Origin of the sequence: Rufibacter ruber (assembly GCF_014138425.1) — a bacterium.
GTDB classification, from domain to species: domain Bacteria; phylum Bacteroidota; class Bacteroidia; order Cytophagales; family Hymenobacteraceae; genus Nibribacter; species Nibribacter ruber_C.
Genome location: NZ_JACJIQ010000001.1, coordinates 230,417 through 345,759, shown reverse-complemented (window position 1 = coordinate 345,759; position 115,343 = coordinate 230,417). Strand labels below are relative to the sequence as shown.

The window sequence follows — 115,343 nt, the reverse complement described above, 5'->3', positions numbered from 1 at the left end:
TCAAGAACTTTGAAGACAGCAACTGGCTGGTGTGCGGCTATGAAGACAACGAAGTGGTACAGAAAGTAGTGCCGCAGGTGTTGTTTGGGGCACTTCCGGCCAACGGACGTTTACCCGTCACGGCTTCGCCGAAGTTTAAGGCCGGAGTTGGAGTACCGACGCCTTCGCTAAGCCGCCTGAAATACTCGATACCAGAAAGTGTGGGTATGAACTCCGCTACGCTTAAGCAGATTGACAACATTGCCTTGGAAGCCATTGCCTACGCGGCCACGCCGGGCTGCCAGGTGCTGGTGGTGAAAGACGGGACGGTGGTTCTGGACAAAGCTTACGGTTACTACACCTATGACCGCACGCAGCCCGTCACCGAGAAAACCATCTATGATTTGGCCTCTATCACCAAAGTGGCCGCCACGCTGCAGGCCGTCATGTTCCTGAATGACCAGGGTCGCCTGAACTTAGATGCCAAACTGGTCACCTATCTGCCCGAACTGAAAGGCACGAACAAAGCCAACCTGTTGGTACGGGACGTGCTCTTGCACCAGGCCGGTCTGAGCGCCAACCTCCCGTTCTGGCAGAGAACCTTGTTAGACGGCAAGCCGAACCCTATTTACTATGACACCCTGCGGTCAGAGGCATATCCGTTGGAAGTAACGCCTAATTTGTTCGCCAGCCGCCGGGTGGAGGATTCTGTCTGGACCTGGATTGTGAAATCTAACCTGGTGGGTAAGCGCTTAAACTCAGGAAAGTTTGAGTACCGCTATTCAGACATAGGCATGCACCTGATGAAGCGCGTGGCCGAGCGGCTCCTGAACCAATCCCTCCCCGACTTCCTGGAGCAGAATTTCTATTCGCCGCTGGGTGCCAGCAGCTTGACGTACAACCCGCTGAACAAATTTCTGAAAGAGCAGATCGCGCCCACGGCGAAGGATACCGTGTTTCGGAAAACGCAATTGCAGGGAACGGTGCATGATGAAAACGCCGCCATGCTGGGCGGGAAAGCCGGGCATGCGGGCTTGTTCTCCAACGCCAATGACCTTGCCATTCTCCTGCAGATGGATTTGCAGAATGGCAACTACGGCGGTCAGCAGTATTTCAGAACTCCTGTAGTCACCAACTTCGCGCAGAGCACCAGCCTGGACAACCGCCGCGGCTTGGGCTGGGACAAACCTGAACCCGAAGGAGACGGTCCCACCTCTGAACTGGCCCCGTTGAGTGCGTACGGGCACACCGGCTTTACCGGCACCGGTGCCTGGATTGACCCGGACAACAACCTCATCTATATTTTCCTGTCTAACCGCGTGCACCCGGAGTCAGAGAACAACAAGTTGCTCCAATACAATATCCGCACGCGTATTCATGACGTGGTGTATCAGTCGTTAGAGCAGAGCCAGTAGTTACAAAAAAGCGAAGCAATAGCAATAAGAAGAGGGAAGGTTAGAAACGGTCTAATTCTCCCTCTTTCTTATTAAGTAGTAGTCCCAAACTTTCCGCTTTGCGGTAAAGATGTTTTTACGTTTTGGAGCTAGTTCTTGGAAAACAGCCCGAAAACAGAATTCTGAAAGTCAAATCAAACACTTGCGATTGACACATAAAGGAAACCCATATACTGGCTTCTTGTCTTAAAGTGAACGTGGTGATTCTCTGTGTGCGCGCTATTAGCATCTTCCGAGCCATAGTGGGGGACGCCATGACCGGCAGGTGTACTCCCCTTCCCATGGCGCAAGCGTCCGCTTGTGCCGCTGTTTTGGGGCTACTTTTCGAAAAACAGCACCAAAACAGGAAATTCCTAATCTTATAAGGCATAGCACCGAATTTATTTTCAAGTGGCGGGTTGGTTCATCCAAAGAAATATTTACAGTTTATTTTAAACTTAATTCAGGCTTCTGCATTAGTATATAGGTATAAAGACAATTTGCATCTTCCACTTTGTCATTCTGAAAGAATCTAGGCAGCGAACTAGATAAGCATTTGCCTACCGCTACTGCCGTTCGTCACCGAGATTCTTACAGAATGACAGAAAGGGAAATGTGTAAGATTAATGGCACCCAGAACTTAGTATACCCGAGCATACCGTTCAGCCCCCTGTTTCTCATAACGTTTCTTACCTTTACAACCCGTTTGAATTGCTATTGAACAGGCCGGTTTTGCTTGATTGTTTATTGATTTTGATATACTGAAAGTATCATGAAGATAGGAATTGTGTGCTACCCCACCTTTGGGGGAAGCGGAGTTGTGGCCACCGAACTGGGGAAAGCCTTGGCCGAGAAAGGACACAAAGTGCATTTCATCACCTATAGCCAACCTGCCCGGCTGGACTATTTCAACGAGAACCTGTTTTACCACGAGGTCAACATCCCCAATTACCCGCTGTTTCAGTACGCACCGTATGAGTTGGCGCTGGCCAGCAAGATGGTAGACATTGTGCAGTTTGAGAAGCTGGACGTGCTGCACGTGCACTACGCCATTCCGCATGCCTCGGCGGCGTTTATGGCCAAGCAGATTCTCTTGACCAAGGGCATTCAGATTCCGGTGATTACCACGTTGCACGGCACCGATATTACGCTGGTGGGCAAAGATGCGTCGTATGAGCCGGTAGTCACGTTCAGCATCAACCAGTCAGACGCGGTTACCTCGGTGTCTGAGGACCTGCGCAAGGAGACGTATGAGCATTTCCAGATTGAGAAAGACATTGTGGTGATTCCCAACTTCATCAACCTGGAGCGGTTCCAGAAGCAGCGCAAAGACCATTTCAAGGCCGCCATCGCGCCGTTCGGTGAGAAGTTATTGGTGCATACTTCCAACTTCAGGGGCGTCAAACGCATTGGCGACGTGATTAAGATTTTCTACAAAGTGCGCGAGCAAGTGCCTTCAAAATTATTATTAGTAGGCGATGGCCCCGAACGCCCCAAAATGGAAAACCTCTGCCGCAAGCTCAATATCTGCCAGGACGTGCGCTTCCTGGGCAAGCTGGAAGCGGTAGAAGAACTCCTCTCCGTAGCCGATGTCTTTTTGATGCCCTCTGAAAAAGAAAGCTTCGGGTTGGCGGCGCTGGAGGCAATGGCCTGCGAGGTGCCCGTGATTTCGTCTAACGCCGGAGGTCTGCCCGAGCTCAACATTCACGGCGTGACCGGCTTCGTGAGCAACGTGGGCGATGTGAAAGACATGGTCAAAAACACGCTCTTCCTCCTGCAAGACGACCAACTGCCAAAATTCAAAGCCGCCGCACTGGCCCGCGCCAAGGAGTTTGAGATAAACAACATTGTGCCTATGTATGAGGCGGTGTACCAGCAAGCCATTGATGCGGTAAAAGCGGCGGTGTAGTTTTTCTGTTTCTGGCTTGTTTTGGCCAAAACAGGCCAGAAACGGAAGAAATTCGTATCTTTAGTTAGAATTTTTGCAATGGGAGTTATGAATATACAGACATTGAAGTACGAACTCATAGAATGGGTCACTAAAACCAATGATAGCGCCCTTCTACAAATCCTCAAGTCTATTAAAGACTCTAATATTGCCTCCAGCGATTGGCTAGAAAAATTAACGCCTGCCGAGCAGGAATCTTTAAACCGCGGTATAAATGACCAGGCACAAGGAAAAGTGTTAACAAGCAGAGAGTTTTGGGCGGATTATGAAGACAACGTTTGACATTCGCTGGTCACAAGAGTCGAAAGCGAAGTTTCAAAAGATTATCGCCTATCTGCGCGCGGAGTGGACAGAAAAAGAAGTCAAAAAATTTGTAAAACGGTTAAAGGAATTTGAGCAAATAGTGGTGCTTTTCCCAGAACTCTATGCCCCCACTAGGGGCGGACTTCGGCGCGCAGTTTTAGGCAAACATCATTCAGTTATTTATAGGATAGATTTTCAACATCGGCTTATCAGAGTCTACACTATCTTTGACAACCGGCAGAATCCGGCCTCTTTGAAAGGGTAATCAAAATATTTCCGTTTTTAGCCTGTTGTGGCGAAAATAGGCCAAAAACGCAAATTCCACTTCTCCCATCTGTCCTCCTGAAAGGAACTTAGGGAACAGTGGGCGAACTAGAAAAGCACTTCTCCCCCGCCACTGCCGTTTGCCACCTGTTCCCTAAGATTCTTCCAGAATGACAAAGAGTGGAGGAGGTAGAAGAACTTGAGAGCAAAGAGCCGGTCAAGGAAGAATAGTAATGAATGGTAGAGAGTTAATGAATTAGAAAACCCGCTCTCTACCCAATCCTCTCCTTCTTCGTACCAAATCACTAAAAACAACGCCCACTTTACTTCTTCCTATGCGCAACTTCAAAATCAGCACGTTTGTGGGCCTTATCTGCGTGGTACAGCTATTGGTAGTGCTGGGCTTCGGGTGGTACAAGGAAAGTGGGGACCTGAAAACGGCGGCCATGTACCTGGTGGTGTTTTACCTGACGGCGGTGCTCATCAACTTCGTGTTTGGGTTCTTCCTCATTCTCATCAACCTCAAAAACCGGCTGGACCGGCTCACCTTTCTGCTGCTGTTCCTGCTGGCGGCCTTTCTGGTGGGAAATGAGTTTCTCCAACCCAATGGCTACGTGCTGTACCGGTTTGTAATCATGGCTTCCTTCTTTATGTGTGCCTTCTACTTCTACCGCGTGCTGAAAAAGAACCAGGCAACTGTCGCGTGATTACGGCACTTGAACCTTCCGTTTTCGGGCTGTTTTCAGAAAAACAGCCCGAAAACGGAATTCTCCTTTTAAATTAGCACATCAGCACCTTCAAAAATTAGCATAGTAACCTCGTGAAACCAGAACATTCTCTAGATAACCCGTGGACTACCCTTGAGTCAAAACCCGTGTACAGCAACCCCTGGATTAGCGTGCGCGAAGACCAGGTCATTAACCCCGGCGGTGGCAACGGCATTTACGGCGTGGTGTCGATGAAAAACAAGGCTATTGGCATCATTCCCATTGACGAGGAGGGCAATACGTGGTTGGTGGGCCAGTACCGTTATCCGTTGAATGAATACTCGTGGGAGATTCCCATGGGCGGCGGTCCGGTGGAGCTGGACGTGCTGGAATCCGCGAAGCGGGAACTGAAGGAGGAAACCGGCCTCACCGCCGCCGAGTGGACGAAAATTGCCAGAATCCACACGTCCAATTCCGTCACAGACGAAGAAGGATTTATCTTTCTGGCCGAGGAACTGACCCACGGCGAGACTGAGATGGAGGAAACCGAAGACATCAAAATCTGGAAACTCCCGTTCCCCGAAGCCGTGAAAATGGCCATGAACGACGAGATTACCGATGCCATCAGTGTAGCCGGTCTCTTGAAGGCCGAAAAGATTTTATTGACCCGCCGCCCAAAATAAGCGCTTATTATTGCACTAACTTTTGGTAGCTGGCGTTGCCGTTTTGAGCCTGTTTTTCTGAAAACAGGCCAAAAACAGGTGGCACCGGCCAGAAACGTGGTGCATTTCCTTTTAATTCGTAATTTTGGAAAGATGAAAGCGCTCAAGGCCATCGGTAGAAAGGTGTATTCAGTGTGGTGTACCACCTGGTTTGTACTTCCGTTCATTGTGACGTACCCGCTGTTCAGGCTGTTTATTGCCAAACCCAGCCGTCTCAAGCACGCGCACACCATTAACCGCATCTGGTCTAAGCTGCAGCTGCGCATGTACCTCATGCCCATCACCATACGCGGCCGCGAGCACATTGACCCCAAGCAGCTGTACGTGTTCGCGCCTAACCACAGCTCGTACATTGACATTCCGTTGATCATTGCGGTCATGCCCGGTTTCCTGAATTTTGTGGGGAAAAAGTCTTTGACCAAGGTGCCGCTGTGGGGCAAGATTTACCAGGCGCTCTACATTGCCGTTGACCGGGACAGCCCCGTGAGCCGCGCCAAAGCCTACGTTTCCAGCAAGCAGAGCATTGAGGCGGGGCGCAGCGTGGTGATTTTCCCCGAGGGCAAGATTTCGCCGGAGGCGGGCCGTACCATGCTGCCGTTCAAAGACGGTCCGTTCAAGCTGGCCATTGAGAAGCAGGTGCCGCTGGTGCCCATCACCATGCCCTACAACCACCTGTTCTTGCCCGACGTGAAAGGCAAACTGGTCATTAGGTACCACCCGCTGGAAATGACCATTCACCCGCCAATTTCTACCCAAGGCATGACGTTAGAGGATTTAGAAGCCCTCAAACAGAAGACCTTTGACATTATACAAGCTGAATTAGACGCCCACCATACCCATGAGTACCAACATAGAAACCCTGCGCCAGTTAGCGCACTTAGCCCGGCTAGAGTTTGACCAGACCAAGGAACAGGAAATGCTTCAGGACCTGAACAACATCTTGAACTGGGTAGACAAGCTGCGCGAACTGGACACCCAGCACGTGGCTCCGCTCATTCATATTTCAGAAGAACTGAATGTGATGCGCGAAGACGTGGCCCAGAACACCGTGAAGCACGAAGATGCCCTGCGCCTGGCGCCGCGCAAAGATTCAGATTATTTCAGGGTTCCTAAGGTTCTGGAGTAGCCTTGATGAAGCCTTTCCCATATTGGCAGGCCCTGGAGCCAAGCCGGCGTTTTCTCTACCTTTTCCTCACGGCCCTTGTAGTGGCCGTGATTGGTTTAGGGGTGTACGGTTATTTCAAAGGCGAAAAACTTGTTTATCCGTTAGAAAAGGAAACGGAGCTGTTCCCGGCTGAGGCGCACCTTTTTCCGTCGGCTCCATTGCTCACTCCCATGCGGGTAGAGGTCAATGCCTATCTGGTCTCGGAACAATATGCTATTGGCCCCATGCATCTCCCCCAGTGGGCGGTTTGGGTGCATTTGGCGGGTCTGGCGGTAGCACTGGTCTTCTTCTGGACAGTGGCCAGCACCTTAACCCGTATGGCATATTACGTGGCGGCTACGCTGGGCATGCTCTGGCTCTCCACGTTCAACCTGGACCTGTTGGGGATTTTCCCGGGCACCAGCCGAACGCTTTTACTTATTGGGTTAGGCCTGTTTGGGGTGACCAGCTATCTTTTTCATGCTTTCTGGCGCTCAGGCTCTTTTCTGTTGCGTTTTGTGGTGTTCACAGCGCTTACCCTCCTCTTCGGCGGAGCCGTTTTCTTTGCCTCCCCCCTTTCTGGTGCCCTGACAGCCCTGCATATTGTCAATTACAGCACGTTAGGCAGTTTTGTGGCCGCGGTGCTGCTGATGCTGTTAGTGGCGTATGAAAACCTGCACGGCCTTCTCTGGTTCAATACCCATGCCCAACAGCCGCAAAGGCGCTTCGGGCTCCCACAGTTTCTCCTGATCAGTGTACTTTACCTGGGCAACCTGCTCCTGTTGTACCTCCGGCAGGCCGGAATCCTGGAGATAGATTACTTGGGGTTTGATGCCTTGCTGCTCTTCCTTTTTTCTACTGCAGTAGGGTTCTGGGGCCTGCGACAACGGGAGGTGCAATATGCCCGTTTTCTCCAGTTTAAAACCGAGGCAGCGCCTCTGTACCTGGTATTAGCCCTGCTGTCTTTCCTGAACCTGGGGTACGCTTGCTTAATGGCCAATGATACCATGGTACAAGCCTACCGCGGTGCTATCATTCTTACACACTTGGCTTTTGGTATTTCATTTTTGCTGTACGTTCTGGCTAATTTCTGGCCGCTGCTAAAAGAAAAGCTGCGGGTGTACCGGGTGGTGTATGACCCAAAGCGGTTGTCCTTCTTTGTAGTCTACCTCATGGGGGCGGTGTTGCTGGTGATCATGGTCATCAGAAACAACTATGCTGTTTTTTACCAGACCCAGTCAGCGTACTACACCTATCTGGGGGATCTGTATCAGCAGACAGAAGAAAGTCCGCTGCTGGCAGAGCAGTTTTACAGCGAGGCCAGTCACCGCTCCAGGAGCAATACCAGAGCTCTTGCGTCTCTGGCAGACATTTACCACGCGGCGGGCATGCGCACCTTAGAGATGAACCGCCTACAGGACCTTCTCTCCAGAAAACCCTCTCCGCAGGGATTCTTACAATTAGCCAATCTCTATACAGACCCGTCAGATTTGTTTGACCATCTCAAGATCCTCCAGACGGGTGTACGCCAGTTTCCTGAATACGCGCCGCTTCTGAACAACCTGGGCTTGCTGTATGGCACCACTACCTTCACAGACTCTGCGGCTTTTTATTTAGACAAGGCGCTGGCTCACAGCCATGAGCCGGAAGTGGTACAGGCAAATCAGCTGGCATTTCTCTTCAAACATGGCTTTAAGCAGCAGGCGGTAGAATTCTCCCAGACGTATGACCATGACCGCCACCTGCCCCTACTGACAAACAAATTAGCCATAGGTTTTCTTATTGGTGGAAAAACACCTGTACAGACAACGGCTCCATTACAGGACAGCATCCTGTCTTCCGCATCTTTTGCGTATTTCTACCTCCAACACCTGCTTCCTACATCTAAAGGCGAGCCCAAGGCGGGCATTGCACAAGTAGACCGGCTCCTGAGACAAGAGGCAAACCTTGGGTTTACTGATGACCTTACCCTCCTGAAGGCTGTTCTACAGCAACGGGCCGGTTACCCCGCTCAGGCAAAAGCGACCCTGGAGCAATTGGCCGCTAACAATACAGCAACGGCTGGCCACTACAATGACATTTTGGGGCAATGGATGCTGCAGGTACAGCTGTATCCTTCTGCTGCTGCCTATTTTGGGAAGGCCCGGCAGGCTGGGTACCGTGATGCGCAGCTACATGAAGCGGTGGCCTTGGCCTTGGCTGGGCAAGAAAGTGAGGCCGCTCAACTGGCGCTGCAAACCACTACCCTGCCGGAGGCGTGGCAACAGCGCGCCGCCACCCAACTGGCCATTGCCACGCAGTTGACGCCTAGCCAGGCAGCCACAGCCCCAGATTCCCTGAAAGTCCAGTTTCTGCAGCTTAAAGCCCAGAAGTTGCCCCTGGACCAGGTGGAGCAGGTGGCCACTACCATTACCACTCCAGCGCTGGCCCCGGCAGCTGCCTTGCCCTTAATTGAAAGGTATCTGCAGGAAAAAAACCTCACCACTGCCCAAAACCTGTTACAGGCCCATTTTCCGACTTCTTTTCCCAAAAATTATCTAAAGTCAAAAGCCAACGCCTTGCAGGCGGCACTATGGTGGCAGGCAGAGCAGTGGCAGGAGCTGAAAACCCAGCTGCCTTCCCTTTATTTTACCCCCCAAGACATAGGTGTCAAGCTTTATTATCAGGCAAAGCTGGCTCAGCGTAATAAACAGACCAAAGAAGCGACTAATCTCTTTGAACAGCTGGTACGGCAGGCACCGTGGTATGAAGCAGGTTATTTGGCTGCCGCCGATATCCTGGTCCGCCAAAAGCAGCCTCTGAAAGCCTATGACTTACTGCTGGAAGGTATTACCTTTAACCCGTCCTCCATCGCTTTGAGAAAAGCCTATGTGCGGTTGGCATTAGACCAGGGGTTACGGGAGTATGGCCTGCAGGGACTCGAGCAACTGGAGCCTTTGTTACTGCCCGCTGATTACCTTCGCTTTAGAAAAGAAATAGATGCCAAACTGCAGGCCAGTGATTCACTGCAGCAGGAATGGCAATAAACAACGGCCTTATGAGCACCATCATTAAAACCGAGGAAATCTCTAAGATGTACCAGATGGGAACAGAACAGATCCACGCGCTCCGTTCTATTTCCATTGAAATTAAAAAAGGGGAATACGTGGCCTTCATGGGCCCGTCCGGTTCTGGAAAGTCTACGCTCATGAATATTGTAGGCTGCCTGGACACGCCCACCTCCGGCCGGTATATCCTGAACGGGAATGATGTCAGCAATATGGTAGACAACGAGCTGGCCACCGTGCGCAACAAAGAGATTGGGTTTGTGTTTCAGACGTTCAACCTGCTTCCCCGCTCCTCTTCCCTAGACAATGTGGCGCTGCCCCTGATCTATGCCGGTTACGGCAAAGCCGAAAGGGAAGAACGCGCCATGGCTGCGCTGACCAGCGTTGGCCTTGGCAGCAGAGCCCATCATAAACCCAATGAGTTGTCTGGTGGTCAGCGCCAACGGGTAGCCATTGCCCGCGCCCTTGTCAATGATCCCAGCATTATTCTGGCAGATGAGCCTACCGGGAACCTGGACACCAAGACTTCTTATGAAATCATGGAGCTGTTTGAGAACCTGCACGCCAAAGGCAATACCATTATCATGGTTACGCACGAAGACGACATTGCCCATTACGCCCACCGTATTGTGCGCCTGCGGGACGGGCTGGTAGAAACCGATGAAATGAACCAGAACGTGACGGTTCCTGCCCAGCAGGCGGCCGCCCATACTTCCCCCTCATGAAGATTTATACCAAGACCGGAGACAAAGGAGAAACATCGCTCATTGGCGGTACCCGCGTAAAGAAATCGCACCTGCGCATTGAGGCCTACGGTACTGTAGATGAGCTCAACTCTTTTATTGGCGTGGTGCGCGACCAGGAGGTAAACCAGAAACGGCAGGAGCTGTTTTCAGAGATTCAAGACAGGCTCTTTACTATTGGCGCTACCTTGGCCACAGATCCTGTTAAAAACGTGAAGATGCAGACCCCAGACCTCCATGAAACGGATATACAGCTACTGGAAGAGCAAATGGATCTGCTGGACCAGCACCTTCCGGCATTACGCAACTTCATCTTACCGGGTGGTCACCAGGCTGTCTCTTTCTGTCACGTGGCCCGCAGCGTCTGCCGCCGGGCAGAGCGCCTGGCTATTGCCCTTCAGGAGGAATCTCATGTAGATGACCTGGTAGTGAAGTACTTAAACCGTCTTTCAGATTTCTTATTTGTCTTAAGTAGGGCAATAAGTTTTGAATTAGGAGTAAAAGAAATAACTTGGAAGCCTCGTATGTGAGGCTTTTTTTATTCTTTCCAGCCATATTTTACGTACACTATTACCATTTACACCATACCTATGCAAACAGAAGCGATGCCAATTCATACTACTGTTACCACCGCCAGCCAACTGGCTAACCTAGATTTAGAGAACCTCCAGTTCGGAAAAGTTTTTGCAGACCACATGCTGGTCATTGATTATAAAAACGGTGCCTGGCAAGAGCCTCACATCTTGCCTTATGGCCCTATTGAAGTAAGTCCGGCCATGGCGGCCATTCACTACGGCCAAGCGCTTTTTGAAGGCATGAAAGCCTATAAAACCAAAGAAGGTGAAGTCGTGCTTTTCCGCCCGCAAGCTAACTGGGCCCGGTTGAATGAATCGGCCAAACGCCTGTGCATGCCTGAGATCCCAGAAGACCTTTTCATGGAGGGTTTAAAGCAGTTGGTTGCTTTAGATGCGGACTGGGTTCCCCAGCGCCCGGGTTACTCTCTGTACATCCGGCCAGTGATGTTCGGGTCAGAGGGATTGTTGGGCGTTCGTCCTGCTGAGGAATACAAATTCATCATTTTCTGCAGCCCCGCCAGCAGTTATTATGCAGAGCCGGTACGGGTTAAAATTGAGGAACATTACACCAGAGCCGTTGAAGGCGGATTTGGTTTTGCCAAAGCAGCCGGGAACTACGGCGGCTCTCTGCTCCCGGCAAAGCTGGCCCACCAGGAAGGGTACCATCAAATCATCTGGACAGATGGCCGCGAACACAATTTCATTGAGGAGTCAGGCACCATGAACGTTATGTTTGTGATAGATGGCACCTTGGTTACCCCCGCCTTGAGTACTTCTATTCTGGCAGGGGTAACCCGTGATAGCGTACTACAGTTGGCCCGCGACTGGGGCATGAAGGTAGAGGAGCGCAGAATTCCAATTCAGGAAATTGTAGATGCCTACGCCGCCGGCAAACTGGAAGATGCGTTTGGTACCGGTACTGCCGCCACCATTGCGCATATCAAGTCTATCACCTACCAAGACCAGGAAATGATGTTGCCACCGGTAGCAGATAGAAAATTTTCCAACCGTGTTGCCCAAGAGCTGGATGCCATTAGGTATGGAATGGCCCCAGACCCTCATGGCTGGGTAGTTCCCGTTCAATAAGTATTCTTTCACTATATCCTTAGGAAGTAGCGGGCTGATCTGGCTCCTACTTCCTATTTTTGTTTCAGGGGAGACATCATAAAAAAGCGTAGCCAGGTGATTTCTGTTTTTGGCCTGTTTTTCAAAAAACAGGCCAAAAACAGAAACCCGGTTCATGAACTGAACGGTTACTTTTTTGTGCTCCTGTACATACTTGCACCCAGTTAAAAATTACTAGATTATAAACCATGACTCAAGAACAGATTAAAGAGTTGAAAGGCCGCGTTGAGGCTTTGAGGAGGTATCTTTGACTATGATGCCAAGAAAGAACAGGTAACCGCGTTAGAAGAAAAATCTCTTGCCCCTGATTTTTGGGATGATCCTAAAAAAGCAGAGTCACTCCTGAAGGAAACAAAAAGCCTGAAAACCTGGACAGATGATTTTGAAGCTACGGCCAAAGCCGTAGAAGACCTGGAGGTGTTGTTTGATTTCTACAAAGAGGGTGACGTGTCTGAAGAAGACATGAATTCTGAATTCAAACAAACCGAGAAGGTAGTGGAAGGGCTTGAGTTCAAACGGATGCTCAGCAATGAGGAAGACCAGTTAGGCGCCATGTTGGAAGTAAACTCCGGAGCCGGCGGTACTGAGAGCCAGGATTGGGCAGAAATGCTCTACCGCATGTACCTCATGTGGGGAGAACGCAAAGGCTACACGGTTAAACAGGTAGATTTTCAGCCCGGTGATGGTGCTGGAATCAAGTCTGCCACGCTCCAGTTTGAAGGGGACTTTGCCTACGGCTACTTAAAAGCAGAGATTGGGGTTCACCGCCTGGTACGTATTTCCCCGTTTGATTCCGGCGGCCGCCGCCACACTTCTTTTGCCTCTGTCTTCGCCTACCCTATTGTAGATGATACCATTGATATTCAGGTAAACCCGGCAGATATTGAATGGGACACGTTCCGGTCAGGAGGTGCCGGTGGGCAGAATGTGAACAAGGTGGAAACAGCGGTACGCCTGAAACATAAGCCCTCTGGCATTGTCATTGCCTGCCAGATTGAACGCTCTCAGCTCATGAACAAAGAGCACGCCATCAGAATGCTGAAATCCCAACTCTACCAGATTGAAATCAACAAGCGGAATGAGGAACGGGATAAGCTGGAAAGCACCAAAAAACGTATCGACTTTGGTTCCCAGATCAGGAACTACGTACTGCACCCGTACAAACTGGTGAAAGATATTAGAACCGGGGTGGAGCGAAGTGATGTGCAGAATGTGTTAGATGGGGATTTGGATGAGTATATTAAGGCGTATTTGATGCAGAGTTAATTGTATTGGTGAGGGTAAAACAGTGGAGGCATTCTCTGTTTTAGCCAAGCTTTGGGAAATAAAGGTTAGAAATCTATCCAATATTAGCTACCATACTGCTCCAGTATAGATTAATTTTTTGAATACACGCACCCTACAGCCTTTTTAACTTAAAAATCAACGTATTAATATAAACATTTTTATCGTTCAAAAATAAAAATGTTTATCTATATATAATCCTTGATTTTAAGTCTTTTATTTTTACATTTAGAAGGCTACTCATTAGTAAAATCAAAGGATTTATTTTGAGAAAATTCTGCTTTACAAAAAACAAAGGGGCTGCATTTGCAGCCCCTTTGTTTTTTGTAAAGCAGTCAGATTATGATGCACCTAAACTACTAAAGATTACAATCTTAATAAAAGGCGCGGCCACATATATTACTATAAGTGGCCGCTTTTTTAATTTAAGCTAAAAGAGTTGATTATCTGGATCTTTTATACGTTAAAACTAATCCGGTAATTTCCCGCTTGTTAGAAGTTGGGTTCCATTCAAAGTTTAAAGTAAAAGTCTTAGTAGCAGGGTCATATTTATTAACGGCAGAAGCTATATTCCTAAGTGATGCATTACCTAAAGCTGTCATAGTAACCTCATTCGTTGCTGGGTTTATAGTAGCACGTAAGTTATCAATACCTGCAATATTTGAAGTATTTCCATACCATTTCAGTCCTGTAATTTCTACTGTATTAGCATCAATGGTGGTTAAGGTAACGTCTGAATTTCCGGCCATACTCCCATTCAAAGCATCGCCAACTGTAGGAACTCCAGGAGCTGAATAACGCTGAACGTAACCGGCAACACTAGAATAAACCCCATCCCATTGGTTTTTTACTCCAACTTTAGCAAGAATCTGGCCATAATTACCGCTAACTATATAACCAGATTTATCAATATTACCAATTGTATAAGCTAATGCATATGTTTTAGCTGGATCCAAATTTTTGGCATTTACTACTATCGGTAAATAACCATCCCTGCTACCCTTTGGAATTGTTACAACATTACCCTGTGGTAATGTGTACAAATTACTGGGAAATAAAGTTAAAGGAGCAGTAGTGGTAGATGCCGCGGTAACTTTTTCAGGAGCAGGAACTAGCGTAACCTGAATATCCTCCTGAGCAGTTTGATTTGCCGCCAGGTGAACATGAACCAGATTAATTGTTACATTCTTATCTTCAAGAGGTAAGGCGGTTGTAGCAGTTGCTGAAGGTATTTCAATAATTCTATTTGCCTCCAGATTAATCATTCCGTATTCCTGATCTTCAATATTCTCGTCAGAAAGACAAGAACTGAACCCAACAGCCAATAAGGCAAGGGTATAAAATTTAAGAAATCTTTTCATATCCGTTTTTAAAATTATTTATCCCAGAAGACTTTTGATGTCTGCGAATTGATGGAACCCTGTGATGCCACGTTAGCTGAATTGTAATTATATTCAGACTGTGGATACAACAACCGAGTTGGGATGCCATTAGTACCTCTACCAGGAGCAAGGGAAAGAGGAAGGTCAGTAGGTACTCCCACTCTTCTATAGTCTACCCAAGCTTCAAAGTTGTTAATACCTACCAATGCTAGATACTTCTGCATAACTATCAGGTTAATTTTGTTCGCATTTATAGGAGCATCCCAGTTAGCTATATTTTCACCTAAGTAAGTATTAGCAGTTGCAGTAGCATTACTTACGCCAAGCCAGGTGAAGGATTCACGCACTGCGTTTTCATACGCAGCTTTGGCATCACCAGGTAACCATCCTCTCTGAATAGCTTCTGCTTGTAAGAACATACTTTCAACTGAGGTAAATATCCATTGTGGTTGAGTAGCAGATTTTGCCAAACCTGGACCGGATACATCAGAGGAGTTAGCTGCATTAGGAGCATTGTTTGGTATTATTTCACCAAAGTTGTACCCATAATAATCATTGGGTTGTGCAGTTGTTTTGGTCTGTACTTTGCTAAAATAATATTGGTAACGGATGTCATTGTTATTCATCAGTTTATCCAAAACATAATTATTAGCACGGTTGTAATCATCTCTAGCACCCAAAGCGGTCACTTCATAAGCATTCCAAAAAGGATTCTGCTGACCATCAACCACTGCGTAACCTGGTTGAACATCTGCAGTTTGACCAGCACCTAAGAAACCACTACCGTCTGCTGTTATTTTAGCAATTTCTGCAGCTGGCGCTGTACCTCCAAATACTTCTGACTGACGGATCAATAGTTTTAAACGCTGAGAGTTAATAAGCTTACGCCACATTAACTTCTGATTATCAACACTATACCCTCTGGTAGAGCCAAACATGATATCTACATTTCTCATATCTGTTGTAATGGCAGCACCAGCCATTAATCTGGCTGCTTCATCTAATTGCAACAAAAGATCCTTGTAAATATCTTCCCCTTTATCATAAGCTGGGAGTATGTTACCCGTTACATCAAAGGCTTTAGTATAAGGAGCGTTCCCATATTGATCCACTATATACATAAAACCAATTGACTTTAGAGTTTTAGCAATTGCCACGTAAAAATTTTGTTCTTCGGCAACAGCTTTCTTCTCCATGATATCCACATCAGTTAAGATGTCATACCAGGTATTCCACTCATCCTGCTCAAATGTGTTGGTAATGTTGTAAGACTCTCTCTCTTGACTAGGTCCATATGTACCTGACCGAGCCCAGTAACCCATCCAATGGGCCGCAAAATCATAAGAAACAGCCATTCTAGCTCCAACTGCATGTTGTACTCTTGGCAAAATCAATTGCGGAGAAACAGATTCAGTTGTAGGCGAGTTGGGGTTTTTATTAATATCAAAGAAATCATCACTACACCCAGCTGCACTAAGCACTAGGAGCGTGAAAACGCTATATATTACTTTTTTCATTTGAATCAAGTTAAATTTATTACTCCTTAAAAAGTTAGAGTGATTGTTCCACCAAAGTTGCGAACTGGAGGATTAATGCTAGAGTTAGTGATACCCGCTGTATTACCAGAGGTCACACCAGTAGTACCGCTGTTTGAAAAACCATTATTACCACCTGCAGTGTAAACAAAGTCAGGGTCAGTATAAACGTTAGACTCCGGTAACCATAAGTACAGGTTTCTACCAACTACTGCTACTGTTGCACTTTTGATTATTTTTTGTCTACCAAGCAATCCAGCAGGTAAATCATAACTTAAGGACAATTCACGGAATCTCCATGAAGCTGCACTTGTGATGAAGTTAGAGGCAACCGTTCTATATACCCCAACATAGAAGTTTTCTACATTGTTAATAGTAACATTTGTGTTAGGAGTATAAGTTCCATCAGCACCCATGATAACAGAATTAGGGAATACAAATCTCTCACGGTTATTGGCAGCAGTAGCTTCAGAAACGCCAGTCCATGCCATAGCCTGCCCAATATCATTATATGTATAATGGCCGGTTTTATATTCAAATAAAGCAGAAAGATTCAAGCCTTTCCAGCTAGCGGATGGGTTCAATCCTACAATCCATTTTGGGGCAGTACGGCCAAAGTTTTGGATAGTAGTGTTTTGTGTAGGTAGACCTGTTACGGCATCAACAATTACTCTACCTTGAGGATCTCTATTGTAGTCAGAAGCTTTGATGATAAAGGCAGGATACCCTTTCACAGCATAATTTGAAGCGTTAGTATATCCACCAATTGCAATCTCATCAAGGCCTTCAAACACTTTAGTGATCTCAGTATCATTGTAAGTAGCATTTGCTCTAAATTCAATATCAACACCACCTACATTTACTAAAGGTGTTAAGCGCAGATCTAGTTCTACCCCTTTATTAATAAAGGAAGCAGCATTCACATATGCAGAAGTATATCCAGTAGCACCAGAAACCTGTACAGGAATGATTTGGTCTTCCATTTTCTGGTTGTAATAGGTAGCTTCTAAGTTAATTCTTCCTCTTAAAAAACCAGTTTCAACCCCAACCTCGCGGCTTTCAATTGATTCTGGTTTCAAATTTGGATCATATGTCGTATTATTAGCTGTAAACCCTGGCAAAGTACCATAAGGGAATCCACTTGACTGAGAGAAGGTAGCAGCTAACTGATAAGGAGCAATATCTGCATTAGCTGTTTTATTCCAACCTGCTCTCAATTTTAAGTATGAGAGCAGATTATTGTTTTGCAGTACGCTGATGGCATCAGTTAAAACTAATGAACCACTCACACCTGGGTAGAAGTATGAGTTATTTCCAATAGCAAGCGTTGAGATCTCATCATTACGGCCAGTTACCTCTACATTTGCCCAGCCCTTATAACTCAAGCTTGCACTTCCATAATAAGAGAACAATCTGGTTCTCCGCATTGGGGACCCCCCAGTCAACTGTCCTACTCGGTTATCAAGGTTGAAAAGTTCTGGAACTACCAAGCTAGTAGCTCCTACTCTGGTATCACGAGCATCGTCTTGACGCACATAAGTACCTACAATTACATTTAGCCTGAAATCTTCAGCAAATGTTCTATTAAAGTTGGCAAAAGCTTCTGATGATAGACGGGTATTCCGGAAATTTCTTTCTTCAACAGTGCCTGGGATTGGCTTAACACCTCTAGGAATGCCAAATGCATTTGGAGTTTCTCCTTTAGAAGTTCTTCTCTCAGTTGTATTCTGTGAAGTAATTGCAGCTCTATAATTTAAAGACAACCACTCAGTCACTTTCAAATTTAAATCTAGGTTAGAGATGAAGTCTTCTCTTCTACCATCTCTTCTCCAGTTATCAAGTGCAAAATAAGGATTCAAACCGTAGTGGTTGAAGTAATTGTTATAAGTTGAGAACTCATCTGTCTCAAAATTCTTATAATTCAATAACGGCACATGCGCTGGAGTATTGAAGATAAGGTTCATCAAACCTTGATTCAAACCAACGTTGTTTGATGTATTCCAATCAGACATTTGAGCATCATCAAACACATTATAATTTTGTTGAATATAGTTAGTATTTAACCCAACTTTGATTCTACCATATTCCTTGGCAGTGTTTAATCTCAAACTAGTTCTACGATTTTTGTCATCAGGCACAATACCTTTAACTGAAGCATCTTGCAAGCTGATATAAAAGTCTTTAAGTGCTAAAGAAACGTTATTCTGCAAAGTAACGCCAGTATCAAAAAACTCTTTCCTATCATTTCTGGCACTATACGTGACACGTTGCTCATTGCCATTTTCAAGTGGATCACCTAAAAGTACCTCTGAACCGTCAAAGGCCGGTCCCCAAGACCAGTTCTCATAGGGAATATATTGGCCACTTCCCCCACTACCAAATTTTTCCTGAAACTTAGGAAAAAAAGATATTTGCTGAAATTGAGTTGAATGACTTACTGTTACTACTGGTTTTTCATCTAATGACCCTTTCTTTGTAGTGACAACAATAACACCATTTCTTGCATCTGGACCATAAAGTGCTGCACCTGCAGAACCTTTCAATACTGTTACATTGTCAATGTCATTTGGGTTGATAGAAGATAAGTAGTTGATATCAGATGGAACACCGTCCAATAACAATAGCGGATTGTTGTTACCAGTCAAAGAACGGATACCGCGAAGGTTGATTCTCACGTTTTCAAAAACACCACTGTTAGTAGTAGTAATGTTCAAACCTGAAACCTTACCTTGTAGTCCATTTGCAATGTTCACTGGTGCAGCTCTAGTAACTACCTTGTCAGTCACAGTAGTGGCAGCATACCCTACTTCCTTTTTCTGTCTCTCAATACCCAAGGCAGTAACAACCACCTCATTTAATTGACGGGCATCTACAGCCAGACGAACATTGACAGTAGTTTGGTTGCCAATGGCAATCTCTTGAGTGTTATACCCAATAAAGGAAAACACCAAAGTACCGCCAGCAGAAGGAACAGTGATGGAATACCCTCCGTTCACATCTGTAGGAGACGCTGTACTAGTTCCTTTTAATTGTACTGTCACGCCAGGCATTCCTTCGCCGGTAGACGCATCAGTCACTCGCCCCGTGATCGTCTTGCCTTGTGCCATGGCTTCATTCAGAAGCACAGACAACAAGAAAAGACTTAAGAGTAAGATTTTCTTCATGTTGATTTTGTTTAATGGTTTGTTTGGATGAAAATGATTCCAATGATAGGGAACTTTAACAAGAAATAAAAATAAAACATCATACAATATAATTCAAGCACGCCTATAGCCTCGTTTTGGCAATTATTTGAATATACCACCATATTCAAATTCTGAAAAGGTTTTAAAGATTACCTCTACCTGTCTATGATAAAAACATATAAAAAACTGTATATTTAAAATAGCACCCTAGTTAACAGGTAGCTTTCAAAGAGACGGATCATGTTTTAAGAATTACTTTCTTTATGGTACTGGGTAGGATTATTCAACAATTGTGACGGTTACAATTGCTCAAATAGTTGACTTGAGAGTCTAAGGAGGAGCCTGTGCGGCCACCCAGGCAATTGTTTTGCAAATCAAATTCATGAAAGCATACATTCTTTATGCTCTATCTTCTACTTAAAAAACCTCACATCTAATAACGGAGACGCTTATTTTCCACCTCTAGGCATACAAGCTTTACTAAAATAAAAACACTTTCATATCACCAGTATTCAATGCATTTAGGGGATGAAAATTCTTGCTAAAGAATTATACCTTAATATAACCTTATCCTACTTTACAGAATTAGTAGTTTACATAATATCATACACTTAATTGATATAGAATTAATTTACTCATTTAATTAATAATTACGCAAGGGTATATTTTATTATAATTCACTATTTATCTTTCAATTAATTCCAAACACAAGAACCAAATTATCAAACACTTACAAGGATCAATAAAGTACTCCATGATTCTATTAAATAAATTTCTCAGTTCTATTTTCCAATAATCTTGCCCCAGATTTAAATATTGGAACAAGCTGCAGGCAAATAGTGTTAATGTCACCAGGAAGGAAGCTATTCTCCCCAGACTCCAGACATCAAGTTCAGTACCACAATGCCCCCATACGTACAACGGCAGAACACACTTGCCTTCAACAAGAAGACGAAGCGGAAGAAAGCTACTTCTCTTCTTCAGCATGTTTTGTTGGCAGCTGTCCTGCCCTTTCTCTTCTTGCTGACAACAGGGTTCCAACCAGTCAGTCCTATTGACCCCATCCAGTTAAAAGCAGAGCCCTTGCCTTTCACGCCTAAAGAATTTTACCTGGCAGAAGTGCTGGACGAACGATCAACAACAAAAGCGGTGGCATTATTGATTACAGGAAACACTAAGTCAACTACGCCCCAGGGGATAGACCTGCAGGGAGGGGGCCTGGCGGCGGTGAAAGCGTATATAGCAGAAAGTTTGCCCCGCAACCCCAGTCTGCGCCCAATCCAGATGCGGCTGAAAGAGTACCAGGTAACAGAAACACCAGGCGCAAACGGGAAAATTGACGGTAGGGTGAGTATTTCCGCATCATTTGAGGTACAGCGCGAGGGGCAGATGCTCCACCTGTTTGAGTATAAAAGCGGCGCCCGCTACAGCAGACCCGCAGCTCAGCTGGGGGTAGTGGAGCCCACCCTCCGGAAAGTTCTATCAGAATCTCTGCGGTATCTGGATTTGTGGGTCAACCAGGAGGCGCCGCACAACGAGAAGTTAGCCAGAAATTTAAAAGTCACTTTTTCAGACTATACCCGCAACACAGAAGAAGACACTCTCTTTTATGATGTGAACCGCCCGTTGCAGTGGAGCGACTTCAAGGGCGGGTCGCCAAGGGGAGGTTTTGCCGCTTCCATTTTCCCCTTCATTTCTAATGATATCCACGCAGTGGTCAAGAATGGCACCATATACGTAGACATCCAGATCAAGACGTATATGGTCAGAAGCCTGTCCCGGTCAAGGGCAGACGCCAGAAACGCCTATGGCCTGAACCACGAGCAGCGGCATTTTGATCTGGTAAAACTGGTGACAGAGCATTACAAGCAGCGCATCAGAAAAGCCAAGCTGACCCTGGCCGACTATGACAGCATGATCAAATACCAATACCTGGAGGAACTCTGGGAATTAGACGCCTTGCAAAAAAAATACGACACAGAAACCAACCATGGCCTCAACGCAACGGCTCAAACCAGATGGAACCAGAAAATTGAGGAGGAACTTGCAAGTTTAGGACTCAGGAAACCTTCCCTTTAAAAACACCAACAGGGCACTCCTATATTATATAGGAGTGCCCCGCTGGTTTATGCCTGTTTTACAAAAAGTAGCTTAAAAACAGGAAGAGTTTTAGATTGTTAGCTACCAAATATTTCTTCCAGCACCCCCGCCAGCCGCACCCCGCCTTTCAGCAGTTGCGCATTCAGGGTGGCTATGTAATGAAAGTTGTACGTATAGCTGAGCTTTTCCTGCGGCTTCACGCCTTTGTAGAGCTGGTCAGCAATCTGGTAAGACTCAAAGAACCACTGGGTCATGGGCTGGTTCTTCCAGATCTTGCTCTGTTCTTTAGAGACACAGTTGAGCGCGGTGGCGTATTCTGTATAGCTCAGCTGCTGGTATTCTATCAATTGGCTGTCCCAGAGACGGTGCAGGTTGGTGGGTTGGTTGAACCACTCCACCCTAATACGGTTTCCGCCCAGGTCTTCTGGCCGGCCCACGTGCATGGGTTGGTGCACATCCCCCACCAAGTGGATCAATATCTTGAGGTATTGCGCTTTCTTAACCGGCTCCAGCTCCTTCTTCTTCAGTTCAGCTATCAGGAAATTGATTCTGGTGTAGGCATCAACGGCGGTGTCCTGCTTTAAAATTGTCTCCACCTCGGCCTGGGTGAGGCCTTCCTTCAGGTTGATGTAATGCCACGTGTCCAGGTAGTCAAAGGCGGGGTCAGACTTCACAAAATCAGGCCAGTTGCTGACCATGGCCACAGATTCAGGGCCTAAGACCTTGCGTATGTTCTTCTTCGCCCTGTTAGACAGGTGCCTCTCAGCTATTTCGCCCACAATACGGTGGCCCAGCATTCCCCACGCCATAGACTGCAGCGGGAGGTAGACAAACAAACAAAGCAGGAGAACTCGCTGAAGAACTTTCATGAATGCGTTGGTAGAAGTATTTCGGCGGCCGCCGATGCACAAAAGTAGCAAAACCCCTAAACTTTACACGCCGAATTCTGTTTTCGGCCTGTTTTTAGGAAAACAGGCCAAAACAGAATTAGAAATCCCGAACCGAACAGACCACCCCCTTCGCCAACGCCGGGTTCTCCATTAACTGCACCAGCTTGGCCGCCGCCGCCTCTGGAGAGGCCAGCTGCCCGTTTGCCTTCAGGTCTTTAAAGTACTGCAGGCTGCTGAACTGGCCTGGGTGCGCCCCTCTGATCTGCTCCTGCATGTCTGTGTCTATTACGCCCGGGGCCACCGAGTAAATGCGTACGCCGGTGCCTAGCTTCTCCTGCTCTACCTGCGCGGTTTGGGAGAGCATGTCCAGCGCGGCCTTTGAGGCGCAGTAGGCCGCCCAACCGTCTTTGGGGCTTTTACCGGCTCCGGAGCTGATGTTCAGGATCATCTTTTCGCAGTTGGTCTTGTGTTGGTAACTCTGCAGGAACAGGTTCATGAACATGGCCGGTACAATCACGTTCACGTCAAAGACGAATTCAAAGTGCTCGTTCTGGCTTTGCCCCATGTACCCAATCTCCCCTACCACCCCGGCGTTGTTCACCAGCACCAGCCGCTGGGCGTCTTCAAACGGAAGAAACACCTTGTGCAGATTATGCTCCACCCCGGCAATGTCTGAAAAATCAAGGGGCTGGTGCCGGTAACGCGGGTGCGTGAGGGTGCAGTTGCGTGAAACCCCTATCACAAAGTTGGTCTCCTGCTCCAGCAGAGACTCTGCCAGGGCTTTACCCACGCCCCGGCTGGTACCGGTAATAATGTAGTAGTTCATTTCAATCTATTAGGAATTAGGAATTAAGAATTTACCTCAGCCCGGTGGTTCTTATGACCTTTCTTGAAAACTTCCTGTCAAATACACTGTTTCTGTTTTCAGGCTGTTTTGGCCAAAATAGGCCGGAAACGCAAATTTCACCTCACGTAGGCAGCAGTATCACGGTCTGCTGACCAATAACTTCTACGGAAAAATATCTCTATGGCTTCACGCCCTTAGCCTTGCCCCTCTCCTTTCCAATCTTCCTTCGGCCGCCAGGCCGGGTCAAACGCTTTGGCCTGCGGGCCTAAATTCCCCAAGTCAAGGGTGATGCCGCTGTCTCCTTTCCGGTTGCTGGTGTGGTGGTCCAGAATGAGACAGAACGCCAGGAGCAACTCATGGTCTGCGCGGTCATCTGCCAGCAGATGGTAATTGTCACCGTTGAACCAGGAAACCGCCGCCTTGTCCCACCACGCTAGCTGCCGCCCGTCTTTGTACACCGAATATTTGCGGCCACGGTGCCCGAAAACCTCATACCGGCTGCCCCCCACGTAGCACTGGTAATGGTTCTTCCAGAACGAGACGGTGGTAAATGCGGCCTCGGTGCCGCCCTCAAATTTAAGGCCGTAGCTGGCCTTGCCCCACGCCCACTGCTGCCGTATGGTCACCGCCGGAAAATCACACCCACCTTGAACACCTGCAGCTCGGCCATCCACTTAAACAGGCTGCTGGTGGCGTAGTACGCTTCCTGCCCGTTCAGGTAGATCCTGTACTTGTCCCGTACCGACAGTTTTTGCTGGTTGATGTCTATGACCATGGAGGCGGCTTATTGGCTGTTTCTACGCTAATTTCCTGAAAACAGCCCGAAAACAGAAAAGCTTCTTCGCCTGCGGCGGAAATATCTTCCACCCCAACTTCTCTCAAGCCGGCTCTTCCAGATTTGCAATCCGGAAGCAAGTACTCCGGGGATTTGCAATCCCCGACCCAAATTATTTGACTTCCACGCGCCGCGGATTGCAAATCCGCAGTTACCAAAATTCGGGATTACAAATCCCGAATAGTTAAAATTTTGAACAGCAAAGCTGAAAGATACACATAAAGGTGTTCCCCTCCTTGGAGGGGCAGGGGTGGGTTACTGGTACCTATGAGATGCGCAGCATCTGTGATATGGAACTTGCTTCGCATTCAGTTTCAATCCTCTTCACCAAGACCGTTTCTGACCTGTTTTCACAAAAACAGGCCCAAAACGGAAGAAGCCGCTCCCTAAAAGTAAAGGAAACGGCTTCTCTTCTATCTCTTTTATAGAAAAAGAAGTTAGACCAAAGGGTCATTGCACTCGCTTGTCTAGTTTGCCCACAGGTTCCTTTCAGGATGACAGAAAGGAAGAGGTTGGCCCACAAGATTCTTCCAGAATGACAATTGGGAATTGAGAATCAGGAATTCATAATGTCTAATTCTTGATTCCTGATTCTCAATTCCCAATTAAAGAATGTATTGGCTCAGGTCACGGTTCTTCACCATGTCTCTAAGACGTTCTTCTACCATTTCTGGGGTAATCATGAGCTTGGCGTTTACCGGAATGGTGTCTGGCACCTCAAACAGAATATCATTGAGCAGGCGGCTCATGACGGTGTGCAGGCGGCGGGCCCCAATGTTCTCCACTTCGGCGTTCACCTCAAACGAAATCTCGGCCAGCTTGTGCAGGGCTTCGTCTGAAAAACTCAGCTCCACGTCCTCGGCGCGAAGCAACTCTTCATACTGCTTGGTGAGCGCGTTTTTGGGGTACTTGAGAATCTGGTAGAAATCGTCTTTGCTCAGGCTCTGCAATTCCACCCTGATGGGGAAACGCCCCTGCAACTCCGGAATCAGATCAGACGGCTTGGCCACGTGAAACGCGCCGGCGGCGATGAACAGGATATGGTCAGTCTTGATGACGCCGTACTTGGTGTTCACGGTGCTGCCTTCCACAATGGGGAGCAGGTCGCGCTGCACGCCCTCGCGGCTCACGTCTGGGCCGCCGCTGCCTTTGCCGCTGGCGCTGGCCACTTTGTCAATCTCGTCAATGAAGATGACCCCGGCGTTTTCGGCTTTGGCAATGGCTTCGTCTTTCACTTCGTCCATGTCAATGAGCTTGGCGGCTTCCTCTTCCAACAGGATTTTACGCGCCTCGGCAATGGTCACTTTGCGCTTCTTGGTCTTCTTGGGCAGCATGTTGCCAATCATCTCCTGAATGTTCATCATAGACATCTCATCCATGCCCGGGCCCACCACGCCCACGCCCGAAGAAGGGCTTTGGGACACCTTGATGTCTATCTTGCGGTCTTCCAGCTCCCCGTTTCTGATCTTCTCCCGGAACCGCTCGCGCGTGCGCTCGTTCAGCTCCAGATCACTCTCTGGCATCTCAGAGGAAGACGAAAGCCCAAAACTGTCGCCTGAGCGGTTGCCGGGCTGGTTAATGGGCGGAATGAGGGCATCCAGGATCACTTCTTCCACCAGTAGGGCGGCCTGCTGCTTTACCTCCTCCTTTTTCCTGGTCTTGACCATGTTCACGGCCTGCTCCACCAGGTCCCGCACCATGCTCTCCACATCCCGGCCCACGTAGCCCACTTCGGTAAACTTGGAGGCTTCCACTTTGGTGAAGGGTGCATCAGCAATGCTGGCCAGACGGCGGGCAATCTCAGTTTTTCCCACGCCGGTGGCCCCAATCATTAAAATATTGTTGGGTACAATTTCTTTCTGCATCTCAGGGGCGGCGTGCATGCGGCGCCAGCGGTTACGCAAGGCAATGGCCACGTTGCGTTTGGCATCATGCTGGCCAATAATGTATTTGTCAAGTTCGGCTACAATCTGAGCGGGGGTTAAATACTTGCTTGAATCTAACATGCGGTTTACTATGTGTGGTGTCATGACGGTGCAAATGAGTGAGTACATCTCCCACTGCCCGTTTACGTGAAACTGTCTATTCTCTTTTCTTTTACAGTACAGGTACAGCCGGTTAGGCTATAAAACAACCCTTGTTAGGGGTAAATACCAACAACGGCTAACGCTATTTATGGCTTTCGCGTTTTTGGCCTATTTTTCAGAAAACAGGCCAAAAACAGGAATAGGAGGGTATCTACCCCACAACGTTCTCACCCCCAGCTTTATAGATCCTGCAACGTGGCCTTCTTGAGAAAGCGGTTGAGGTCTGTGGTGAGGGTAAGGTAATTGGCCGCACCGGCTACATGCATCTTGGCATACGTGTAATCAAACCGGAAGGCGTAAATTTTAATGGAGGCCCCAAAGGAAAACCCGGCCATGCCGCCCACGTTCTCTACCACCAGCTCCTGCCGCCGCAGATGGTTGTAGCCCGCCCGCAGCTGAAAGCCCGGCCCCAGGATAAACTCGGCCCCGGTCACAAAATGCCGCGCCAGCTGGTCTCCAAAAGACTTCTCCTCTTTCACTTCCTCTCCGTTCTCGTTGATGGTGCCTTTCTTGTTGGGGTCCAGGTACACCACGTCCCAGCGGTTCAGCTGGTGGGCCGTCACAGAAAGCCGGAAGGGGGCGTGCTCTGGCTTGTAGCTGGCACCCAGTTGTATGTCTAGGGGCATGGCGTCGCGCTCACCGGTGCCATAGGTGTTTAGCATGAGGCCCAGGTTCTTTACGGCCAGCCCCACCACAAAGTCCTGCTCCGGGTGGTTGAAGGTACCGCCAATGTCTACCAGTGTGGCCACCGCCTGGTCTCCAGCTATGCTGGAAACCGCTACTTTGGCCGTGGCGCCCAAGGTAAAATGCTCAATGGTAGCCGCGTGGGAAAAAGACACCGCGTAATCACGTACGGTAAAGCTTCCTTCCTCCTGCCCGGCGGCGTCACGCTGCACAAAGTCACCGTAGTCCAGGTACTGCACGCCAATGGCGTTTCTCCCCCACCGCTTGCTCTCAAAGGCATACTGGAGGTTGTTCTGGCTTATATCTGAGAGGTAATTGAGGTAGGAGAAGCCCAGCTGGTGGTTAGTCTTTCCTTGCAGCAAGGCCGGGTTGGCCGTTACAGCGTTCACCTCTTCCAGACCAGATGAGACATTCACGCCGCCCAACGCTGCCACCCGCGCATGGGTGGGCACCTCCAGAAACCGGAACGCAAAACGCCCTCCCATCTGGGCAGTAGCCACCTGGGCGGCAACCAGTACTAAGACTCCCAGCAGGAAAAGGCGTTTTTGCATTGTTTTTCTAAAAGTAGCCCGGAAACAGAAACTTAAGAGGCATCGGCCTGGGCCGAAGTATTCTCTTCGCGCACCCGCAGGTCCAGGGGCCGGGCCACTTTCTCTGGCAGCAGCGCAAAGTCCAGCACTTCATCCACGCGGTCTACGTAATGGATGTTCAGCCCCTCAATATAGTGCGCTGAGATTTCATTGACGTCTTTCCGGTTCTTCTGGCACAGGATCACGTCTTTGATGCCCGCCCGCTTGGCCGCCAGAATCTTCTCCTTGATGCCACCCACCGGCAGTACTTTTCCGCGCAGCGTAATCTCACCGGTCATGGCCAGATGGGACCGCACCTTGCGCTGGGTGAACACTGAGGCAATGGAGGTGAAGATGGCAATACCGGCACTAGGCCCGTCTTTGGGCACCGCCCCCTCAGGGAAGTGGATGTGCAGGTCATACTGATCAAACAGGCGGTAGTCAATACCCAGGTCCTCTGCGTGGGCGCGCAGGTAAGATACGGCCGTAATGGCAGACTCTTTCATCACATCACCCAGCTGACCAGACAGGGTCAGCTTGCCTTTGCCGCGGCTCAGCAGAGATTCTATGAACAGGATGTCGCCGCCCACGCTGGTCCAGGCCAGGCCGGTCACTACGCCTGCGGTTTCATTGTCCTGGTAAAGTTCTTTGTCAAAGATCTCAGGCCCCAGAATACGCACCACGTCTTTGGGTTCCAGCTTGGCCGGCCACTCCTCTTCCATGGCCTTTGATTTGGCAATGTTCCGGATGACCGCCCCCAGCTTGCGCTCCAGATTTCTAACGCCAGATTCGCGGGTATAGTCTTCAATTACTTTCTGAATGGCCGCACCAGACAGCGTCACGTCTTTGGCTTCCAGGCCGTGGTCTGTCTTTAGCTTAGGGATCAGGTGGCGCTTGGCTATCTCCACCTTTTCCTCAATGGTATAACCGGTCACTTCAATGATCTCCATGCGGTCCCGCAGGGCCGGGTGAATGGTGTCTAAAGAGTTGGCCGTGGCAATGAACAACACTTTTGACAGGTCATACTCCACCTCCAGGTAGTTGTCTACAAAGGTGTGGTTCTGCTCAGGGTCCAGCACCTCCAGCAGCGCAGAAGACGGGTCGCCACGGAAATCAGAGTTCAGCTTGTCTACCTCGTCCAGAATCATAACGGGGTTAGAAGACTCTACTTTCTTGATCTGGCTGATGATGCGGCCCGGCATGGCGCCCACGTAGGTTTTCCTATGCCCTCTGATCTCGGCCTCATCCCGCACGCCGCCCAGAGCTATGCGCACATATTTTCTACCCAGAGACTTCGCCACAGACCGGCCCAGTGAGGTTTTACCCACCCCCGGAGGCCCATAGAGGCAAAGGATAGGCGCTTTCATGTCATTCTTCAGCTTGAGCACGGCCAGGTACTCCAGAATGCGCTCCTTCACCTTCTCCAGGCCGTAATGGTCTGTGTCCAGTACTTTCTTGGTGCGCTTCAGGTTGAAGTTGTCTTTGGTATGCTCGCTCCACGGCAGGTCCAGCAGGAACTCGCAGTAGTTCAGGGAAATAGGATACTCTGCCGCCTGCGGATTTAAGCGGCTCAGCTTGTCCAGTTCTTTGTTGAAATGCTTGGCCACAGCCTCAGGCCATTTTTTCTTGGCGGCTTTTGCGCGCATGCGCTCCACCTCCTGCTCAGGCCCGTCCATGCCCAGCTCGTCTTGCAAGACCTTGATCTGCTGGCGCAGGAAATAATCCCGCTGCTGCTCGTCAATATCTAAATGCACCTTGCTGTGAATCTCCTGCTTGATCTCCAGCATCTGGATCTCCCGCATCATGAGCTGCAACAGCGTGGTTCCCCGCTCCACCCCGTCATTGATCTCCAGCAGTTTCTGCTTCTGCGGCACTTCTACGTTGATGTTACTGGACAAGAAGTGGGTCAAAAAGCTGGGGCTGTCAATATTGTCCAGCGCCACCTGCGCCTCCTGGGGTATCTCCGGGTTCAGCTTCAGGATCTTGGCCGCCGCCTCTTGCAGCGACTGCACCAGCGCCTTCACCTCCTTGCTGTTCTTCTTAGGGAACGTTTCTGGCTGGTGTGACACCCTGGCTACCATGTACGGCTCCTCCTGGGTCACCTCCTCTATCTTAAAGCGGCTCTGCCCCTGAATGATGATGGTGGTATTGCCGTCTGGCAGCACCAGCATTTTCAGGATTTTGGCCATGGTGCCCACCTCAAACAGGTCCTCAGAGGTAGGTTCTTCTGCGTTCATGTTCTTCTGGGCCACCACCCCCACGGTTTTGTCGCCGCGGTACGCTTTGCGCACCAGCCGCACAGATTTTTTCCGGCTCACGGTTATGGGCAGCACCACCCCGGGGAACAGAACGGTGTTCCTGATGGGCAGAAGCGGCAATGTGTCTGGGATATTTTTTTCAGCGCCTTCGTCATTGTCTAAATCTGAGGCAATGATGGTGATGAGTTCGCCATTATTATCGTCAGACAAATCAGACAGCATGAGTTGGTGCAGTAGGTTCTCTCGGGTATAATTCATAAAACAGGCCTCTGGGAGTGCCATAATGGCAGTATTCCTCCCCTCCGTACAGTAGATTTCCTTTAATGTATATATTTTACAAGAGCTATGCCAATGTTTGCGTGCAAAACTTGGCCGTTTCGTTTATATTTCAGGGGAGAAAGGAGTACATTTGACTCCCCTTTCTGGGTATTGCCTGCTCGTGCTGCTTTGTTATGATGCCTACTCGTTCCATACTCCCCCTTCTGCTGCTGCTGGCCCTCGCTTGCTCTGTTCACGGGCAAACCAAGAACCCGCTGCGCCTCAAGCAAAGGCCTGTCACAGACTCCCTGCGCAAAAAGTTGCCAGACGCTGAGCTGGTTCTGGAGTTTAAGCACATCAACGAGTTGCCGTACTACTACCACAAGTCCAAGTTAGCCCAAATACAGAAACTGGAAAAGAAACAGCAGTGGAACAAAGTGCTTCCGCTGTTGCAGGAGTACGTGGGCAATTTCGGGATTGAGAATTTCTACAAAGATACAAAACTCTTGTGGCGTTTGGGCCAGCTTTATGAAAGGACGGGGCAGCGCGAGCGGGCCATTGCCTATTACCGGCTGGTGCTTAAACACCACCGCACAGACATCAAGCAGGTGCAGCTGTATTATGACTCGCTGGAGCAGAAGAAAAAAGACTTCTATGTTCCCCTCAACTACTATTATGAGCTGGTGGAGTACCGCAAGTCAGTGGCTACCTTTAAACCGCCGCGCGGGGTGTACACCAACATGGGTGATGCCATCAACTGCAAAGTAGAGGACTATGGCCCCGCCGTGCATTCAGATGATGATATTTTTATCTTCACCTCGCGCCGCAAAGGGGTAAAAGCCACTGGTACAGATGAGGACATCTACTTCTCTAAGAATGAAAACGGCTTTTGGCACGAGGCCCAGTCTTTTGGAAAGCCCATCAACAGCATTTACAACGAAGGCTCTGCCTGCCTGAGCCGCGACGGGAAAACCATTTTCTTCGCCCGCTGTGACAGCCCAGACGGCTTTGGCAACTGTGACCTCTATACCGCCTCCAAGCTCTCTGACGGCAGCTGGGGCCAGATCAAGAACCTGGGCCCCACGGTGAACACCAAAGCCTGGGATTCCCAGCCCACCCTTTCGCCCGGAGAGGACACGCTTTATTTCGCCTCTGACCGGCTGGGCGGCTTTGGCATGTCTGACATCTACTACACCGTGAAACTGAAGAACGGGCAGTGGTCAAACGCCCAGAACCTAGGCCCGGTGGTGAATACCCGGGAAAGCGAGGTGAGCCCTTACTTCCACCCGCTGTACCAGGTGCTGTACTTCAGCTCACGGGGCCAACTGCTCAACTTTGGGGACTTTGACATCTACAAGACCTACCGCGTGAAGGGCAATTGGCAGGAACCGCGCAACGTGGGCCCGCTGGTGAACGGCAAAGGCAGTGAGTACTACTTCACCATCAACGCCGCCTCTACCAACCTGTATTACGCCCGCTCTGAGCCCACAGACCCTAAGAACCTGGACCTGTACTCGTTCCCGCTGCCCATGGAGGCGCACCCGCTGGCCGTGACCAAACTGTCTGGGGTGCTTACAGATTCAGTGACCAACCAGCCCCTGAAGGGCATCATCTCCATCATTGACCTGGATAACGGCATTGAGGTGGCGTCAAAATATGTGCGGGAAGACGGGTCTTTTGACTTTGACCTCATAGACAACAGCCGCTACATGATGCTGATCCAGAGCCCCGACTTTTTCTCCATTGAAAAAGAAATTGACCTGAAAAATGACACGGTATTGAAAATCATGAGCACACTCATTGACTACAGTATTCCGTTGATCTTTAAAAACCTGGAGTTTGATGAGGGCAAAGCCGATATCAAAGATGCCATGCAGGCCACGCTTGACCGCATTGTGCTGTTCATGGTAGACCACCCGCAGGTGAAACTCAGCATAGAAGGCCACACAGACAGCAGCGGCGACCCTGTTGCCAACCAGGAGCTAAGCCAGTGGCGGGCCATTGCCATCAAGAAGTACATTGAAGAAAAAGGGAAACTGGACATAGGCCGAATCCATGCCGTAGGCAAGGGAAGTACAGAACCCATTAAAGAGGAGCGCACCCTTGAAGACCGGGCCGTGAACCGGCGGGTAGAGTTCAAGCTCATCAAACCCAGCACCGCCCCGGGCTCTGAAAACGGCACCGGCAACTGGTAAAGACTTGCACAACGTAAATCCCGTTTTCGGCCTGTTTTCCGGAAAACAGGCCGAAAACGGGTTTCACCTTTGACGGAACTTCTAAACTTTGATGACGCATTCCGTCCCTCATTGAAGGGGTAGGGGGATGATTACTTGTGCTGATCTACTCGTGCAGAGTTTCGCGTTCCCGAGAATCACTTTTCATTTCATTTGGCTAGAACAGACGGTTTTTCAAAGGCCTTCGTCATCCCCTACCCCCTTCAAAGGGGGACGGAATGCGTGCCTCAATTTGACCTAAAGCCTAAAAACCACAGCCAGATTTCCACTCCGTTTACTTCCGCAAATTCAGGCCGCCCACATTGATCACCACGCCAACGCTCAACACAGAGTTGCCGGCCGTCATAAAGTCCCGGTTCTTTAGCCCGAAGTTGCTGCCGCTGGTGTACTGCAGCTGCACGTGGGGGCTCAATACCATGCGGGTAAAGAAGATGGGCTCCAGAAAAATATTGTCTTCGGCCGGCTGGCTCACATTGTCCCGCACAAACCCCAGCATGTTCACATGGCTAACCCGCAGGGCGGTGCCGTAATTTAACGGGTACTTCTCACCAAAGAGCCGCAAATACCGTTTTTTCTTAGAGGAGTAATTGACCTGCAGAAAGAGCTTTTTAAAATTGGTCTCCTGCCGGTCATAGCTCACCACGCCCTCTGGGGATTCTTTCTTGTGGGTGCGGTCACTGCTGCCGTAGCCCAGGCCGGCATAAATTTCCAGCACGCGGTTGTTCTCAGGCCCAAAGGTGGTAAAATACCCGCCGCCGCCCTCCAGCAGCATGTGCCTGAAGTCTTCCTTTTTGCGGCTGTTGTTCATCATGGAACCGTTCAGCAGCACCCCAATGTGGTCAGAAACGGCGTACGCCGAATTAAAATTGGCATTGCCCCTGAAAGTGATGTGCGCCCCAGTGCTCAGCTCACCTTTGGCCGTGAGCATGGGCGTGTTGGGCACGTTGGGCATGTACAGGGAAGAGCAGCCGCTGGCAAAAAAAACCAGGGCCAGAGAACTCAGGAGGGAAAAGCGTTTCAACATGGGGGAATTGGTTTGTACTACAACAGTGGTCCTGCGGTTACCCAAAGTGCCAGGTGAGCCGGAGGCAATTCTGTTTTCGGGCTGTTTTCTGAAAAACAGGTCAAAAACGGCTGGGACGGGAAAAAGTTGGGTTGGGTTTAGAAAGTGATGTTCTGCTGGGTATCACCTGTCTTGAGCAGGGCAGAGCGTTTCTTGCCCGCCACTTCTACGTTCACAATGTTGGTCTGGTCAGTAAACAGCTCGGTTAGCAGCGCGTTCTGCACCCAGACCTGCCCCCCCGGGGCCTTGCCCACCGGAATCTCCACATACAGCCACACCGCGTCTGCCTCTTCCTGCAGGCCTAAGAAACGGAGTGCGGGCCGCGCCCCCTTGGCATGGGCCATAGCCAGGTGTGCCTGCAGGTACTCAGCAATGAGTTTGTTCACCCGCTCAGATTTGTCTAACCGGACGGGGGTTTTCTGCCTTCTGGTCAGGGCCTCTTCCAGGTCATCTGCAAACACCCGCACTGACAGCTCAAAGGTGGCGTTTTTAGCGTTATAGCGGGCATCTGTGATGCTGGTGTGAAACTCATGCGCCCATGCCGGCCCCGTCAGAAAGAAAGCCACCAGCAGCGCCAAAATCGGCCGGAGGCCACGTCTCTTTTTTTTCATCGTTCTCTCCTTCTCCCCTATAAACAGCTAGAGACGCTTGGTTAGTGCGTCTCCAGGTGGTAAAATAAAAATCTTGAACAGGCACTACCGGCCCGGCTAGTTGAACAGCAGCTTGAAGAAGTCATTGAAAATGGCAAAGCCCATCAGGCCCAGCAGCAGCACCATGCCCACTTTCTGGGCGTTTTCCAGAAACTTGTCTGACGGTTTCCGGCCCGAGATCATCTCATAGGTCAGGAACATCACGTGCCCGCCGTCCAGGGCCGGAATGGGCAGAAAGTTCATGAAAGCCAGTACCATGGAAAGCATGGCCGTGATGGCCCAGAAATTAACCCAGGAGAAGTTGCCGCCAAAGATCTGCGCAATACCAATAGGCCCGCTCAACGCTTTAGAGGCAGACACCTCCCGTCTGAAAATCTTGGCAAACCCCTTGATGTTGGTGGTGATCACGCCAAATGCCTTCTCAGCGCCCACCGGTATAGATTGCAGCAACCCGTACTCCCGCGTAGCCCGCGGTAAAAGCAGCTCCGGCTGAAACCCAATCACCCCATCTTCATCAATGGTGGTGTTAAGGGTAAGCTGCTGCCCGTTGCGCTCAACCTGCATGGGAACCGTCTTGCCTTTCAGGTTCTGAAGCGCCAGCTGGAACTCATGGAAAAACTGCACCGGCTGTCCGTTCACCTTCACAATTCGGTCTCCGGCTTGCAGGCCGGCTTTGGCCGCGTTACTTTTGGCTTTCACCGCCTCAACGGCAAACGGCTCCCTTGGCAGAATAAAACCTACCCTGTCGCCGTCGGCCAGTTTGTCCATCAGGTCTACCGGTACTTTAATTTGAACTTGCTGGCCGTTGCGCTCAACCGTGTAAGAGGCGTTCTGCCCCAGCAGCACGTCTGGGCTGTACACGTCATTGAACTCCACCAGCGGGTTGCCGTTAATGGCCACAATCTTGTCACCGTCCCGGAGGCCCATCTTTTGGCCAATCTCATTGGTCACTATGCCGTACTGCACGTCTTTGGCCAGCAGGTAGCTCTCACCGTACACGTAGGTTAAGGCGGCAAAAATAAGGATACCCGTAATCACGTTGAAGATGATGCCGCCCATCATGACAATGAGGCGCTGCCAGGCCGGCTTGGCCCTGAACTCCCACGGCTGCGGCTCCTGTGAGAGCATGGCGGTGTCCAGTGACTCGTCTACCATGCCTGAGATTTTCACAAATCCGCCCAGCGGAATCATGCCAATCATGTACTCGGTCTCCCCTACCTGTTTGCTCACCAGCTTGGGCGGAAACCCGATGGCGTATTTCTCAACGCGCATGCCAAACCATTTGGCGGTGAGCATGTGCCCTAACTCATGTATTCCAACTAAGATGGTCAGCCCCAGAATTAACTGGCCGGCCATTACTAATGCATCCATTTACTACGGTTATAAGGTAGAAACCAAACACCCGGGGGTTTGTTTGGCTTTGCTGTCAATTTACTTGTAAGTCGTTGGCAGCGGCAGAAACTTACGCCTGCAAGTGCTCTAACGCCAAACGACGGGCTTCTTTGTCTGACTCCACGTAGTCATCTAACGAAGGGCTGGCAATATACGCAACTTTAGCGAGACAGTCAGAAATGAGGTCGCTCATCTCCAGAAAGCCCACCTCGTCGCGCAGGAACGCCGCCACGGCCACCTCATTGGCGGCATTGAGCACGCACGGCGCGTTGCCGCCTTTCTCCATGGCCGCAAACGCCAGCCCCAGATTCCGGAACGTCTCCAGGTCTGGCTGCTCAAACGTGAGCTGCGGGTAGTTCAGGAAGTTGAACCGGGGGAAATCTGCTTTCAGGCGGTTGGGGTAGTTGAGCGCATACTGAATGGGCAGCTTCATGTCAGGCAGGCCCATCTGCGCCTTTAAAGAACCGTCTTCAAACTGAACGAGCGAATGCACAATAGATTGCGGGTGCACCACCACTTCTATCTGGTCATTGCGCAGCCCAAACAGCCACTTGGCCTCTATCACCTCCAGCCCCTTGTTCATGAGGCTGGCCGAATCTATGGTAATCTTGGCCCCCATTTCCCAATTGGGGTGCTTGAGCGCCTGCGCCTTGGTCACCGTCTGCAGAAACGCCCGGTCTCTGCCCCTGAACGGCCCGCCCGAGGCGGTCAAAATGATTTTCTCAATAGGATTATGGAACTCGCCCGCCAGACACTGGAAAATAGCGCTGTGTTCAGAATCAACCGGGTAGATGTTGACCGCTTTTTCCCGCGCCAGCTCAGTGATCAGTTGGCCCGCCACCACCAGCGTCTCCTTGTTTGCCAGGGCAATGGGTTTGCCTGCCTCAATGGCCTTGATGGTGGGTTGCAGCCCGGCGTAGCCCACCATGGCGGTGAGCACAATGTCTACGGTGTCCATCTGCACCACGCTGTTCACGGCGCTCATGCCCGCGTAAACTTTGATGGGGTGCGCCGCCAGTGCATCGCGCACCTGGTCATACAGCTCCTCTTTGGTGATCACCACCACGTTGGGCTGAAAGGCAATGGCCTGGGCAATGAGCAAATCTGCGTTGCTGTGGGCGGTGAGCACCTCTACCTCAAATGCCTGCGGCTGCGCCTGAATCACCTCCAGCGCCTGGGTGCCAATAGAGCCCGTGGAGCCAAGAACGGCTACTCGTTTCTTCATGTACTCTCATTAAAGCCGTTTCTGGCCTGTTTTTGCGAAATTAGGGGAAAAACGGGAGTTTCTTTCTATTTTCTGATTTGCCCCGGCGGGTCTGGTAGTGGCTTCATGACCTGCCACCAACACACTTTTCTATCTTCTAATTTTGTCATTCTGGAAGAATCTCGGTGGCAAACGGTAATAGCATTGTAGTAAGCGGTACTACTGTTCGCCCACAAGTTCCTTTCAGGATGACAAAATACGTAAGGGTGAAGCGTCCGATTATGCCTACGTTTCCAGCCTAGTTTCCTGAAAACAGGCCGAAAACGGAAAAGCTATTTCACCGGAATTTCCTTCAACAGCACTTTGTCAATCTTGCTGCCGTCCAGGTCTACAATCTCCAGCTCATAGCCGTTGTAGGTGAATTTCTCGCCGGTGGCCGGAATGCGGTTGAGGTAATAGATGATGAAGCCGGCCAGGGTCTCAAACTCAGTGGGGTTTTTCTTGATGAGCTCCCGCTTGAGCTGTCTGTTCAGCTCTTTCACTTCCAGGCCGCCGCTCACCAGGAAAGAGCCGTCTTCACGTTTCACCAGCAGCGTTTCCTCCAGCTCATCAATGTCTGGGATGTTGCCCACAATGGCCTCCAGAATGTCATGCAGCGTGATAATGCCCTCTACCGCGCCAAACTCGTCTACCACAATGCCCAGGTACTGCTTTTTCTCCTTGAACAGCGTGAGCACCGCGCTGGCGTACATGGTTTCAGGCACGTAAATAGGCTCTTTCACAATGGCCGCCACGGGCAGGCGCTGGGTGAGCAGGTTCTCGTAAAAGTCTTTGGCGGTGAGAATGCCCATGATTTTGTCCTGCTGGCCGTCATATACCGGAAACTTGGAATGCGCGCTCGCCTTGATTTTGCGATGGATTTCCTCCACGGGTTCCTGCAGGTTCACCCATTCCACCTCGCGGCGGTGGGTTCTCAGGTTACGCGCCCGCTGCCCCGAATACTGGAAAATGTTCTGGTGCAAATCGGTTTCGTCTTTGGCCAATACGCCCTGTTTGCCCGCCGTCTTAATAATCTGCCGAAGTTCCTCCTCTGACATTTTCTCCTCTTCGGCCTCTTTCACACGCAAGATTTTCATGACCACGTTGGTAGACATAGACAGCAGCTTGACCAGCGGCAACGTGCCCTTGGTAAACGCTTTAATGATGGGGGCCACCAGCAAGGCAATGCGCTCGCTGCTGCCCATGGCCAAGGTTTTGGGGATCAACTCCCCAATCACAATGGAGAAATAGGTAATCAGGCCCACCACAATGATAATGGAGAGCGTATCTGCGTACGGGGCCAGAAACTCCACCTGCACCAGCACGCCCCGCATGTCATCAGAGAGGGCCGCGCCCCCGTACGCCCCCAGCACCACGCCAATCAAGGTAATGCCCACCTGCACCGCCGACAGGAAATCTTCGGGTTCGGCCAGCAGGTCCAGCACGGTCTGGGCGCTTTTGCTGCCTTCCTGCGCCTTCCGCTTCATGCGGTCTTTCCGCACAGAAATGATGGAGATTTCTGACAGCGCGAAGAAGCCGTTTAACAAGGTGAGGACAACGAGAATGAGAATTTCCATGGGGAAGTAAGAGAACGCGAATCAGGTAAACGAAAATCTTGGATTACTTTGGGCATAACGAGCAATTGGCGTTTTCAGCATGTTTTCAGAAAAACAGGCCAGAAACGGCCTACTACCGCGCCACCTCCAGCAGCCCCTCCGCCAGATGACGGTCATTGCTCAGCCGGGGTACCTTGTTTTGCCCGCCCAGCTTGCCCTGGCCCTTCATGTACCGCTGAAAAGCGTCTGGCGGCAGCGGCGTGATCTTCAGATTGGCCAGAATGTTGCCGGCAATGAGGTCGTCATAATAGCTGTTGCGGCGGCGCAGGTGCCAGTTGAGGGCTTTGGCAAAGCGATCCGGGTCATGCGGCGGGGTATCAAAGGCAATAAGCCACTCATGGTAAGACGCACCGGCATTCTGGCTCACGTAGGGCGCCACGGTGAACTCGGTCACGGCCACTTCCCTGAACTCGGCCATGGCGTCTTGCAGGGCGCCCTCCACCTCCTCGGCAATCACGTGTTCGCCAAAGGCGGAAATGAAATGCTTGAGGCGGCCGCTCACCACCAGCTTGTGCGGAAACAAAGACGTGAACTTGACCGTGTCGCCAATGGAGTAGCCCCAGAGACCGGCGTTGCTGTTGATGATGAGCGCATAGTTTACGCCGGTTTTCACCTCGGCCAGCGTGAGGCGGCGCGGGTTGGGCTGGTGGTATTCCTCGGCGGGAATGAATTCGTAGAAGATGCCGCTGTCGGCCATGAGGAGCAAACCAGGGTCTTCTTGCTGGTTCTGGTAGGCGAAAAAGCCTTCTGAGGCCGGAAATGTCTCAATAGAATCAATTTTCCGCCCAATGCTCTCCAGCAGCTTCGCCCGGTAGGGCGCAAAGTTCACGCCGCCGTACACAAACAGGTTGAAGTCTGGGAACACGTCTTTGATGTGCTGCCCGGTACGGGCCATGATTTTGTCAAAGTACATCTGCACCCACGGCGGTATGCCTGAGATCAAGGTCATCTGCTGGCCCAGCGTCTCGTCAATAATCGCGTCTAGTTTGGTTTCCCAGTCTTCCAGGCAGTTGGTCTGGTAGCTGGGCAGCTGGTTGGTGCGCAGGTACCCCGGCACGTGGTGGTTCACAATGCCCGACAGCCGGCCGGTATTAATGCCCGCCACCTGTTCCAGCACCGGGCTTCCGCTCAGGAAAATGAGTTTGCCGTCCAGAAACTGCGCCTTGCCCGTCTCGTGAATGTAGTTCAGGAGCGCGTTGCGGGCGCTGTTGATGTGGTTGGGGATAGAGTCTTTGGTGATGGGAATGTATTTGGTGCCCGAGGTGGTGCCTGACGTTTTGGCGAAATACAGCGGAAGCCCCGGCCACAGCACGTCTTTCTCGCCCTTTTTCAGGCGGTCAAAATACGGCCGCAGCCCTTCATAGTCCCGCACCGGCACCGCCTGCACAAAATCCTTATGGCTCTGAATGTCTTTGAAGTAATGGTCTTTGCCAAAGGCCGTGTTGGCCGCCTTCTTCATGATCTGGTGAAAAATCTGTTGCTGAGCCTGGGCCGGACGCTCCATCCAGCCTTTCTGCCGGGCATGCACCCACGCGGCAAACGGTTTACTCAACAATGACTTTACTCCCATAGACGCAAAAAAATCAAGTTCTTAAAATACAAATTCCTGACCTTAGAAACACAGCCAAGTGGGTAAAGATACTAATCTTCTCCTAAAGTAGATGACGCCGCACTCTCGCTGTTTTCAGCCTGTTTTGGCGAAAACAGGCCGAAAACGCAATTTTCTCACGAGAAACATGGCGCACCTATTTTCGCCTGGGCGGCGATAACCAAACCTCTTAAATTTCAGTACAGCTTACAGGAACTCAGAAGTTGGGAATTCAACCTACCGGGCAACTGCGGCGTTTTGGTAGGCTTGGGTGCTCACTTTCAGCGTATGAGATAAGGTAAATGCTCTTGAACCGCTCTTCCGGATTTAAAATCTGAAAGGAAATAACCGGAGATTTGTAATCCCCGTCACTGCGCCATCCATCAGAAAAGCCGCGGATTGCAAATCCGCAGTTACCCAGGTTCGGGATTACAAATCCCGAACAGGAGCGGCAGCAGAGCAGTGTGGGAATAAAAGAGAGAATTCAGTAATGTCATTCTAATCGTTCCATGGTCTTTGCTGCACGCATTGCGTCCCCCTTTGAAGGGGGTAGGGGGATGACGAAGGCCGTTGAAGAACCGTCTGATTTGTATAAAATGAAAAAGAGGAAATGAATCTCGGGAATGCGAGACTCTGCACGAGTATTCATCCCGGGCCTTCAAAGGGGGACGTAATGCGTGGAAATTCAGGAGTTCTCGTTATCTTTCATCTAAACCAACCTAACAAATTTTAAAACTATGGCAAATAACACAGGTACGGCGGTCTGGGAAGGCGGCCTGAAAAGCGGCAAAGGCACCATCGCCACCCAAAGCGGCACCCTGGACGCGCGTTTCTCGTTCGGGTCACGGTTTGAGGAAGGCGCCAGCGGCACCAACCCTGAGGAACTCATTGGCGCGGCCCACGCCGGCTGCTTCTCCATGTTCCTGAGCGCGTTGCTGGAAGGCGCGGGCACGCCCGCCACTTCGGTTAAAACCGTGGCCAAAATCACACTGGGCAAAGATGATACCGGCCCGTTCATCTCCAAAATCGCGCTGACGTGCGAGGCTGACGTGCCCGGCATCTCCAACGATGATTTCCAGCAACAGGCCCAGAAAGCCAAAGAGGGCTGCCCAATTTCCAGAGCGTTGGCCTCAGTGCCCGAGATCACGCTGCAGGCAACCCTGAAAGGTGCCTGATCTTCGGCCTGAGGCCGATATCAAAATTTCATTATCTTTGCCCAATAGATTGAATGCATGAAATCATTGGCTAGAGTTGGGTTGCGCCCGTCGCGTGACCATAAAATCTCCTTCGGGGTGCAGTTGGCGCTGGTGCTGCTGTGGTTGGCGTACGGTACGTTTTTGATTATGACGGAGCCCGGCTCCTCTACCAACGACCGTCACTTTATCCACTACATCTTTCTGGTGCTGGCCTTTTGTTACCTGCTGTTCATTCTGGCGCAGAACACGTCTCTGTTTGGGCAGCAGTCTTACATTGAGATCACGCCCGCTTACGTGGTGGAGAAACGGGGTCATTTTAAGAGCAAAGTGGCAATACCGCTGCAAGATGTCACAGACATTTCACTGAACAACACCCAGGCCCGCTTTGCCATGCGTGACGGTTCCCGTTGCAGCGTTAACCTGAAGCTGGTGAGTACCCGCAAAGGACAGCGCATGGTGCGGGAGAAGCTGCTGGTGGTGGCTGAGCGCCATGCCATACCGGTCACGGACACGTCTACCAATACCAGAAGATAGATTCCTGTTTTGGGGGTATTTTCCTGAAAACAGGCCAAAAACAGAAAGGCCCTTCTTGGCAGAAGGGCCTTTCTGTTTTTACCAAAATTGGCAGCTTAGTCTAAGTTCGGCTGCGGCGTCATGCGCAGGTAGGGCTTGATCACCACGTGGCCTTTCGGGAATTTAGATTCTACTTCTTCCTGTTTCACAGACGGCAGAATCACGCAGTCTTGCCCGTTTTCCCAGTTAGCCGGGGTGGCCACACTGTGGTTGGCAGTCAGTTGCAAGGAATCAATCACGCGCAGAATCTCAGCAAAGTTACGGCCGGTAGAGGCTGGGTACGTGAAGATGAGTTTCACTTTTTTGTCTGGCCCAATAATGAACACGCTGCGCACGGTGAAGGTGTCACTGGCGTTGGGGTGAATCATGTCATACAGGTCAGAGACTTTGCGCTCTGGGTCTGCAATGATGGGGAAGTTCACGGTGGTGTTCTGGGTTTCGTTGATGTCCTGAATCCAGCCGTGGTGCGAGTCAATGGGGTCAACGCTCAAGGCGGCTACTTTCACGCCTCTGCGGTCAAACTCGTCTTTGATTTTAGAAACGGCGCCCAGCTCTGTGGTACAAACCGGGGTATAGTCGCGCGGGTGCGAGAACAGGACCGCCCAGCCATCGCCAATCCACTCATGGAAATGGATAGTGCCTTGTGAGGTTTCTGCGGTGAAATCTGGGGCAATGTCGCCTAATCTTAAAGCCATTGTTTTGTTCTTTATGGTGTGAATGGTTAACTGTCTTTTGTCTGCCCTCTGCCTGGCTCCATATACTTATAGCCAGCAGCAGAGCTTTAGAATCTCTATAGAAGAAGTAGACAAAGAAAGACACCAATTATTGTAATTCCAACTGAAAGCTGATATATTTGACGAGATGGCAAGAAAAGAATGGATTTTTAGTGAAGGTGACAGATGTTCCGGGAAAGGCTGTGGTGGTGTTGATTTGAGGAAAGTGGGCTGGAAACGTACCTGGCACAGACGTTCGCAGGTGCTGCGCACGCTATGAGTCTTTTGAGAATGGCTGCTGGTCAATTGGTGATTGTTTCGGAGTTCGCTGGCGCGAGCTTGTAGCTCGTGACCACTTGAGCTGAGTTTCCAGATTCACAGAGGACCGTTCAGCCATGCGTAGAACCCACTCCTACCCCTCCGGGGAGGGGAATACCGGGAATGCGTGAGAGGCAAAGCGGTGCCTGGTCTCTACGAGTGGGGAAATCAGCCATGTGTGCGGGCGTATGCCATACACCCTTACATATGCAATGCGTGCCCTGCTGGTGTAAACATCCCCCTTCGCCCCCTTCAAAGGGGGAGTATCAGATAAAGTAGTTTGAGGCTTTGCCTCAGGTAAGTTAGAAACTTCCCGCCATGGTAGGTCCAAGCTGCAAGCTTGAACCAGCATCAGAATTGCGTGAGTAATGTAGAATTGCATGAGAAAAGGGGAATAGCGTGGGGAACTTGAAGTAGAGGAAGCAAACCAAACTGAGTTTCTGGCCTGTTTTCCGGAAAGTAGGCCAGAAACGGAGCTGCCCGAAACGCAGCTACCCTTAAAACTCATTCCCAAACGTTTATATGCGCAGCACGGGCCCGGCTTAGGCTAGCGGATCAGCAACAGTTGCCTGCAAACAGATTACAACTAGAAAAGCAGCGACAGAAAAGGAACCCAAACCAGTCCTGGGGGTGAGCGCCTCTGTTACTACGGTGCCGCTCCGGCGGCAAGGCCGGAAGGCCTAGTTTTAACAGCAGTGCTCCCCGCCAGGACGGGGCCCCGCGGCCGTGAGCGCTTAACGGAAAAGATGAAACTGCAATGGGATTTCGCACCGGAGCAAACAGCCCAGCCCAGGGAAACAGCAGACCACGCATTGCATCAGCAGCAGCTAGCCAAGGAAACAGCGGTTAACCATTCCAGCATCTGCAGCAGCGGCAAAAATGAAACATTTGCTCCAGTGAGGCACTGCATCCAACTGCCCAGCAAAGGGAACAGCAGACTACGCATTCCAACCCTACCTCAGTCACCGTCGCCAAAGCCAACGGAAAAACAACCGAAGCATTCCCTTAAGCACTTGCGTCAGATTCTTCAACAAGCTAAGAAAAACTTGACAGGAATTGTATAAAAGCGTTTTCGGCCTGTTTTTCTCAAAACAGGCCGAAAACAGAAACTATCAAATTTGGTTGGCTTCTTCCTCTATCATCAACGCCGTGACTTTAGAGAAATCTGCCAGATACGTGGTATCCAGAATTTCACAGGTGGCATCGCGCACGCGCTTCATGAGCAGCCTGATCTCACAGGTAGCCTCGTCTACGCATTCATCACACTTCTTATAATAAAGGTGACTCACGCAGTGCACCGGCGCCAGCGGCCCGTCAATCATCCGGATCACGTTACCCACTGAGATCTGCGCCGGGTCTTTCACCAGCGTATAGCCGCCGTTCTTGCCGCGGGTACTCTGCACCACCTGCTGCACCTTCAGGTCTACCAGAATGGCCTCCAGAAACTTACGCGGAATGCGCTCAGCGGCGGCAATCTCAGAGATGAGCACCAGACCGCGGTCATGCTGCTTCGCCAAATAAAGAAGTGCTTTGAGGGCGTACTTGGCCTTTTTTGAAATCATAGGGTTTAGAGAAAACGCGTTGTTAAACCGCCTTCACCTTGAACTTCTTCTGCAGCTCCTGAATAGAAGCCTTGAATTTCTTGTCGGTATCAATCAGGTCAGAGACGGTCTGCACCGAGTGGATTACCGTAGAGTGGTCGCGGCCGCCAAAATGGTACCCAATGGACTTGAGCGAGTGGCTGGTGTATTCCTTCGCGAAGTACATAGCCACCTGACGCGCCGTCACAATCTCTTTCTTACGGGTCTTGGCTTTGAGCGAATCCAGGCTTACCTGAAAGTACTCAGCCACCGTTTTCTGGATAAAATCCAGGTTTACCTCAGTCTCTACATCTTCAATGATGTGTTTGAGTGCGGCTTTGGCCAGTTCCAGGTCAATCTCTTTGCGGTTCAAGGAGGACTGCGCTATCAACGAAATCAACACCCCTTCCAGTTCCCGCACGTTGGTATCTACGCTGTAAGCCAGGTATTCAATCACGTTGTCCGGAATATGGATCCCGTCGCTCTGCATCTTTTTCTGGATGATGGCCATGCGGGTTTCAAAGTCCGGGCTCTGCAAATCGGCCGTGAGGCCCCACTTGAAGCGGGACAACAGACGCTCCTCCAAGCCTTTCAGGTCACGGGGCGGACAGTCTGAGGTCATCACAATCTGCTTACCGCTCTGGTGCAGGTGGTTGAAGATATGGAAGAACATTTCCTGCGTCTTCTCTTTGCCGCTCAGGAACTGCACGTCATCAATGATGAGAATATCAACCAGCAGGTAGAAATTGGCGAAGTCCTGTACGCTGTTGGTCTTCAAAGATTCAATGAACTGGTTCACGAACTTCTCAGAAGACACGTACAGCACAAACTTGTCTGGATTGTTGCTCTTGATGTGGTTGCCAATGGCCTGCACCAGGTGCGTTTTGCCTAAGCCCACGCCACCGTACACCATTAACGGGTTGAAAGACGTGGTGCCCGGCTTATTCGCCACGGCGTAACCCGCAGAACGCGCCAGACGGTTGCAGTCACCTTCAATGTAGTTCTCAAAGGTATAGCTCTGGTTCAGCTGCGAGTTGAAGAAGTGCCGGTCAATGGCTTTTGACTCAAACGGGTTCTTCAGGAATGAGCGCTCCGGGCTGTATGAATTGGCGACGGCCGCCGGTACTTTCTTGGTGGGGATGTTAACGGTTTGGGGTTTGCTGTGGTCGTTGCCCTGGTCTACAATGATGGAGTATTCCAGGCGGCCTTCGCTGCCCAGTTCCTGAAACACGACTTTTTTCAGCAGGCCCACATAGTGTTCCTCCAGCCACTCATAGAAGAACTGGCTGGGCACTTGAATTGTCAATACGTTGCCGGCCAAAGACAAAGGCGTAATGGGCTCGAACCACGTCTTGTAGCTCTGCTCGCCAATATTGTCTTTGATAACCTGTAAACAGTTATGCCAGACGGTTGTACAGTCTTTTACCATTAACATCGCTTCTTCCAATCCCGCTTTAATTTGAGTGTCGATTTTTTCAGGGGGTTACAAAAATGGAAAAAAAGTCTTGAGAAAAAAACTTGAACTTCACGAAATTCTGACACTGTCATTCAATGGCAGAACAGAGGCCGTGGTGGCCGTTTTTGTTTTGCTTTTTCTGTCAAAGGTAAAGTCTATGCGGCCCAGGTTAATGCCTGACCAGCCCACCTGGTTCACCAGCGTTACGTGGCCGCCAGGGTGGGCAATTTTCTCCGGCTCATCTAAGAAGGTGTGGGTGTGCCCGCCAATGATCAGGTCAATGCCGCTTACCTGCTTGGCCAGCTTGCGGTCATCTATCTTGTCATACTCATAGCTATACCCCAGGTGGGACAGGCAGATCACCAGGTCCACCTTTTCGTCCTGCTTAAGCGTCCTCACCATTTTTTCGGCGGTAGCCACAGGGTCTAAGTACCTGGTGCCGCCAATGTTGTTATCGGCCACCAGCCCCTGCAACTGGATTCCCAACCCGAACACGCCTACGCGCACCCCATCTTTCACAAATACCTTGTACGGCTGAAATCTGCCTTTCAGAATAGTATTGGAGAAGTCATAGTTGGCTACAATAAACGGGAAGCCCGCGTGCGGAAGCTGCTTCTGCAGCCCTTCCAGCCCATTGTCAAAGTCATGGTTGCCCAGCGTGGCGGCATCATAGCCCATCTGGGTCATAAGTTTATACTCCAGCTCCCCCCCAAAGAAGTTGAAATACGGCGTTCCCTGCCAGATATCACCGGCGTCTAGCAGCAGTACGTTGGGTTCCTGCGCCCTGATCTGCTTCACCAGCGTGGCACGCCTGGCCATACCGCCCAACCCGCCGTGCTTGCGGCCGTCATTGGGGAACGGCTCAATGCGGGAGTGCATGTCATTGGTGTGCAGAATGGTCAGTTTGATGGAGGACCTGGCCGCACTGGCCAAACCTGGCAAGCCCAGCACCGCCAGCCCAGCCGTTCCGGCTATGGTATTCTTTATAAACTCTCTGCGTTTCATGGTTTTGGTATCATGTATCGCGTATCAAGTATCAAGACAAGAGCCTATTGGAGTCTTGCTACTTGATACCTGCTACCTGATACTAATTTAAAACTTTCACCCGTCCGTCTTTCTCAGCCACCACGGGTTTGCCTTGGGCGGTGCGCTGTTTGATTTCCTTCATAATGGCGTCACGGGCCAGCAGGCCGGTCTGCTCCCGTTTCAAAGCATCCTTCAGAAAAGACATGTTGTCTCCGCCGTTGGCGAGGTAATCTGAGATGGCCAGGGTGTAGGTCTTGTTTTGGTCAAAGGGCTTCCCGCCAATGAAGATGCTCTCCACCTGCCCGTTGCGCACAGTGTAAGAGGCGTTGGCAAGGACCAGGATTCTGGTGCGGGCGGCAAAGTCAAACATTTCTTTCACGGTCTGCCCTGATAGGGTGAGCACCAGCATCTCGTTCTCAAACGGCATGAGCTCAAAGACATCGCCCACCGTGATAGGCCCTTGGTCAATAGGGTTGCGCAAGCCGCCGTTGGTCATGCCGCCCAGGTCAATGGGCTTGCCATACACCGCCATGGTCTGGGTACGGCTCAGGTCAGACACAAAATTACCAAGCGCTGACTCATACACCCCCTTCTCCAGCGCCACCGGCGCCTGGCCAATCACCTCGTTCATGGTCTGGTTCACGCGGGTCTGGTACGGGGCAATGGTCTTTTCAGCGGTGGGGTCTGGGGCAATCTGGGTATTCACCGGAAGGTTGGTGGGCCGGGTGAGCTGGGCCGTGGGGGTGAGCCCGCGCTGGCAAGCCCCCAGGGTCATCAAAAGTGCTACCGCTAAGACTGCCCACCGGCGGGTATTGAAAGGGAGAATAGAAGTCATGAAAAAAATACGGTTTCTCAAAGGTACGCCCCTGCCCGTTAAAAACCCAAAGCCGGGGCTATGCTGTTTTTGAGCTGTTTTTCTGAAAACAGCTCAAAAACAGTGCCTGTCTTTTCTTTAAAGAATAAGATAAAAGCTTGACAATTAATTACTTTTTCTATAAACTTGTCTCCATCAGGTAGCTGGCCCGCCACCTGGTAGTCACCCTTTCAGCACCCGCTATGCTACAGATTCTTTGGCATATCTTCCGTCAGCTGTGGTTTGGGGTACCGGGGTTTGCCCGGTGCCTGTCCTGGGTGCGGGCCACCCGCCCGGCGCCGCGCCACTGGCGCGCACGGGCAAGACACGTGTGGCACCGTCTGCTGCACCGGTTTACCCTTTCCAGTTCTCTGTCCATTCTTTTTCGCCTGCAGGTTACAGCGTGGGCGGCCAGCGGAACCTCCCTCTCCTCTCCCCGTGCCGTGCTGCCTTCCCTGTACCTGCTCTTCCGGCGAATCCTGACGTAGCCACTGTAACCTTGCCCTTTTCCCCCGCCCTCCGTTAATCTGTTTCCCTTCTGGGGATAAGGATTCTCTTCTATTCCCATTCCTTCCAACCTGAGCAACCATTGTAACCGTTCTTTACATTATGAGCACTTCTTACCTGCAGTACAGCAAGTTCATTCTCCTGAAAGTTAGTTTTGATGTAAAGTTGTTTGAGAAGGAGCTGCGCAAATGCCTGAGGCTACTGTTAACCCAGGAGATACGGGAGTTGAAGCGCTGGTGCCGCGCCACCTTCCCCAAGAATTTCAGACGTATGATGACCCGCTGCTTTCGGCTTTTCAGAAGAAACAAGGCAGCCAAGCCCCAGTCAGCGGCCCTTGCGGCGCCGGCCGCCTCAGAGCCTGGCCGGTAGCACCCTTGGGGGAATATTTCAAATGAAAGCAGAAGCGTTTTTGGCCTGTTTTTCTGAAAACAGGCCAAAAACGCTTTCCTGTTGCGGGCCTCAGGGGTTCCGGAATTTGCCACCCCTGCACTTTCTGGCAGATCCTGCTGCCTCTTCTTAGCGACTGCCTGTTGAATTCTGTATCTTGCGGCGCCACCAAACCGGCCACCTTGTATGGAACTTCCGCAACTTCCCGCCCACCCCACTTATCCGTTAGCCCAACAGGTCCTGCTGGTGCGCCCCGCCCACTTTGGGTCTAACCCAGAGACGGCCGCCACCAACGCCTTTCAACAGGAGGTTCCGGCGGGCACTGAGGCCAAGGTGCAGCAGAAGGCACTGGACGAGTTCAACCAGTTCCTGCTCAAGCTGTGGGCCGCCCGCATTGACGCCGTGGTGCTGGATGATCTAGAGACACCCGCCACCCCAGACGCCGTGTTCCCCAACAACTGGATCTCGTTCCACACAGGCGGGAAAGTAGTGCTTTACCCCCTCTTCTCCCCCACCCGAAGGCTGGAGCGCCACCCTGACCTGCTGGCCCAGCTGCAGGAAGCACACGGCCTGGCATTCAAGGAAGTCATAGACCTTACCTCTTTTGAGGCCGAAGGCAAATTTCTGGAAGGGACCGGCAGCCTGGTCTTAGACCGCAAGCACCGCATTGCCTACGCCTGCCTCTCTGACCGCACCCACCTGGAACCCCTCAACGCTTTCTGTGAAGCTCTGGATTACCGCCCTGTTCCATTCCATGCGTTTGACAGCACCGGCCTGCCCATCTACCACACCAATGTCATCCTGACCATAGGCGTAGACTTCGCGCTGGTGTGCCTGGAGGCAATCCCTGACGAGGAGGAGCAGGGCCAGTTGCTGGAAGCCTTGGTAGACACCGGCAAGGAAATCATTGATTTAAGCCTGGCGCAGGTGAAGAAAATGGCGGGCAACATGCTGCAGGTGCGCAACAAAGCGGGTGAACCGGTGTTGGTTATGTCTGAGAAGGCCTACAAAGCCCTGCGCAAAGACCAGTTTGAGGAACTGAACAGCCGCACCAAAATGGTACGGGCCGATTTAAGGACGATTGAACTACACGGCGGCGGAAGCGCCCGTTGCATGCTGGCGGAGATTTTCAGGTAAGCGGGTTGTTCTTCGCTGATTGTGATTTAATTAATGCTAGCTCCCACCTATAATGGTTGAAGTTCTGTTTTTGGCCTACTTTCAGGAAAACAGGTCAAAAACAGAGAAAATCCTTATTGGTGCAGAGCCCTACGCCCTGATCAGGCACACATAGAATAGCTTCTGGTTAAAGGTTGATTCACCATTCTGCTGGGAACCTAAACGACTTAGATTCATGGGCGGGGAGTCTTCAGATTTCCCCTGTTACTTCCGAAGCAAACACAAGCCTTGCTATCATTTATGCTTCACAGCCATTTTCACCAAACCAATCTGCACTGCTTGAGCCATTCATTGGACCTTTTTTTTAAGTCCTGCAGCTTGGGCATCTAGCTGGTGCAGGGGGCTGTTCAACTTGGCCCAACAAAGAAAGTAGAACTGCAGGCAGCTTCCTCCCCAAAAAAAGCAGTCAATTTCTTTTATTACACCGGGCAAGCAACCCTCATTTCTTGGCAACATGATGACCTCACGCGATAGATTCACCTCTGTTGTGGCATGCCCGTGGGAGACTTTTCAAGAGAAAAAAGACCGCACAGCTGAATCAGTTCTTACTGAATTCTTTAATGCGTACGTGAGGGCTCAGTACTTTATTTACTTTCTGGACAATAATACTTTTAGGCAGCGTGAAGGAGGCGGTTTGTTTAATGTTCTGGGACGAGGCTCCTACCTTGACCTGGTAAAGTCCTGCGTCAGCTACCCAGGCAGAGGTATTTGCATCAAAAGAGGCCAACGCGTGGGCATCTAAGGTAAACACCAAGGATTGGGTTTCCCCCGGCTGTAGCAGCCTGGTTTTAGCAAAGCCTTTTAATTCTTTCAGCGGCTTCTCCATGGTCTTGGCAGGAGCACTTATATATACTTGCACTACCTCTCTCCCCGCCACGTTACCAGTGTTTGTCACCTCTAAGGTAACAGTAACTTTATCTTTAAAAGTACCAGAGCCAAGTTTCAAGTTCTTGTAACCAAAGGTTGTATATGACAGACCATACCCGAACTCATAAGCAGGATCAACCTTGAAAGAATCAAAGTACCTATACCCCACATAGACACCTTCTTCATACACCACCTGCTTAGGCTCACCCGCAGGGGTACCCGGAAAATTCTTAGAGGAAGGGCTATCTTGGTAATCTTTTGGGAAGGTGGTGGCCAATTTACCAGATGGATTGACTTTTCCGGAGATTAAATCTGCAAGTGCATTTCCTCCCTCCTGCCCTGGCTGCCACGCCAACAGGATAGCGTCTGCCATGCCGCGCCAACTCGCTACTTCTATCACGCCTCCTATGTTCAAAATCACTACCACCTTCTTTCCCTGCGCATGAAATGAGTCAGACACGGTTTTCAACAAGCTTCTCTCCTCTGCAGTTAGATAATAATCGTTGGCCAGCTTTCGGTCACCGCCTTCCCCAAAAACCCGCATGATGGTAATTACGGCCAGATCTGCCTCTTTGGCTTTTAGGTGAATCAGGGATTCATCAATGGCCATTTCACCTAAGATGCTATCCAACTTAGGTAAAGCCGTAATGAGGCTGTCAGCTTTCAGATTTTGGGGCCTTCCTCTGGTCAGGTATGCTTGATACCGCTCTTTCAGCCCTTTGTCTAACTGGTAGCCAGCATTCTCCAAACCCTGCACCAGTGAAACACCATATTTGTTATTGACCATGCCACTGCCCGTGCCACCTACTATCAACTTGTAAGAGTAATTTCCAAACGCCGCTATTTTTTTGTCAGTCTCTGCCAAAGGAAGGGCTTTGCTATCATTCTTCAGCAGCACCATTGACTGGGCGGCTGCCTCCCGTGCTAACCGGGCATTTGCAACAAGGTTGGGTTTTTCTGAATATGGGTAATTCTTAAAGGTAGGAGTCTTAAGGGCTACCTGTAGAATTCTGCTGATGTTCTGGTCAACCAAACTAACCTCCAAGTTCCTGTGCCTGACAGCACTGTCAATCTTGTTGGACCATACTGCCAACCCCGGCATGAGCAAATCATTGCCTGCTTTCATTTGCTTTACCGCATCTTCGCCCCCGTACCAGTCACTTAACACAAAGCCATCAAAGCCCCACTCCTCCCGCAGTATTGTCTCCAGCAGTTCTTTACTCTCTGAAGTGTACACCCCGTTTATCTTGTTATAAGAGGACATTACGGTCCAAGGCTTTGCCTCGCGCACCGCTATCTCAAAGCCTTTCAGGTAGATCTCCCGCAAAGCACGCTCACTTACAACGGTATTGATAAAGCGCCTGCTGGTTTCCTGGTTGTTGGCCGCGAAGTGTTTAAGACAGGCGCCTACTCCCTGTGACTGTATTCCCTGCACGGCGGCAGCGGCCATTTTGCCTGAAACCAGCGGGTCTTCAGAATAATATTCAAAACTCCGTCCGCCCAGCGGGTCACGGTGAAGGTTCAAGGCCGGGCCGAGCAGAATATCTACACCATACTCCAGCGCCTCATGCCCCATTCCCCGGCCTACCTGTTCGGCAAGCTGTACATCCCAGCTGGAAGCCACCAGGGTAGCAACAGGAAAAGCGGTGCAGTAGTAGGTATTGGGATCATTCTCTCTCCGGGGTGCAATACGCAACCCCGCCGGGCCATCTGAAAGATAAATGGCCGGTATCCCTAACCGGACAAACGGATACGTATAGCCACCTACTGCGGTAATGTTCTTTTGCTTTCGGCCCAGGGTGGCCACCGGCACCACCTCCCGCCGCTTTGCGCCTGTCACCATCAGTGATTTCTCTTCAAGGGTCATGGCCTTGAGCACCTCCGCTATAGGGTCGCGCCCAAGTTGTGGAGGCAAGGGAGAGGCTGGTGCACCTCCAGCTGGCACTGACGCTGACTGAGCCTGTACCAGACCGAAAACCATAAATTGAAGCGCTAGGCAAGATAGAATATAGGATCTTCTGATTTTCATCTGATAGTATGCCAATAGTAATTTGAGTTGGAGAATATGCCGCACATGAATGCTTGGCCCCATGCACTTCACTACCGGCCATTTGCCTGGCTAGCTACTTTTGATTGCAATTGTATGTGGTAAAGCCTTCCTTCTAAACCACCACTGACAGAGGAAAAACCAGAATTCTTCACATCCTGTTTCTGGCCTGTTTTGCGCAAAACAGGCCAGAAACAGGATCTGATTTAGGGCTCACGGCACTTAAAGGTTCCCAATTATGAGCATATTTAAAACTTGTCTTTTGTACTGTAATGGCCGTATCCAGAACCAACCATCCCGCTTTTATCACTCTGCAGCGCTGCTATGAGGCTCAATAACTGCCATAGAAAACGCTAGGGCTGATACGTTTCACTACAATTTCAACTTTTCAGAATGCTCTTAGCCTCTAGTAGCCGGGGTTTTGGATTAGCTTAGGATTGATCTCTATCTCCCTTCTGGGAATTGGCAGAATCAACTCATGGTCAGCCACTGAAAAGTTCAAGCCTTTGGCCTGATAGAAGGCATTGATCACTTCCCTGGCTTTTCCAGTTCGCACCAGATCAAACCACCGGTGTGCTTCATACGCCAACTCCACCCTTCTTTCATGCTGAATGGCAGCTCTGGCTTCTTCCTGTGTAAGATCTTCTAAACCGTCAAGGCTAGCGCGCGCACGAACCCTGTTCAGGTACAGAAGCGCATCATCTGTTTGGCCTTGTTCATTCAACGCCTCAGCGTACATTAATAAAACATCAGCGTAGCGTAACACCGTAAAATTAATGCTGCCATCTCTGGGGTTCACGGCGGTGAAATCAACAAATTTGAGACCATGCCGGCTATAGAATCTTTCGCCCGTAAGATTTGATGTAATGTATTCGCCTACAGAGACTTCCTTTCTAAGGTCACCATCTTCATATGCTTCTACTAAGCTAAGGGTAGGGGTTATTCTGCCAGAGCCCTGCTGTCCGTTGGCTAGCAGACCTGTAGTGGCAGGGGTAAACTGGATAGAATAGCTATTACCCAGGTTGGCGCCAGAGATAAATTTCAGCTCGAAGATAGATTCTGCCAAATTCTCATTTCCGTTGGTAAACAGGCTGGCATAATTTGTAACCAAAGAATACTGGTTTGACTCTATCACCTCCCAAAGTTTTGTTTCGGCTAGTTGATACTGCCTTTGGGTCAGGTACACTTTTCCTAACAGTGTTTTTACGGTTCCTCTGGATGCATATCCTTTATTAGGATTAAGGGTAGCGGGCAATAGCGTTTCTGCCGCGGTCAGGTCTTCTATGATTTTCGCATACACCGCCTCTTTGGGCTTCAAACTTAAATCTGCAGACGCCACCTGGTCCGGGCTTCTAAACTCAGCATCGGTTATGGGTACGTTCCCAAAGGTTTGCACCAGGATGAAATAACTATACGCCCGCATGAATTTCGCCTCACCCATTAGCCGGTCTTTTACTTGGGCGTCAATGTCTGCCTCAGGCAGCCTGTTTATGATGATGTTGCAGCGGGCTACCGTGTACAGAGAAGTACTCCAGATGGATTGCAAAATGGTGTTGGCAGGGGTCACATTCAGTTCATCAAACTCAACCTCTGTAATGGAAGAAGAGGAAATGGAAATCTCTGCGTTGTCTGACATCAACTCTGCTACATAGAAGAGATTAGTGTTGTACATTTCCTTAAAGGTACCGTACACCCCAATCATAGCTTTCTCAAAGTCATTCTTGGTTTTATAGAAGTTCTGTTCATTGATCTGAGACTCCGGCTGCAACTCCAAAAAGCTGTCACAGGCAGTAGCCATGCCCAAAAACAGGCAAATACATATTATCTTTTTCATGGCTCTTAATAATTGGTTATTGAAGGGAGATTCTAACACCCATGGTAAACACCCTGGAAACTGGGTAAGAGAAATAGTCAATGCCCGTAGCAGCGATATTATCACCGGTAGAGCTGGCTTCAGGGTCATAGCCTGGATAATCAGTGAACGTGTAGGCATTGGCTACGTCTGCAAATACCGTAAGGCCTGGCACATGTAACGCCCTTAGCAGACTGGCGGGAAGGTTGTAAGAAAGGTTAATGTTCTTTATTCTCACAAAAGAACCATCAAACAAGTATCTGGAGTTTGAACTTATGCCTCTGGCGTGGTCGCTTCTGATAGCTCTGGGTATTACGCCGTTCCCGGGGTTATCCTCAGATCTCCAGCGGTCTGCCACCATGGCCAGCTGATTCTGTACACCAGCACCATTTAAAACAATCTCGCCTCCCTGAAAATATACTTCATTCCCCTGGGAGCCAACAATCACTGTACTGAGGGTTAATCCTTTATAAGAAAATCTATTAGTAACACCAAACGTATAGTCTGGCCAGGGGCTCCCTACAAAAGTTTTATCAGCGTCTGTAATGACCTTGTCACCGTTCACATCTTCAAATTTCAGGTCCCCTGGCTTTACGTTAGGGTGCTGCTTAGGGCTGGCGTCTACTTCCGCCTGGTTCCTGAATACCCCAATGGCCTTCAGCATGAAAAAGCTAGAGATGGGGTGGCCTACTTCTGTTACCTGGTACGCGGAGTTAGGGATACGGGAATTAGCAGAGTTTAGCGCCAACACCTCGTTTCTGTTCATGCTAATATTAAAGCTGGTGTTCCAGGTGAAGTCTGTGCTTTTGATCACATCTACCCCTAGGGCTATCTCCAGGCCTTTGTTCTCCAACTCACCCACGTTCTGGATAGAAGACTCAAAGCCCGAGGCCGCTGGCAGCAACGTATTCAGCAACAGGTCTTTTTTATGGTTTCGGTAGGCATCAACAGACAAGGTGATTCTATTATTAAACAGAGCCAGATCTACCCCTATGTTGGTTTGAAGCGAACGCTCCCAGGTAAGGTCATCGTTGGCCAAGCCCTGGGGTACTACGCCTAAAACAGGTTGCCCGTTCGCCACATATCTTGAAATACCCAACAACCCAATATGCGCGTAATTCCCAATCAGGTTGTTCCCAGAGACCCCGTAGCTGGCCCTGAGCTTTAGGTCATCAATAAAAGCCAGGTCTGACATGAAAGGCTCTTCAGAGACTCTGTAACCCAAAGAGAAAGACGGAAAGGTTCCCCACCGCTCATTGACCCCAAAACGGGAACTACCGTCTCGTCTTACCGTTGCCGTAAATAAATATCTGTCATTGTAAGTATAGCTTACCCTTGCCAGCCAGGAAAGCATTGCCCATTCTGATACATAGTTGGTGCCCGCATTCACATTGCCCCCGGCCAGATACTGTATATAATCAGTAGGGAAGTCTGTTGCCCCTGCCTGAAACATCTCTAGCGCATCTTTCTGCACGGTGAAACCCGCCACAGCATTGATACTGTGCTTCTCATTGAACACCCTCTTAAAACTAACGGTGTTCTCATTAAGCCAGTTTAGGTTGGTACGGTAATGGACGCCCGCAGTAGCCGGACTTGTTTTACTCCCCCACTCTCCTATCTCAGAAGATTTCCAGAGTCTTGTTTTGTCTACTATGTAATTGATCCCAATAGAGGTGCGGGCGGTAAGTCCTTCCAACAATTCAAACTCCAGGTAATTGTTGGTGAAAACGTTAGTAGACTGGCGCTTGTCTCTAAACTCATCTAAAATAAGGAGAGGGTTTTCAACAGGTACACCCAGCGGGTCTAACAGTTCAGAGGTGTAGTCCCCATTCTCTTCATAGACGGGCAATGCCGGAGAACTAGCCAGCGCCGCCGAGATTAGCCCCCTCTGCCCTAAGTGCCCTTCGGCACGGGCGAAATCACCGTAAGAATGTGAGCCCGCCACTGAAACACCTAACCTTACCCGTTTATTTAAATCAACATCTATGTTGCTGCGCAGGTTGAACTTCTTGAAGTTAGACCCTTCTATGATCCCCTCCTGGTCCAAATAGCCAGCCCCAACATAATAGGTAGAATTGTTAGCACCACCGCTGGCAGATAGTTGGTAATTTTGAATGGAGGCCGGCCGGAAGATCACATCCTGCCAATCTGTGTGCACATTAAGCGCTCCCGGATTCCTGAATTCTGGCTTTACCCTTGTACCACCTGACCGCACAGGGTTTGGGTCAGAAGCGCTACCACCAGCATACACCCAGGCATTGTCACGTCCTTCTGCTACAAACTCAGCAAACTGGCCGGCATCTAATACGTCTAATTTGTTGGCTATGGTTTGAATTCCGCCAGAAGCCTCCAGATTGATACTTGCTTTGCCTTGTTTCCCTCGTTTAGTAGTAATAATAACTACCCCGTTAGCCCCTCTGGAGCCGTAAATGGCAGTGGCAGAAGCATCTTTCAAGATCTCTATAGACTCAATATCTGCGGGGTTAATGCTGCTTAGGGGGTTTATTTTGCTAGCTGTATTGTTGGCCATCCCGCTGGAAGAAAAGGAGTTCCCATTGAAACTACTCACGTCTGACCCACCGCCCCCGGAACCGATGGCATACCCGTCAATAACGTATAAGGGCTGGTTACCGCCTGTAATGGAACTGATCCCCCTAATTACAATATTGACATTTCCGCCGGGGGCGCCGGTGGTCTGGGTAATCTGGGCACCAGCCACTTTGCCCTGCATCAACTGGTCAAAGCTGGCAGCTGGCGTGGGAATCAGTTCAGTGGCAGAAAGGCTTACCACAGAACCGGTGAGGTCTTTTTTCTGCTGTGTACCGTACCCTACCACCACTACCTCATTTAGTAGTTTTTGGTCTGACTGCAAGGCAATATCCACTTCTGCTTTGTTCCCAACAGGCACTTCTATGGTGGTAAACCCAATATAACTGACCACCAGAGTAGCGTTAGACGCTACTGTTAGGTTGAACTGCCCGTTCACGTCAGTTGCCGTACCGTTTGTAGTCCCTTTCTCTACCACAGAAACCCCAACCAGAGGCGCACTATTGACAGCTTCAGTTATCCTGCCTTTGACTGTAAGTGTTTTTGCCGTCTGCGCCGCTACAGCATTCATACTTGCCAATAGCCACAGCATACTCCATATCACCGCTGGAGATAGCCGATTACGTAAAATGTGTCTCATTATATATAGGATTTAGTTTATTAAATACAACATTCACGGCCTGCATCCTCTAAAGCGCCCAAATGGGCAAGTGATATTTGTTTAGATGCCGACAACATAAGCACTCCTATGCCTTACATGCGTGCGTCTCTGCCGTTCGTTCTCACTTCACAGCTCAAGCAATGGGCTTCTGTACTTTCAATCCCCTCTTCTGTCTTATTTTCTATTAAGCAGGTGCTTTAACATAAATTTAAATACTTAACGCACTAAGTTTATTCCGCTGTAAAGTATATTCATATTTTAAAAAAAACAACCATTTGGTGATAAATCTTAAATAAGCGAGACACTTAACCCACAATGATTGAGGAAATATAATTCACACCCTCTCAATCATAATATCATCAAAAGCATACAACAACGCTTAGAGCACTAAGAAAATGAACTTTTGAAAACAAATATTCGGTAATCAAGTTCAAGAACTTTTGAGGGGAGGCAGGCAGTACAACATGTTTTGTGGTCTGCCTTTACCAGTACAAGTAGAGTGGGAGAAACAGGTATTCTTCTGAAGCCAGAAGAGATAGAAGGGTTTTGGTAGTTTTCCTTGTCCCTCCCTTAAAACGGCCACCTTTGTAGCCACTTGCCATGAGAAAGCAAGTACCTAATTAGCCTTTATAACTGGAAACTCAGCAACAGAAAATAGATAAAGGGCAGGTTCCTGGCTAAGAGCTTGTTTACATTTTGTTTTAGCAAGCGAAAACGGGGAGCGAAAGGTTCTTCTATAGCGTTTTTTGAGCAACATACGCCCCGCTATGGTGCGAGTCAACCGCGAAGTCAGGTTCTTTTGATACCCGTTTGCAGTTCAAATGACAAATTAAACTTGCTCTAAGAAGAATATATTTATCCTTTTGGCTATCATCACAGCACATCTTTAAATAGTCCCCTTCTTTCAGATAATTAGCCCACCTGCTCCTTAAAAGGCATTCATTCCCGGTAAACCCATTCATTTTCCTCTAACAAAAAGAAAATGCATGAGCCATTTAAATGGTTGCTTACTTATTGGAATGCATTTAACCTGGACTTGGGGGAAGATGGTGTACTCCTAATTTCTAGAGTAGGCTGTAAAGGCACCGTGCCAAGTCGCCCCGGTGTAAGTCCAGAGCTGTTTTAGGCCTGTTTTTCTAAAAACAGGCCTAAAACAGACATGCTGGTCCGGCCCCAGCCCAAAAACACACCTTATAAATTCAACAGCATCTGCTGCAGCTTCTGCGCGTCTGTGGTGGCGTTGCCCCCAATGGTGTTGTTGAAGAAGCACCACACCTCTTTGCCGTCTAGCAGCCAGTCCTGCGCCATATAGGAGAAACGCTCCAGTTCCTCAGCGGGGTATGGGCTCCGGTAGACAACGTCATGGCCGTGCAGGCGCAGGTAAACCGTATCTGTAGTGGCGGCGGCCAGGGCGGGCCATTTTTTGCCGGCGCTCACCACCACCAGCGATATCTGGTATTCCTCCAGCAGTTCCAGTGCCTCCTGGGTGTGCCAGGAGGCGTGCCGTACTTCCAGCGCGAAGACCGTTTCTGGGTACAGATCACGGAGGAGGGTGAAGAAATGCTTGGCCACCCGCTCATTATAGTGAAAAGACGCCGGCAACTGCACCAGCACCGGCCCCAGCCGGTCGCCCATGAGCAGGAACCGGTCCATCCATTTTCTGAGCGGGTCCTCAATGTTCTGCAGGCGGTTCTCATGGGTGATAGAGCGGTGCAGCTTGGGGGCGAACCTGAAGTGCGGCGGGGTGGCCTCCAGCCATTTGAGAATGGTTTTCTCCATGGTGAAGTGGTAGAAGCTGCTGTTCACCTCAGTGCAGTTGAAGTGCTGGGCGTAGAACGGCAGCATCTCGGCAGACTTGAGGTCTTCCGGGTAGAAGATGCCGCGCCAGGCGTAGCTCCAGCCAGAGGTGCCAATGTAGAGTTTGTCTTCAGGAATGTCCATGCTGAGTACAGACGCAGAATCAGGCAACGGGTTTCTCTGTTTTCGGCCTGTTTTCAGAAAAAGAGGCCAGAAACAGGGGCTGCCCCCTTTTCACCGGCTACTTGAGGCATCAATCTCTGCTTCACCGCGCTTGTGGGCCTGAAAATAATCCTACTTCTGAAAATCTGGCCCGGCAGACAGCGCAATTCACGGTTCTGCCGTAGAACAGTTACGGCAAAAAGCTATCTTTACCCAATCATTTGCCGGTATTTCCTATGACTGACACTACCTCTACTGAGGCATTATTCCCAGAGTTCGGGCCGGTGACGGCAGCGCAATGGGCCGCCAAGATACAGCAAGACCTAAAAGGCGCCAATCCCCAGAACCTGCACTGGCAGAGCTATGAGGGCATTGACGTGGCGCCTTTTTATACTCAGAAAGACCTCCCAAGGGAGGCGGCGTTTTTTCCCGCTCCCGGCCAATACCCGTACCTGCGCACGGCTAAGCAAGACAGGAATGCCTGGGTGAACCTGCAGCCCGTGCGGGCCACCGGCAAAGGCCGCGAGGCGGTAGACAAAGCCGTAGATGCCCTCACCCGCGGGGCAGACGGCATTCATTTCATTATGCTGAACGGCTTTGACTTTGACTGCGACTACCTGATTCAGGAGATTGACCTGAGCAAGGTGCCCGTTGCCTACACCGTCTCTACAGAGGCCGCCAACTTTCTGCACCACCTCACCACGGGGCTGCACCGCAAAAAGATTTCACTGGACAGCCTGCGGGGTTTCCTGAAGTGCTCGCCCATCATGTCTTCAGAGAGCTACAAGCAGCTGGACATGGAGCATGCGCTGCACCTGCTGGAACAGACCCTGGATGCACCCAACTTCTACGCCCTCACCATTAACGGCTCCCATTTCAGCAACAAGGGGGCCACGCTGGTGCAGGAAGTGGCCATCACGCTGGCCATTGCCGTGTGCTACACCAACGGGTTGAGCTGCGAGATTATGCCCGTAGAGCGCATTTTCCAAAACATGCAGTTCCACCTCGCCGCCGGCACCAATTACTTTTTTGAGATAGCCAAGTTCAGGGCGGTGCGGCTGCTCTGGGCCAAGGTGGTAGAGGCGTATGGGGCTCCGCCCGAGGCAGCCGGGGCTTTGCGCATCCATGCCTCCACCTCGCGCTGGCACCAGACCACGTTAGACCCGCATACCAACCTGCTGCGCCACACCACAGAGATGATGAGTGCGGTGATAGGCGGGGTTGACTCTGTAGAGGTAGAGCCGTTTGACAGCACGTTCCGGGAGGAAAACGCCTTTAGTGAGCGCATTGCCCGTAACATTCCCATCCTTCTGAAGGAGGAAGCGTACCTGGACCAGGCCATTGACCCGGCGGCGGGTTCCTATTATCTGGAATACCTGACCAAAGAGATAGCCGAGAAGGCATGGGCGCTGTTTCAGGACATTGAGGGCCGGGGCGGTTTTATTCCGGCCTCCAACTCAGGCTATATTCATGACCTGATCAAAGAAACCAGCAGCCAGAAATTCAAAGCCATTGCCAACGGCTCTGAGGTGCTGGTGGGCACGAACAAATACCCCAACGCCAACGAGCAGCATGACTTTGACCCGGAACAGCTCATCCAGAGCAAGCAGTTTGACAACACCCGCGCGGCCTACTCTTATGAAGTGATGCGCCTGGCCACCGAGCTGCACTACCGGAAGAAGAACCGAAGGCCCCACGCGCTGGTGATTCACATGGGAAATGCGCTGCAGGAGCACATTCACGCCTCGTTCGCCCGCGAGTTCTTCACCTGCTCTGGCTTTACTACGCAGGTGGAAAAGTTTGACACCGTATCAGCGGCGTTGGCCGCCGTCAAAGAGATGGATGTGCAGGTAATTGTCATGGCCGCCCCAGACAAGCAGTTCCATGACTTTGCCGAGACGTTTGCCAAAGGCATGCGGTCCCAACACCAGCCCGGCCCTGCGCTGATCCTGGCCGACAACCCCATGCACCTGAAGGATGAACTGCGCGCCCACGGGTTTGATGAATTCCTGTTTCAGGGCTGTGACACGGCAGAGATCATTTCCCGCATTCAGGAGAGATTGGGAACGTAGGCGCGCAAAGCGCGCCAGTTTTGAGTTCAGAGTCCTGAGTTGTTTGTGATTACCTCCTACTTTCTTGTCATCCTGAAAGTACCTTGTGGGCAAACTAGATAGGCAAAAGCCATGAAACTGCACAATTACTTTGTCTATATCACAAGTAACCCAAGTAAAACTGTTTTATACACAGGTGTGAACACCGATTAGGAATCACGTTTACAGCAACATAAAGAGAACAGAGGAAAGCCTGAAACTTTTGCTGGCAAATACTATGGTTACAAATTACTGTATTATGAGAGGCATTCAAATGTAGAGCATGCCATTGAACGCGAGAAGGGGATAAAACTGATGGGGCGGGAAGCGAAGGAAAATTTGATAAAGACTATGAATCCGAAGATGGACTTCCTGTACATAGCCAATTGATTGCAGTTCGCCCACAAGGTCCTTTCAGGATGACAAAAGTGGGAACTTCAGATGAAAGTAATAAAGCAATAGTACCTGTTATAATATAGAACGTCCTCAAGTCTTGCTACTTGATACCCGCTACTTGATACGAACACCATGAAACCAGATTTCACCAAGATACCTTTTACGTTTTCGGGCTCTTTTTCCCAAAACAGGCCGAAACCAGAACCCAAGACCTGGAAAACCGCCGAGCGGCTGCCGCTGCAGAACTTCTATACCAAAGAAGACGCTGAAAGCTTTGAGCACCTGGACTTCGCCGCCGGGCTGCCGCCTTTTTTGCGCGGGCCGTACAGCACCATGTACGTGAAAAACCCCTGGACCATCAGGCAGTACGCGGGCTTCAGCACCGCCGAGGAATCTAACGCGTTCTACCGCCGCAACCTGGCCGCCGGCCAGAAAGGCCTCTCCGTGGCCTTTGACCTAGCTACGCACCGGGGCTATGACTCAGACCATCCGCGGGTGGTGGGTGACGTGGGCAAGGCGGGCGTGGCCATCGACTCCATTCTGGACATGAAGATTCTGTTTGACCAGATTCCGCTGGACCAGATGAGCGTGTCCATGACCATGAACGGTGCCGTGCTGCCCATTCTGGCGTTCTACATTGTAGCGGCAGAGGAGCAGGGCGTGAAACCGGAGCAACTGAGCGGCACCATCCAGAACGACATCCTCAAAGAGTTCATGGTGCGCAACACCTACATCTATCCGCCGGAGCCCAGCATGAAGATCATCGCCGATATCTTCGCGTACACCTCCCGGCACATGCCCAAGTTCAACTCCATCTCCATCAGTGGCTACCACATGCAGGAAGCCGGGGCCACGGCCGATCTGGAGCTGGCCTATACTTTGGCGGATGGTTTGGAATACGTGCGCACCGGCCTGGCCGCGGGTATGGACATTGACACCTTCGCGCCGCGTTTGTCATTCTTCTGGGCCATTGGCATGAACCACTTCATGGAGATTGCCAAAATGCGCGCCGCCCGTATGCTGTGGGCAAAACTCATTAAACAGTTCAACCCCAAGAGCGATAAATCCCTGGCGCTGCGCACGCACTGCCAAACCAGTGGCTGGAGCCTCACCGAGCAGGACCCGTTCAACAACGTGGCCCGCACCACCGTAGAGGCCCTGGCTGCCGCCCTGGGCGGAACGCAGAGCCTGCACACCAACGCGTTAGACGAGGCCATTGCCTTGCCCACAGATTTTTCGGCGCGCATTGCCCGCAACACCCAGATTTACCTGCAGCAAGAGACGCACATCACCAAAACCGTTGACCCCTGGGGCGGCTCTTATTATGTAGAAGCGTTGACCCATCAACTCGCGCACCGCGCCTGGGACCTCATTCAGGAAGTGGAACGCCTGGGCGGCATGGCCAAAGCCATTGAAACGGGTCTGCCCAAGATGCGCATTGAGGAAGCCGCCGCCCGTAAACAGGCACGTATTGACGCGGGCAAAGACGTGATTGTGGGTGTGAACAAATTCCGACCGGAGACCGAGGAGCAGCTGGAAATCCTGGACATTGACAACACCGCCGTGCGGGAAGCCCAGCTGGCAAGACTGGCCCAGTTACGGGAAAACCGAGATGATGCCGCCGTCTTCGCCGCCATGGACGCGCTCACCAATGCCGCCGAGACCGGCGAAGGCAACTTGCTGGAACTGGCCGTGCAGGCGGCCCGCGTGCGGTGCAGTCTGGGAGAGATTTCCTATGCCTTAGAGAAAGTATTCGGCCGTCACCGGGCCACCATCAGATCCATTGCAGGCGTGTACAGTTCAGAGATTTCAGACGATGAGAACTTCGGCAAGGCCCAGGCGCTTGCCGATCAATTTGCGGCCCAGGAAGGCCGAAGACCAAGAATCATGGTCGCCAAAATGGGCCAGGACGGCCACGACCGCGGCTCTAAAGTCATTGCCACTTCCTTCGCCGACCTCGGCTTTGACGTAGACCTGGGCCCTCTGTTCCAAACCCCGGAGGAAGTAGCCCTGCAAGCCGCCGAAAATGATGTGCACGTGGTGGGCGTGAGCAGCCTCGCCGCCGGTCACAAAACGTTGATTCCGCAATTGATTGCCGAGTTGAAAAAGCTGGGCCGCGAAGATATTCTGGTCATTGCCGGCGGTGTAATTCCTGCGCAGGACTATCAGTTTTTGTATGATGCGGGTGTGGCCGGGGTGTTTGGCCCGGGCACCGTGATCAGCGTGGCCGCACAGGAGATTCTGGAGAAGTTGCTGAATGGGTAAACTTATTTCTGGCGCGCGTCTCCAGACTCGTGACACGGGATGAGTGGAGTCTCCAGACTCCCTTTCGCTACTAGTGTGCCCTTTCGCCAATACTCTGCCCGTGGTTCCCGGCGAGTCTGGAGACTCGCGTCATCCTTTGGCACGAGACTAAAGTCTCGCGCCAGTTGGGGCCAGTTAGCCTTCTTATTCCAGAAACACCAGGGAGAGTAGTCCTTTTCCTCCGGCATAATCGGTGGCACTGCTGTAGCGCCAGTGCGCAGGCTCTTCTACTAGACCCGTTTTCACCGGATTCTGGTGCAGGTAATCCAGCTTCTGGGACATCAGGTAATTGGAGTCCAGCTCTTGCGGATGGTTGCTTTGCTGCCAGAACTGGTGGTGCCTGTTTTGGGAGTTGCGCGCTCCGTTGCTCTGGAAGATCCATTGCATCCATCGTTTCCGGCTTTCTGCTGGGTTCTCTTGAATAGCTGTGAGCAGCTGGGTCGCCGTAAACTTCTTGAAATCGCGTAAAATGGAGGTTAGTTCTTTGTTCTCTGCCGCCGAGGCGATCAAGTGCAGGTGGTTGGGCATGATGACCCATGCGTGGAGGATCAACCCTTTTCGTTCAATGCAAAAGCGCAGGCTCGCCACAACAATCTCACAATATTCACGCCGCGTAAAAACATCCACCCATTCCACGGTTGCCATGCTCAGGAAATAGATTCCTTCAGGATTGGAGGTTTTGTACTTGGTGCTCATACCAACTATATACGAGGTCAGGCATCAAAAGAAAATTCCTGTTTTCGGCCTGTTTTTCGGAAAACAAGCGGAAAACAGGAATAAGGTATCAATAGGCAAAACTGGCGCGAGACTAAAGTCTCGTGCCAAAGGATGTTGCGAGTCTCCAGACTCGCCGGGAACCATGAGCAGGGTATTAGCATAAGGAGTCTGAAGACTCCACCCATCCCGTGTCACGCGTCTGAAGACGCGCGCCAGTGGCTGTTTCCGGCCTGTTTTTCCAAAAACAGGTCTAAAACACGTACCCAAAATTTTTCTTCCAATTTCCCCCTAACCCATTAAACCTTTCTGCTTCCCGCTTGTCTAACGCGCGTGAAAAATCCACACACCCAACACAACCCTTTATAACCAACAAGCTTTTACAGCATGAAGAAATTTTTATTGACGCTGGGGCTGGTTTCCTCCTTTGCCGGAGTTGCCGTCTCCCAAACGCGTCCCACTCAGCCCGCTGATTCTACCAGGCGGGTAGCCGGGGCCACCGGCATGCAGGGGAACGCCGCCAGAAACACCAAACCCAAACCGTACACCGAGGTCATCACTGACAAAGCCCAATCCAAAGCTGGCTTTTTCAAGACCCACAAAGTAGAAGACAAGTACTTCTTTGAACTGGCCGACTCGGTGCTGGGCCGTGAGATCCTGGTGGTGAACCGGATTTCCAAAGCCGGGGCTGAGGTGCGTTCCTCTTCCGGCTATGCCGGAGACCAGATTGGCAGCGCGGTGATCATGTTTGAGAAAGGTCCGGATGACCGTATTTTCATGCGCAAGATCTCGTACGCCACCTACAGCCCAGACAGCACCAGGTCTATGTACCAGGCGGTGCAGCGCTCCAACGTGCAGGCCATTGTAGCCGCCTTCAACGTGGCGGCCTACGGACCTAACAACAAGAGCAGCGTGATTGACATCACAGACTACCTCAAGGGTGAAAACGAGATTTTCTCGTTCAGCTCAGCCACGGGTAAAAGCCGTTTCCGGTTAGGGAACTTCCTCTCAGACCGAAGCTATATCCAGAACGTGCGCAGCTTTCCGCAGAACGTAGAGGTGACCACCGTGAAAACCTACGTGCTGACCCCGCCTACGTCCGGGTTTGGTGCGGCCCCGGCAGGCGGCGCATCTGCCAACTCAGCGTTGAACGGGTCCTCTACCATTGAGATCAACTCTTCTATGGTGGTGCTGCCCAGGAAGCCCATGCAGCCCCGCTACTTTGACCCGCGCGTGGGGTACTTCACCGTAGGTTACACAGACTTTGACGCCAATCCGCAGGGCGTAAAGGAAATCCAGATGGTAAAGCGCTGGAGACTGGAGCCCAAGGAGAAAGACATGGCCAAGTACAAGCGCGGCGAACTGGTGGAGCCCAAAGAACCCATTGTGTTCTACATAGACCCGGCTACGCCGAAGAAATGGGTGCCATACCTGATTGCGGGCGTGAACGACTGGCAGAAAGCGTTTGAGAAAGCCGGTTTCAAGAACGCCATCATTGGCAAAGAAGCACCAAGCGCCAAAGAAAACCCCAACTGGAGCTTAGATGACGCCCGCCACAGCGCCATTGTGTACAAGCCTTCTGAGATCCCCAACGCCAGCGGCCCCAGCATCTCAGATCCGCGCAGCGGCGAGATCATGGAAAGCCACATCAACTGGTACCACAACGTGATGAAACTGGTGCGGGACTGGTATTTCATCCAAGCCTCGGCTATTGACCCGCGCGCCCGCAAAATGGAGTTCTCTGATGAACTCATGGGCGACCTGATCCGGTTTGTGTCTTCGCACGAAGTGGGCCACACCCTGGGTCTGCGCCACAACTACGGCTCCAGCTCAACGGTGCCCGTTGAGAACCTGCGCAACAAGAAATGGGTGGAAGCCAACGGCCACACCCCGTCTATCATGGACTACGCCCGCTTCAACTACGTGGCCCAGCCAGAAGACAACATCACCTCTAAGGGCATCTACCCCAGAATTGGCGACTATGACCTGTGGGCCATAGAGTGGGGCTACCGCCTGCTGCCCAACGCAAAGAGCGCTGAGGCCGAGATTCCTATCCTGAACAAGATGACGGTGGCCGCCCTGAAAAACCGCCGCCACTGGTTCGGCACCGAGACCAACCCAGATGACCCGCATTCCCAGAACGAGGACCTGGGCGACAACGCCATGAAGGCCAGCGAGTACGGCATCAAGAACCTGCAGCGCATCATTGCCAAACTCCCTGAGTGGACCCGTGAGGAGAATCAGGGCTACGAGAGCCTGGACAACATGTATGGCCAGCTGACCACGCAGTTCAACCGGTACATGGGCCACGTGGCCAAGAATATTGGCGGCGTCTATGAAAACCCTAAAACCGTAGAAATGGAAGGACCGGTGTATGAGCGTACGCCAGCCGCCACGCAGAAAGAAGCCATGGCGTTCCTGGACAGGCAGCTGTTCACCACACCTACCTGGTTACTGTCTCCGGCGGTATTGAACAATACCGGTTCTAACCCCATGCTGGTGGTTTCGCGCAGCCAGGAGGCCGTCTTGAACCGCCTCATCAGCAACAACACCCTCACCAAACTGATTGCCGGTGAAGCCCTTGACGGCAACAGCGCCTACAGGGTGACAGACTTCTTCACTGACCTGAACAGCGCTATCTTTAGAGAGGTGAAAAACAAACAGGCCATTGACGTGTACCGCCGCAACCTGCAAAAGATTTATGTGGAGCAGTTGATTGACCTGGTTAAACCGGCTCCAGCCGCTTCATCCTCGGCTCAGGTGAGTTCAAGAGGCCCTGTCAGGCCAACCATGAACATTGCCCAAAGTGATGTGCTTTCTGTGGCCAAGGCCGAATTGCGCAACATCAACAGCCTGATCAAGTCAGCTGCCGCCGGGCAATCAGATTCTTTGAGCAATTATCACCTCCTGGACCTCTCAGACCGCATCAATGACGCCTTGAACCCCAAAGGTTAGTTTTTAAAATATTAGTAAAGCTGTTTGGAAAGCTGCCCTGCACTGCGGGGCAGCTTTTTTAATGATGGTTACAACAAAGCGCTTTTCCACGGAAAAGGCCGTTGGCATTTACCAGACTGTATCAGTGGTAAGAACCCTGTAGTTAGGCAGGGGCAACCGGGTGACGCATGGTAGAAATATGGCTTTAAAGCCAGAGGAAGCCCACAGCCGTACACTATTCTTCTTTCAGCCGCTGAAAGAAAAGGGGAAAACAAGATCAAGCGAACAAGGGAAACCCCAAACGAAGCACCGGCAAAGTGCTACAACTTATTGGTTCTGTCTCTGTTACCAGAGGCCGTGATTTTTCCTTTCATTTGAATACCTAAAGCTAGAACTTGATGTCAACCATTGAATAAGCGGCATGAAGAAGTTTCTGGTAATGCTTTTGACAGGGTTGATCTTCCTGAGCTGCGTTTCGCAGTTGGGCCGGGAGAGCTGTGAAAGTGCTGCGCAGGTGCCGCTCTCCCAGCTGAAGGTTCCCGTTTATGACTCTGCCTCTGTCTGTTTTTTAAAAGAGTAGCTCCCCTACTATCTAAAAGGCGTTTCTGGCCTGTTTTTCCCAAAACAGGCCGAAAACAGAAATTTCAAGGTTAGAGCAGGTAAAGGTTGAGTTGGCAAGACCAACCAGCCAAAGGAATGTTCAGAAGCTGTATAGTGTTTTTTCCTTATTCTACCATGATGGATCTAGACGGAACCGGGCATGGCGCAAGAAGCGTGAGCCTGTGCCTTCAAGATCAGTAAGCGTCTGTTTCCGGGCTGTTTTTGGGAAAGTAGCCCCAAAACGCAGGCACCAGCGGGTGCTCCTATAACTTTACATAAAAACGCTCAACAGCTCCAATATAAAACCTAGGCACGTCTCCTTTTCTACACCTTAGGAGAAAACCTATCTCCCCTCTCCGCAGGTATAACCGGGTTCTCTCACTACAGCCCTGTTCTTCTGCTCTCAAACCCAAGAATGAACCATGTTGCGCCAGCAGCATGTAAGACGGCTCTGCTGTTTTCCAGTAAACCCGCTTAACTGCCCCGCTAAACCACCCCAGCATGTCAACCCTGCTCACACGTGCAACGCCATCAATCCTGTAATGAAAAACTTATTTCTGGCTAAAGCCCTAAGGCTTCCCTCCTGTTCTTTTTGCTACCGCTCCAGATAGGTTTGAGGATCAATATTTTGCACTAGGCTACCGGGCAAACGTTTGGGAACTGGCCAGACCGGGGGCAACGGTTTGCGCAGAAAATGGCCTGATCTTTGAATTCTTCCCGCCAGAAGAAATGTTCTGAAAAAAAAGGAGAGCATGAAAAAGTACCTAACCCTCTTGCCGCTGTGGCTGCTTTCACTGCTAGCCGTGGCCCAAAAAGAAGCCTCTGTCTGGTATTTCGGCCGCAATGCCGGCCTTTCGTTTGCAGAGGGGAGCCTCACGCCCCTCAAAGACGGCCACCTGTACAGTGAGGAAGGCAGCGCCAGCATCTGTGACGCCCAGGGCAATCTGCTTTTCTACACCAACGGCATGCAGGTCTGGAACAAAACCCACCAGCTCATGGCCAACGGGAAAGAATTGAAGGGGCACGAGTCCTCTACCCAGGCCGCTCTCATTTTGCCCAAACCGGGGTCACCGCATCTCTTCTACCTGTTCACCACAGATTTCCAGGGCATGGACCACGGCCTGCAGTACCACCTCATTGATATGAGCAAAGAAGGCGGCCTGGGCCAGGTAACCTCTAAAAACAACCTCATCTTTGCCCCGGTCACCGAGAAACTCACCGCCGTACGCCACCGCAACGGCCGGGACTTCTGGGTGCTCACCCACCGCTGGAACAGCACGGCTTTTTACGCGTACCTCATTACCCCCAACGGCATCACGTTTGCCCCCGTTGAAAGCCGGGTGGGCAGCATGCACACCGGTGACAACGGCGGCACCATTGGCTACCTGAAAGCCTCCCCCGCCGGTGACAAAATAGCCATGGCCACCTGGGCGCCTGTCAATAAGCTGGAGGTCTTTGATTTTGACAACGCCACCGGCCAGGTGAGCAACGCCCTAGACCTGGGCAAGTTTGAAGAGGCCTACGGCGTGGAGTTCTCCCCAGACGGCTCCCGGTTGTATGGCGGCAAGAACGGCATTGCCGGTGGGGAAGCCCGTATTTTCCAGTTCAACCTGAAAGCAGGCACCCCAGATGCCATCATCCACTCTGGCAAGCAGGTGGCCAAAAGCACCAGCCGTAAGATTGGGGCCCTCCAGCTGGGGCCTGACGGCCGAATTTATGTGGCCCGCAATGAAAGCAGTTGGCTGGGCATTATCAGAAACCCCAACGCCCCGGGTGAAGACTGTGACTACAAAGATGCCGGTGTCTCCCTGGGGAGTCAACGCAGCGAGTTCGGGTTGCCCAACTTCCCCGGTTTCTATTTCCAGAACCTGTCTGCCCCCACGGGCTATGTAGTGCAGAAGCAGAAATAACTTTCAAATCATTAAACCGGCCAGCTCCCATGGGGCGGTCTTTTAGGGCTGGCGGTGCAGTTGCTTTCTGTGATTGCCCCGCCACAGCCGCTTCGCCTCCAACAGCCGTGATGGCAATCTGTATGTTTAGCAGACAAACTGCGTTTCTGGCCTCCTTTTCTCAAATCAGGGCAAAAACAGGGCTGCGGCGGCAGCCTGCTGAACGTCTGCCTTCGTCTCTGATGGGCGGCAAAGCCTTCCTTTTCGTATTTTTACCGTACTTTGAGAAGAAACAGCCCACAACCCAGTGCCAAAAAGATTTTCACCCCAAGAATATGCCCAGGGCGTATTGAGCGGTAACCGCATCATGCTGAGCCGTGCCATCACCCTGGTAGAAAGCACCTTGCCCTCTGACCGGGAGCTGGCGCACCAGGTTATGGAGCAGGTCCTTCCGCACGCGGGGAAGTCAGTGAGAATAGGCATTACGGGGGTGCCGGGTGTGGGCAAAAGCACGTTCATTGAGGCGTTCGGGAATTATTTGCTGGCGCAGCACGGTAAACGGCTGGCCGTGTTGGCCGTTGACCCCACTAGCCAGCGCACCGGCGGCAGCATTCTGGGCGACAAGACCCGCATGGAAACCCTGTCTACCCAACCCAACGCCTACATCAGGCCCTCAGCGGCCGGAAAAACCCTGGGCGGCGTGGCCAGAAGCACCCGTGAAAGCATTTTGCTCTGCGAAGCCGCAGGCTTTGACGTGATTTTTGTGGAGACCGTGGGCGTGGGCCAGTCAGAGACGGCGGTGCATGAAATGGTAGACTTTTTCCTGCTCCTGATGCTGGCCGGCGCCGGCGATGAGCTCCAGGGCATTAAGAAGGGCATCATGGAAATGGCCGATGCCATTGCCATCACCAAGGCAGACGGCCAGAACCTGCACCAGGCCACCAGCGCCCAGGCCGAATACCAAAGTGCCCTGCACCTCTTCCCGCTGGGGCCGTCTGGCTGGAGCCCCAAGGTAACATTGTGCTCTGCCTATGAAAGAACGGGGCTATCTACTGTCTGGGGCGCCATAGAGGAGTATGTGGCCTTGACCCGGCAGAACGGCTATTTCTACCGCCGCCGTCAGGAGCAGAACCTGCACTGGCTCAAGCAGACCATCAGGCAAAGTCTGGAGGAAATGTTCTACCAAAGCCCGGTGGTGAAAGACCAATGGCCGGCGCTCTCCCAGGAGGTGATCGCGGGCCGTAAATCGCCGTTTGCCGCCGCCAGTGAGCTCCTGGCCCGCGCCTCTGGTCAAGGGCTGTTTTAGGCCTGTTTTTTAAAAACCAGCCCGAAAACAGAACCTACCGGCCGCGCACCGTTACGTTCGTTTTCCCCTCCACACCACCTTAACCAGCGCATCTGACTTACCGGCCTTTCCTGCTCCCGTCACGGGTAAGAAAAACCTCCATCATTGAGGTTACACCCACACCTTGTCCGCCCGGGAAACAGCCCCAGAAAGCGCATTTTCAAGGTTTCCTCCCTAAACTACTTCCCTCTACCAACGGTTCCACAATAACTCCCCACTGAAAGACGTTTTCTGAAGAACGGTTCCTGCCTGGGGCTTCTTCCCTTATTGGGCCTCCGGCACGCCGCATTTCTCCGTTCATTTACCAGAAGCCGCACACAGCTTAGGTTTGCCGGGGACTCAGACAGGCAAACGTTGAAGAGCCTTAGACTTCTTTCCCCAAGTAAGGGCAACCAACGCGCGGCTCCCCCAGTACAGGATCTGGCTCAGGGTATTTAGCACTGTTAGATACTGAAATAGACGGCGTACAGATAGAGACGTCACAAAGAGTTTAAACAGCATATCCCCCAATGCTGAAGAGGCCGGTTTCAGACTGGCCTCTTGTTTTTTCCCTCCACCCATCGGCCTGGCCGAAGAATGGTGACACAAGTCTCCTAAAAACAGAACCCCAGCAGCCCGCGCTGCTGGGGTTCTGTTTTTGACCTGTTTTTAGAAAAACGGCTCCAAAACTGCCTTGGGCTTTGGTAGAGGAACCTAGCTTCTGGGGTGAAACTCCTGGATCACCTGCTTGAGGTAATCCCGGTCCAGGTGGGTGTAGATCTCAGTGGTGGTGATAGACTCATGGCCCAGCATTTCCTGTACCGCCCGCAGATCAGCCCCGCCCTCAATGAGATGGGTGGCAAATGAATGCCGAAACGTATGGGGACTCACATTTTTGGCCAGCCCCACTTTGGCCGTCAGGTCTTTGATAATGTTAAACACCATCACGCGGGTGAGACTGGTGCCCCGGCGGTTGAGAAACACAAAGTCTTCGTGCCCTTTCTTGATGGTCTGGTGCCGGCGAACGCCGTCCAGGTACACCCTGATGTACTTGAGCGCGTCTTTCCCAATGGGAACCAGCCGCTCTTTGTTGCCTTTGCCGGTCACGCGCAGAAAACCCAGGTCTTCATACAGGTTGCTCAGCTTGAGCTCAATCAGTTCAGACACCCGTAGCCCTGAGCTGTACAGGGTCTCCAGCATGGCCTTGTTGCGGGTGCCTTCCGGGGTGCTCACATCAATGCCCTCAAAGAGTTGCACAATCTCCTGGTAACTCAAGGTGTCTGGCAGCTTGCGCTGCAGCTTGGGCGCCTCAATGGTCTCGGTAGGGTCTGACTGTATCATGTCTTCCATGATCAGGAACTTGTAGAACGCCCTGATGCCGGAGATGGTGCGGGCCTGGGAGTGCGGGGTCATGCCCAGGGTGTTGATCCATTCCAGAAACCCTTGCAGGTGCACCACCTCTACCGCCAGGGGGCTTATTTTCTGATGGGTGATTTCAAAATACTGCACCAGCTTGCGCACATCCCGCAGATAGGCCTCTACGGAATTGCTGGACAAGGACTTCTCCAGCTGGAGGTATCCTTGAAATTGTGTAAGACTTGTTGACCAATTCATGGGGGAATGAAATAGAGTTTTTGCGGGCTATAGAGGCAGTTACATCTGTATCTAGCATTTACATAGCCGCCCAAAGGTAGTTATTCCGTACATTTGAGCACGATCTTCGCTTTACTTTTTCAGAGAAATGATTTCCCTCAGATAACCTGGCAGACTATGAAAATACTCATATTAAACGGCCCCAACCTTAATTTATTGGGCAGACGCGAAAAATCAATCTACGGCTCCCGCTCCTTTGAAGACTACTATGAGAAGGACCTGCTCCCGGCTTTCCCAGACCTGGAGCTGGAGTATTACCAGTCTAACATTGAGGGCGAACTGATAAACAAGCTGCATGAGGTGGGCTTTCACTACCAGGGCATTGTCTTCAACGCCGGCGCCTACACCCACACCTCACTGGCCCTGGCAGATGCCATTGCCGCCATTGAGACGCCCGTGGTTGAGGTGCACATCTCCAATGTGTACGCCCGGGAGGCCACCCGCCACGCCACGTTTATTGGCGGCCGCTGCAAAGGCAGCATCTCCGGGTTCGGGCTGGAAAGTTATAGGCTTGCCTTGCAGTACTTTGAGCGGCTCAGGCCATCAAAAGTAGGATTTACTTACACCAAAGCGTAACCACCGGCCGTTTTTAACGTGTAGGTCTAACTTGATGCCGCCGTCACGCCATTCTGTTTCAGGGCTGTTTTCAGAAAAACACCCCTGAAACAGAATGGCGGCTTCTGGCTTTCAACAAGTAGCGATCCACACACCGTACCCCAGCCCTTTTGCCATGCTCAATTTCTATCCCGGCCCGTCTAAAGTCTACCCGCAGATACGCGACTTCATGGTTATGGCGTATGATGAGGGCCTGCTCAGCATACCGCACCGCAGTGAGCGGTTTGTGCACATGATGCGCGAACTGGTGGGGCTGCTGCGCAAAAAACTGAACATTCCGCAGGACTACTACCTCTTCTTCACCTCCTCGGCCACTGAGTGTTGGGAGATCATCACCCAGAGCCTGACCCCGCACAAGAGCCTGCACCTGTACAATGGCGCCTTTGGCGAAAAATGGGGCCAGTACGCCCGGCGCCTGCGGCCAGACTGCTACAGCCAGTCTTTTGGCGTGAATGACGTGCTGGACGTGCCCAATATTCCTGTAGAAGATGACACAGATGTGATCTGCGTGACCCAGAACGAGACCTCTAACGGCACCCAGGTGAGCATGGAGACCCTGCTCAAGCTGCAGAACCAGTTCAAAGACCCGCTGCTGGCCGTAGACGCCACCTCCAGCATGGCCGGCCTCAACCTCAAGTTCATCAGGGCAGACATCTGGTTTGCGTCGGTGCAGAAATGTTTCGGCCTGCCGGCCGGAATGGCCGTGCTGGTCTGCTCCCCCAGAACTGTGCAGCGTGCCAAGGCCCTCAATGACAAGAAGCACTACAACAGCCTGGTGTTTCTGTACGAGAAAATGCTCAACTACCAGACCGGCCACACACCCAACGTGCTCAACCTGTACCTCATGCGCCAGATGCTGGAGCGCCTCCCGCTCATTAAACAGGTAGACCAGCAGCTGGTGAAGCGCTCCCAGGAGCTGTACAGCTTCTTTGAGGAACTCACAGAGGTGCAGCTGCTGGTAGAAAACCCGGAGGTGCGCTCGCAGACCGTGCTGGCCGTGCAGGGTACCGGCAAGCAGATCCTGGAGATCAAGAAGAACGCCGCCGCGCAGGGCATCACCCTGGGCAACGGCTACGGTGACTGGGCCAAGAACACCTTCCGGATTGCGAACTTCCCGGCCATTGTTGACGGGGAGTATGACGTATTGAAAGACTTCTTCAGGAAGAACTACAAATAAACCTGAGCCGTAACCGCGGGGGCGTTTTTGGCCTGTTTTTTCAATAACAGGCCAAAAACGCCCTTTTCTTTTTAGCAGCCCCCGGTTCAGGCAAAGCACAGGCAACTGTTCAGCACCAGAACCCGCCTTTGCTGCGCTGGTAAACCTTAGAATCTCAATGGCAGAATGCCCAACCCTGGCAGGCTGACCGCCGCCCGCCCCCGCTCCTGGTGGCGGCTGACACGTATGTCTAACGCCCGCTACCGGGTCACCGGCGCATTGTCATCGGCGAAGCCGGCCTTTACAATTCCTGCTTCGGGCATGCCCAAAATAAGGACGCATTACCCAAAATGATTAGTTTTGCACCTGAACCTTGCACGTAAAGCCGCCTATGATCGCCTTCAGTCTGAAAGAAATTGTCTCTGTGAGCCTCATTCTTTTTGCCATCATTGATATTCTGGGATCCATTCCCATCATCATTGAGCTGCGCCGCCGTGAAGGGGTGATCCAGTCTGAGAAAGCCACCATTGTGGCCGGGGCCATCATGATCTCGTTCCTCTTCCTGGGCGACGGGATTCTGAGGCTGTTCGGGATTGATTTTCAGTCTTTCGCGCTGGCGGGGGCCATCATCATCTTTTTGATTGGGATGGAGATGGTGCTGGGCATTCACCTGTTCCACTCCAACCCAGACACCAAGACTGGTTCTATTGTGCCGCTGGCGTTCCCGCTCATTGTAGGGGCGGGCACCATGACCACCTTGCTCTCGCTGCGGGCGGCTTACGCGCTGCCTAACGTGCTGGTGGGCATTATCCTGAACCTGCTGTTTGTCTACATTGTCCTGAAAAGCTCTAACTGGCTGGAGCGCAAGCTGGGCCAGAACGGCACTGAGGTGCTCCGGAAGGTCTTTGGCGTGATTCTGTTGGCCATTGCCATTAAACTGTTCAAAACGCACGTCAATCTCTAAGTTCTGTTTTCGGTCTGTTTTTAAGAAAACACCCCCAAAACCGAAACCGCCCGTTTTATTTTTTTCGCTTTCACCGTATGGGCAGGCAACCCTTGGCGGCATCTCTGCATTTACCCAAGAAACAAACACCTATGAGGTACCTGGCCCTTCTCCCTTTTTTCCTGCTGGCCCTTGCCGCGCAGGCGCAGCGTGTGCACGGCAGAATTATTGATCAGCAGGCCCAGCCGCTGGAGTACGTGAACATTGGCGTGGTGGGTAAAAACGTGGGCACCGTATCTACGGCCCAAGGCACCTTCGCCCTCACCCTGCCCCCAGACCTGGACGGGGAAATCCTGCAGTTTTCGGCTATTGGCTATGCGCCGGTGCAGTTTAAGGTGGCCGAGTTCAAGCAAAGGTTTTCTGGCCAAACGGCACTGGTCCAGCTCCAGGAACAGGCGGTGGCGCTGAAAGAGGTGGTGGTGCGGCCCAAAAAATTTGTCACCAAGGTGGTGGGGAACACCGTTGACTCCAAAACGGTGTCGGCGGGGTTCACCAGCAATGACCTGGGCTCTGAAGTGGGCACCCTCCTCAAGATCAGAAAGCCCTCGTTTCTGGAGAGCGTGCGGTTCAACCTTGCCGGCAACAAGTATGATACCCTATTTCTGCGGGTGAACGTGTACAAGGTGGTGAAAAACGTGCCCACAGAGAACGTGCTGCGGGAGCCAATCTACCTCAACGTAGCAAAAGGAGACATCAAAGACGGCCTTACGCTAGACCTGAGCCGGTACAATATTTACCTGGAGAGTGATGCCCTGCTTTCTCTGGAGCTGGTACGTGACCTGGGCACCGGGGGCCTCTGGTTCAGCGGCGGTTTCATCAACAGTGACTCCTACTACCGCAAGGCCAGCCAGGGCAGCTGGCAGAAAGTGCCCCTTCTGGGCCTGGGCTTCAGCGCCGTGATCAGCCAGGAGAAATAAAGCCTGCCCCAGAGAGCGCTGCATTTTCTGTTTTGGAGCTATTTTTCAGAAAACAGGCCAAAAACGCACTTTTGCGCGGTGCCCTACGGGGGTGAAAATAATCTCCCGCTGATAGCCGCCGCTTGCGCAGAGATGGGTAATTTTGCGGCAGACTAACCAGACCTGTTTTGATTGAGATTTATACTGATGGCGCTTCCCGCGGAAACCCTGGCCCGGGCGGATATGGCGTGATTCTGCGCTATGGCCCCCACGTGAAAGAGCTGAGCGAAGGCTTCAGGAAGACCACCAACAACCGCATGGAGTTACTGGCGGTGATTGTAGCCCTGGAATCTATCACCAAGCCGGGCATTCCCATCACCGTGTATTCAGATTCTAAGTATGTGATAGATGCCGTGGAGAAGAAATGGGTGCTGGGCTGGGAGAAGAAAGGTTTCTCGGGCAAGGCCAACCCTGATCTGTGGCAGCGCTTTCTCAAGATTTACCGCAAGCACCAGGTAAAGTTTGTCTGGGTGCGCGGGCACGCCGGCCACCCGGAGAACGAGCGCTGTGACCAGTTAGCCGTTGCCGCCGCCCTGCAACCCAACCTGCCGCCAGACCGCGGATTTGAGGCCAACCCCACCGCCGGCTAACGTATGCCCAACCCGTATTTCCAGTTCAAGCAGTTTACCGTACAGCAGGACCAGTGCGCCATGAAAGTGTGCACAGACTCCTGCGTGCTGGGGGCGCACGCCCCTGTCACGGGTGCCCGGCGTATTCTTGACATTGGGGCGGGAACTGGTTTACTCAGTCTCATGCTGGCCCAGCGGGCCCCTCAAGCAATGATTGAAGCCGTGGAGATTGACCCTGCCGCCGCCGCCCAGGCCGCCGCCAACCTGGCCGCCAGCCCGTGGGCAGAACGGCTGTTGCTCCACCCCATGAGCCTGCAGGAATTTACCGCCGCCGCCCCGGCTCCGTTTGACATGATCATCAGCAACCCGCCGTTCTTTCAGGCTTCGCTCAAATCTGCAGATACCGCCCGCAACACCGCCAAACACACCGGTTCCCTCACGTTCAAGGAGATCATCGGCTTTGCCGAACGCTTTTTATCCCTGGAGGGTCACCTGCACATTCTGCTGCCCCCACATGAAGCCCGGGTATTTGCCCAAGAAGCCTTAGCCGCGGGCTTTTACACCAGCCATATTCTCTGGCTGGAGGCTACCCCCCAAGGCAAACTGCTGCGGGCCATTCACACCTACACCCGCGTGGCCGGACCGGTGGGGGAAGAAACGCTGGCTGTGCGGGAAAAAGACCACACCACCTACACCTTGGCGTTCAGGCAGCTGCTGCAAGACTATTATTTGATCTTTTAGCGTTTCTGGCCTGTTTTTGGGAAAACAGGCCAGAAACAGGACTATTCTTCTTTCTCAGTGAACTGAACCCCAAGCTGCTCCAGTTCAGCTAGAATGGGTTCATAAAGCTCTGGCTGCAGGGGCACCACTACCCCGCGCTGCTGAATCTGCCCCTGCAGCAGCAGTTTAGTGGCAATGCCAATGGGCAGCCCCACAGTTTTGGCCATGGCCGTGTGCACCTCGTCTTCGCCCAGCACCACCAGTGACGAGGTTAGTTGTTTATGTTCGCCGTTCAGATCATACTCAAGAAGGTGCTGCATCACAATCATGTCTTTGTCACCGGGGCTGAGTTTCCAGCGGGGCACCAGCAGCTTCTCCAGGGCCTGGGCGGGGGTGGCGTTCTCCAGACCAATGGGCAGCTCGTCAAACAGGCCCGTCCAGCCTACCATGTACAGCTCCTCAGCGTCTGGGGCCAGCCCTACGTGGGCCGCCACCCGCTCCTTCAGGGTCAGCTCCTGGTCTGTGCCCGGCAAGAAGCTCTCCACCAGTTCCCGGTAGGTCATGTTTGCAGAATTTTCCAGCACATAGGAGTCATCTGTGAGCCCCAGCTGCACCAGCACCTGCCATGCCTGGCAGTACCCAGACCGGCGCAGGGTGCCGCGCAGCAGGGTGGGAACCTCCTGCAGGCCGTACGGCTGCCGGTAACTGAGGGAGTCGCGGTTGGCATAGCCGTCAAAATACCCGAAGCCGTCTACCAGAATGGTCTCTGTGCGCTTGAACAGCTGCGGGTACGGAATGTATTTATAGGTGCCGTTCTCTATGTATCTGGCCGTTCCCTGGCCCGCCACAATCACGTTTCTGGGGTTCCAGGTGAACTTGTAGTGCCACGGGTTGTTGTCAGACTCAGGCGCCAGCAGGCCGCCGGTGAAAGATTTAAAAGCAGTAACCGTGCCCCCCTGCTGCTTAACCTGGTGAATGATCTTCATGGCAGACATGTGGTCAATGCCCGGGTCCAAGCCGCATTCCATCACAAACACCAGCCCTTTGGCTTCGGCGGCCGCCGAAAGGGCCTTCAGCTCAGGGGTGACGTAAGAGGCGGTGATCAGGTGCCGGCCCAGGGCCAGGCAGCTCTGGGCCACCAGCGGGTGAAACAGGGCGGGCAGCATGGAAATCACCACCTCGGCCTTGGCAATCTCGCGCTCCCGCTGCTCCCGGTTGTGCACGTCAAAGACAAACGTGTGGGTGTAGCTGCTGAGTTGCACAGAAGAGGGCAGGTGGTCAACGCATACATCCCCAATGGCCACCTCCCATTGTTCGGCGGCAGCCTGAGACACCAAATACTCAATCAGAACGGAGGCCGAGCGGCCGGCCCCCAGTAGCAGAATCTTTTTCATAGCGGGTATCAGAGCGTAAGTGGCACCCAAAATGCCTATTTTCTGCCGGACTGGCAACCTATTCTTGCACTTTCGGGCTATCTTATTAACTTTGACTCCCGTACGAAGCCGTGCGGAACCCACCCGTATGACTGAAAAAGTACAACTGCACATCACGTATGAAGTGGTGTCTTCCCTCACTGAACTACCTGAGCAGGAGCAGCAAGTGATGCTGCTGGCCCAGCAGGCTACCAGCAACGCGTACGCCCCTTATTCCAATTACCTGGTGGGTGCCGCCCTTGCCCTCTCAGACGGGAGCCTGCACCAGGGCACCAATCAGGAGAACGCCGCCTACCCTTCTGGCCTCTGCGCTGAGCGTACGCTGCTTTTTGGCGTGGGCTCCAACCACCCAGACAAGACCATGGAGGTGCTGGCCGTAACGGTGCGCCGCCGGCATGAAAGCCATTACCTGCCCGCCTGCCCGTGCGGGGCCTGCCGCCAGGTCATTGCCGAATACCAGAACCGGCAGGGCTCTCCCATAAAGCTGCTCATGCAGGGCCAGGACGGGAAGATTATAAGGATACAGTCTGTGGCAGACCTCCTGCCGTTCATGTTTACCAAAGACCAGCTTTAACTTGGCCGCCACCCATAGAACCATAGAAGTACCGCGCACGGCGCACCTGCACCAGTTGGGCACCTTGTCCCCGGCCACCAAAGATCTCTGGCTGGTCTGCCACGGTTACGGGCAGTTGGCGCGCTTTTTCATCAGGCATTTTGAGCCGTTGCCAGACGGGCAGACAGCCGTTATAGCCCCAGAAGCCCTCTCCCGTTTTTACCTGCAGGGCGTGGGGGGCCGCGTGGGCGCCACCTGGATGACCAAGGAAGAACGTCTGCACGAAATCAATGACTATGTCTCTTATTTGAACCTGGTGCGGGAGATGGCACTGCAGGAGGCGCCCAATGCCAAACTGCACGTACTGGCCTTCTCCCAAGGCGCGGCCACCGTCTGCCGCTGGCTGGCGCAGGCGCAGTGGCCTGTTGAGGAACTGGTGCTGTGGGCGGGTATGTTCCCGGAAGACATGGCAATGGTCTCTGCCCGGCAGGCGCTGGTCCATACCCGCCTCTCCTACGTCTACGGCCTGCAAGATGAATATGTAACCGAAGAGAAAGTGCAGGAGCAGTTAAACCGCGTATGGGAAGCTGGCCTACAGCCAGAGATCATCACCTTTCAAGGAAAGCATGAGATTAACGCCACCGTTCTGCAGCAGCTCAAAGCAAGAAGCTAGCCCGGTGTTATTTTAAAGTTCTTCCCAGACAGATGGTTCTGTTTTTGACCTGTTTTTCTGAAAACAGGTCAAAAACTCACCTCTATATCCCCACAGTAGGATCGCTTGAGAAAGGGCTCTGCCGTTTTGGAGCTGTTTTCCTGAAAACAGCCCCAAAACGGCAGAGCCTCAGCCCCAGATGTCGGGCATGATAATCTCCAGCAGGTGGTGGTCGGGATCCCGGAAGTAGCAGGACTTTCGGCCGTGCGGCCAGGTCTGTTCGTGTTCAATTGCAAGGTTGGCTTGACGGAGTTTGTCTTTCCAGCGGGCGTAGTCTTCGGCCTCACATTCAAAAGCCAAATGCAGCTGCCCCTCCCCAAAATGCGGTGGCAGGTCTTTGCTCTCCCGGGTCTTCTGGGCGTTAAAACACAGCAGCACCGAACTGCCCGCCCTGAAAAACACGTGGCGGTCTGGCACTTCGCCTATGATGGGCAACCCCAGGGTATCTGCGTAAAAGCGGGTAGTGCGGGCAAGGTCCTGCACGTACAGGCACGTCTCTTTGATCTGTCTGAATTCCATAAGCTGCAGAAATTGCTTTTCATTGAACGCGCCGGCCGGGAGAAAGATGTTCTGTTTTGGCGCTGTTTTTCTGAAAACAGCGCCAAAACAGCAAGCCCCGCTCTCTGGTGAAAACGGGGCTTGCTAAGGTATCTTTCTAAGAACGTTACTGCCTAAGAACGTTACTGCTTGTGAATGACCGTGGCGGCCGCCTGGGCCGCGGGCAGAAGGGTGACCTCGGCCAGGTTCACGTGTTTGGGGCGGGTGATCATGAACAGAAGCAGCTCTGCTACGTCTTGCGCGGTGAGCGCCTCAAAGCCTTTGTACACGTTGGCGGCCCGCTCCTTGTCACCTTTGAAGCGCACCTCAGAGAACTCAGTCTCCACGGCGCCGGGGTTCACCTCAGAGACCTTCACCCCCTCATGCACCAGATCAATGCGCATGGCTTTGGAGAGGGCGTCAACGGCAAATTTACTGGCGCAGTACACGTTTCCGTTGGCGTAAACCTCTTTGCCGGCTATAGACCCAATGTTGATGATGTGCCCGGTCTTGCGCTCCACCATCACCGGCAGCACTTCTTTGGTCACGTAGAGCAGACCTTTCACGTTGATGTCTAGCATGGCTTCCCAGTCATCTACGTCACCGCTCTGGATGGGGGCCAGGCCGTGGGCGTTGCCGGCGTTGTTCACCAGTACGTCAATATTCCGCCATTGGGCGGGTAGGCCGGTGATGGCTTTCTGTACCGCCTCTCTGTCCCGCACGTCAAACTCAAGCGGGAAGACCTGTTCTGCGCCAAACGTTTCCACCAGCTCCTGCAGCCGTTCCCTGCGTCTGCCGGCGGCAATAATCTTAAAACCGTTCTGGGCGAGTATGATGGCGGTGGCTCTGCCTATACCAGAGGTGGCTCCGGTCACCAAGGCTATTTTCTGTGACATGGTGGCGTTATTCAAAGTTCAGGTAAAGGGTAATGGTATTAGAGGTCAGGTTCTGGATGCTGTTGTTGTACACGCTGTTGGCCGGCTGGTGCAGGTTGGTAATGCCTCTGGAGAACCTTAGCTCCGGGGCAAACTTAAAGAACGGGTAGAACATGTCCAGCCCCACGCCAAACTCAACAGAGAAATCTGAGGTGGCCACCTGCAGGACCTCAGGGTCGTTCTTTTTCTGGCCGCCCACCACCAAAGACGGTTTCACGCCGGCAATGAAATACATCTGGGTGTTCTTGCGGCGGTTGGCCTCGTACTTGACCAGCAGCGGAACTTCTGCCGCAAACGAGTTGATGGCCTGTACCACGGTTTCGTCTCCCTCTCCCCGCACGTTCCCCTTGTACTCCACCTCACGGCTGTGGTAGCCCACGCCCGGCTGCAACCGCACCACAAAATCTGGCGAGAGACGGTAGGTGGCAATGAAATTCACATTAAAGCCAATGCCCTGCATGGGGTTCACGGCAATGCCGGTGCTGGCGTCTTCTCCCAGTTGTTCTACATAGTTGCGGGAGTGCTCCAGCTGGTACCAGGAGGTGTTAAGCCCCAGGGAGAAGCCCCACCTGATCTTGCGGTTCTCATACCCCTGCAGGTTTTCGCCTTTCAGTTTCTGGGCCACAGCCTGGTTCCCGGCCAATAGGCAGAACAGGAGCAGACATATTATTTTGTACCGGTGTAGATAGAGCTTATGCCAAAAGTAAGAGAGTGCCATTCTGATTGATTAAAACCGATTTTACGGAAGATAGCCAGGAAATCATTGCCGTCTGGAAACGCCTGCACTGATTCTGGCAGGTACGTATACGCAGCATTGTCTTTTGAGATTAGCTTTCCGAAGACCGGCAGAATATGTTTGAAGTAGAAGTTGTAGGCCTGTTTCATGGGAAACGCCTGCGGCTTGGAGAACTCCAGCACTACCACCCTTCCGCCCGGCTTGAGCACCCGGTGCATCTCTGAGAGACCTTTCTCCAGGTTCTCAAAATTGCGCACCCCAAAGGCTACCGTGATGGCGTCAAAATGGTTGTCTGGGAACTGGATGTTCTCAGAGTCACCCACCTGCAGCTGCACCAGATGGCTCAGGCCCCGCTTCTCAATCTTCTGGCGGCCCACCTCCAGCATGCCCTCAGAGATGTCAATGCCAATGACCTGTTTCGGCTTAAGCCGAAGGGTTTCCAGGGCAAAGTCACCGGTGCCGGTGGCAATGTCCAGAATGAGCTGGGGGTTAGACTTCTCTAACAGTTTTACCGCTTTTTTGCGCCAGATAATATCCACGCCGGCGCTCAGAAAATGGTTCAGAAAGTCATACCGTTTGGCAATGCTGTTGAACATCTGCGCTACCTGCGTCTTCTTACCGGCCTCCAGGTCTTTATAGGGAACTACTGACATGTGCTACACTTTTATGATGAGGCAAAGCTACTATGCTTTAACTAGAAAACCTGTATTATGTTGTGCAATGCCCTGCCCACAAACCACAGCGCCCCGGCCAGAAACGGCCGGGGCGCTGTTTTGAGGCTGTTTTGGCAAAAGTAGGCCAAAAACAGAAACGCTTATTTCTTCTCGTCTGCCCTCCGGATCACATTGAACTCTGTGCGGCGGTTCAGCTGCATGTTCTCAGGAGAATCATTTGGTGCCACCGGACGGCGCTCACCGTAGCTCACCGTGATCAGGCGGTTAGGGTTAATACCCTGGCTCACCAGGTAGTTGTAGGCGGCGTTGGCCCTGTTCTCCCCTAGCAGCATGTTGTAAGAATCTGGCATGCGGGAGTCAGTGTGGCCGTCTACTGACAGTCTCAAAGATGGGTTCGCCTTCAGCACCCGTACAATGTTATCCAGCTCTTTGATTGACTCTGGGCGCAGGTTGTACTTGTCAGTGTCAAAGTAGATGCGTTTGAAAGCAAAGGCCTGGGCACCAATACCGGAGGTTCCTTCAAAGTCAATGTAGAAGTCTTTCTCTACCACGGTGGTGTCATTCAAGGAGAGCGGCACCTCAAACTGCTCAGTGGTGATCAGTTTCCCGTCTCTGGACAGGGTGACCTGGTAAGGTCTGGCCGAAAGCACCGTTACCTGATAGTTTCCGGAGTCTGGCTTGGTCACGTCACGGTATTCCAGCGGGGTGTTGTTGGCGGCTTTACCGGTGAACACCAGCTCTACGCCAGGCACAATGGTACTATCCCGCAGGCTGTACACGTGGCCGCGTACAATGGCGTTTCTGATGTAGCTGATGGTGTAGATGTCTTTCTCCCCGTAACCACCCATGCGGTAAGAAGAAAGATAAGCCAGGCTTCCATCTCCGCTCAGGCGGTAATAGGTGTCATCATCTGGCGTATTGATAGGGTAGCCCACGTTTTCTGGACGGCTCCAGCGGCGGCTCACTGAGTCAAATTTGATCACAAAGATGTCATAGCCGCCCATGGTGTTGTGCCCGCGGGAGCTGAAGTACATGGTCATACCGTCTTGGGTAAAGTAGGGGCTGTCTTCATCAAACTGCGTGTTCACGCCGTTCCCAAAGTTCTTAGGCTCTCCCCAGCTTCCGTTGGGCTGGCGCTTGGCATAGTAGATATCCAGGTCCCCGTTCTGGGAGAAGTGGTTGGTGGAGAAGTAAATGGTTTGACCGTCTGGGGTGATGTAGGCATCACTTTCAAAGTCACCGGTGCTGATGTTCAGTTTCTGAGGGGCTCCCCAGGTTTCGCCCTCTTTGCTGGACACAAAGATGTCCCCGTTGGTACTCTTGTTCTCATTGCGGTACAGCAGGAATTTGGAGTCATTGTCAAACAACTGGATAGAGGCGTCATGCCCGGTACCGTTCAACCGGCCACTCAAAGAGGTGGGTTTCTCCCAGCTGTCTGGGCCTAATCTGCGGGACTCAAAGATATCTTCATAGTACTCACCGTCTGCCGCCTCTTTGCTACCGGTCACAGCCGCACTGCGTGAAGTGAAGAGTAGATAATTGTCATCTCTGGAGATGACAGGGCTGTGCTCAGAAAATGCGGTATTGATCACAGGCCCCAGGTTTTTCACGAACACGTCTTTGGCGTTGGCCACTTCCTTTTTGGCGTTACGGGCGTGCTGAATAAGCAAGGCCGCCTGCTCTTTGCCTTCCTCATCCCGTTTCCCTAACCCTTTCTGGTAGTTCTGGGCATGCTGGATAGCCTTGTCAAACTCGTAATTCACCAGGTCTACGCGGCCCAGCCAGTACAGGACGTCTGCCTCCACCTTGGGTTTTAACTGATACGCCTTGTAGATGTACTCGCTTGCTTTCTCTTTGTCAAAAGCAATCAAGGAAATACCGGCGCGGTAAAGCGCTTTGGCGTTGTTTGGATCCCTTTCCAGCGCACGCTCATAGAAAGGCAACGCAGACCGGAAGTTTGCCTGGTTAAAAAGTTTATCACCGCTCCTGATAAGTTGACGGGTACTCTGGGCCATGACCGCAGAAGAGATGAAAAACAGTGTCAGAAATAGAAATGCTGCTCTAAACAACCGTTTGTCTAAGTGATCCATAGAATAAAGGTTAAAAAAATATAGCTACAATTTTGTGCAACTCACGCTATTACGCTTGTGAAGCAGAAGGGGCATCTGCTCACTTCACCACTTACCTAAAGTGTTCCAGGGAAGTTACAATTATATTCAAATTTTTAGATATTGTGCCGCTGCCCCTGCTTTTTATTCAGCCTTTCCCTGTTTTCAGGTAACCCTAAGCATTGATCCAGGTTGGCAGTATAGAAAGTTCCTCGCCAACAGATACTGTAAAAAGCCATAAATGGTTATATTTTTCTCTCCTGTAAATGCCCCTTTTGGCCAATAGTCCGGTCTTGTAGCAGGTTGCCCAATTAATTTGGTAACTTTGGGGCATCAGGCACTCGTTTACGCACTACATGGTTATTAAAGACGCAAAGTTTATCTGCAGCAACACCAAGGCAGAACAATGCCCCCAGACTACCCTACCTGAATATGCCTTTATTGGCCGTTCAAATGTAGGCAAGTCTTCGCTGATCAACATGCTCACCGGCCGATTAAAATTGGCCAAGACTTCTTCTTTCCCGGGCAAAACCCAACTTATCAACCACTTTCTGATCAATGAGCAATGGTACCTGGTAGACTTGCCGGGGTACGGCTGGGCCAAGGTGAGCAAGGAGTCACGGGAAAAATGGGGCAAGATGATCAAGTACTATCTGCAGAACCGCCCAAACCTGGCATGCGTTTTGGTATTGATTGACTCCAGGCTCCCGCCGCAGAAACCAGACCTTGATTTTATGGAGATGCTGGGAACCATGGGAGTGCCATTTGTGCTTATCTTCACAAAGATTGACAAGCAGTCTGGCCAGAAAACTGATGCCAACATTGCCGCTTACATGAAGACGCTGGAAGAAACCTGGGAAGAGCTGCCCCTGTATATGAAGAGCTCCTCTACCACCCGGCAGGGCAGAGAAGAAGTTCTGGCGTTTATTGAAGAGGTAAACAAGCGCTACCAACTGGAACGGGAATAATAACCAACTATCTTTACGTTTAAATTTTTACTACCATGAAATTGAAGAACAGCCTTCTGGCAGGACTTTTCGCTCTTATGACCGCGGGTGCCTTTGCGTTTGAAGCGCCCAGAACTGTTGTGCAGACGGGTAAGCTACCGGTAGCAGAACATTACAACGGCGGGCAGGACTCACTGGTGGCGCACCTCCAGCGCAGCATCCAGTACCCGGCCCTGGCCAAGCGCAACCGTATGCAGGGGCAATGCATTATTGGCTTCACCCTGCAGGAAGACGGCGCCATCACCAACCTTAAGATTTTGAAAGAGGTGGGCGGCGGCACCGGCCAGGAGGCCCTGCGCGTGGTGCAATTACTCAAGTTCAAAGCGCCCGGCTACAGCCAGCAGTACAGCGTACCGGTGAATTTCAAACTATAACCTTAACCAACTTTTTCTTTATGCCTTTTGACCTGAAAGAGATTGCCTCTATTTCCGGTATGCCCGGCTTGTACCGGATTGTTGCCCCTACCCGCAGCGGGATCATCATAGAAAGCCTGGCTGAGAAGCCGGCACGCAGCGTGGCCCAGGCCCGCAACCGTGTGTCTATTCTGCAGGAGATCTCCATGTACACCAATGATGCTGAAGCAACGGTTCCGTTGGCCGACATCTTTGACCGTATTCGCAGCAAGTATGGGGCAGACCTGCCGGTGAATGCCAAATCCAGCACACAGGAGCTTTCTTCTTTTGTGGAATCTGTCCTGCCAGACTATGACCAGGAGCGGGTGTATGCCTCAGACATGAAAAAACTGGTACAGTGGTACCAGCTGGTAAACCAGTACGTGCCTTACACAGAAGCTTCTGAGCAGGAGGCGCCTGCCTCTACCCAGGCAGAGGCTGAAGCACCTGCAGAAACAGAAGACAAGGCCGGGGAAAAGAAAAAGCCAGCCTCTAAGAAGAAACAGGCGTAAGCTGCGGCTACCGCTTCTTCACCAAAAACAGAAAGGCCCCCGCCAATTGGCGGGGGCCTTTCTGTTTTTGGCCTGTTTTCAGGAAATCAGCCCTAAAACAGGGCAGGTGTTAAGCCAGAGAGTGGCGGGAAGGCACCCCGCGGGCAACCAGCAGCGTCTCCACCTCTTCCACCATGTCAGTAGAGCCAATGTACAGCTGGCAGCGCTGGTGTAATTCATACGGCTCAATTTCCAGAATACGGCGCTGACCGTCTGAGGCCTTGCCGCCGGCCTGCTCCACAATAAAGGCCAGGGCATTGCACTCATACAACAGGCGCAGCTTGCCTAGCGGTGATTTCTGGGTGATGGGGTACAGGTAGATCCCGCCCTTCATAAGGTTTCGGTGAAAGTCTGCCACCAGCGAGCCAATGTAGCGGGCAGAGTAGTTGCGTACCCGGCAGAGCTCAATGTATTGCTGCACCCCTTCCGGGAAGTGGTTGAAGCTTCCTTCATTCACAGAGTAAATCTCGCCTTTCTTAGGAATGGTGATGTTGGGGTGTGACAGGAAGAACTCGCCCAGGGAGCTCTCATAGGTGAAGCCGTTCACGCCGTTCCCGGTGGTATACACCAGCATGGTGCTGGAGCCGTAGATGATGTAACCGGCCGCCACCTGCTCAGTCCCCTTCTGCAGACAGTCTTCCAGGTTCCCTTCAGTCCCCAACTCAGACGTACGGCGATAGATTGAGAAGATGGTCCCAATAGACACATTCACATCTATGTTAGAGGAGCCGTCCAGCGGGTCAATGGCCACAATGTACTTGCCTTTCATGTTACCGGTCTGGATGATGCCTTCCTCCTCCTCAGAGATGATGGCCGCTACCTCCCCCCCGTTGCGCAGCGCTCTGATGAACCGGATATTTGCCACCACATCTAATTTCTGCTGATCTTCGCCCTGCACATTCTGTTTTCCGTAAGCTCCCCCTATATCTGTAAGGCCGGCGTGGTTAATGGCACGGTTTACGATTTTGGCGGCGAGCGCTATGTCACGCAACAACTGAGACAGTTCACCGGTAGCAAAAGGAAAGTCCTCCTGCTTGCGCATGATAAACCGGTCAAGGGTGGTTCCCACCGGGAGCGCTAAGTCTTCTTTGATTGTCATAGGAGTAGAGTAGTGTATTGTGAACGGATTGATTATTACAAAAATAATAATTTACCTGAGCTATTCCTCAGGTAAATTTTAAATTTGTTAAATTTTACGATATTAAATGATTGTTTACAAATTTGGAGGCGCCTCAGTCAAAGACGCCGCAGCCTTTAGGAACATCTTCCAGATCCTGTCTGCCCTCTCTTCTGCAGAAAAGCCGCTGGTAGTTGTCTCGGCCATGGGCAAGACCACCAACGCGTTAGAAGAGGTGTTTCAATTAGCCCACCAGGGGCTAAGTTACACAGAAACGCTGCAAAACTCCCAGCGGTACCATCTAAACATTCTACAGGAACTGTTCCCGCAGCAGGATGCCCCCGTGTACGAAGCCGTTGGCAAACAGTTTCAGGAGTTGCAGGATATTCTAACAAACGTTAGCCCAGATGATTTTGACCGGCAATATGATCAGGTTGTCAGCATGGGGGAACTGCTCTCCAGCCTCATTCTGCACCATTTCCTCCAGGCGCAGGGCCTTGCCAACCTGTGGCTGGACAGCCGGCAGTACATCAGGACAGACAGTACCTGGCGTGAAGGGAAAGTAGACTGGGAATGGACCGAGGCGCAGATGCACGCCCACCTTCCCGCAATCCTGGAACAGCAGCCGGTCATTACGCAGGGGTTTATTGCGGGAACAGAGCAGGGCGCCACCACCACCCTGGGCCGCGAAGGCTCAGACTTCAGCGCCGCCATCTTCGCCTATTGCCTGCAGGCCCAGTCCCTGACTATCTGGAAAGATGTGCCGGGGCTCCTGAACGCAGACCCCAAGCTGTTTGAGGAGACCATACGGTATGAGGAGATTGCCTACCAGGAGGCCATTGAAATGGCTTATTACGGAGCGTCAATCATTCACCCTAAAACGGTACAGCCCCTGGCCAAGCGCTGCATACCGCTGTATGTGAAATCCTTTCTGCACCCGCAGGAACCCGGCACGGTCATCTGGAACTGCCAGCACAGCCGCATTGCCCCTTCTTTCATTCTCAAGCAGAACCAGTGCCTGCTCTCGTTCCACACCAAAGACTTCGGGTTTATCTCTGAGGAGAACCTGAGCGCCATTTTTCAGGCGTTGAGCCAGTACCGGCTCAAGATCAACATGATGCAGAACTCGGCCATCTCCTTTTCAGTCTGCACTGATTATGATGCCCAGCGGGTTCCCCGGCTTATTGAAGCACTCACCCCTGAGTTTGTCGTGCTCTACAACTCGCCGCTGCACCTGTACACCATCAAGAACTATGACCAGGAGAGCCTGGAGAAAATAGCCACGGGCAAAGAGGTGCTGCTGGAGCAGCGCAGCCGCCAGACCTACCAGCTGGTCTGCCGCCCGGCCCACGCCGCCCGTTAATGTCTGTTTTTTGCCTATTTTTCAGAAAACAAGCCTAAAACACACCACCACTGATTTACATAAAGACCATGGAATTTATCTTAGTCACCCAGCAGGCGCGCCCGCACGTAGCCCTCATCCAACTGAACCGCCCCAAAGAACTCAACGCCCTCAACCTCCAGCTCATGGCCGAACTGCGTGATGCCCTCAAAGAACTGGACCAGAACGAGGAGGTGCGGGCCATAGTGCTCACGGGCAATGAACGGGCCTTCGCCGCTGGGGCAGACATCAAGCAGATGGCCGGCAAAACCGCCATTGACATGCTCCACATTGACCAGTTCTCTACCTGGGACCAGATCAAGAAAACCAAGAAACCCCTCATTGCCGCGGTCAGCGGATTCGCCCTGGGGGGCGGCTGTGAACTGGCCATGACCTGTGACATGATCATTGCCTCAGAGACCGCCCAGTTTGGCCAGCCCGAAATCAAGATTGGCGTCATGCCCGGCGCCGGGGGCACCCAGCGCCTCACCCGCGCCCTTGGCAAAGCCAGAGCCATGGAAATGGTGCTCACCGGCAAATCCATCTCGGCTCGGGAGGCCGAAAAACACGGTCTGGTCAACCGCGTGGTGCCGGTAGAGCTGCACCTGGAAGAGGCGTTCAAGCTGGCCGGCGAAATTGCGCAGCTGTCTCCGGTGGCCGTAAAGCTGGCCAAAGAATCTGTGAACCGGGCGTTTGAGGCCCACCTGGAGGAAGGCCTTCATTTTGAACGCAAGAACTTCTACCTCACGTTCGCCTCAGAAGACCAGACCGAAGGCATGGCTGCCTTTGTGGAGAAACGCCAGCCGGTTTTCAAAGGGAGGTAAACTTTTCCTGTTTTGGGGCTGTTTTTGAAAAAACAGCCCCAAAACAGGAACCCTCCACGGCTTGGAGCTGGCCTCCCTCTAAGAAACCTACCCAAGAAGGCCACCGGCCAGGTCAGCCAAAGCGGGTTTAGTACCCGGTCCCGTTATTGCCAAAGAGGCAATGAAAAAAAGGAAAAGCAGCGGCAGGCAATAGCGTTTTTCCCATAAAGCCCCCCTTTGCACCAGGCGGTTAGTTGCCTTAACCATACCTCTCTTTATTGCGGCATACCGTTGTGGGTTGTACCTTTGCACCAGATTTGCGTTTGCTGCCAAACATTTGGTAGCAAACCGGCTTAAACCCATAGAAATTTTTATTTAACAATTAACCATGGCAGTTTTAGTAGGTAAAAAAGCTCCTTCGTTCAAGGCAACCGCCGTTGCAGACGGTGAGTTTGTAGAAGATTTCTCATTAGACCAATACCTTGGAAAGCAACACGTTGTTTTCTTCTTTTACCCGTTAGATTTCACATTTGTGTGCCCAACGGAGATCATTGCATTCCAAGACCGTCTGGAAGATTTCAAACGTAAGAATGTAGCCGTGGTAGGTTGCTCCATTGACTCCCACTTCTCGCACTGGGCGTGGTTGAACACGCCGCGTGACCGTGGTGGTATTGAAGGTGTTACCTACCCGCTGGTAGCTGACACGGCTAAAACCATTGCGTCTAACTTTGACGTTCTGGCCGGCCACTATGACTACAATGAAGAAGGCGAAATGGTGTTCAACGGTGAGCCCGTTGCCTACCGTGGTCTGTTCCTGATTGACAAGCAAGGCATTGTGCGCCACCAGGTAGTGAATGACCTGCCTTTGGGCCGTAGCATTGATGAGGCGCTGCGCATGGTTGACGCCTTGCAGTATTTTGAGGTGAAAGGTGAAGTGTGCCCTGCCAACTGGGAAGAAGGCAAAGAAGGCATGGAAGCCACCCGTGAAGGTGTCTCCAACTACCTGGCCAGCCACTAATTACACCTGGCATTTATCTAAGAAAAGCCCCTGTCCCGTACAGGGGCTTTTTTATGCAGGCTCTGTTCAAACAAGAGCGGCATGGTGCTACTACTGCTACCTCCTCCCCCTTCTCCAGATTCACCTTGACGCACCTTCTTAAAATTTCACTTTTTAATAAAAGGAAAAATAATGGTTAGAGGCTTGGGTGACGCGTATCTTTGTACAAACCATACGTTCCCTGCCCTTTGGCTTTACCGGCCACGGGAAAGGGCAAACACTAAATAGTATGTCAAAATTTCTTTACAACGTAGGAATCAGAGCGTATAGGTTAGGGGTAAGTCTGGCGTCTCCCTTTCATGCCAAGGCTGCCAAGTGGCAGCAAGGCCGGAGCCAGCTCTTTGAAAACCTGGAGAAGGCCTTCAAAGACAACAAAGCCCCCGTCATCTGGTTTCACTGTGCCAGCTTGGGCGAGTTTGAGCAGGGCAGACCCTTGATTGAAGGCTTCAGGGAACGGCACCCGGAGTACAAGATTCTGCTTACTTTCTTTTCCCCGTCTGGTTATGAGGTGCGAAAAAATTACCCGGGGGCAGACTACATCTGCTACCTGCCTTTAGACACCAAAGAGAATGCCCGCCGGTTTGTGCAGCTGGTTAAGCCTAAGATGGCCGTTTTTGTCAAGTATGAGTTCTGGCACCACTTTACCAAGGCTTTAAAGAAGCGCCACATCCCGCTGTTCTCAGTTTCAGCCATCTTCAGGCCCAACCAGATCTACTTCAGGAAGCGTGGGGCATTCTACCGCAGAATCCTGGAACGTTTTTCCCACATCTACACCCAGAACCAGGAGTCTGCCACGCTGCTTTCCTCCCTGAACTTCAGCAAAGTGAGTACTGCCGGTGATACACGCGTTGACCGCGTGTTGCAGACGGCCGCCAGCGCCGCCCCCATTCCAGTGGCAGCCGCCTTCAAGGGCAGTTCGCCGGTGATGGTGGTGGGTAGCAGCTGGCCAGAAGACCTGAAAGTACTGCTCCCGTTCCTGCAGCAGCACCTGCCGCACCTCAAGTTCATCCTGGCTCCCCATGAAATCAGGGAGCGGGAGCTGCGTGAAATTGAAACCCGGTTCCCTCAGCAGGCGGTCAGGTTTTCCCAGGCAGACGCGCAGACCGTGGCGCGACACCAGATCCTGCTCATAGATAACATAGGCATGCTTTCCTCCCTGTACCAGTACGCTGACTATGCGTATGTGGGCGGGGCGTTTAAAACCGGGTTGCACAACACTCTGGAACCGGCCGTCTTTGGCCCGCCCATTTTCTTCGGCCCCAAATATGCGAAGTTCCAGGAGGCCATAGATCTGGTGGAGGCTGGGGTGGCCTTTCCGGTGAAAAGCACCGGTGAACTCAGCGCAATCTTTGAAAGGCTGCAGAAAAACCCGGCAGAAAAGAACCGCATCCAATCCAAAGCGCAGGAATATCTGCAAAAACAGGCCGGAGCCTCCCAACGTATCTTAACGGCATTGGAATATTGGCTACCTTTGCCCAAGGCATGACAGGCACAGTTGTAAAATCTACCGGCTCTTGGTACCTGGTACGCTCCCACACCAACGGGCAGCTGTACAAATGCCGCCTGCGCGGAAAATTCAAAAACAAAGGGCTCAAGGTGAGCAACCCCATTGCCGTGGGCGATGAGGTCACCATGGAAGATGAGGGCGAAATGCACCAGGGGGTGATCACCCAGATTGCCCCCCGCCGCAACTACATCATCAGGAGATCTACCCACAAAGCCCACCATGCGCACATTGTAGCCTCTAACCTGGACCAGGCGTTTCTGGTAGTGACCCTGGTGTCGCCGCGCACGTCGTTTGGGTTTATTGACCGTTTTCTGGTAACGGCAGAAGCCTATGACATTCCGGCTACCCTCATCTTCAACAAGATTGACCTTTATGACCAGGAGGCCCTGAATTACCTGAGCCAGGTAGTACAGCTCTATGGCCAGATTGGTTACGCTTGCTTTACCTGCTCAGCCCACACGGGAGAGGGGCTGCCGCAGGTCAGGGAGCTGCTTACCGGCAACGTCACCTTGTTCTCCGGCCACTCAGGCGTAGGCAAAAGCACGCTGGTCAACACGCTGGTGCCAGACCTGGAGCTGAAAACCTCAGAGATCTCCGCCTTCTCAGACAAAGGCGTGCACACCACCACGTTTGCCGAGATGTTTGAAGTTGGCCCAGACACCTACCTGATTGATACCCCCGGCATTAAAGAATTAGGCGTGGTGGAGATGAAACGGGAAGAGATAGGGCATTTTTTCCCTGAGATGCGGGAACGCCTGAACCAATGCCGCTTTCACAACTGCCTGCACGTGAACGAACCCGGCTGCGCGGTGCAGGCGGCCGTGAAGCAGGGCAAGATTGCGTTGCCGCGCTATGAAAGCTATCTGAGCCTGCTGCACGAAGAAGATTCTCACCGGTAACCCGTTCACTCCTTCCTTCGCAACCCAATTTTTCACCGGAACAACAGCTCAACATGCAGAGGCACCTCATTTACCAGGCGTATGGCAAAGAAGATATTCTTCATGAACTTCTGTATTCCCTGTACTCCCTGTTAAAGCTTTACCCGGCGGGTCTCCCCTGCCAGGTGGTTGTCTACACAGACAACGAATCTTACCTGCGGCAGTTCCTGCCAGAGACAATTGCCTACCGCCAGCTCTCTGCCGCCCAGATACAGGAATGGCGGGGACCGCAGGACTTTGTGCACCGCGTAAAAATCATGGTGCTGAGAGATTTTATTTCCACCCATACCGGCAGCCTGCTTTACCTGGACACAGACACGGTGTTCAATCAAAAGATTGAGCCCCTGTTTGAGCTGATTGAGAAGGGGCACACGTTTGTCATGCACGAGAACGAAGGGGTGGTCTCTACACAGAAGAACCTGATCTTTAAGAAGGTGTACAAGTTCCTGAGCGCGCGGCAGACAGGGATTTCTCCGCACATGACCATGTACAATGCCGGGGTGCTGGGGTTGCGCACAGAAGATGCCTCTGTAGTAGAGCAGGTTCTTTCTACCACAGACCGCCTCTACCGGTTGTTTCCCAAGCACATTATTGAGCAAATGGCTTTCTCCTTCCATTTAGCCCAGGGGGCTCAAGCCCCCCTTTACTGCGCAACCCAGGAAATCTTCCATTACTGGGACTTCAAAGAGTTCAGGGAGCTGCTGAACGCGTTCTTCCGGTCTCACCAGGGGCAGCCGTACCAACAGATTATTCCCCAAATGGGGGTGATAGACCCCCGCGAGCTGATTGTAGACAAGCGCAGATTTGACCAGCTACCAGGCCTCACCAGGCGCCTCTACAAACTAGTAGGTAAACGCTGGAAACTCCCCCCGTACCCGGCCCAATAGCACACTTCCCTTATGGCTTGAGCACCAGCTCCTGAACCAGCTGCAACATCTCCAGAAACTGGGTCTGCAGCGGGATAAAGGCCCTCACAGGTTCAGGGGCCTGCAGTTCTCCCACCAGTTGGCGCACAGGCACATACTGCACCACCTCTATCTCCTCCCGCTGAAATTCAAAGGACTGCGCCTCCCGTTGGGTCTGGTACAGGAAAATACCGGCGTGCTCCCTGTCCAGCAGTTGCGCCTGCTCGTCCTGGCCATCAATAGACATGACGGCCACAAAGCGTACGTCAGCCGGGGTAACAGCCAATCCCAGTTCCTCACTCAACTCCCGGGCGGCACAGGTTTCATACGACTCGCCGGGGCTCAGGTGGCCGCCAATGCTGATATCCCAGAGCGAGGGGAACAAATCTTTGTGCCGGCTGCGCCGATGGCAGAGATAGCCTTGTTCCGGGTGGTGTACAAAAATCTGCGCCGTGCGGTGCCAGTGCCCCAACTCATGCACCTGCCGCCGCGGCAGCGTCTGTTGCAAAGGCTCATTCTGGGCATTGTAGATGGCAAGATACTCCATGGGGCCAAAGTACGAAATCTGTTTCTGGGTTGGGACCGCGCTCTCCCTTTTCTTTTCCCAGAAAGCCCTTAGGCTTAGGTGGCGTTTCTGGCCTGTTTTTGAAAAAACAGGCCGAAAACAGAAAACCGCCCTGGGCTCAGCCCGTGCCGCCCGCAGCCCCCTTACCATTTACGGGAAGGCTCTACCGCGGTCCCCTCCTTCGGCGGAACGCCATAAAAATACGTACCTTTGCAGGAACTAGCTTCCGTTGCAGGGAGGGGTTTCCTCTTTAAGCCGGGAGCGTATCAAACCAAAAGCACATATTTATCATGAAAACCGCAGAAATCCATACCCAGAAGGGCGTGATGAAAGTAGAGTTCTACGAGCAGGATGCCCCTAAAACGGTTGAAAACTTTACCAAACTGGCCAAAGAAGGCTTTTATGACGGCCTCACGTTTCACCGCGTGATTCCTGACTTTGTGATTCAGGGGGGGTGCCCTAACAGCCGCGAAGGTTCTAAAGGCATGCCCGGCACCGGCGGACCCGGCTACAAAATTGACTGCGAGCTGACCGGCGGAAACCAGTACCATGACCGCGGCGTGCTGTCTATGGCCCATGCCGGCCGCAACACCGGCGGCTCCCAGTTCTTCATCTGCCACAGCCGCAACAACACCGCTCACCTGGACCGCAACCACACCTGCTTTGGCAAAGTGGTAGAAGGCCTGGATGTGATTGATGACATCAAAGCCGGTGACCGCATTGAGAAGATTGTAGTTTCTGAATAAATGGTTAATTACTGATTGTCTGTTGATGATTGCTCTATTTAAGAAACAATCAACAACAGACAATCAGTAATTTTAAACGTGGCTCAGGACGAACGCGGTGAGAAAACCCAACACGGTGATCAGCCCGGTGAGGTGGTGGGTGACTTCTACCGCCTCCGGGATCATGGTGTCTGAGACCATGGCCAGAATGGCACCCGCCGCCAGCGCCGTGGTGCCCGCAATCACCTCCGGTGAAAATTCACTGAACACACTGTAGCCCAGCCAGGCCGCCAAACCCGAAATGACCGCAATCCCTCCCCACACGCCAAAGATATAGCCTTTGGAACGGTTGGCTTTCTTCATGCCCACCGCGCTGGAAAGCCCTTCAGGCACGTTAGACAGAAACACCGCCGCTACCATGGCCACGCTCACGCTGCTGCCAGAGATCATACTGATGCCAATGGCAATAGACTCTGGCACGCCGTCAATGAGCGCCCCAATGGCCAGCGCCAGGCCACTCCCAGAATCCTCGGCCTCTGAGGCCTGCTGGTTGCCAGAATGTTTTCTGTGATGGGCGCCTTTCTTCTTCAGGAACCAGTTGGCGGCAGTGTACACCACGGCGCCCGCCAGAAACCCGAGGGCGGTAGAATCAAAGCCGCCCTGCCCGTACGCTTCGCTCATCAGGTCAAAAGCCAGGGCCGAAATCAGAACCCCCGCCCCGAAGGCCATGATGCTGGAGGCTATTTTGGCACGAACCTTTACGTAATAGCCAATGGCCGCGCCTATCAACAAGGCGCCGCCGCCCAAAAGCCCCCAAAGTGTAGCCTGCGCCCAAAGTGGAACCATAAAAGTAGAAATAGTCTCAGAAGGCTTACGGAACGGGTAAAATCTCGTTCTCTGCACGCTGCCATGACGGCTAGAAGCAAGGAAACAGAAATAAGGACACCCTCTTTCTCTTTGCCATTTTGAAAGGATCTTGGTAGCGAACGGTAAAAGCAAATAAGTAACTGGACAGTTTTAATTATGCATTTTGTCATCCTGAAAGGATCTTGTGAGCGAACCAGAGAAGCGTTTGCTAGAAAGCTATTGCCGTTCGCCAACAAGATCCTTCCAGAATGACAGGAAAAACAATATAAATATTTCTGTCTTTGTACTTAATAAGCGGTAGTACCGTTCGCTACCGAAATCTTTCCAGGTTGACAAAAGATAGCCATTGATTTGCCCACGTACTCCATAGGTAAAAGCACTGCTGTTTCTGGGCTACTTTTTAAAAAACAGGCCGAAAACAGAAACCCCAAATCAGCAGCACGCTACCTTTAGACTGAACCGTTCTTCCAGCGGTAGAACTGCATGCGCAGATGTTTAACCCACTGCACCGGGGCGGGCAGGTGATTGCGGGAAATAGACAGAAAATGCGCTTTCTCTGACCCAAAACTGCTGTAGAAATCTGAGATGGGATCAACTTCGGGCGCCTCAAAGTCAAAGACGTACTCCTGCCCCGCAAATTTCTGCAGCACGAAATCCACCAGCAGGGGAATGCCCCCCAGGCGCTTGCCCTGCGGGGTGGAGCTGTTGAAGATGTAGATGATCTGGCGGTTGAAGAAAAAGAAAAGCCCCATGGCCTGCTCCTGCCCCAGCGCGTCAACCGCCGCATACATTTGCGCCAAGCCGCGCTGGTTTGCCTCTTGGTACAGTTGCCGCAACAGCCTGTATTCATAGGTTTCCCCCATCACCCCCGCAATTTTGGGGGCAATGTACTCATGGAAGATGGAGATGATGCGGTCTATATTGGTGCTGGACTGCACGGTGAGGCCGCTGCGTTTGGCCTTGTTGATGCGCCACCGCCTGTCTTTGCGGTACCCCGAAACAATGCGCTCGTAGCCTTGCGCCAGATCAAGATGGTAGGTGGTGAAGGTGCTGCAGTTAAAATCAGTAAAAGCTTCTGTAGGAACGGTCCCATTGCCCGTGTTGAAGGCATAGCTGGACACCAGGTTGAACCGATTACCCAGCAGCTGAGCCGCTTGTTGCCATTCTTCTGTGGTGAATGGCTGCTGGTAGAACACCCCCAACTGATGGGCAAACAACGGCTGCCGCACGTACCGCATCCCAAACTTCCGCGCCGCGGGAATGGGCATGATGGTTACATATTCGCCTGCTTCCTCCTTCACAATGGCTTCCCATTTGGGTGATATAATGTTCAGGTACCAGGAAAAACCGTAGATCATGCCGTTGACCGAGCGGTTCAGGCAGGCGTCCCATTTCTGGAAATCGATGGCCGCATGGGAAAGGTAGCGAAGCATGGGGTAGGTTACAGGTGGCGCCTTCATCTACCGTGACCAAGACGAGGGCACAAATTAAGCATAAGTTTTGAGCCGAAGGCTACAGAAGTAACAGAAGCGCAGAGTACGCCACCACCCCCAGCAGAAAAGCCGAGAACCTGCTTTTCCGTTCTTCGGGCAGCTCTTCTTTGAGCACGTTGAGCACCACGCCCCCTGCCAGAAACGCCAAGAGCAACGCCGTAGCCGCCTCTGAGACCTGCACCACCAGCCCGGTAGCCCAGCCAGCGGCCAGGGCAATTACCAGACACCAGCGCCCCACGTGCCGGTACTTCTGTTTGTGGTGCTCCCGCAGTCCGAAGTCATTCACCAGAAAATGGAGCGCCATGGCCACAAAATAAAAGGCCGCCTCCTGCGTTGACCGCTCCTCCTGCTCGTGCAGCAGGTACCCAATCAAGGCGTTGTAGAGCGAAAATGAAAGGATATGCACCCAGAAAACGGCGGGCGGCGAGGCGTCTGCCGCACCCTTGCCCCCGTTCCTCGACTTGATGGCCATGCGTTCCAGCCCGTAGAAGATGACCAGCCCCAGCAGCGCCATGAGGTACATATGGTGTTTCAAGAAGGAAATATTTTGGTTTTGGGCGGCTTCCTGCACGTGCTCCTGCCCTTCCTGCAACTCTGGGAACAGGTGCAGAAACACATACGCCACCGACACCCCGCCCGCCCCCGACAGCCAGACGCTTCTGGGCACGCCCTCCAGAAACTTCAGCCTATCAGCAAACACATGAATGAGCATCAGCCCCAAAAGCGGAAGTACGGTAAGGAAGAAGCTATCCATGAGGTGCAGGTTGGTTCCTGCTTTTTTACTCGCTCCTCTGGAAGAATGTTTTTTTGAGATGCCGCTCGCCTTTACACACCAAGAAGCTTTTACCTCTAAGAGATGTCTTCTATGGAGATAATCTTGCCGTCTCTGAAACCAAAAATTGATTTGCCTTCCATTTCCAAACGTTCACCAGCCTGGGGGCCATCAGGAAGGTCAACCGCTAAGACGCCGCTGTAGGCGATGTTGACCTCCACCTTGTCGGCTGATTCTTCAAGGGACGTAATTTTTTGTTCCCGTTGGCTGAAAAAACTTTTTGCCTGCTCAGCCTGCGCTTTGAAGGCAGACAGCCCCAGAAGTTGCAGGTTCACCTCGCCCGAAGACACGTTCTTAAAGACAATTTCATCATGCAGATTTGCCAGCATTCCTTCCACATCAAAGTTGTTATAGGCCTGAATGTACTGGGTGACGAGCTCTTTTTTCATAGTAATTAAAAGCTAGATTGATGTTTAGCAAATGAATAGTTTGGCCGAATACTACCATATATATGTTAAAAGAAAAATTAAAACATACCTCATTTTGTCATCCTGAAAAGATCTAGTGAGCAAACTAGGTAAGCTCTTGTTGACAGCAACTGCCGTTCGCAGCCTAGGTCCTTTTTGAATGACAGAGAGAAGAAAAATGTAAGATTATTTCTATCCCAGAACTTAGACTACTTAAGGTACAGAATCTCCAATAAAAACAGAAGGCCGAGGTAAAATACCTCGGCCTTCTGTTTTGGGGCTAGTTTTTGAAAAACAGCTTAAAAACGGTCATTGTCTTCGTCCTCCTCGTCTTCTTCTAAGCTGAAGCCGCCGCCTGAGAACATGCTGCTGAGCAGGTCCTTGAACTGCAGGCCCGCGGTGAGGCGGTTGCGGGAGATGAGGCTGTATTCGGAGAGGCCGTGCAGGCAGAACTCCATGAAGAAGAGGTGCTCGGCTTCATCTTTGACGTTGGGTAGGAACTTGTCTACCACCTCAGAAAGGCTGGGCACCTGGTTAAGCACGCGCTTGTACTCGGCATCTGAGGCGTCATTCAGCAGATCCAGGGTATGGCCGTCTGAAAACCAGCCAGAGATTTTCTTGTACGGATCTTTGTCTTTCTTCTTCTTAAAGGTGTCTGGGTCTGGGAAGTAGTTCAGAAACTGTGTTCTGATGGCCTTTCCCATTAACCGGTAAGCAACCCCACCAGCGCCTTCCTGCTCGCCCTCGTACACCAGTTCTACTTTACCCGTAACGGCAGGAACCGCGGCCAGAAAATCAGCGATGCGCACGTGGGTCTGCGGCTCGGCGTTGAGCAGCACCCGCCGTTCTGCGGCGCTCACCACGCTTTCATACGCAGAGATGGTGAGGCGGGCCGAGACACCGCTTTTGGCGTCTACAAACTCACTTTCGCGGGCCTCAAAGGCAATCTGCTCCACCAGGTCATGAATCAGTTCATGGCTTTTGACGCAGTCATTCTGCGCGGGCGTGATACGCGCCTCCTGCTTGGTAATGCGCTTGCCAATGGCAATGTCTTTGGGGTAGTGCGTGATGATCTGGCTGTCAATACGGTCTTTGAGCGGTGTCACAATAGAACCGCGGTTGGTGTAGTCCTCGGGGTTGGCGGTGAACACAAACTGGATGTCCAGCGGAAGCCTGATTTTGAAACCGCGTATTTGAATGTCACCTTCCTGCAAGATGTTGAACAAAGACACCTGAATGCGCGCCTGCAAATCTGGCAACTCGTTGATCACGAAAATGCCGCGGTGCGCCCTCGGGATCAGCCCGAAATGGATCACCCGCTCATCTGAGTACGGCAGCTTGAGCGTGGCCGCTTTGATCGGGTCGGCGTCGCCGATGAGGTCAGCCACAGACACGTCTGGGGTGGCAAGTTTTTCGGTGTAGCGCTCGTCACGATGCAGCCACGTAACGGCGGTGTCATCGCCGTGCTGGTTAATTTGGTCTTTCGCGAAGCGGGAAAGGGGCTGCAGCGGGTCATCATTCAGCTCAGAACCGGCCACCACGGGCACGTACTCATCCAGGAGCTGCACCAGCAGGCGCGCAATTCTGGTTTTGGCCTGCCCGCGCAAGCCCAGCAGGTTGATGTGGTGGCGGCTCAGGATGGCGCGCTGCAGGTCTGGGATCACCGTTTCCTCGTAGCCGTAAATGCCGGGGAACACTTCTTCGCCGCTGCTCAGCTTCTTGATGAGGTTGGCGCGGAGTTCCTCTTTCACGCTCTTCGGGGCATAGCCGGCGGCCTTTAGCTGGCCCAGGGTCTTGATCTTGTGCAGTTGTTCTGCAGGTATATCTGAATAAAGCATTCGTAGTTATTGGTTGACAGTTTTAGTTATTAGAGTTTTCGGGCTGTTTTCAGAAAAACAAGCCAAAAACAGAACGCTCTTTTGAGGTGAACGCGTACCTTTAATGTATGAAACCAGTTGCCACCGCTTTAGTTTTCACCGCCATTGGCGCCGCCCTCGTGATCATTAGTGCCCTATTACGTATTTTTCACGTCATAGACCGACCCTTAGGGTATATCTTGCTGGGTGTTGGCGTGGTCTTAGGCCTCATTGGCGGCTATCTGCGTAGACGTGCCGTGAATCAAAACAAGGAGTAACCCTACTTCCGTTTTTGAGCTACTTTTTGAAAAGTAGGGCTAAAACAGAAGCATACTGGTTTTCTCTGATGAAACTTTAAATGCTTTATTTCACCCTTTCTGGAAAACCCGTATCTTAGGTAGATCACTAACGGTTACAGCTATGCGTCATTTTTCACCCCCTTCTATCTTCATGGTGCTGGCCCGTCTTCTGGTGCTGGCGGGCATAGGCATGTGCCTCACCAAAACAGCGTTTCCTGAACTGGCCATTGGTTTTATAGTGGTGGGTGGTCTGCTGAGCATTGTTTCGTATTTTGTTAAGCGTAAAACTTTTGCGGAATAGTTTTCTGTTTTCGGCCTAGTTTTAGGAAAATAGGCCAAAAACGGAAGTTGGCGCAGACACTCGCAGGTCTTAAAGACGCTGCGAGGTCTTTGGAGCAGGCGGTTATGTGGTGGGAAACGTAATTACCCTCCCCTACCCCTCCGAGGAGGGGAGTCTGGAATGCGTGAATCTTCTTGTGTAAACATCCCCCTGCCCCCTTCAAAGGGGGAATCATTCGTAACAAAGCCGAGACCTCTCCGCTGTTCGGGATTTGTAATCCAAGTATCTGCGCTTCACAGTAGCCAGATCTTGTGAGAACTTCCCTTTTCATGCCAAATACACCTTACATCCGCTTCTTTTTGTTCCTTCCATAGTCTCTGAACACTAGGTTCCCCAGGCCTTTTAGGCTGCTGTAGTAGGCTTGGCCGTTGTTGACCTGGGTGAATTCCTCCACAAACTCCTGCAGGTACGGGTCTGAGGCGATCATAAAGGTGGTGATAGGGATGTGCAGTCTTCGGCACTGGGCCGCCAGGTTCAAGGTCTTGTTCACCACCTTTCTATCCAGCCCGAAACTGTTTTTATAGTACTTCAGACCTTCTTTCAGACAGGTGGGTTTGCCGTCGGTGATCATGAAGATCTGCTTGTTACTGGTCTTCCTTCTCCGGAGTAAATCCATGGCCAGCTCCAGTCCCGCCACCGTGTTGGTGTGGTACGGGCCCACCATGAGGTACGGCAAGTCTTTCACGCTGATCTGCCAGGCGTCATTGCCAAACACAATGATGTCCAGGTTGTCTTTGGGGTACTTGATTTTCACCAGTTCGGCAAGGGCCATGGCTACCTTTTTGGCGGGCGTAATGCGGTCTTCGCCGTACAGAATCATGCTGTGCGAGATGTCAATCATAAGCACGGTGCTGGTCTGGGTCTTGTGCTCCCGCTCGGTTACCTCCAGGTCATTCTCGGTGAGGAAGAAATCCTCTGAGAGGCCGTGGGCGATCTGCGCGTTCCGGATGGACTCCGTCAGTTCAATCTGCTCAGGGGCGTCGCCAAACCGGAACTCGCGCCTGTCGGCGGAAGGCTCATCGCCAATGCCGGTTTTGGGCGTGGCATGGTTGCCGCGGCCGCCTTTCTTCAGCTTCCCGAAGATTTCTTCCAGCGCACTTTTACGGATGCGCTGCTCACCTTTGGCCTGCAGGTTAAATTGGCCGTCTGGGCCTTTGTCATCAATGTAGCCGTTCTTCTTGAGGTCTTCAAAGAAGTCGCCCAAACCGTAGCGGTCATCGGTGAGTTTGTATTGCTTGTCCAGCTCACTCATCCAGGACATGGCTTCAGCCACGTCACCGGCGGTGAGCGTAATTAACTGGAGGAAAATCTTGAGCAGCGGCTCAAAGCCCTTCTCAGTGGTTTCCTCAGGTACGAATTGGGTGAATCTATATCCGGCTGCCATTTCTTTTAACTGTTAATTCTGTATTTGGCGTTCCGCCTGCATTGGGGAGAAAGAGCAATGCGGGAAGTTCCTCATGTTCTTGCTGCCAACCTTGCGTAGCTTGTGCTTCCCTCCCGTGTCTCCTATACAACAACGAGGAAAGCATTTGGTTCTTACGCAAAGCAACCTTCTGGTGGCAACTTAGTACACAATCTTAGAAGATTCTAATCAGTTTCTTAGAGAATACCAACTTACCTATCTATGCGTGCCATCTGGAAAAATACGGTTTTAGCCGAAAGTGAAGAGACGATTGAAGTGGAAGGGAACCATTATTTTCCGCCCAGTTCCCTGCAATGGGACTACTTCCACCAAAGCGACCGCCACTCTACCTGCCCCTGGAAAGGAGAAGCCAGCTATTTTAATATACAAGTAGGCACCTTTGAGAACAAAGACGCCGCCTGGACTTACCCCCAAACCGAAGAAGCCGCCAAAGAAATTGAAGGTTTCGTGGCATTCTGGAAGGGCGTGCAGGTGGTGGGGAGCTGATTTGAAGATTTATAAAGGTAAAGATGAGTAAGTTTGGTGAAAAGGGAAGTACGTTTTTGTGCTCGTTTTAGGAAACGAGGCCGAAAACGGAAAGTAAGACTTACTTCATCTACCTCTCACGCAAGTTTAGCGCTAGCGTAACTTGTGGGTCCTAATCCGGAAGTTGATACACTTCCTTGCGTATTCCTAATTTCTGTTACCCAATCTGTTAGTTGAAAACAAAATCGCGAAGCAAGGATCTTCATTCCAATAATTTCCTCACCCTTGTTTAGAAGAGCATCACGCTGTATCATCCTCGCATTACATGTTGCCTAAGATAAGCGAGTACAACCAAATGCAATTAATAGGGATAAGTGGAAAACTATAATCAATGTCATTATCTCCTACTAACCTACATGAAAACAAAAACGCCCCACAATTTCTTGTGGGGCGTTTTTGGTCTATTTTCAGAAAAGCAGGTCAAAAACAGCCTGTTTCTAACTGTCAATCCACTTGAACTTGTATTGCAGCTCTGGTACTTTCACGCGGTCAGCCACGCGCCGGAGGCGGTTAGGCAGGGCCATGATGTAGTCGCGGGCGCGCTCCCCGGCTGAGTTAAGGCCTGTGACGCTGGTGATTTTCCACTCTCTGATGAGGGTTTCCATGATCTCCACGTAGTCATTAGAGGTGTACACACCAATGCGCTGCGCGGCGTCTGTGAAATGCCCGAAGGTCTGCCCCTGGTCAATGCCCAGTTCACGCAGGTAGTGCGCGGGCATGACAATCTTTTTGCGCATCATGTCTTCAAAGGCGAGCATCATCTCAGAAGGGTCCACCTCAAAGATCTTCTTCACAAAAGACTTGTAGGCTTTGGCGTGACGCCCCTCGTCAGCGGCAATGTGGTTACAGATACGGGCCAGCACGGTCTCCCCGGCCTGCTTGGCCAGGGCGCCTACACGGCGGTGCGACACGTTGGTGGCCGTTTCCTGAAAGGAGGTGTACACAAAGCTGCGGTACGGGTCATCATCGGTTTTGATGTCCATGCCGTCGGCAATGAGGTATTGGGTAGAGGCTTCCATCTGGCGCATGTCTATGCGGCCGGTCAGGTAGAGGTAGCGGTTCAAAAGATCCCCGTGGCGGTTCTCCTCTGAAGTCCAGCCACGGTTCCAGCGCATCCAGGGGCCGTCTGGGTCACGGCTCACGTCTTTGATGCTCATGATCCAGCTTTCATAGGTGGGCAGCGCCTCTTCAGTGATGGTATCGCCAATCAAGACGGCCAGCAGGTCATAAGACAGTTCACGGGCACGTTCCTTCAGGTCACGTAACTCGTCAAAGAAATTATCAAAACGGGCATCAGGCAGAAAATCAGCGGGCTGCCAGCTGTCTTCCACAGATTTCAGAAACTCCGGAAGCTTTTCTTCCAGGAAGTTCTCCAGGTATTTCATCACCTCAGAACGGGTGGCGGCAATATTAGAAATCATAAGAAACAAGATATAGAAAGACAAATATACTAACTTTCAAGTAGAACGCCCTGACTTGCCTCCCTGAAACCAGCACACAGCCCCGGTTATGACCAGAACTGAACTTATGCCTACGTAAAAACAACATCTGGGTTGACATAAGCCACCCTATGCAGAAGAAATGGTTTCGGGTCTTTATCTTTGGGAATACGCTTTTGCCCATGTTCCTGTTCAAGAAACTACTTCCCCCCGCTGCCCGGCTTGCCCTCAGGCAACTGTTCTGGCAAACCAGGAGCTGGCTGTACACAGGGCGCAAGGTGTATTGTCCGCTTTGCGAGCACTCCTATAGAACGTTCCTGCCCTTCGGGAACAAAGGGGAGAGAAGGCCGCAGGCGCTTTGCCCCCGGTGCCACACCGTTGAGCGCCACCGGTTGCTGTGGCTGTACCTGCTGGAAGAACTGCACATTGACCGGCAATCTTTTACCGTTCTCCACATGGCCCCTGAGCCTATCCTGCAGAAAAAACTCAAACAGTTCAAAAACCTGAACTACCGCAGCGCTGATCTGGAGTCGCCGGTGGCCATGGACAAGGTAGACATACAGGCGCTTCCCTACGCAGACGCCTCTTTTGACCTGATCCTCTGTTCCCATGTTCTGGCCCATGTGCCCAATGACCTGCAGGCGCTACAGGAGCTGAGACGGGTGCTGCGGCCAGGCGGCAGGCTCTTGCTCCAGGACCGCATGCATGCCGCTCTTGCCAAAACCTTAGAACAGCCTGATGCCCATACGCCCACGCAGCGGTTACACGCCTACGGCCAGGCCGACCGTTTCCGGAACTACGGCCCTGATTTTGCCCAACGGGTGGCTGCCCAGGGGTTTGCTGTAGAAGCGGTAGAATACGCCCTCACCCGTACCCCGGAAGAACAGTACCGCCTACGTCTGGGGCAGCAGGAAATTATTTTTGTGGCTACACAGCAGGCTATAAAGAAACAGGTATCTGATGTTTAAGGTATTTCTGCGCTCAAGCCGTCTGCTGGGGGTAGTGGGAAAACTACGGCTCTTGCGGTGGCGACTTTTCTTTAAGCCTGCTCCCGTGCAAGACACCGTCACTCCAGACATGGTGCCCCAACCGTTAGAAGGCTATACAGACCGCCTCTGCTATGCACCTGGGCAAACGGTGACATTTCACCTCAAAGCACTGCAGGAAAACAACCTGCTGCTTCTGCAATACCGCACCCCCCAGGCCAACTGGCAAACCCTGCACGAACATTCTTTTGACCTCCTTCTACAGCAGGAGACCCTGGAGGAGGCCCAACACGGCTGCAACTGGACGCCAAGCTGGACCTTTACCCTCCCGGCCCAGACCCCACAAGGGTATTATCGGGCATTCCTTAACAACCGTTTGGGCGGGTTGGCTTCAGAAATCCATTTTCTGGTGAGTTCTCCCTCCCCCTCATCTGAGGTGGCCGTATTAGCTCCGGTTTCTACGTGGCAAGCCTACAACGCCTACGCCGGCCAGTCGCTCTACCGCAATGCCGTTGCCGCAGAGGCGGTGCCCTATGTCTCTACGCTTAGACCCAATACCGCCCTCACCTACCACCGCACCACCAGCCACCAGCATGACCTCCAGATAGAGAGCCACCTCTACCATTGGTTTGCAGAGAAGTACCAGGCAGATCTGTTGCCAGATTATTTTCTGGAGGCGCACCCTCAGCGTTTCCAGTCTTACAAAGTGATTGTGCTGGCGTACCACGCTGAATATTTTACCCAAAAGATGTACCACACGCTCAAAGACCTGGTGCAGCGGAAAAAAATCAGTTTGATCGCCCTGGGCGGAAATCAGCTTTACTGGCAGGTGCGCTGGCACAACAGCTTCACCCAGCTGGAATGCAGGAAAGACGGCGCATTCTTTGAACATGAACCTGAACGGGGCTGTCTCTGGCGCCACACCTCTGCCCCTGAAGCCACACTTTTAGGCGCACAGTTTTCTGAGGCCGGCATGAACTCCTATGCCCCGTACCAGGTGCTCACCCCAGAACATTGGCTTTTCTCCGGGTCTCACGTCACCCGGGGGCAGCTTTTTGGAGAAAAGGGCCTAGACGGGCTCCCTATCTGCGGCGATGAGACAGACAAAACCACCTGGTGCAGTCCCGCTAACACGGTGGTGTTAGCCAAAGGGCTGAACAAAGCCGCCACCTCCCAAGAAAGGGCAGTCTATCAGCCCGGTAACAAAGAATGGAACGGAGAAGGCGGGGGCGAAATCACGGTTACAGAACTTTCCCCGCAACACGCGGTGCTGAACTCCGGCTCTATCCAGAGTGGTGCCGGTGTGGGGGTAGATGCAGTGTTCACGCAGGTCATCACCAACTTCATGCACCGCTACGCCCGTACCTCCAGCGGTGGTACCACTTCCTGACAAACTGCAACGGAACCCGGTAACGCACCAGTTGCTGCAAAACCCTGTCAGAGCCCCCCACGCCGCCTTCCTCCTGCAAAATACTGAGTAGTTCTGCGGCCTGCCTGTAATTGGCGGTGAGATAAGCGTGTCTGGCTTCATACCTGATGCGGCGTTGCAAGGCTTTCCGCTCTGCGGGGTTCTGCACCAGTTGCTGCGCCTTTCTGATTACCTGAATGGTGGAGGCCAGCTGTTGGTCGCCTTTTTTATACAGCTGCCGGGAGAGCGAATGGGGGTGCATGCGGCGCTGGCAGAGCACCTGGTCCAGGAAATGGTATTTCCAGTTCCTGGATGACCGCACCCAGAAATCAAAGTCCTCATACGCCAATGAAGCGTCATATCCGTTCAGCTCTTCCAGCACCCTGCGCTTTACCATGACGGTGGGGGGGCAAATAAAGTACCTGCTCAGCACCTGCGCAAACACGTCCCCCTGGGCGGGAGCCGGGGAAAGAGCACCGTCTTTGCTCCGCTGGTAAAACCGGCCCAACAGATGAGAGGCCTCATCTATCAGGTCAGCGTCTGTGTATAGAACCCCGTAGTCAGGGGGCAGGGCGGCAAAGGCGGCCACCTGCCGGGCCACCCGCTCCGGGTGCAGCACATCATCAGTGGCGAAGTCTATCACGTAGTCTCCTTTGCTCCACCTGAACGCTTCATTGAATGAATAGCAGTTGCCTTTGTTCTGCCGGTGCCGAAGGAATTGGATAAAAGGATACCGCTGCACGTACTCCTCAATAATAGCCACACTGTCATCAGAGCTCAGGTCATCTACCACCAGGATCTCCAGGTTGGGGTACGTCTGCCCCAGCACAGAATCCAGGGCCTGCCTGAGAAAGCGGCCATGGTTGTAGCACAGGCAAATCACAGATACCAGGGGAGCGTTCATTTTGAGAAAAAGTAAGACCGGAACAGATACAGGTGGAACAGCAGGAACAGCGCCCAGTCAATGGCATAGGCCACGGTAAGGCCCTCAATGCCCAAGAGAGGGATTAACGTGAGCACCAGCAGGAAATACACCAATGGCGAAACCAGCTGCACCCCAATGTACAACCGCACCTGCGCCCTTACCGCCACCACATAAGACAGCATCCACGCCACCATTTTGAATAAATCACCCAGCAACTGGTAATTGAACAGGTCCTGGGCGGGCAGAAAGTCTTCATTGAACAGTAAGACCAACAAAAACCGCCTTAATAGATACACCAACAGCAGGCCTGCCGCCAGCAACGGGGCCAGCGTAAAGAAGATGGTGCGCACGTACTTTTTCAATTCCTCTTCCCGGGGGAGAAGGGCCGCAATCTTTGGGTAATACACCATACCCAAGATAGAGGTATAGGCGAGCGTATAATTATCAGACACTTTTACCACCGTCTGCCACAGCCCCGTATCATGCAGCGAGAAGCGGTGCATGGCAATTTCCCGCACCAGAAAATCTGAAAACTTAGCGCCAACCAGGGTGGAAACCCCCATCAAAATAAATTTCCCCAGTTCCCGCAAGGTCTCCTTTTCGGGTTTGACTTGCCAGGCAGGGACCAGGCGTTTCTGAAAGACCATTGCCGCCGCCGCCAAACCGCCCACCGCCTGGCCTGCTAAAAAAAGGCACAGCACCGCTGGCAAAGGCAACTCCCCCACCGCCATCCAGATTATAGCCACCGTAGCAGTACTCACCAACAGCACCAACCCCACGTACAGCCTTAGGAACTGGCGGGCCAGCAGCACTGACAACCCGAAGAGGTACAGCAGCAACAACAGGAACAACCCCACCAGAAGCAAGGGGTACCAGCCGCTCCCCTGGAGCAGGGCATCTAAGTTAAACCGGTTCAGGAAGAAGTCAGGGAACCCCAGCACGGTGGCCAGCACCGCCACAAAGGAAAGAAGGCTGAGCCACAGCCCGGTCCAGAAAAAGGACTGGTAGCGCGGCCGCCCCACATCTTCCTGGGCCAGGTGCCTGATCAGACCCACGTTCACCCCGCTGTTGGGAAGGGTGGTCAGAATAGCGATCAGCCCCTGAAAGTGCGACAGCAAGGTGATCCCGCTGGGGCCGTAATAGATGGCAAACAGCTTATTGACCACCAATGAACTCCCCGCCCGGGCCACCGTAGAGAGTCCTGACCAGAGAGAGCCTTTCAAAAACTGCTGGATGTGCTGCTTTCTAGCCATTCTGCAAACTAAGTAATTTAGAAGAACAGTCTTTTCTTGGTGCGGCGTTTTCGGGCTATTTTCTGAAAAACAGCCCGAAAACAGCTTTTACTCTGCTTTATTCACATTGGTCTTCTGCACTGCCAACTGGCACCGGTTGAACCTGCTTTCGTCCTTCTCACTCTCCGGAACGCTGCTATGCTGATCAAAAATCACTTCGCCAGGATCTTTCACGCTCAGCCTTCGCCTGCAAAACCAAAATGGGAATATGGGCTTAGGGGAGAAAACTGGTTGGTTTGGCCTGCACGTCAGGCAAAGAAATGTTGCACCTGCTCCACCACATAGTGTTGCTCCCCTTCGGTCATACCCGGGTAAAGCGGAAGGCTGAGACTGGTAGCCGCCAACGCCTCTGTTACGGGCAAGCCCCCTTTTCTCAACCCCAGATGGCCGTAAGCTTTCTGCAAGTGGGCCGGCACCGGATAATGCACCAGGGTGCTGATACCTTTTTTCTGCAGGTATTGCTGCAATGCATCACGCTGCCGCGTTCTGACCACGTACAGATGAAACACCGGCTCAGTCCCGGGGGGGACTTCTGCCGGGCACTCCAGATCCCCCACCCCCGCCAACTGCTGGCTGTAACTTCTGGCCAATCTCCTCCTCTCCTCATTGAGCTGCCCCAGATACGGGAGTTTCACAGAAAGCACGGCGGCCTGCAGAGAATCCAGGCGGGAGTTCACGCCGGGCAGCTCATACGCGTACCGCTGGGACTGCCCGTAGTTCTGGTATTTCCGGATAAAGTTCAGCCGCTCCAGATCCTGGCTCACCACGGCACCCGCGTCTCCCACCGCCCCCAGGTTTTTGGTTGGGTAAAAACTGAAGGCGTTCACATGCCCAAACGAACCTACTTGCCGGCCGGCCACCACCGCCCCGTGCGCCTGCGCACAGTCTTCTACCACCAGAATGCCCTTCTCCTGCGCCACCTGCATGATCTGGGGCATGGGGCACGGCAACCCAAATAAATGAACCGGTATCACTGCCTTTGTGTGCTGGGTAATGGCTTGGTTAACGGCCTGGGCGGTGAGGTTGTAGGTTTTCTCATCTGGGTCCAGCAGCACAGGAGTAGCCCCCACCTGCTGCACCGCATTGATGGTGGCAATGAAACTGTTCCCCGGCAGCAATACGTCATCTCCGGGGCCAACCCCTAACGCCCGCAGACTCAGTACCAGGGCGTCAAACCCGTTACCGACACCTACTGCCTCTTTTACCCCAATATAATCACTAAAACTTCGCTCAAACTCCTGAACGGAAGCACCCAAAATGAACTGCTGCCTCCGGTACTCCTCTACCAGCGTCTGCTCAATTCGTGCATGTATTCCGTCAGGGAAGTCTCTGAACGTGAAGAAGGGTACTTGCATGTTGTTCTCCTGTGTCATGGCCTGCTCCTTACTTCCAGGTGAGCAGATACCGCTCCTGCAGCATGGCCCTGGCCCCCATGCTCTCTTTGAAGTAATACAGCTGCTCATTGATATATGGCGGGCCAGGGGAAGTCCCAAAGCTAAAATACCGTTTCTGGCCCTGAAACGCAGAGAAAATCTTGTCCAGCAGATACGGGGTGGCCCCCAGTGCCTTCCCTTCTTCCCCCATGCCAATGTATTGGGCGTGCACTACCTGCTCTGTTACAAATACCACCGTCCCGCCTAAAAGCTCCTGCCCCTGGAACACCCCGTACAATACAATATTCTCCGGAAAACTCCTTGCCAACTGCCGGAGTTCTTCTACTGAATGCGTGGGATACACCCTGTACTTGGTTTGGAGCAGTTCCTGCATGATTTGCATAAACGCAGAGAGATTCTCACTCCTTCTCACTTCCAAGGCAGCTTTCTTTGCTTTCTGCACCGCCCATTTCACCCCTTTTGAATACTTTCTGGGTGCCGAAAGATCTAGTACGCTCACCAAATCCCGGGCCGTCATTTCTGCCCCCAACTGGGTCAGCACCGCCACATCTTCATTAGACGGCAACTGGTGGTAACACGCCGGAATCGCTTTGTACACCAGGGCATGAATATTTTGCGCCTTCAAATAGACTTTCAAGGCCGAAAACACCTCCCGCATTCCCAAAAAAGTCATAGCAGCGTCACAGAGAACGCCGCCAAATGTGAGGCCATTGTGTGAATACAGCGTCTCTCCCTGCACATGCGCCGGCAAGACGGCTACCAGCCTGTTCTTTTGGAAGAACAGCAAAGACTCGTCCTGAAACCGGGAGGAATGGTACTCCATGTAGCGCCGCTGAAACATGAAATGCCCGTTCTTTGCGCGTTGCACAAAAGCATCCCACTCATTCTCATACGCGCTTGTGTATTTGATGACGTCCATGGGTTCTTCTCCGGCGGGCTTGGTTACTTTGCCAGAAGCTTCAAAAACTCCTGGTACTCCCTGATATAGTCTGACTCTTCAAAACATGTGGAGGTCATGCAACAGAGAATAGCATCTGCTGCAGGATGTACCGCAATCCAGCACAGCGGCGGTATGTACAGCCCCTGGGAGATATCTGACAGCTCAAAAGCCTTTTTGCCCCGGGCAGTCTGCGTATGCACCACCACGCTCCCTTGCACTACCGTCAGCACCTCTTTGGTGGTGCGGTGGGCGTGCCCCCCGCGCACGGTGTCAGCGCCGTTAGGGTACACCCAGAAAACCCGCTGCACGGCAAAGGGCAGACCAGCGGCGTCTTGGGTGGAAACTAACGTGCCCCCGGCATCTGAAAAGGTTGAAAACGGCAGTAGGTAAGGTTCTGATGGCATCATTTGCCCCCAAGTTACGCAAACCCGCCAGAATGGTGACAATAGTAGCGCCAAGAGCAAGAACCAAGACCCGCCTACCCCCTTCGCCCATCCTTTGACCCCTCCCCTACAGAATAGCTTCCTAATTCAACCGGCTGCGCCGCGTCCGGTTCTAGACGCTGCTGGCTCTCCTTTTAAGCTAAACCAGTAGTTTCTGGTGAAACCGCCCCCCGTGCCTGAGCATAAGGCATGTTTCTATCCCGGGTGAATTCCAGGCCCCTATTCTGCCAAGCCCACAGAGCGGCAACCGGTATTCCCTATACCGCACCACGGCCTTTGAACCAGAGATGACATCTGGTGGCCGTGCCGGTGCGGTTCCTCCTATTTTATCAGGCACGGGGGCCTGTCTGCTTCAACCTGTTTTAGGGCTGTTTTCTGGAAAACAGCCCCAAAACGCACTTCTGCCCTTTCCTAAATACTTCGTAATTTTGCGTTCCATGCAGGATACCTACCGCACCATAGCCGCACCCGTTGAGGGGTTGTACAAAGAGAAAGGCAGCAAGTTTATTGCCAAGGCGTACCCGGTGCGCTCTGAAGAGGAGGTGAAAGAGATCCTGCAAGCCCTGCGCAAAGAATTCTTTGACGCCCGCCACCACTGCTACGCGTACCTGCTGGGGGCTGACCGGGCCACCTACCGCGCCAATGATGACGGTGAGCCCAACCACTCAGCGGGAGACCCCATCCTGGGGCAGATCAAATCTGCAGATCTGAGCAATGTGCTGGTGGTGGTGATCCGGTATTTTGGCGGCATCAAGCTGGGCGTGGGCGGCCTCATTCACGCCTACAAAACCGCCACCGCTGAGGCATTGGCCCAGGCCTACGTAGTAGAACGCCATGAAACCACGTTCCTCACGGTCCAATTCAGTTATGAGCAGATGAATGACGTGATGCGGGTGGTGAAAGACTATGACCTTCTGGTTCGGCAGCAGGACTTTCAGCTGGATTGCCAACTCACCGTAGAGGTGCGCACCAGCCTGGCCCCGCAACTAGAAGAGCAGTTCTCCAAACTGGGCCGCCTGCGTTAGAATTCTCACCGCCTTCCCAACCTTAAGAGCTTGTTTAAATTTTGATTTTGCAAGCGAAAACGGGGAGCGAAAGGTTCTTCTATAGCGTTTTTTGAGCAGCATACGCCCCGCTATGGTGCGAGTCAACCGCGAAGTCAGGTTCTTTTGATACCCGTTTGCAGTGCAAAAGGCAAATTTAAACATGCTCTAATTCCACCCCGTCCCTCAGGTGGTGGCTCTCTTTGTCTGCCTCTCTTTTTGGAGCACAACATCTTTTAACTCCCCGGTTCACGTTACCTTCTTAAAACTAGCCGTAAGGCAGCTACCCTGGCGCGGGACTTCAGTCTTGTGACGCAGATGGTGCAATTCTCCAGACACCCCGGGAGCCTTCTTTGATCTCTAAAGGCAACTTTAGACCAGCTTACCACAACCTTAGGGAGCACATCCTCCTTCGGCCAAAGGCCGAAAATGCCCCGGGAGGCTTTGGTTCATAAACGTCAACA

97 protein-coding genes and 1 pseudogene (1 of these 98 cut by a window edge) are annotated in these 115,343 nt (G+C 52.0%); 51 read left to right on the top strand and 47 right to left on the bottom strand.

Annotated elements, in window-relative coordinates; translation table 11 throughout:
- The 13 genes from FHS90_RS01410 to prfB form a co-directional block, all read left to right on the top strand.
- Positions 1-1,394 carry the end of a serine hydrolase domain-containing protein gene (locus tag FHS90_RS01410; protein ID WP_182511292.1) on the top strand. The gene continues 1,558 nt to the left of window position 1, outside the view, so the window shows 1,394 of its 2,952 coding nt (coding positions 1,559-2,952); its start codon lies off the left edge, out of view; its stop codon occupies positions 1,392-1,394.
- 790 nt (positions 1,395-2,184) lie between these two features.
- Complete coding sequence (gene bshA, locus FHS90_RS01405; protein WP_182511291.1) at positions 2,185-3,321, top strand: N-acetyl-alpha-D-glucosaminyl L-malate synthase BshA; 1,137 nt, start codon at positions 2,185-2,187, stop codon at positions 3,319-3,321.
- A gap of 102 nt (positions 3,322-3,423) precedes the next feature.
- The gene (locus FHS90_RS01400; RefSeq protein WP_182511290.1) at positions 3,424-3,642 is read left to right on the top strand and encodes a hypothetical protein; all 219 of its coding nucleotides are present in this window, start codon (positions 3,424-3,426) and stop codon (positions 3,640-3,642) included.
- Positions 3,626-3,928, top strand: coding sequence for a type II toxin-antitoxin system RelE/ParE family toxin (locus tag FHS90_RS01395; protein WP_066830784.1), 303 nt, complete (start codon positions 3,626-3,628; stop codon positions 3,926-3,928). Before FHS90_RS01400 ends, FHS90_RS01395 begins: the two co-directional genes overlap by 17 nt.
- Before the next feature lie 334 nt (positions 3,929-4,262).
- A complete protein-coding gene (locus FHS90_RS01390) occupies positions 4,263-4,634 on the top strand; it encodes a hypothetical protein (RefSeq protein WP_182511289.1) in 372 nt (123 codons plus the stop codon).
- A 113-nt stretch (positions 4,635-4,747) separates the two neighbouring features.
- Positions 4,748-5,317: an NUDIX domain-containing protein gene (locus FHS90_RS01385; RefSeq protein ID WP_182511288.1), complete on the top strand. Its 570-nt coding sequence runs from the start codon at positions 4,748-4,750 to the stop codon at positions 5,315-5,317.
- Between the two features lie 132 nt (positions 5,318-5,449).
- Positions 5,450-6,253 carry a lysophospholipid acyltransferase family protein gene (locus FHS90_RS01380; RefSeq protein ID WP_182511287.1) on the top strand — a complete coding sequence of 268 codons (804 nt, stop codon included), beginning with the start codon at positions 5,450-5,452 and terminating at the stop codon, positions 6,251-6,253.
- Positions 6,195-6,482, top strand: coding sequence for an Asp-tRNA(Asn)/Glu-tRNA(Gln) amidotransferase subunit GatC (gene gatC / locus FHS90_RS01375; RefSeq protein WP_066830789.1), 288 nt, complete (start codon positions 6,195-6,197; stop codon positions 6,480-6,482). Before FHS90_RS01380 ends, gatC begins: the two co-directional genes overlap by 59 nt.
- A gap of 2 nt (positions 6,483-6,484) precedes the next feature.
- The gene (locus FHS90_RS01370; protein ID WP_182511286.1) at positions 6,485-9,526 is read left to right on the top strand and encodes a tetratricopeptide repeat protein; all 3,042 of its coding nucleotides are present in this window, start codon (positions 6,485-6,487) and stop codon (positions 9,524-9,526) included.
- Positions 9,527-9,537: 11 nt separating this feature from the next.
- Complete coding sequence (locus FHS90_RS01365) at positions 9,538-10,272, top strand: ABC transporter ATP-binding protein (RefSeq protein WP_066830986.1); 735 nt, start codon at positions 9,538-9,540, stop codon at positions 10,270-10,272.
- Positions 10,269-10,820: a cob(I)yrinic acid a,c-diamide adenosyltransferase gene (locus FHS90_RS01360; protein ID WP_182511285.1), complete on the top strand. Its 552-nt coding sequence runs from the start codon at positions 10,269-10,271 to the stop codon at positions 10,818-10,820. Before FHS90_RS01365 ends, FHS90_RS01360 begins: the two co-directional genes overlap by 4 nt.
- Before the next feature lie 60 nt (positions 10,821-10,880).
- Positions 10,881-11,951, top strand: a complete 1,071-nt coding sequence (locus FHS90_RS01355; protein ID WP_066830795.1) for a branched-chain amino acid aminotransferase — start codon at positions 10,881-10,883, stop codon at positions 11,949-11,951.
- Positions 11,952-12,178: 227 nt separating this feature from the next.
- A protein-coding gene (prfB, locus tag FHS90_RS01350) for a peptide chain release factor 2 (protein ID WP_182511284.1) occupies positions 12,179-13,256 on the top strand; the annotation gives its coding sequence in 2 pieces (ribosomal slippage) (positions 12,179-12,238 and positions 12,240-13,256; 1,077 coding nt in all).
- A gap of 461 nt (positions 13,257-13,717) precedes the next feature.
- Here prfB and FHS90_RS01345 read toward each other — a convergent pair.
- From FHS90_RS01345 to FHS90_RS01335, 3 genes are read right to left on the bottom strand one after another with little or no spacing between them, the layout of a single operon-like run.
- Positions 13,718-14,635, bottom strand: a complete 918-nt coding sequence (locus tag FHS90_RS01345; protein WP_182511283.1) for a BT_3987 domain-containing protein — start codon at positions 14,633-14,635, stop codon at positions 13,718-13,720.
- Positions 14,636-14,649: 14 nt separating this feature from the next.
- Complete coding sequence (locus FHS90_RS01340; protein ID WP_182511282.1) at positions 14,650-16,173, bottom strand: SusD/RagB family nutrient-binding outer membrane lipoprotein; 1,524 nt, start codon at positions 16,171-16,173, stop codon at positions 14,650-14,652.
- A gap of 26 nt (positions 16,174-16,199) precedes the next feature.
- The gene (locus tag FHS90_RS01335) at positions 16,200-19,442 is read right to left on the bottom strand and encodes a SusC/RagA family TonB-linked outer membrane protein (RefSeq protein WP_182511281.1); all 3,243 of its coding nucleotides are present in this window, start codon (positions 19,440-19,442) and stop codon (positions 16,200-16,202) included.
- 1,017 nt (positions 19,443-20,459) lie between these two features.
- Between FHS90_RS01335 and FHS90_RS01330 the strand changes: the two genes are divergently transcribed.
- Entirely contained in the window at positions 20,460-21,455 is a 996-nt protein-coding gene (locus FHS90_RS01330) for a hypothetical protein (RefSeq protein ID WP_182511280.1), read from the top strand.
- 98 nt (positions 21,456-21,553) lie between these two features.
- Here FHS90_RS01330 and FHS90_RS01325 read toward each other — a convergent pair whose 3' ends face one another.
- From FHS90_RS01325 to lon, 7 genes are all read right to left on the bottom strand, one after another.
- On the bottom strand, positions 21,554-22,345 hold the full coding sequence (locus tag FHS90_RS01325) for a S1/P1 nuclease (RefSeq protein ID WP_066830990.1): 792 nt from the start codon (positions 22,343-22,345) through the stop codon (positions 21,554-21,556).
- A gap of 118 nt (positions 22,346-22,463) precedes the next feature.
- Entirely contained in the window at positions 22,464-23,192 is a 729-nt protein-coding gene (locus FHS90_RS01320) for an SDR family NAD(P)-dependent oxidoreductase (RefSeq protein ID WP_066830805.1), read from the bottom strand.
- 215 nt (positions 23,193-23,407) lie between these two features.
- Complete coding sequence (locus FHS90_RS01315) at positions 23,408-23,839, bottom strand: LURP-one-related/scramblase family protein (protein ID WP_182511279.1); 432 nt, start codon at positions 23,837-23,839, stop codon at positions 23,408-23,410.
- Complete coding sequence (locus FHS90_RS01310) at positions 23,836-23,988, bottom strand: hypothetical protein (RefSeq protein ID WP_182511278.1); 153 nt, start codon at positions 23,986-23,988, stop codon at positions 23,836-23,838. Before FHS90_RS01310 ends, FHS90_RS01315 begins: the two co-directional genes overlap by 4 nt.
- Positions 23,989-24,653: 665 nt before the next feature.
- A complete protein-coding gene (gene hslU, locus FHS90_RS01305; protein ID WP_066830809.1) occupies positions 24,654-26,054 on the bottom strand; it encodes an ATP-dependent protease ATPase subunit HslU in 1,401 nt (466 codons plus the stop codon).
- Between the two features lie 260 nt (positions 26,055-26,314).
- On the bottom strand, positions 26,315-27,370 hold the full coding sequence (porQ, locus tag FHS90_RS01300; protein ID WP_182511277.1) for a type IX secretion system protein PorQ: 1,056 nt from the start codon (positions 27,368-27,370) through the stop codon (positions 26,315-26,317).
- A gap of 32 nt (positions 27,371-27,402) precedes the next feature.
- Positions 27,403-29,904: an endopeptidase La gene (gene lon, locus FHS90_RS01295; RefSeq protein WP_182511276.1), complete on the bottom strand. Its 2,502-nt coding sequence runs from the start codon at positions 29,902-29,904 to the stop codon at positions 27,403-27,405.
- 194 nt (positions 29,905-30,098) lie between these two features.
- On the opposite strand from lon, the gene FHS90_RS01290 reads away from it, so the two are divergent.
- Positions 30,099-32,099: an OmpA family protein gene (locus FHS90_RS01290; protein ID WP_246386550.1), complete on the top strand. Its 2,001-nt coding sequence runs from the start codon at positions 30,099-30,101 to the stop codon at positions 32,097-32,099.
- Positions 32,100-32,412: 313 nt separating this feature from the next.
- Here the strand turns inward: FHS90_RS01290 and FHS90_RS01285 are convergent, their stop codons facing one another.
- From FHS90_RS01285 to FHS90_RS01260, 6 genes are all read right to left on the bottom strand, one after another.
- Entirely contained in the window at positions 32,413-33,162 is a 750-nt protein-coding gene (locus tag FHS90_RS01285; protein WP_082893411.1) for a hypothetical protein, read from the bottom strand.
- Between the two features lie 137 nt (positions 33,163-33,299).
- Positions 33,300-33,812, bottom strand: coding sequence for a DUF6702 family protein (locus FHS90_RS01280; protein ID WP_182511275.1), 513 nt, complete (start codon positions 33,810-33,812; stop codon positions 33,300-33,302).
- Between the two features lie 96 nt (positions 33,813-33,908).
- Entirely contained in the window at positions 33,909-35,222 is a 1,314-nt protein-coding gene (rseP, locus tag FHS90_RS01275) for an RIP metalloprotease RseP (RefSeq protein ID WP_066830815.1), read from the bottom strand.
- A 91-nt stretch (positions 35,223-35,313) separates the two neighbouring features.
- Complete coding sequence (locus FHS90_RS01270) at positions 35,314-36,468, bottom strand: 1-deoxy-D-xylulose-5-phosphate reductoisomerase (protein WP_182511274.1); 1,155 nt, start codon at positions 36,466-36,468, stop codon at positions 35,314-35,316.
- A 311-nt stretch (positions 36,469-36,779) separates the two neighbouring features.
- Positions 36,780-38,063, bottom strand: a complete 1,284-nt coding sequence (locus FHS90_RS01265) for a hemolysin family protein (RefSeq protein WP_182511273.1) — start codon at positions 38,061-38,063, stop codon at positions 36,780-36,782.
- A 112-nt stretch (positions 38,064-38,175) separates the two neighbouring features.
- Positions 38,176-39,672, bottom strand: coding sequence for a GH3 auxin-responsive promoter family protein (locus FHS90_RS01260; RefSeq protein WP_182511272.1), 1,497 nt, complete (start codon positions 39,670-39,672; stop codon positions 38,176-38,178).
- Positions 39,673-40,427: 755 nt separating this feature from the next.
- Between FHS90_RS01260 and FHS90_RS01255 the strand changes: the two genes are divergently transcribed.
- Positions 40,428-40,865, top strand: a complete 438-nt coding sequence (locus FHS90_RS01255) for an OsmC family protein (RefSeq protein WP_182511271.1) — start codon at positions 40,428-40,430, stop codon at positions 40,863-40,865.
- A 57-nt stretch (positions 40,866-40,922) separates the two neighbouring features.
- On the top strand, positions 40,923-41,420 hold the full coding sequence (locus FHS90_RS01250) for a hypothetical protein (protein WP_182511270.1): 498 nt from the start codon (positions 40,923-40,925) through the stop codon (positions 41,418-41,420).
- A 95-nt stretch (positions 41,421-41,515) separates the two neighbouring features.
- Here FHS90_RS01250 and FHS90_RS01245 read toward each other — a convergent pair whose 3' ends face one another.
- A complete protein-coding gene (locus tag FHS90_RS01245) occupies positions 41,516-42,154 on the bottom strand; it encodes a peroxiredoxin (protein WP_066830825.1) in 639 nt (212 codons plus the stop codon).
- 1,082 nt (positions 42,155-43,236) lie between these two features.
- On the opposite strand from FHS90_RS01245, the gene FHS90_RS01240 reads away from it, so the two are divergent.
- Positions 43,237-43,554 carry a hypothetical protein gene (locus FHS90_RS01240; RefSeq protein WP_182511269.1) on the top strand — a complete coding sequence of 106 codons (318 nt, stop codon included), beginning with the start codon at positions 43,237-43,239 and terminating at the stop codon, positions 43,552-43,554.
- A 48-nt stretch (positions 43,555-43,602) separates the two neighbouring features.
- Here FHS90_RS01240 and FHS90_RS01235 read toward each other — a convergent pair whose 3' ends face one another.
- From FHS90_RS01235 to FHS90_RS01220, 4 genes are all read right to left on the bottom strand, one after another.
- Entirely contained in the window at positions 43,603-44,052 is a 450-nt protein-coding gene (locus tag FHS90_RS01235) for an RrF2 family transcriptional regulator (protein ID WP_182511268.1), read from the bottom strand.
- 22 nt (positions 44,053-44,074) lie between these two features.
- Entirely contained in the window at positions 44,075-45,499 is a 1,425-nt protein-coding gene (gene dnaA, locus FHS90_RS01230; protein WP_066830829.1) for a chromosomal replication initiator protein DnaA, read from the bottom strand.
- A 96-nt stretch (positions 45,500-45,595) separates the two neighbouring features.
- Positions 45,596-46,531 carry a bifunctional metallophosphatase/5'-nucleotidase gene (locus tag FHS90_RS01225; protein ID WP_182511267.1) on the bottom strand — a complete coding sequence of 312 codons (936 nt, stop codon included), beginning with the start codon at positions 46,529-46,531 and terminating at the stop codon, positions 45,596-45,598.
- Positions 46,532-46,613: 82 nt separating this feature from the next.
- A complete protein-coding gene (locus tag FHS90_RS01220; RefSeq protein ID WP_182511266.1) occupies positions 46,614-47,387 on the bottom strand; it encodes a 5'-nucleotidase C-terminal domain-containing protein in 774 nt (257 codons plus the stop codon).
- 221 nt (positions 47,388-47,608) lie between these two features.
- Here FHS90_RS01220 and FHS90_RS01215 point away from each other — a divergent pair, with 221 nt between their 5' ends.
- From FHS90_RS01215 to ctlX, 3 genes are all read left to right on the top strand, one after another.
- On the top strand, positions 47,609-47,893 hold the full coding sequence (locus FHS90_RS01215; protein ID WP_066830835.1) for a hypothetical protein: 285 nt from the start codon (positions 47,609-47,611) through the stop codon (positions 47,891-47,893).
- 121 nt (positions 47,894-48,014) lie between these two features.
- Entirely contained in the window at positions 48,015-48,281 is a 267-nt protein-coding gene (locus FHS90_RS01210; RefSeq protein ID WP_066830837.1) for a hypothetical protein, read from the top strand.
- 204 nt (positions 48,282-48,485) lie between these two features.
- Positions 48,486-49,436 (top strand): citrulline utilization hydrolase CtlX, encoded by a 951-nt coding sequence (gene ctlX / locus FHS90_RS01205; protein ID WP_182511265.1) that lies wholly within the window; start codon positions 48,486-48,488, stop codon positions 49,434-49,436.
- Between the two features lie 577 nt (positions 49,437-50,013).
- Here ctlX and FHS90_RS01200 read toward each other — a convergent pair.
- From FHS90_RS01200 to FHS90_RS01185, 4 genes are all read right to left on the bottom strand, one after another.
- Positions 50,014-52,257 (bottom strand): glycoside hydrolase family 3 C-terminal domain-containing protein, encoded by a 2,244-nt coding sequence (locus FHS90_RS01200; RefSeq protein ID WP_246386548.1) that lies wholly within the window; start codon positions 52,255-52,257, stop codon positions 50,014-50,016.
- 538 nt (positions 52,258-52,795) lie between these two features.
- Complete coding sequence (locus tag FHS90_RS01195; protein WP_182511263.1) at positions 52,796-54,223, bottom strand: RagB/SusD family nutrient uptake outer membrane protein; 1,428 nt, start codon at positions 54,221-54,223, stop codon at positions 52,796-52,798.
- 16 nt (positions 54,224-54,239) lie between these two features.
- The gene (locus FHS90_RS01190; RefSeq protein ID WP_246386546.1) at positions 54,240-57,359 is read right to left on the bottom strand and encodes a SusC/RagA family TonB-linked outer membrane protein; all 3,120 of its coding nucleotides are present in this window, start codon (positions 57,357-57,359) and stop codon (positions 54,240-54,242) included.
- A 1,281-nt stretch (positions 57,360-58,640) separates the two neighbouring features.
- On the bottom strand, positions 58,641-59,390 hold the full coding sequence (locus tag FHS90_RS01185; protein ID WP_066831037.1) for a DUF72 domain-containing protein: 750 nt from the start codon (positions 59,388-59,390) through the stop codon (positions 58,641-58,643).
- 254 nt (positions 59,391-59,644) lie between these two features.
- On the opposite strand from FHS90_RS01185, the gene FHS90_RS01180 reads away from it, so the two are divergent.
- The 3 genes and pseudogenes from FHS90_RS01180 (at position 59,645) to scpA (ending at position 64,159) form a co-directional block, all read left to right on the top strand.
- Positions 59,645-61,480 (top strand): methylmalonyl-CoA mutase family protein, encoded by a 1,836-nt coding sequence (locus tag FHS90_RS01180; protein ID WP_182511261.1) that lies wholly within the window; start codon positions 59,645-59,647, stop codon positions 61,478-61,480.
- A gap of 204 nt (positions 61,481-61,684) precedes the next feature.
- Positions 61,685-61,888 (top strand): annotated as a pseudogene (locus FHS90_RS22355) (GIY-YIG nuclease family protein); the annotation flags it as partial.
- A gap of 138 nt (positions 61,889-62,026) precedes the next feature.
- Entirely contained in the window at positions 62,027-64,159 is a 2,133-nt protein-coding gene (gene scpA / locus FHS90_RS01175) for a methylmalonyl-CoA mutase (RefSeq protein ID WP_074987932.1), read from the top strand.
- Between the two features lie 183 nt (positions 64,160-64,342).
- On the opposite strand, the gene FHS90_RS01170 is transcribed toward scpA, so the two are convergent.
- Positions 64,343-64,894: an REP-associated tyrosine transposase gene (locus tag FHS90_RS01170; protein WP_182511260.1), complete on the bottom strand. Its 552-nt coding sequence runs from the start codon at positions 64,892-64,894 to the stop codon at positions 64,343-64,345.
- 405 nt (positions 64,895-65,299) lie between these two features.
- Between FHS90_RS01170 and FHS90_RS01165 the strand changes: the two genes are divergently transcribed.
- The 3 genes from FHS90_RS01165 (at position 65,300) to meaB (ending at position 71,641) form a co-directional block, all read left to right on the top strand.
- The gene (locus tag FHS90_RS01165) at positions 65,300-67,867 is read left to right on the top strand and encodes a zinc-dependent metalloprotease (protein ID WP_182511259.1); all 2,568 of its coding nucleotides are present in this window, start codon (positions 65,300-65,302) and stop codon (positions 67,865-67,867) included.
- A 1,331-nt stretch (positions 67,868-69,198) separates the two neighbouring features.
- Positions 69,199-70,356, top strand: a complete 1,158-nt coding sequence (locus tag FHS90_RS01160; protein WP_066830862.1) for a YncE family protein — start codon at positions 69,199-69,201, stop codon at positions 70,354-70,356.
- A 286-nt stretch (positions 70,357-70,642) separates the two neighbouring features.
- On the top strand, positions 70,643-71,641 hold the full coding sequence (gene meaB, locus FHS90_RS01155) for a methylmalonyl Co-A mutase-associated GTPase MeaB (RefSeq protein ID WP_182511258.1): 999 nt from the start codon (positions 70,643-70,645) through the stop codon (positions 71,639-71,641).
- Positions 71,642-72,373: 732 nt separating this feature from the next.
- Here the strand turns inward: meaB and xerD are convergent.
- The gene (gene xerD / locus FHS90_RS01150; protein WP_066830864.1) at positions 72,374-73,273 is read right to left on the bottom strand and encodes a site-specific tyrosine recombinase XerD; all 900 of its coding nucleotides are present in this window, start codon (positions 73,271-73,273) and stop codon (positions 72,374-72,376) included.
- A 156-nt stretch (positions 73,274-73,429) separates the two neighbouring features.
- On the opposite strand from xerD, the gene FHS90_RS01145 reads away from it, so the two are divergent.
- The 6 genes from FHS90_RS01145 (at position 73,430) to FHS90_RS01120 (ending at position 78,352) form a co-directional block, all read left to right on the top strand.
- A complete protein-coding gene (locus tag FHS90_RS01145; RefSeq protein ID WP_182511257.1) occupies positions 73,430-73,888 on the top strand; it encodes a type II 3-dehydroquinate dehydratase in 459 nt (152 codons plus the stop codon).
- A 154-nt stretch (positions 73,889-74,042) separates the two neighbouring features.
- Positions 74,043-75,104, top strand: coding sequence for an aminotransferase class V-fold PLP-dependent enzyme (locus FHS90_RS01140; RefSeq protein WP_066830867.1), 1,062 nt, complete (start codon positions 74,043-74,045; stop codon positions 75,102-75,104).
- Positions 75,105-75,474: 370 nt separating this feature from the next.
- Positions 75,475-76,047, top strand: coding sequence for a MarC family protein (locus FHS90_RS01135; protein WP_066830869.1), 573 nt, complete (start codon positions 75,475-75,477; stop codon positions 76,045-76,047).
- A 131-nt stretch (positions 76,048-76,178) separates the two neighbouring features.
- Positions 76,179-77,003 carry a carboxypeptidase-like regulatory domain-containing protein gene (locus FHS90_RS01130; RefSeq protein ID WP_182511256.1) on the top strand — a complete coding sequence of 275 codons (825 nt, stop codon included), beginning with the start codon at positions 76,179-76,181 and terminating at the stop codon, positions 77,001-77,003.
- Between the two features lie 167 nt (positions 77,004-77,170).
- Positions 77,171-77,632, top strand: coding sequence for a ribonuclease HI (gene rnhA / locus FHS90_RS01125; protein WP_182511255.1), 462 nt, complete (start codon positions 77,171-77,173; stop codon positions 77,630-77,632).
- Between the two features lie 3 nt (positions 77,633-77,635).
- Complete coding sequence (locus tag FHS90_RS01120; protein WP_182511254.1) at positions 77,636-78,352, top strand: tRNA1(Val) (adenine(37)-N6)-methyltransferase; 717 nt, start codon at positions 77,636-77,638, stop codon at positions 78,350-78,352.
- Positions 78,353-78,393: 41 nt separating this feature from the next.
- Here FHS90_RS01120 and FHS90_RS01115 read toward each other — a convergent pair whose 3' ends face one another.
- Positions 78,394-79,725, bottom strand: coding sequence for a saccharopine dehydrogenase family protein (locus FHS90_RS01115; RefSeq protein ID WP_182511253.1), 1,332 nt, complete (start codon positions 79,723-79,725; stop codon positions 78,394-78,396).
- Positions 79,726-79,852: 127 nt separating this feature from the next.
- On the opposite strand from FHS90_RS01115, the gene cdd reads away from it, so the two are divergent.
- Together cdd and FHS90_RS01105 are read left to right on the top strand one after the other, a co-directional pair.
- A complete protein-coding gene (gene cdd / locus FHS90_RS01110; RefSeq protein WP_182511252.1) occupies positions 79,853-80,338 on the top strand; it encodes a cytidine deaminase in 486 nt (161 codons plus the stop codon).
- Between the two features lies 1 nt (position 80,339).
- Positions 80,340-80,990 carry an alpha/beta hydrolase gene (locus FHS90_RS01105; RefSeq protein WP_182511251.1) on the top strand — a complete coding sequence of 217 codons (651 nt, stop codon included), beginning with the start codon at positions 80,340-80,342 and terminating at the stop codon, positions 80,988-80,990.
- Positions 80,991-81,158: 168 nt separating this feature from the next.
- On the opposite strand, the gene FHS90_RS01100 is transcribed toward FHS90_RS01105, so the two are convergent.
- The 5 genes from FHS90_RS01100 to FHS90_RS01080 all read right to left on the bottom strand — a co-directional run bounded on the left by FHS90_RS01100 (position 81,159) and on the right by FHS90_RS01080 (position 86,001).
- The gene (locus tag FHS90_RS01100; RefSeq protein ID WP_182511250.1) at positions 81,159-81,548 is read right to left on the bottom strand and encodes a VOC family protein; all 390 of its coding nucleotides are present in this window, start codon (positions 81,546-81,548) and stop codon (positions 81,159-81,161) included.
- A 161-nt stretch (positions 81,549-81,709) separates the two neighbouring features.
- Positions 81,710-82,462: an SDR family NAD(P)-dependent oxidoreductase gene (locus FHS90_RS01095; RefSeq protein WP_182511249.1), complete on the bottom strand. Its 753-nt coding sequence runs from the start codon at positions 82,460-82,462 to the stop codon at positions 81,710-81,712.
- Positions 82,463-82,469: 7 nt separating this feature from the next.
- On the bottom strand, positions 82,470-83,126 hold the full coding sequence (porT, locus tag FHS90_RS01090) for a type IX secretion/gliding motility protein PorT/SprT (protein WP_161947687.1): 657 nt from the start codon (positions 83,124-83,126) through the stop codon (positions 82,470-82,472).
- A 41-nt stretch (positions 83,127-83,167) separates the two neighbouring features.
- Positions 83,168-83,890 carry a bifunctional demethylmenaquinone methyltransferase/2-methoxy-6-polyprenyl-1,4-benzoquinol methylase UbiE gene (gene ubiE / locus FHS90_RS01085; protein ID WP_066830882.1) on the bottom strand — a complete coding sequence of 241 codons (723 nt, stop codon included), beginning with the start codon at positions 83,888-83,890 and terminating at the stop codon, positions 83,168-83,170.
- A 161-nt stretch (positions 83,891-84,051) separates the two neighbouring features.
- Positions 84,052-86,001, bottom strand: a complete 1,950-nt coding sequence (locus tag FHS90_RS01080) for an OmpA family protein (protein WP_182511248.1) — start codon at positions 85,999-86,001, stop codon at positions 84,052-84,054.
- A 374-nt stretch (positions 86,002-86,375) separates the two neighbouring features.
- On the opposite strand from FHS90_RS01080, the gene yihA reads away from it, so the two are divergent.
- Genes yihA through FHS90_RS01065 form a run of 3 tightly spaced genes read left to right on the top strand, consistent with a single transcriptional unit; the run spans position 86,376 to position 87,930 of the window.
- Positions 86,376-86,987 (top strand): ribosome biogenesis GTP-binding protein YihA/YsxC, encoded by a 612-nt coding sequence (gene yihA, locus FHS90_RS01075; protein ID WP_066830885.1) that lies wholly within the window; start codon positions 86,376-86,378, stop codon positions 86,985-86,987.
- 35 nt (positions 86,988-87,022) lie between these two features.
- On the top strand, positions 87,023-87,400 hold the full coding sequence (locus FHS90_RS01070; protein ID WP_182511247.1) for an energy transducer TonB: 378 nt from the start codon (positions 87,023-87,025) through the stop codon (positions 87,398-87,400).
- A 20-nt stretch (positions 87,401-87,420) separates the two neighbouring features.
- On the top strand, positions 87,421-87,930 hold the full coding sequence (locus tag FHS90_RS01065) for a DUF5606 family protein (protein ID WP_066830889.1): 510 nt from the start codon (positions 87,421-87,423) through the stop codon (positions 87,928-87,930).
- A 109-nt stretch (positions 87,931-88,039) separates the two neighbouring features.
- On the opposite strand, the gene fbp is transcribed toward FHS90_RS01065, so the two are convergent.
- Complete coding sequence (gene fbp, locus FHS90_RS01060) at positions 88,040-89,068, bottom strand: class 1 fructose-bisphosphatase (protein ID WP_066830891.1); 1,029 nt, start codon at positions 89,066-89,068, stop codon at positions 88,040-88,042.
- Positions 89,069-89,174: 106 nt separating this feature from the next.
- Here fbp and FHS90_RS01055 point away from each other — a divergent pair, with 106 nt between their 5' ends.
- From FHS90_RS01055 to FHS90_RS01030, 6 genes are all read left to right on the top strand, one after another.
- Complete coding sequence (locus FHS90_RS01055; RefSeq protein ID WP_182511246.1) at positions 89,175-90,449, top strand: aspartate kinase; 1,275 nt, start codon at positions 89,175-89,177, stop codon at positions 90,447-90,449.
- 68 nt (positions 90,450-90,517) lie between these two features.
- Positions 90,518-91,291 (top strand): enoyl-CoA hydratase-related protein, encoded by a 774-nt coding sequence (locus FHS90_RS01050; RefSeq protein ID WP_182511245.1) that lies wholly within the window; start codon positions 90,518-90,520, stop codon positions 91,289-91,291.
- Positions 91,292-91,658: 367 nt separating this feature from the next.
- Entirely contained in the window at positions 91,659-92,288 is a 630-nt protein-coding gene (locus tag FHS90_RS01045; protein WP_066830898.1) for a peroxiredoxin, read from the top strand.
- 268 nt (positions 92,289-92,556) lie between these two features.
- Entirely contained in the window at positions 92,557-93,813 is a 1,257-nt protein-coding gene (locus FHS90_RS01040; protein WP_182511244.1) for a 3-deoxy-D-manno-octulosonic acid transferase, read from the top strand.
- A complete protein-coding gene (gene rsgA, locus FHS90_RS01035; RefSeq protein WP_182511243.1) occupies positions 93,810-94,733 on the top strand; it encodes a ribosome small subunit-dependent GTPase A in 924 nt (307 codons plus the stop codon). Before FHS90_RS01040 ends, rsgA begins: the two co-directional genes overlap by 4 nt.
- Positions 94,734-94,786: 53 nt before the next feature.
- Positions 94,787-95,659: a hypothetical protein gene (locus FHS90_RS01030; protein WP_182511242.1), complete on the top strand. Its 873-nt coding sequence runs from the start codon at positions 94,787-94,789 to the stop codon at positions 95,657-95,659.
- Between the two features lie 10 nt (positions 95,660-95,669).
- On the opposite strand, the gene FHS90_RS01025 is transcribed toward FHS90_RS01030, so the two are convergent.
- Positions 95,670-96,224: an NUDIX hydrolase gene (locus FHS90_RS01025; protein WP_220482956.1), complete on the bottom strand. Its 555-nt coding sequence runs from the start codon at positions 96,222-96,224 to the stop codon at positions 95,670-95,672.
- A gap of 308 nt (positions 96,225-96,532) precedes the next feature.
- On the opposite strand from FHS90_RS01025, the gene FHS90_RS01020 reads away from it, so the two are divergent.
- Positions 96,533-96,988, top strand: coding sequence for a peptidylprolyl isomerase (locus FHS90_RS01020; protein WP_182511240.1), 456 nt, complete (start codon positions 96,533-96,535; stop codon positions 96,986-96,988).
- Positions 96,989-97,060: 72 nt separating this feature from the next.
- Here FHS90_RS01020 and FHS90_RS01015 read toward each other — a convergent pair whose 3' ends face one another.
- The 5 genes from FHS90_RS01015 to FHS90_RS00995 all read right to left on the bottom strand — a co-directional run bounded on the left by FHS90_RS01015 (position 97,061) and on the right by FHS90_RS00995 (position 102,404).
- On the bottom strand, positions 97,061-97,813 hold the full coding sequence (locus tag FHS90_RS01015; RefSeq protein ID WP_182511239.1) for a ZIP family metal transporter: 753 nt from the start codon (positions 97,811-97,813) through the stop codon (positions 97,061-97,063).
- A gap of 470 nt (positions 97,814-98,283) precedes the next feature.
- Positions 98,284-99,267, bottom strand: a complete 984-nt coding sequence (locus FHS90_RS01010; RefSeq protein ID WP_182511238.1) for a GNAT family N-acetyltransferase — start codon at positions 99,265-99,267, stop codon at positions 98,284-98,286.
- A 79-nt stretch (positions 99,268-99,346) separates the two neighbouring features.
- A complete protein-coding gene (locus FHS90_RS01005; RefSeq protein WP_182511237.1) occupies positions 99,347-100,081 on the bottom strand; it encodes a ZIP family transporter in 735 nt (244 codons plus the stop codon).
- A gap of 95 nt (positions 100,082-100,176) precedes the next feature.
- A complete protein-coding gene (locus tag FHS90_RS01000; protein WP_182511236.1) occupies positions 100,177-100,548 on the bottom strand; it encodes a nuclear transport factor 2 family protein in 372 nt (123 codons plus the stop codon).
- Between the two features lie 317 nt (positions 100,549-100,865).
- Positions 100,866-102,404 carry a sigma 54-interacting transcriptional regulator gene (locus FHS90_RS00995; protein ID WP_182511235.1) on the bottom strand — a complete coding sequence of 513 codons (1,539 nt, stop codon included), beginning with the start codon at positions 102,402-102,404 and terminating at the stop codon, positions 100,866-100,868.
- A 107-nt stretch (positions 102,405-102,511) separates the two neighbouring features.
- On the opposite strand from FHS90_RS00995, the gene FHS90_RS00990 reads away from it, so the two are divergent.
- On the top strand, positions 102,512-102,700 hold the full coding sequence (locus tag FHS90_RS00990) for a hypothetical protein (protein WP_182511234.1): 189 nt from the start codon (positions 102,512-102,514) through the stop codon (positions 102,698-102,700).
- Positions 102,701-102,842: 142 nt separating this feature from the next.
- The gene (locus FHS90_RS00985) at positions 102,843-103,022 is read left to right on the top strand and encodes a hypothetical protein (protein WP_182511233.1); all 180 of its coding nucleotides are present in this window, start codon (positions 102,843-102,845) and stop codon (positions 103,020-103,022) included.
- Positions 103,023-103,344: 322 nt separating this feature from the next.
- Here the strand turns inward: FHS90_RS00985 and FHS90_RS00980 are convergent, their stop codons facing one another.
- Positions 103,345-104,445: a vWA domain-containing protein gene (locus FHS90_RS00980; protein WP_066830919.1), complete on the bottom strand. Its 1,101-nt coding sequence runs from the start codon at positions 104,443-104,445 to the stop codon at positions 103,345-103,347.
- A gap of 240 nt (positions 104,446-104,685) precedes the next feature.
- Between FHS90_RS00980 and FHS90_RS00975 the strand changes: the two genes are divergently transcribed.
- Positions 104,686-104,970 carry a DUF427 domain-containing protein gene (locus FHS90_RS00975; RefSeq protein ID WP_066830921.1) on the top strand — a complete coding sequence of 95 codons (285 nt, stop codon included), beginning with the start codon at positions 104,686-104,688 and terminating at the stop codon, positions 104,968-104,970.
- A gap of 476 nt (positions 104,971-105,446) precedes the next feature.
- On the opposite strand, the gene FHS90_RS00970 is transcribed toward FHS90_RS00975, so the two are convergent.
- The gene (locus FHS90_RS00970) at positions 105,447-106,430 is read right to left on the bottom strand and encodes an acyl-ACP desaturase (protein ID WP_066830923.1); all 984 of its coding nucleotides are present in this window, start codon (positions 106,428-106,430) and stop codon (positions 105,447-105,449) included.
- A gap of 149 nt (positions 106,431-106,579) precedes the next feature.
- On the opposite strand from FHS90_RS00970, the gene FHS90_RS00965 reads away from it, so the two are divergent.
- Together FHS90_RS00965 and FHS90_RS00960 are read left to right on the top strand one after the other, a co-directional pair.
- Positions 106,580-107,416, top strand: coding sequence for a class I SAM-dependent methyltransferase (locus tag FHS90_RS00965; RefSeq protein WP_182511232.1), 837 nt, complete (start codon positions 106,580-106,582; stop codon positions 107,414-107,416).
- Positions 107,409-108,824, top strand: coding sequence for a N,N-dimethylformamidase beta subunit family domain-containing protein (locus FHS90_RS00960; protein WP_182511231.1), 1,416 nt, complete (start codon positions 107,409-107,411; stop codon positions 108,822-108,824). The genes FHS90_RS00965 and FHS90_RS00960 overlap by 8 nt, the downstream gene beginning before the upstream one ends.
- Here FHS90_RS00960 and FHS90_RS00955 read toward each other — a convergent pair.
- The 5 genes from FHS90_RS00955 to FHS90_RS00935 all read right to left on the bottom strand — a co-directional run bounded on the left by FHS90_RS00955 (position 108,778) and on the right by FHS90_RS00935 (position 113,800).
- Entirely contained in the window at positions 108,778-109,746 is a 969-nt protein-coding gene (locus FHS90_RS00955; RefSeq protein WP_182511230.1) for a glycosyltransferase family 2 protein, read from the bottom strand. The two genes, FHS90_RS00960 and FHS90_RS00955, sit on opposite strands and share 47 nt — an antisense overlap.
- Positions 109,743-111,020, bottom strand: a complete 1,278-nt coding sequence (locus tag FHS90_RS00950) for an MATE family efflux transporter (protein WP_182511229.1) — start codon at positions 111,018-111,020, stop codon at positions 109,743-109,745. Before FHS90_RS00950 ends, FHS90_RS00955 begins: the two co-directional genes overlap by 4 nt.
- A gap of 287 nt (positions 111,021-111,307) precedes the next feature.
- Complete coding sequence (locus FHS90_RS00945) at positions 111,308-112,414, bottom strand: DegT/DnrJ/EryC1/StrS family aminotransferase (RefSeq protein WP_246386544.1); 1,107 nt, start codon at positions 112,412-112,414, stop codon at positions 111,308-111,310.
- Positions 112,415-112,442: 28 nt separating this feature from the next.
- Positions 112,443-113,372 (bottom strand): GNAT family N-acetyltransferase, encoded by a 930-nt coding sequence (locus FHS90_RS00940; protein WP_182511227.1) that lies wholly within the window; start codon positions 113,370-113,372, stop codon positions 112,443-112,445.
- Between the two features lie 23 nt (positions 113,373-113,395).
- Positions 113,396-113,800 (bottom strand): sugar 3,4-ketoisomerase, encoded by a 405-nt coding sequence (locus FHS90_RS00935; RefSeq protein WP_082893417.1) that lies wholly within the window; start codon positions 113,798-113,800, stop codon positions 113,396-113,398.
- Positions 113,801-114,273: 473 nt separating this feature from the next.
- Here FHS90_RS00935 and FHS90_RS00930 point away from each other — a divergent pair, with 473 nt between their 5' ends.
- The gene (locus tag FHS90_RS00930) at positions 114,274-114,861 is read left to right on the top strand and encodes an IMPACT family protein (RefSeq protein WP_066831052.1); all 588 of its coding nucleotides are present in this window, start codon (positions 114,274-114,276) and stop codon (positions 114,859-114,861) included.
- The last annotated feature ends 482 nt before the right edge of the window (positions 114,862-115,343 follow it).

What these genes read in the sequence shown, in the direction of transcription:
- bshA (WP_182511291.1), top strand. Translation starts at nt 2,185, where the DNA reads ATGAAGATAGGAATTGTGTGCTACCCCACCTTTGGGGGAAGCGGAGTT.
- FHS90_RS01395 (WP_066830784.1), top strand. Translation starts at nt 3,626, where the DNA reads ATGAAGACAACGTTTGACATTCGCTGGTCACAAGAGTCGAAAGCGAAG.
- FHS90_RS01390 (WP_182511289.1), top strand. Translation starts at nt 4,263, where the DNA reads ATGCGCAACTTCAAAATCAGCACGTTTGTGGGCCTTATCTGCGTGGTA.
- FHS90_RS01380 (WP_182511287.1), top strand. Translation starts at nt 5,450, where the DNA reads ATGAAAGCGCTCAAGGCCATCGGTAGAAAGGTGTATTCAGTGTGGTGT.
- gatC (WP_066830789.1), top strand. Translation starts at nt 6,195, where the DNA reads ATGAGTACCAACATAGAAACCCTGCGCCAGTTAGCGCACTTAGCCCGG.
- FHS90_RS01365 (WP_066830986.1), top strand. Translation starts at nt 9,538, where the DNA reads ATGAGCACCATCATTAAAACCGAGGAAATCTCTAAGATGTACCAGATG.
- FHS90_RS01360 (WP_182511285.1), top strand. Translation starts at nt 10,269, where the DNA reads ATGAAGATTTATACCAAGACCGGAGACAAAGGAGAAACATCGCTCATT.
- FHS90_RS01355 (WP_066830795.1), top strand. Translation starts at nt 10,881, where the DNA reads ATGCAAACAGAAGCGATGCCAATTCATACTACTGTTACCACCGCCAGC.
- FHS90_RS01345 (WP_182511283.1), bottom strand. Translation starts at nt 14,635, where the DNA reads ATGAAAAGATTTCTTAAATTTTATACCCTTGCCTTATTGGCTGTTGGG.
- FHS90_RS01340 (WP_182511282.1), bottom strand. Translation starts at nt 16,173, where the DNA reads ATGAAAAAAGTAATATATAGCGTTTTCACGCTCCTAGTGCTTAGTGCA.
- FHS90_RS01325 (WP_066830990.1), bottom strand. Translation starts at nt 22,345, where the DNA reads ATGAAAGTTCTTCAGCGAGTTCTCCTGCTTTGTTTGTTTGTCTACCTC.
- FHS90_RS01320 (WP_066830805.1), bottom strand. Translation starts at nt 23,192, where the DNA reads ATGAACTACTACATTATTACCGGTACCAGCCGGGGCGTGGGTAAAGCC.
- FHS90_RS01310 (WP_182511278.1), bottom strand. Translation starts at nt 23,988, where the DNA reads ATGGTCATAGACATCAACCAGCAAAAACTGTCGGTACGGGACAAGTAC.
- hslU (WP_066830809.1), bottom strand. Translation starts at nt 26,054, where the DNA reads ATGTTAGATTCAAGCAAGTATTTAACCCCCGCTCAGATTGTAGCCGAA.
- porQ (WP_182511277.1), bottom strand. Translation starts at nt 27,370, where the DNA reads ATGCAAAAACGCCTTTTCCTGCTGGGAGTCTTAGTACTGGTTGCCGCC.
- lon (WP_182511276.1), bottom strand. Translation starts at nt 29,904, where the DNA reads ATGAATTATACCCGAGAGAACCTACTGCACCAACTCATGCTGTCTGAT.
- FHS90_RS01290 (WP_246386550.1), top strand. Translation starts at nt 30,099, where the DNA reads ATGATGCCTACTCGTTCCATACTCCCCCTTCTGCTGCTGCTGGCCCTC.
- FHS90_RS01285 (WP_082893411.1), bottom strand. Translation starts at nt 33,162, where the DNA reads ATGTTGAAACGCTTTTCCCTCCTGAGTTCTCTGGCCCTGGTTTTTTTT.
- FHS90_RS01280 (WP_182511275.1), bottom strand. Translation starts at nt 33,812, where the DNA reads ATGAAAAAAAAGAGACGTGGCCTCCGGCCGATTTTGGCGCTGCTGGTG.
- rseP (WP_066830815.1), bottom strand. Translation starts at nt 35,222, where the DNA reads ATGGATGCATTAGTAATGGCCGGCCAGTTAATTCTGGGGCTGACCATC.
- FHS90_RS01270 (WP_182511274.1), bottom strand. Translation starts at nt 36,468, where the DNA reads ATGAAGAAACGAGTAGCCGTTCTTGGCTCCACGGGCTCTATTGGCACC.
- FHS90_RS01265 (WP_182511273.1), bottom strand. Translation starts at nt 38,063, where the DNA reads ATGGAAATTCTCATTCTCGTTGTCCTCACCTTGTTAAACGGCTTCTTC.
- FHS90_RS01260 (WP_182511272.1), bottom strand. Translation starts at nt 39,672, where the DNA reads ATGGGAGTAAAGTCATTGTTGAGTAAACCGTTTGCCGCGTGGGTGCAT.
- FHS90_RS01255 (WP_182511271.1), top strand. Translation starts at nt 40,428, where the DNA reads ATGGCAAATAACACAGGTACGGCGGTCTGGGAAGGCGGCCTGAAAAGC.
- FHS90_RS01250 (WP_182511270.1), top strand. Translation starts at nt 40,923, where the DNA reads ATGAAATCATTGGCTAGAGTTGGGTTGCGCCCGTCGCGTGACCATAAA.
- FHS90_RS01245 (WP_066830825.1), bottom strand. Translation starts at nt 42,154, where the DNA reads ATGGCTTTAAGATTAGGCGACATTGCCCCAGATTTCACCGCAGAAACC.
- FHS90_RS01240 (WP_182511269.1), top strand. Translation starts at nt 43,237, where the DNA reads ATGAAACTGCAATGGGATTTCGCACCGGAGCAAACAGCCCAGCCCAGG.
- FHS90_RS01235 (WP_182511268.1), bottom strand. Translation starts at nt 44,052, where the DNA reads ATGATTTCAAAAAAGGCCAAGTACGCCCTCAAAGCACTTCTTTATTTG.
- dnaA (WP_066830829.1), bottom strand. Translation starts at nt 45,499, where the DNA reads ATGGTAAAAGACTGTACAACCGTCTGGCATAACTGTTTACAGGTTATC.
- FHS90_RS01225 (WP_182511267.1), bottom strand. Translation starts at nt 46,531, where the DNA reads ATGAAACGCAGAGAGTTTATAAAGAATACCATAGCCGGAACGGCTGGG.
- FHS90_RS01220 (WP_182511266.1), bottom strand. Translation starts at nt 47,387, where the DNA reads ATGACTTCTATTCTCCCTTTCAATACCCGCCGGTGGGCAGTCTTAGCG.
- FHS90_RS01215 (WP_066830835.1), top strand. Translation starts at nt 47,609, where the DNA reads ATGCTACAGATTCTTTGGCATATCTTCCGTCAGCTGTGGTTTGGGGTA.
- FHS90_RS01210 (WP_066830837.1), top strand. Translation starts at nt 48,015, where the DNA reads ATGAGCACTTCTTACCTGCAGTACAGCAAGTTCATTCTCCTGAAAGTT.
- ctlX (WP_182511265.1), top strand. Translation starts at nt 48,486, where the DNA reads ATGGAACTTCCGCAACTTCCCGCCCACCCCACTTATCCGTTAGCCCAA.
- FHS90_RS01195 (WP_182511263.1), bottom strand. Translation starts at nt 54,223, where the DNA reads ATGAAAAAGATAATATGTATTTGCCTGTTTTTGGGCATGGCTACTGCC.
- FHS90_RS01190 (WP_246386546.1), bottom strand. Translation starts at nt 57,359, where the DNA reads ATGAATGCTGTAGCGGCGCAGACGGCAAAAACACTTACAGTCAAAGGC.
- FHS90_RS01185 (WP_066831037.1), bottom strand. Translation starts at nt 59,390, where the DNA reads ATGGACATTCCTGAAGACAAACTCTACATTGGCACCTCTGGCTGGAGC.
- FHS90_RS01180 (WP_182511261.1), top strand. Translation starts at nt 59,645, where the DNA reads ATGACTGACACTACCTCTACTGAGGCATTATTCCCAGAGTTCGGGCCG.
- scpA (WP_074987932.1), top strand. Translation starts at nt 62,027, where the DNA reads ATGAAACCAGATTTCACCAAGATACCTTTTACGTTTTCGGGCTCTTTT.
- FHS90_RS01170 (WP_182511260.1), bottom strand. Translation starts at nt 64,894, where the DNA reads ATGAGCACCAAGTACAAAACCTCCAATCCTGAAGGAATCTATTTCCTG.
- FHS90_RS01165 (WP_182511259.1), top strand. Translation starts at nt 65,300, where the DNA reads ATGAAGAAATTTTTATTGACGCTGGGGCTGGTTTCCTCCTTTGCCGGA.
- FHS90_RS01160 (WP_066830862.1), top strand. Translation starts at nt 69,199, where the DNA reads ATGAAAAAGTACCTAACCCTCTTGCCGCTGTGGCTGCTTTCACTGCTA.
- xerD (WP_066830864.1), bottom strand. Translation starts at nt 73,273, where the DNA reads ATGAATTGGTCAACAAGTCTTACACAATTTCAAGGATACCTCCAGCTG.
- FHS90_RS01145 (WP_182511257.1), top strand. Translation starts at nt 73,430, where the DNA reads ATGAAAATACTCATATTAAACGGCCCCAACCTTAATTTATTGGGCAGA.
- FHS90_RS01140 (WP_066830867.1), top strand. Translation starts at nt 74,043, where the DNA reads ATGCTCAATTTCTATCCCGGCCCGTCTAAAGTCTACCCGCAGATACGC.
- FHS90_RS01135 (WP_066830869.1), top strand. Translation starts at nt 75,475, where the DNA reads ATGATCGCCTTCAGTCTGAAAGAAATTGTCTCTGTGAGCCTCATTCTT.
- FHS90_RS01130 (WP_182511256.1), top strand. Translation starts at nt 76,179, where the DNA reads ATGAGGTACCTGGCCCTTCTCCCTTTTTTCCTGCTGGCCCTTGCCGCG.
- FHS90_RS01120 (WP_182511254.1), top strand. Translation starts at nt 77,636, where the DNA reads ATGCCCAACCCGTATTTCCAGTTCAAGCAGTTTACCGTACAGCAGGAC.
- FHS90_RS01115 (WP_182511253.1), bottom strand. Translation starts at nt 79,725, where the DNA reads ATGAAAAAGATTCTGCTACTGGGGGCCGGCCGCTCGGCCTCCGTTCTG.
- cdd (WP_182511252.1), top strand. Translation starts at nt 79,853, where the DNA reads ATGACTGAAAAAGTACAACTGCACATCACGTATGAAGTGGTGTCTTCC.
- FHS90_RS01100 (WP_182511250.1), bottom strand. Translation starts at nt 81,548, where the DNA reads ATGGAATTCAGACAGATCAAAGAGACGTGCCTGTACGTGCAGGACCTT.
- FHS90_RS01095 (WP_182511249.1), bottom strand. Translation starts at nt 82,462, where the DNA reads ATGTCACAGAAAATAGCCTTGGTGACCGGAGCCACCTCTGGTATAGGC.
- ubiE (WP_066830882.1), bottom strand. Translation starts at nt 83,890, where the DNA reads ATGTCAGTAGTTCCCTATAAAGACCTGGAGGCCGGTAAGAAGACGCAG.
- FHS90_RS01080 (WP_182511248.1), bottom strand. Translation starts at nt 86,001, where the DNA reads ATGGATCACTTAGACAAACGGTTGTTTAGAGCAGCATTTCTATTTCTG.
- yihA (WP_066830885.1), top strand. Translation starts at nt 86,376, where the DNA reads ATGGTTATTAAAGACGCAAAGTTTATCTGCAGCAACACCAAGGCAGAA.
- FHS90_RS01070 (WP_182511247.1), top strand. Translation starts at nt 87,023, where the DNA reads ATGAAATTGAAGAACAGCCTTCTGGCAGGACTTTTCGCTCTTATGACC.
- FHS90_RS01065 (WP_066830889.1), top strand. Translation starts at nt 87,421, where the DNA reads ATGCCTTTTGACCTGAAAGAGATTGCCTCTATTTCCGGTATGCCCGGC.
- fbp (WP_066830891.1), bottom strand. Translation starts at nt 89,068, where the DNA reads ATGACAATCAAAGAAGACTTAGCGCTCCCGGTGGGAACCACCCTTGAC.
- FHS90_RS01055 (WP_182511246.1), top strand. Translation starts at nt 89,175, where the DNA reads ATGATTGTTTACAAATTTGGAGGCGCCTCAGTCAAAGACGCCGCAGCC.
- FHS90_RS01050 (WP_182511245.1), top strand. Translation starts at nt 90,518, where the DNA reads ATGGAATTTATCTTAGTCACCCAGCAGGCGCGCCCGCACGTAGCCCTC.
- FHS90_RS01045 (WP_066830898.1), top strand. Translation starts at nt 91,659, where the DNA reads ATGGCAGTTTTAGTAGGTAAAAAAGCTCCTTCGTTCAAGGCAACCGCC.
- FHS90_RS01040 (WP_182511244.1), top strand. Translation starts at nt 92,557, where the DNA reads ATGTCAAAATTTCTTTACAACGTAGGAATCAGAGCGTATAGGTTAGGG.
- rsgA (WP_182511243.1), top strand. Translation starts at nt 93,810, where the DNA reads ATGACAGGCACAGTTGTAAAATCTACCGGCTCTTGGTACCTGGTACGC.
- FHS90_RS01030 (WP_182511242.1), top strand. Translation starts at nt 94,787, where the DNA reads ATGCAGAGGCACCTCATTTACCAGGCGTATGGCAAAGAAGATATTCTT.
- FHS90_RS01025 (WP_220482956.1), bottom strand. Translation starts at nt 96,224, where the DNA reads ATGGAGTATCTTGCCATCTACAATGCCCAGAATGAGCCTTTGCAACAG.
- FHS90_RS01020 (WP_182511240.1), top strand. Translation starts at nt 96,533, where the DNA reads ATGAAAACCGCAGAAATCCATACCCAGAAGGGCGTGATGAAAGTAGAG.
- FHS90_RS01015 (WP_182511239.1), bottom strand. Translation starts at nt 97,813, where the DNA reads ATGGTTCCACTTTGGGCGCAGGCTACACTTTGGGGGCTTTTGGGCGGC.
- FHS90_RS01010 (WP_182511238.1), bottom strand. Translation starts at nt 99,267, where the DNA reads ATGCTTCGCTACCTTTCCCATGCGGCCATCGATTTCCAGAAATGGGAC.
- FHS90_RS01005 (WP_182511237.1), bottom strand. Translation starts at nt 100,081, where the DNA reads ATGGATAGCTTCTTCCTTACCGTACTTCCGCTTTTGGGGCTGATGCTC.
- FHS90_RS01000 (WP_182511236.1), bottom strand. Translation starts at nt 100,548, where the DNA reads ATGAAAAAAGAGCTCGTCACCCAGTACATTCAGGCCTATAACAACTTT.
- FHS90_RS00995 (WP_182511235.1), bottom strand. Translation starts at nt 102,404, where the DNA reads ATGCTTTATTCAGATATACCTGCAGAACAACTGCACAAGATCAAGACC.
- FHS90_RS00990 (WP_182511234.1), top strand. Translation starts at nt 102,512, where the DNA reads ATGAAACCAGTTGCCACCGCTTTAGTTTTCACCGCCATTGGCGCCGCC.
- FHS90_RS00985 (WP_182511233.1), top strand. Translation starts at nt 102,843, where the DNA reads ATGCGTCATTTTTCACCCCCTTCTATCTTCATGGTGCTGGCCCGTCTT.
- FHS90_RS00980 (WP_066830919.1), bottom strand. Translation starts at nt 104,445, where the DNA reads ATGGCAGCCGGATATAGATTCACCCAATTCGTACCTGAGGAAACCACT.
- FHS90_RS00975 (WP_066830921.1), top strand. Translation starts at nt 104,686, where the DNA reads ATGCGTGCCATCTGGAAAAATACGGTTTTAGCCGAAAGTGAAGAGACG.
- FHS90_RS00970 (WP_066830923.1), bottom strand. Translation starts at nt 106,430, where the DNA reads ATGATTTCTAATATTGCCGCCACCCGTTCTGAGGTGATGAAATACCTG.
- FHS90_RS00965 (WP_182511232.1), top strand. Translation starts at nt 106,580, where the DNA reads ATGCAGAAGAAATGGTTTCGGGTCTTTATCTTTGGGAATACGCTTTTG.
- FHS90_RS00960 (WP_182511231.1), top strand. Translation starts at nt 107,409, where the DNA reads ATGTTTAAGGTATTTCTGCGCTCAAGCCGTCTGCTGGGGGTAGTGGGA.
- FHS90_RS00955 (WP_182511230.1), bottom strand. Translation starts at nt 109,746, where the DNA reads ATGAACGCTCCCCTGGTATCTGTGATTTGCCTGTGCTACAACCATGGC.
- FHS90_RS00950 (WP_182511229.1), bottom strand. Translation starts at nt 111,020, where the DNA reads ATGGCTAGAAAGCAGCACATCCAGCAGTTTTTGAAAGGCTCTCTCTGG.
- FHS90_RS00945 (WP_246386544.1), bottom strand. Translation starts at nt 112,414, where the DNA reads ATGCAAGTACCCTTCTTCACGTTCAGAGACTTCCCTGACGGAATACAT.
- FHS90_RS00940 (WP_182511227.1), bottom strand. Translation starts at nt 113,372, where the DNA reads ATGGACGTCATCAAATACACAAGCGCGTATGAGAATGAGTGGGATGCT.
- FHS90_RS00935 (WP_082893417.1), bottom strand. Translation starts at nt 113,800, where the DNA reads ATGATGCCATCAGAACCTTACCTACTGCCGTTTTCAACCTTTTCAGAT.
- FHS90_RS00930 (WP_066831052.1), top strand. Translation starts at nt 114,274, where the DNA reads ATGCAGGATACCTACCGCACCATAGCCGCACCCGTTGAGGGGTTGTAC.